We start from the raw sequence: 112,031 nt of genomic DNA on the forward strand, positions 1-112,031 counted from the left end.
GGCGCCGAGCGGCAGGCCACCGGGCGGGGTGCGCTCGACCATCGCGTCCATGGTGCGGGCGAGCGACGCAGCCGAGCGCGGGCGCTCCTCGGGCTCCTTGGCGAGCATCCGCATGACCAGCTCGGCGAGCTCGGCGTCCACGTCGCCGGGCAACGGCGGCACCGGGGTGTTGACGTGGGCGACGGCGATGTCCACCGCGGTCGGCCCGGTGAACGGGCGGTTCCCCACGAGCGCCTCGTACGCGACGATCCCCAGGGAGTAGATGTCCGACGCCGGGGTCGCGGCGCGTCCGATGGCCTGCTCGGGGGACAGGTACTGGGCGGTGCCCATGACCATGCCCGAGGCCGTCATCGGGACCTGGTTGGTCGCGGTCGAGATCCCGAAGTCGGTGATCTTCACCCGCCCCGAGCGGGCCAGCAGGATGTTGCCGGGCTTGACGTCACGGTGCACCACACCGCCGACGTGGGCGGCGTGCAGGGCGCGCGCGGTCTGCGCGAGGATCGGCAGCAGGCGGCGGGTCGGCAGCACGGGCTGACGGTCGAGCAGGTCCGACATGGGCTCACCGAGCACGAGCTCCATCACCAGGAAGCCCGACCCCTCCTGCTCGCCGTAGTCGTAGAGCTGGGCGATGTTCGGGTGGGACAGGTGCGCACTGTTGCGGGCCTCGGCGCGGAAGCGCTCCAGGAAGCCGGCGTCCCCGGCGAACTCCTCGCGCAGCACCTTGACCGCGACGTCGCGGGCGAGCGCCTCGTCGTGGCCCACCCACACCTCACCCATCCCGCCGACGGCGATGCGCGAGACCAGACGGTAGCGGCCGCCCAGGGCGATCCCGGTCAGGGGTTTCACGGTGCGAGCACCGCCTCGATGACGGCGCGGGCGATCGGCGCGGCGACGGCGCCACCGGTCGCCTCGTTGCCCATCGCACCGCCGTTCTCGACGATCACCGCGACCGCGACCCGCGGGTCGTCGGCCGGGGCGAAGGCGGTGAACCAGGCGTGCGGCGGGGCGTCGGCGCTGGTCTGGGCCGTCCCCGTCTTCCCGGCGACCTGCACCCCGGAGATCTGCGCCGAGCGACCGGTCCCGTCGGCCACGACCTGGACCATCATGTCCCGCAGCACCGTGGCGTTGACCGAGGACAGCGGGCGGCCGAGCTCCTCGGGGCTGGTCTGGGTCACCACGGACAGGTCCGCGCTGCGCACCGTCTGGACCAGGTAGGGCTTCATCTGCACGCCGCCGTTGGCTACGGCCGCCGAGACCATCGCCATCTGCAGCGGCGTGACCCGCACCTCGTACTGCCCGATCGCCGAGAGCGCCGTCTGCGCGGCGTCCGGCTCGTCGGGGAAGTAGCTCATGGTCACGTTCATCGGCACCTGGAGCGGTGTTCCGAAGCCGAACGCCTCGGCCTGGTCCCGCAGCACGTCCGCGCCGAGGTCGATGCCGAGCTGCCCGAAGGCCGTGTTGCACGAGATCCGTAGCGCGTCGGCGAGGGTCTGCTCGCCGCTCGGGCTGCACGACGAACCGCCGAAGTTGCGCAGCACCGAGGAGCTCAGCGGCAGCGGCAGCTCGTTCGGGGCGGGGATCTGCGCGGCCGGGTCGAGCCCGTTCTCGAGGGCGGCCGCCGCGGTGACCAGCTTGAAGGTCGACCCCGGCGGGTAGGTGTTCCCGGCGATCGCCCGGTTGGCCATGACGTCGCCCTCGGCCGCGTTGAGCGCCGCCCAGTTCGCGGTCACGTCGGCCGTGACGTGGCCGGCGAGCAGGTTCGGGTCGAAGGTCGGCTTGGAGACCATCGCCAGGATCGCGCCCGTCGTGGGGTCCAGGGCGACCACCGCACCCCGCTGGTCGCCCAGCGCGTCCCAGGCCGCCTGCTGCGCCGCCGGGTCGATGGTCAGCTCGACCGCGGCGCCCTGGGGCTGGCGGCCGGTGATGAGGTCCTGGAGCCGCGAGTAGAACAGCGAGTCGGCCGAGCCGTTGAGCTCGGTGGTCATCGCCTCCTCGATGCCCGAGCGGCGGTACACCACCGAGTAGTAGCCGGTGACCGGGGCGTACAGCTCGGGCTGGGTGTACACCCGCTGGTAGCCGAACGCGTCGTCGACCGGCACGGACTGCGCGATCGACTCCCCGGCGACCACGATCGGACCGCGCGCGTTGCCGAACTCGCGGTACAGGGTGCGCACGTTGCGGCCGTCGCTGTTGAGGTCGGGGGCCTGGACGAACTGCACCCACGTGGCGCCCACCATGAGGGCCAGGAACATCAGCACGACCACGCTCGCGAGGCGGCGCAGCGGGGTGTTCATCGCCGCACCTCCAGGACCTCGGTGTCATGGTCCGAACCGCCCGGCCCGGCTGCCGGACCGGCGTCGTCCCCGGGCACGGCGGGACCGGCCACGGCCGGGAGACCGCCGGGGGGTGCCGGGCGCCGGGCGTTGTCGCTGATCCGCAGCAGCAGCGCCACGATGATCCAGTTGGCCAGCAGCGACGACCCGCCGTAGGCCATGAAGGGCATGGTCAGACCGGTCAGCGGGATCACCCGGGTGACCCCGCCGACCACCACGAAGCACTGGAAGGCGATGGTGAAGGCCATGCCCCCGGCGAAGAGCTTGCCGAAGCCGTCCCGCACGCCGATCGCGGTGCGCAGGCCACGCTGGGCGAGCACCAGGTAGCAGACCAGGATGGCGAGCAGCCCGGTCAGGCCGAGCTCCTCGCCCAGGGACGCGACGATGAAGTCGGACTCGGCGTAGGGGACCAGGTCGGGGCGGCCCTGTCCCCAACCTGTGCCGAACAACCCACCGCTGGCCATGCCGAACAGGCCGCGGACCAGCTGCCCGGAACCACCGGGCGAGGCGTTGAACACGTCGTTGTCGAAGGCGTTGAGCCACGCGTCGAAGCGCGCACCCACGTGGCTGAAGGTCCGAGCGGCCAGGGCTGCGCCACCCAGGAACAGGGCCCCGCCCAGGACCACCCAGCTGTGCCGCTCGGTGGCGAGGTAGAGCATCGCGACGAACAGGCCGAAGAAGAGCAGCGAGGTGCCCAGGTCGCGCGCGAAGACGAGCACCGCGAGAGAGACGATCCAGGCCAGCAGGATGGGACCCAGGTCGCGGGGGCGCGGCAGCTGCAGGCCCAGCACCTTGGGGCCGGCCAGCGCGAGGGTCTCGCGGTTGGTCACCAGGTACCCCGCGAAGAAGATGGCCAGGGCGATCTTGCCGAGCTCGGCGGGCTGGAAGGACTGACCCAGCAACCGGATCCAGATCCGGGCACCGTTGATCTCGACGCCGAGCCCGGGGGTCAGCGGCAGCATCACCAGGCCCAGGCCGACGACCATCGAGGTGTACGTGTAGCGGCGCAGGGTGCGGTGGTCGCGCAGCACGATGATCACCGCCGCGGCGAGGATCACCCCCAGGGCCGTCCAGCCGAGCTGGCGTGCGGCGAAGGTGCTCTCGGTCCCGCTGCGCACCTCGTAGGCGAAGTCGAGCCGGTAGATCATCGCCAGGCCGATGCCGTTGAGGAGCACCACGACGGGCAGCAGCACCGGGTCGGCGTACGGCGCGCGCCAGCGCAGCACCAGGTGGATGCCCAGGCTCAGCCCGCCCAGGCCCAGGCCGTACCCGAGGATGTCCACGGGCACGGAGTCCGTGGTCGCGAGCCCGACCAGCGCGTAGGCGCCGACGGCAAGCGCCAGCGAGATGGTGAGCATGCCGAGCTCGAGCCCACGTCCGGGACGGACCCGGTGCGGGGTCACCGTCGCCATCGCCGCACCCCCCGCCGGGCGCGGGCGACCACCGGTGCGGTGCAGAACCTCACGACGATCCCGCCGCCTCGGACTCGAGCGAGCGGACGAGGGCACGCGCCTCGGACAGGTCACCGGTCTGGATGGACTGGGTGAGCCGGTCGCGCACGTACGCCGGGAGGTCACCGACGGTGGTCGTGCTGGTCTCGACCACCGTGGACAGGTCGAAGCTGCCGATCGACTGGGGGATGCCGCGGAAGATCGCGACCTGCTCGTCCTGGACCCCCACGTAGTACTGGTCCTGGGTCCAGCGGTACCCGAACCACCCGCCTGCGCCCACACCGGCCACGAGGAGCACCAGGATCAGCGCGGTCAGGATCCGGCGACCTGTGCGCGACGGCGCGGGATCGTCCTCCTCGAGCGGTCCGGGCGGCGGAGTCCCGGCAGCGGCGGCCTCGTCGGCCTCACGCTCGCGGGCGGCCGCCGACAGCCCGGCGGCGCGGCCCGCAGGACCGTCCCCCCCGAGGGTCGGTCGGTGCCGGTCCAGGGCCGCGGCGCCCACCACGTGCGAGGTGGTGCCCGGTGCGGCGCCGTCGCGCAGGGAGTCGACCTCGACGACGTCACCCAGCACGACCGTGACGTTGTCGGGGGCCCCGCCGCGCAGGGCGAGCTGGACGAGCTGGTCGGCGCAGGCGTCGATGTCGGCGACACCCCGCATCGTCTCGGCGAGGGTGTCGAAGCTGACCACCCCGGACAGGCCGTCGGAGCAGAGCAACCAGCGGTCGCCGTCGCGCGCCTCACGGACGGACATGTCCGGGACGATCTCCATGTCGAAGTCACCCAGCACGCGTAGCAGGACCGAGCGCTGCGGGTGGTGCTCGGCCTCCTCCTGGGTGATCTTCCCCGTGTTGACCAGGTGCTGGACGAAGGAGTGGTCGGTGGTGACCTGCGCCAGCTCGCCGTCACGCAGCAGGTACGCGCGGGAGTCGCCGATGTGCGCCATCGCGAGCTTGTTGCCCGAGCGCAGCAGGGCAGTCACGGTGGTGCCCAGGCCGGCCAGCTCAGGGTTCTCCTCGGCCCGGTGCAGCAGCTCGTCGTGCGCCGTGGTCAGCGCGTGGCCGAGCTCGTCCAGGGCGTCGTCGGGCCCGTGCGCCTCGTCGTCGAGCGGGGCGAGATGGGCCACGGCCACCGAGGACGCCACGTCGCCACCCGCGTGCCCCCCCATGCCGTCGGCGACGACGAGGAGGTGGGGTCCGGCGTAGGCGGAGTCCTGGTTGTTGGACCGGACCAGGCCGACGTCGGAGCGGGCGGCGTACCGCAGGGCGATCGTCACGGTCTCAGGTCCACCTACCTCTGGAGCTCGAGGGTCGACTGGCCGACCCGGATCTGCGACCCGACCGTGACCGAGGTGGGCTCCTCGACACGTTGACGACCCAGGAACGTGCCGTTCGTCGAACCAAGATCCTCCACGAACCACTGCCCGTCCTGGGGGAAGACGCGCGCATGACGGGAGGAGGAGTAGTCGTCGTCGAGCACCAGGGTGCACGAGGGGGCGCGTCCGATGAGGATCGCCGAGCTGGTCAGCGGCAGGGTCGTGCCGCGCAGAGGGCCCGCGGTGACGACCAGGCGGCGCGGGTTGGAGTCCCGACGGGGGATCGGGGTCGAGGGTGCGGGCGAGGGGGCGCGCGCGGGCGCCGACGAGCGCGCTGGGACGTTCTCGGCCCGCCGCAGCCGACGGTTGACGATCTTCGTGCCGTACAGGTCGCGCCGCAGGACACCGACGGCCGCGAGCACGAAGAACCACAGCAACGCCAGGTAGCCCAGCCGCAGCAGGGTGATCGTCAGCTCACTCATGCCCTGCGGTCACCGGTCCTCGTCGTCGTCGACGCCGGTCCAGAACAGGATCCGGGTTCGGCCGATGGTGATCGTGTTGCCGTCCAGGAGGGTCGCGGCCGGGACCTGGTGCCCCTCGACGAAGGTCCCGTTGGTCGAGCCCAGGTCGCTGGCGATCACACCGTCGGGGGTCACCCGGATCTCGAGGTGGCGACGCGAGATGCCCGGGTCGTCGACGATGATGTCCGCCTCGCTGCCCCGACCGATCACCGTGACCGGCCCGGTCAGCAGGTACCGCTGCCCGTCGATGTCGACCAGGGGGTGGCGGGGGCTCGCGGCGGTCGACGTGGCCGGGGCCACCGCGCCACGGACGGTCGCGCTGCGCACCAGGAACCGGCCGGTCTCGAGCTCGGAGGTCTCCTCGAACTGCACCGTCACCGGGCCGACGAACGCGTAGCGCTGGTGGGTCGCGTGCTCGGTCACGTTGGCGGCGAGCTCGTCGGCGAGGGGCTCGGCGCCCCAGCTCTCGACCTGCGCGTGATCGGCCTCGGACAGCTCGATCACGAACTCGTTGGGCACCACGGTGCGCTCGCGGCCGACGACGGCGGCCCGGTCGTCGACCTCGCGTCGTAGTGCACTCGCGAGCTCGACGGGCTTGACCTCGCTGCGGAAAGCCTTCGCGAACGCGGTGCTCACGACGCGCTCGACGCCCTTCTCGAACCGGTCGAGAACTCCCATGCCACCTCCTCCCGTCGGTCGCGGCGGGACTGCCCGCTGACGGCATCGTTGCTGGTGGATCCCCTCCCGTCCCGACGCGCGGGTGGGATCGGCCCCCCGAGGTCCGGACTGATCGTATCCGCCACGGGGCGCCGCGGCGGTCCAGCACGGTCACCCGCGTGCGTCGGGATCTGGACGGGTGCGCTGGTGGGAGGCTGGGGAAGGCGCACCACCACCACCCTCGCGCTCGCCTCGCTGAGCGTCGCAGGGTGACCGCCGCGTCGTGCTAATCTTCTGCGGCGCGCGCGAGTGGCGGAATGGCAGACGCGCTGGCTTCAGGTGCCAGTGTCCGAAAGGGCGTGGGGGTTCAAGTCCCCCCTCGCGCACAGTGGCTTCTTGGGATGATCAAGGAGCCGTAGCTTGGACAACCCCCGGTCGGACCTCGGTCCGGCCGGGGGTTGTCTTGTCCGTGGGTGTACCCCGCCGGTGACGCCACCCCTCGCACCGGGGATGAGACCGATCGGACGCAGAACGGGCTGACGGCGGCGCTGCGCAGTGGCAGCATCGAGAGTGCCGCCTGAGGAGGGACGCGATGCAGACCCAGCCCGCGCACGACGCCGCGTCTGCCCGGTACGCCGCGCGTCTCGAGATCGACTACCCCGAACGCCTCGACCGGCTCACCACGTTCTTCCGGCTCCTGTGGGTCATCCCCATCGCGATCGTCCTGGGCCTGCTGACGTCCGGGGGAGACCAGGTGCAGTACACCGAGGCCGGCGAGCGCGTCCGGGACAGCGGCGGCGGCATCCTGACCGGGCTGGCGGTCGCGACAGCGCTCATGATCGTCTTCCGTGTGCGCTACCCGCGGTGGTGGTTCGACTTCGCGCGTGAGCTCACGCGCTTCGGCGCGCGCGTCGGCGCGTACGTCGCCCTCCTGACGGACCACTACCCGTCGACCGTCGAGGAGCAGTCCGTCCACCTGGACATCGACTACCCGGACGTGGAGAGGGACCTCAACCGCTGGTTGCCGCTCGTCAAGTGGATCCTGGCGATCCCGCACTACCTGGTGCTCGTCGTGCTCTGGCTCGCCGCGCTGGTCTCGGTCGTGATCGCCTGGTTCGCCATCCTGGTCACCGGCCGCTACCCGCGGGGCCTGTTCGACTTCCTCGTGGGTGTGGGTCGCTGGGGGCTGCGCGTCAACGCGTACGCGTTCCTGCTGGTCACCGACCGCTACCCGCCCTTCAGCCTCCGCCCGTAGGCGGGTCGGCCCGGTGAACCGACCACCGCACCGCTGGGCACGGTCGACGTCGGCCATGGCTGCGTCGACGTGCATGCCGCAGCCGGATCAGGTGGTCCTGCTGCAGCGGGAGCAACGGGCGGGACTGCACAGGAGTCTCCGTCTCCGTCGGCGCGGCCGCTGCTCGAGCCGCGGGAATGCGTCTGTCGAACCGGCTGTTGTAGGCTCGGTAGATACCCCTGGGGGTATATGTCGAAGGAGGGTCCATGACCGAGGTCTCGATCGATCAGCTGCGTGCCGCTCGTGCCGACGGCGCCGTCGTCGTCGACGTCCGGGAGCCGGGGGAGTACGTGCAGGGCCACGTGCCTGGTGCGCGACTGATCCCGCTCAGCCAGATCCCCGCGAGCGCGCACGAGCTGCCCTCGGTCGAACCCGTGTACGTGATCTGCGCGAGCGGAAACCGCAGCCTGCGCGCGAGCGAGCTCCTCGGACGGGCGGGGATCAACGCCCGCTCGGTCCGGGGCGGGACCCGTGGCTGGGTCGACGCCGGACAACCGGTCGTCACCGGCCCCCGTGCCGACCAGTCCTGAGCTGAACCGAACCAGACCCCGACACCCGATCCTGCCGCGACCCCGCACCGCGGCCCTCCGGAAGGACCACTGATGACCATCACGATCGTCTCCATCGAGACCCCTTCACTCGGCGACCGCAGCTACCTGGCTCACGACGGGAAGGTGGCCTTCGTCGTCGACCCCCAGCGGGACGTCGACCGCGTGCTCGACGCGGCCGCGCAGGCCGGGGTCCGGATCGCCCACGTCTTCGAGACCCACATCCACAACGACTACGTCACCGGGGGCTTCGCGCTCGCGCAGCAGACCGGGGCCGGGTACCACGTCAACGCCGACGACGACGTCTCCTTCGCGCGCAGCGGGATCCACGACGGTGACGTGGTCGACGTCAGCCCCACGATGCGGGTGCGGGCGATGCACACCCCGGGCCACACGTTCACGCACCTGTCCTACGTGCTCGAGGGTGAGGAGCCGGTGGTCTTCTCGGGCGGCTCCCTGCTCTTCGGGTCGACCGGTCGCCCGGACCTGCTCGGGGCGGTCCACACGCACGAGCTGGCTCGCCACCAGTACAGCTCGGCGCGCCGGCTCGCCACCGAGCTGAGCGACGAGACGAGGGTCATGCCGACGCACGGGTTCGGCAGCTTCTGTGCCGCGACGTCCACCGGCGAGGGCACCACCGCCTCGACCATCGGCCGTGAGCGCGCCACCAACCCGGTGATGAGCCAGGACGAGGAGGACTTCGTCGCGGACACGCTCGCGGGCCTCGACGCCTATCCGGCGTACTACGTGCACATGGGCCCGGCGAACTCGGGGGGACCCGACGCCGCCGACCTCTCCGAGCCCGAGCGGGCCGACAAGGAGCAGATCCGTCGTCGCCTCGAGGACGGGGAGTGGCTCGTCGACCTGCGCAACCGCACCGCCTTCGCCGCAGGCCACGTACCCGGCACCTTCAACTTCGGCCTCGACGGCCAGTTCGTCACCTACCTCGGGTGGCTCATCCCGTGGGGGACACCCGTGACCCTGCTGGGCCAGACCCCCGAGCAGGTGGCCGAGGCCCAGCGCGACCTGGCCCGCATCGGCATCGACCGGCCGGCCGCTGCCGCGACGGGAGGCCCGCAGGAGTGGACCGACCAGCCGCTCGGGACGCAGACCACGGCGACCTTCGCCGACCTCGCACAGGTGCGCCACCATCGGGCCGTGACGGTCCTGGACGTCCGGCGGGTGAGCGAGTGGCGCGAGAGCCACCTCGAGGGCGCCGTGCACATCCCGATCCACGAGATCGTCACGCGCATGGACGAGGTCCCCGAGAGCGAGGTGTGGGTCCACTGCGCGAGCGGCTACCGGGCGTCCATCGTCGCTTCGCTGGTGGCTGCGACCGGTCGCCGTGTGGTCGCGGTCGACGACAGCTTCGCCGACTCCGCCGCGCGGGCGGGCCTTCCTGTCGTGACGGACCAGGAACCCGCCTCCGCGTGAACCCGGCGGAGATCGCCCTGGCCGTCCCGCTGGGGATCGTGATCGGCATCACCGTCGGCGCCCTCGGCGGTGGCGGGTCGATCCTCACCGTCCCCACGCTGGTCTACCTGCTGGGGCAGAACCCCCGGGTCGCCACGACGGCGTCGCTCGTCATCGTGGGTGTCACCACGCTGATCGGGATGGTGCCGCACCTGCGGGCCGGCCGGGTACGGCTAGGGCAGGGGGTCGTGTTCGGCGTCCTCGGGGTCGGTGGCGCCTACCTCGGGTCCCTGCTCTCGGCGACGGTCGACCCGGACGTCCTGCTCGTGGCGTTCGCCGGTCTCATGTTCGTCGTGGCAGGGGTGATGACCCATCGCCGGCGGTCCGCCGCCCGTGCGCTCGCGGCCGGGCGCGAGCAGCCGGTGGAGCGGACCGAACCGATGCTCAGCCTCCGTCCGTTCCGGTTCGACCGGGGCGGGGTCGGCCTCCTCGTCCTCGCCGCGACCGGCGTGGGTGTGCTCACCGGGTTCTTCGGGGTGGGCGGCGGCTTCGCCGCGGTCCCGGCGCTGGTGCTCGTGCTGCGGCTGCCGATGCGCGTCGCGGTCGGGACGTCCCTGGTGGTCATCGCGATCAACAGCGCGAGCGCCCTGGTCTTCCGGATGAGCCAGGACGTCGTGCTGGACTGGGCGCTGGTCGGCGTCTTCACCGCCGCTGCCGTCGCCGGCAGCTTCGTCGGAGCTCGCATCACCTCCCGCGTGAGCCCCGCGCGTCTCAACCTCGCGTTCACCGTCCTTCTCGTGGTGGTCGCCCTCTACACCGCCGTGAGCAGCGTCTCCCAGCTCGTGTGAGCGCAGAGGCGGTCGCTCGTCAGCGGGCGAGCCGGGACGTTCAGCCGGTCCGTGCCGCCTCGGCCGCGAGTGCCGACCGTCGGTCGAGCTCGGTGCTCACGGCCCCCACCAGCACGCCACCGAGTCCGGCGACGATCCCGATCCGGGTGTGGGCGGCGCGTACGCCGCGATCCCGCCGGCGTTCGCCGAGCCCGTAGATCGCCCGCTCGATCGCGATGGTCCCGGCGACCGATCCGACGACGAAGGCCGCGACCCCGGAGGCGAGGGCGACGCTGCGGCCAGGTGATCCGGCGCTGTCGATCGCGAGGTCGAGCTCCGCGGCGTCCAGCACCGGCGGGGTGCTGGTGAGGTCGGCGACGGCCCGGAGGGTGTCGGAACCCCCGGGGGTGGCGGCACGGTCGTGCGGCTCCTCGTCGGAGGTCGAGGGGCGGGTCGCGGCGGCGTAGGCGCCGTAGCCCACGACCATCGCGGACTTGAGCACCCCGCGCAGCCCGCGCGACCGGACGACGTCGGGCATCGCGTACCAGAGCAGGCTGAAGCTGCCCAGGAGGACGCCTTCGACGGCCACGGTCCGCTTGGTGGGGGTGAAGCCCATCAGTCCTCCTCGGGTCGGTTGCCTTCCCTGCGGGAACGGCCAGGGCGGGGCAGGAGTTCCTGGGCGCCCGGGGTGCCCACCGCGCGCAGCCGTGATGGGGTGGGCGGATGGCTCACATCGCCGTCGTCGGAGCGGGCATCGTCGGCCTCGCCACGGCGTTCGCGCTGCGGCGGCATGGCACCCAGGTCACGGTCCTGGAGCAGGGGCCGCCCGGGGGCGGGCAGTCGGCGGGGCAGTCGCGCATCTTCCGGCACGCGCACGCCGACCCGCGGCTCGTCGAGCAGGTGGTGCGGAGCCGGGAGCTGTGGCGCGAGTGGGAGGACGAGCTCGGGGTCGAGCTCGTGGCGCGTGATGGTGCGGTGGCCATCGGGGACGGCGTGCCGGCGAAGGCCAAGGCCCTCGAACGGTTCCCCGACGCTCCCGTGAGGCTCCTCGAACCCGCGGAGCTGAGCGAGCGGATGCCCGTCCTGGCCGGGTACGACGGGCCCGCGATGCTGGACGTCCGCGGTGGGGCGATCCGGACGACCGCTGCCGTCGGTGCGCTGAGCGAACGCCTCACCAGCTCGCTGACCACCGACCACGTGCTGTCCGTCCGACGGCGCGACGACGGCGCGGTGGAGGTGCGCACCGGCACGGGCTCGCGGGTCTACGACCACGTGGTGCTGTGCGCCGGGCGCGGCACGGCCGGGCTGGTGCGGGCCGCGGGCCTGGACGTGCCCGTCCAGCTCAGGGCCCACGTCCGCCTGGGGTTCGAGGTGGCCGACCCGCGCGGCCCCCTGCCGACCTTCCAGGACGGCAGCGGCGCGTTCGGGGAGACCGGCGTGTACGCCTCTCCGTACCCCGACCCGCGCTGCTACGCCGTCGGGCTCAGCGACTCGACCCCCGCGCACGCCGACGGCGGTGTCGTCGACCCGGGCGCGATCGCGGACCTCGCGGACCGCACCGTGGCCTACGTCCTCCGGGCCCTGCCTGGTCTGCGCCCCGAGCCGGTCGACCACGTGCACTGCTGGGTGACACGCCTGCCCTGGGGGGAGGACGGCGTCGGCATCTGGTCCGCCGACGGTGTGACGGCCGTGTCGGGGCACAACCTGTTCAAGCAGGCACCCGTGCTCGGCGAGGCGCTCGCCGCGACGGCGGTCACCGGGCAGGTCCCCGCGGGGTGGGACCACGCCGCACGCCTGGGACGCGAGGGGTGAGCGGGACGGGCGTGCGCAGGACGGGCCGCGCAGGACGGGCCGGTGATCACGCGCCCGACGGGTCCAGCTGGCTGTTGAGCGCGTTGTAGTCGGCGATGAGCGCCTCGATGCGGGTGCGTTCGGCCGCGACGGCCGCCTCCTCCGCGGTGAGGTTCGCGTGCCGGGCGGCCAGGGCGGCGTCGTCGCGGGCGAGCAGGTCGGCGGCCGTCGCGAGGGTCTGGTCCGCGGGTGCCATCGGCAGCTCGGTGCCGTCCCACCACGTCCAGCCGAGTTGGAGCCGTTCCCGCTCCTCGTCGGGCATCGCGGCGACCTCGGCGGCCTTCTGCTGGTAGGTCTGCCGGTAGTTCTCGACCGAGGCGGTGTCGCCCTGATGCTGCGCCCGCTGCTGCGCGACGATGCGCTGCTGCTCGGCGAACGCCTCCTGCGTGGCCGCGATGTCGGTGGTGATCCCCTCGAGCAGGGCACGCCACCCCGTGTGCACACCGACCAGCGCGGCACGATCAGCCACGGACCTCGCGTAGACGGACTCGAGCCGCGGGGCCAGCCCACCCTCACGCCACACCTGGGTGCCGATGTACGCGAACAGCTCCGTGGACCGGCTCTCGGGGCTGTCGCCGATCGACCCGGCGATCTGCTCGTGGATGCGGCTGTCCGCGGGTTGTGCGGCGATCTCGGCCTCCAGCAGGACGGTCATCTCCTCCTGCTCCGGGGCGTCGAGCTCCTCCCACGCCGCGTGCAGGGTCTCGTGGGCGACGGTCTCGACCACGAACCCGCGTAACCGCGGGTCGGCCGGGGCGTACACGACCATGGTGTTGGTCCCGGCGTTGAAGCAGCCCACGGCGGCGGTCGGCAGCATGCGCGGGGTCGTGTGGCGCTCGCAGCGCCCGGCGAACTCCTGCGCACCGAGGATCTCCGGGTTCGTCCCGTAGAGCAGCGCCCGGCCGTCCTCGGACAGGAACGCCTCGTCGGCCAGGGCCACCACCGCGTCCGAGGGAGGGTCCGGCTCGGGGATCGGCGACGGTTCAGGTGCCGCGGGCTCGACGACCGGCGGAGGGGGTTCGACGGCCTCGACATCCGGTCCGGCGAAGGGACCGGTGCTCCACCACGCGGCGCCCGCCAGGACGACCAGGAGGATCACCCCGGCGATCACCGCGGCACGCCGCCGGGAGGGACGCGCGGCGCCGGCCGGAGGAAGAGTCATGACAGGTGCATCGGCAGGCTCGGAGGGACGGTCAAGGGCCGAAGGTGAAGGCACTCTCCATCCCCGTCAGGGCGAGCAGCTCGCGCATCGACCGCGGGACCGCCAGGAGGCGTGGCGGCTCGGGTGCGACGTTCGCCAACCACAGCAGTGCGCCGAGCCCGCTCGAGTCGATGAACCTCACCCCGGAGCAGTCGACGTCCACCGGCAGGCCTCGCCGTGCGGCGGCCTCCAGGGCGCCCGACTCGTCGGCCACGACGGCGGCGTCGATCTCACCGGTGAGATGCACCGTCGTGCTGCGGTCGGCGGGGGTCAGGGTGATCGCGCCTCCCGGCGGCGGCGTGTCGTCCTCGGCCGGTGGTGGGGGCGCGGGCACCGGCGCGCTCATGCCGGCGTCGGACGGGAGCGGCTCCATCGCGGGCCCCTTCGCTCGCACGGGTGCAGTGCGACGAGCGTAGAGGTGGAGGTGGAGGGATGCCAGGGTGGCGGGAAGGGTCGCCGACGGGCCGATCGGCCAAGGGGGCTCGACCACGACGCATCCTCTTGATGGGATGGCAGGGTGCCGAACCAGGGACCGCAGCCACCGTCCGACGCCGACATCCGCGCGGCCTTCGAGACCATGACCGCGGGTGGTGACCTCGACACGCTGCGCGCGCTGGCAGCCGCCGCGTTCGGGGGCGATCGCGCAGAGGCCCCCGACCGCCGACGCCCACCCCGGCACGACGTCGCGACCTACCGCGTGCGGGTGGACCTGGACGACCCCCACCGGCCGATCTGGCGGCAGATCGAGGTGCGCAGCGACCTCACGCTCGACCGCCTGCACGACGTGCTCCAGGCGGCGATGGGGTGGACCGACAGTCACCTGCACGAGTTCGCCGTCGGCGGGTCGCGCCAGGATCTCTCGCTGCAACGGTTCGTCACCGCGCTCGACATCGAGGAGGGCGAGCACGGTGTGCCTGAGGTCGAGGTCCGGCTCGACGAGGTGCTCCAGGACCCCGGTGACGAGGTCCTCTACACCTACGACTTCGGCGACGGCTGGGATCACACCCTGCGGCTCGAGACTGTCGAGCCCTGGGACGACACCTCCGAGGCCCGGTGCACCGACGGAGCAGGCGGGTGCCCGCCCGAGGACTGCGGCGGCACCCTGGGGTACGAGGAGCTGCTCGACCTCGCGCGGCGGCACGCCACCGACGAGGCGCTGACCGAGGACGAGCGGGAGCGCCTGGGCTGGACGGGGCTGAGCGGGTCCGCGCTGCTCGCCGCCGCCGACCACTTCGACCCGGCCGAGGTCGTCATGCCCGGGCCCCGCGCCGAGGTCAGCGCGCTCCCCCCGCTGCTCGCCGACCTCGCGACCCGTTGCCGGGTGCCCGCGCGGAACCTGCTGCTCGAGGTCGCCGCCGCAGCGGACCTGGACGCCCCGCTGCTCCTGGACACCGACGCCGTCGCCCGGCAGGTCGCACCCTTCCGATGGTTCGTGCAGCATGTGGGGTCCGGCGGCGTCCGGCTCACCGCAGCCGGCTACCTGCCACCGTCCGACGTCGAGGCAGCCGTCGCGGCGCTGGGTCTCGCCGACGAGTGGGTCGGGACCCTCAACCGTGAGTGCCACACCCTGCCGGTGCTCCTGGCACGGCAGTCGGCGCAGCGGCTCGGCCTGCTCCGCATCGCCAGAGGGCGCCTGGTCGCGACCCGTGCGGGGCTCGCTCTCGTGGACGACCCGGTCGCGATGTGGCGGCACATCACTGCCCGGCTCCCGCTCGAGCGGGACGGGTTCGCGCGGGACGCGGCACTGGTGCTGATCCTGAGCCTCGCCGTCGGCGACGGTGCGGCGGGCGTCGCGCGCGAGCTCATGACCGGGCTCGGGTGGGTTCGACGGGACGGGCGCCCGCTCGAGCCTCGCGACCTGCGCGGGTACGCCGAGTCGACGCACGACGTCCTGGTCCGCATGGGCGTGGTCGCACGCACGGGCCGGCGGGGTGCGAGGGAGCCCGGTGCGGCCGCGCTGATCGCCCGGGCGGTGCTGCAGCGCCGCGAGTAGGGGTGGGGCCAGCCCCACCATCGGTCCACCGGCAGGCATGATCGTCCGTGGGTCACCCCGCCGCCAGGATCGGACACATGGACTCCACGACGTACACCAGCGAGGGAACCCCGGCCTCCGCGGAACCGACCCCCACGCCCCTGGGCGGCCCGGAGGCCGACGATGCCGCCCGGGGCCTGCTCGTGCGCCTCGGTCGCGACACGGCCTACGTGATCGGTGGGCTGCCGATCGCCGTCCTGTCCTTCTCGGTGCTGGTGACCGGCCTCGCGCTGGCAGCAGGCTTGCTCGTCACGGTGGTCGGCATCCCGGTCGCTGCCGGGACGCTCGCCCTCGCCGTCGGGTTCGGGAGGCTCGAACGCCTCCGGCTCGCCGCCCGCGGGACACCGCTCGGACCGGTGCACTACGCGCCACGGCGAGGATCGGGCCTTCGCCGGATGCTCAACCAGCTCACCGACCCTCGCCGTTGGGCTGCGGTGCTGCACGGGATCGGGGCCCTGGTGCTCTCGGTGGCGACCTTCAGCGTGGTGGTGACCTGGTGGGCCGGCGCGCTGGGCGGGCTGACGTACTGGTTCTGGGAGCGGTGGCTGGGCAACCCCGAGTCCAACACCACCCTCGTCGAGCTGCTCGACCTGCCGATCACCGAGGCCCAGCTCAACCTGCTGCTCGGGCTGCTCTTCGCGCTCACCCTCGTCCCGGTGACCCGGGTCTGCGCTCAGGCGCACGTCGGCTGGGCCCGGCTGCTCCTGACCGGCTCGTCGAGAGCAGCGCTCGCGGCCCAGGTCGACGACCTGACGACCCGGCGCACCGTCGCGGCCGCAGCGGAGTCGCACTCGCTACGACGGCTCGAGCGCGACATCCACGACGGCCCGCAGCAGCGCCTGGTCCGGCTCGGGATGGACCTGTCGGCGGCCGAGCGACGGCTGACCGACGACCCGGAGCAGGCCCGGACGATGATCGCCGAGGCCCGTGCCCAAGCCTCCGAGGCCCTCGCCGAGCTGCGCAGCCTCTCGCGGGGCATCGCCCCGCCGATCCTGACCGACCGGGGTCTTGCGGCGGCCCTGACCGCCGTGGTCGCGCGCTCGGCGGTGCCGACCACGGTCCAGGTGGACCTGCCGCCAGGGACGCGGCCGGCCCCGGCGACCGAGAGCGCGGCGTACTACGTGGCCACCGAGGCGCTCACCAACATCGCCAAGCACGCCGGGGCGACCAGCGCCGCGGTGACCGTGAGCGTGGTGGGAGCTCCCCAGGCCGCCGGCCCGGGTGACGAGGGCACCGACCGGGTCCAGGTCGTGGTCGAGGACGACGGCTGCGGCGGAGCGATGCTGAGCAAGGGGCACGGGCTGTCCGGGCTGGCCGACCGCGTCGAGGGACTCGGTGGACGGTTCTCGGTGCACAGCCCGCAGGGCGGACCGACCCGGGTCGTCGCCCTGCTGCCGTGGTCCTGACCGGCCGACGCCCGACGTGCTCCAGACTGGCGCCATGCGCATCGTGCTGGCCGAGGACTCGGTGCTCCTGCGTGAGGGCCTGATCCGGCTGCTGCAGGAGGCCGGTCACACGGTGGTCGCCGCCGTCGGTCACGCCGACGAGGTGCTGCCGGCCGTCCTGGCCCACCGCCCCGACCTCGCGGTGGTCGACGTGCGGATGCCACCGACCTTCACCGACGACGGGCTGCGGGCCGCGGTGTCGATCCGCCGCGAGGTCCCCGGGACCGGGGTGCTGGTGCTGTCCCAGTACGTCGAGGAGTCCTACGCGCGCGACCTGCTCGCCACACCTGCGCACGGGACGGGCACGAGCCGTCCGGGCGGGGTCGGGTACCTGCTCAAGGACAGGGTCCAGGACCTGGACGCCCTGTCCGACGCGGTCGAGCGGGTCGCCGCCGGTGGCTCGGTGCTCGACCCCGACGTCGTCGCGCAGCTGCTGGTGGCCCGGCAGGTCGCCGACCCGCTGGCGGTGCTCACCCCGCGCGAGCGGGAGGTCCTCGGGCTCATGGCGGAGGGCCGGTCGAACACCGCGATCGCGCAGCGGATGGTGGTGACCGAGGGGGCGGTCGAGAAGCACATCAGCAACCTGTTCATGAAGCTCGACCTGCCGTCCTCGTCCGCGGACCACCGACGGGTGCTCGCGGTGCTGACCTGGCTCCAGGGCGCCACCGGGTGATGCTTGACGCGGCGCGCGACGTCAGAATCGATGTCACGGTGGTTGACGTCAGAATCGACGTCACGTAGAATGACTCCGATTCTGACGTCACCTGGAGGTCACATGCCGTCCGTCCGCGGAGACGTCCCGACCCCTGAGGCTCTGGGGCGGATGCTCCAGCAGGGCCGTCTTGTGCGGGGCATGAGCCAACGCGACCTCGCTCAGGAGCTGGGCATCGGGCAGAAGTGGGTCTGGGAGATGGAAAGCGGCAAGCCCGGCATCCTCACCGACCGGCTCTTCAGGATGCTGCGGGCCACCGGGGTCCGGCTGTACGCCGAGATCGACGTGCCCGAGGACGATCATGGGTGACCTCCGCGTCGAGCTGTACGGCACGCTCATGGGCCACCTCGTGGGACGAGACCGGCGGACCGTCGACTTCCGGTCGGCACCCGAGGGCGTGCATCGCTACGGTCTGGGCTCCACGATGCTCTCGGAGTCCATCCCCCTCGAGCTCGTCCCGAGCCGCAGCCGCGCTGATCGTCGTCGCAGCTGGTTCGCCGAGCTCCTGCCTGAGGGCCGCGTCCTGGCACGCCTCGCCCAGGCTGCCGACCTCTCCGAGAACGACGTCCCCGGGCTGCTCCGGGCCTACGGGCGCGACGTGGCCGGCGCAGTCCAGATCCACGACCCGGACCAGCCCGGGGAACCCCGCACCCCTCACACCACCCGGCTCGACGACCAGGGCGTCGCCGACCTGCTGCGAGGCGTCGTCGCGCAACCGCTCGGGAACGCACCCGTGACGGGCAAGTCCTCGCTCGCCGGTGTCCAGGAGAAGATCGTCCTCGCCCGGCTCGGGGACCGGTGGCACCAGGTCCACGACGGGTATCCGTCCACCCACATCCTCAAGCCGTCGGTCGCCGACCACCCCACGCTGATCTTCGACGAGGAGTACGGGACGCGGATCGCCCATCGACTCGGGCTCGCCACCACGACCACCGAGATCGGGGAGTTCGACGGCACCACCGCCCTCGTCGCTGAGCGCTATGACCGCACCGGCAACGGCGGGCGCATCCACCAGGAGGACTTCAACCAGGTCCTCGGCGCACGCGGTGACCAGAAGTACCAGGTGATCGGGGGCAAGGTCAGCCTGCAGCGCATCGCCCGGGTGTTCGCGACCCGCGGCGACGACGCCTCCCTGCGCACCCTCCTGGACCTCGTCGCCCTCACGGTCGCCGTCGGCAATCTCGACCTGCACGCGAAGAACATCTCCCTGCTGCACCCCCAGGACGCGCCTTCACGGATCGCCCCGGCCTACGACGTCGTGCCCCTGCGCCACCAGCCCACCGACGGTGACCTGGCGCTCGCGGTCAACGGCGTCTACCGGCACGCGTCGATCACCCTGGACGACATCGTGGCCGAGGCGGGTGCCTGGGGAGTGAGTGATGCGCGGGCACACGTGGCGACGACGCTGGGCCGGATCGCGGAGGTCGTCGAGGCGGAGCAGCCCGATCCCCGGGCGCACGACGGGCTACGCGCCGAGATCGCGGGGTTCGTCGCGAACCTCCTGGCAGGCGGACCTGTGGGTTGAGCAGGCCCGACCCTCTACCGTTGCCCCGTGGACCGCTCACTGACGACCGCTGGGGCTGACGTCGGGCCCCGGTCCCCGAGCGAGCCGTCGGGCCTGGTCGTCGCCGCGCCTGATCCTGACGAGCCGGGCTGGCGGCGAGCGCAGGTCGGCCCGGAGCAGGTGCGCACCGACGCGGCCGTCGCCGGTGCGCTGCTCGTCGGTGCGCTGCTGAGCATGGTCCTGCAGCGCACCACCGGGTTCTACACCGACCCCGCGGCGGGATGGGTCGCGCTCCTGTGCCTGGCGGCGGCGACGCTCCCGCTGGCCCTGCGCCGTCGTCACCCGAGCGTGGTGGCAGCGGTGATCATGGTCGCGTTCATCGTCGCGGTCGAGCTGTCCGTGCCCGAGACCCTCTTCATCAACATCACGCTGTTCATGGCCCTGTACACCGTGGGCGCGTGGGAACCCGACCGGCGACGGGCCACCTGGGTGCGCCTGGCCATCGTGGTGATCATGTTCACCTGGTTGATCATCCAGATCTTCCGGACGGTCACCGACCCGGAGTCCATCCCCGAGCTGTCACGTGCCGGGGCGTTCTCCCCGCTGGTCGCGTACCTGCTGACCCAGCTGCTGACGAACGTCCTCTACTTCGCCGGCGCCTACTGGTTCGGCGACCACGCGTGGACCTCGGCCCGGGAGCGGGCCCGGACGGCGTACCGCGGTCGCCTGCTCCAGATCGAGAGGCAGGTGGTCGAGCGGCAGGCCGTGACCCTCGAGCGGCTGCGCCTGGCTCGCGAGCTGCACGACGCCGTCGCGCACCACGTGTCGATGATGGGGATCCAGGCGGCCGCGGCCCGCACGCTGCTCGGCACCGACGCGGAGCGCGCCGGACGAGCGCTCGCCCAGGTCGAGGACTCCGCCCGCCAGGCCATCGACGAGCTCCAGGGGGTGCTCGGCATGCTGCGCGACTCCGCCGGCGACTCCGCCGGCGACCGGGCCGGTCCTCTCGCCGGGCCCGACGACGCCCTGACGACCCGGGCCGGGCAGCGCGGGCCCGACGGTGTCGGCTCGTTGAGCGTCGAGCGCATCCCCGAGCTGGTCGAACGGTCGAGCGAGGCCGACCTGCCCGCGACCTTCCAGGTGATCGGCGACCCTGTGCCGCTGCCGCCACTGGTCTCGCTCAACCTGTACCGGATCGCCCAGGAGGCGCTGACCAACACCCGCAAGCACGGCGGCGCCCGCGCGAGGGCCGACGTTCGGCTGCGGTACCTGCCCGGCGCGGTCGAGCTCGAGGTGGCCGACGACGGCGCCGGAGGACGGCGGCCCGGTGGCCACTCCTCGGGTCTGGGGCTGGTCGGGATGCGTGAACGGGTCGGCGCCGACGGTGGGACCCTCGAGGCAGGCCCGCGACGACGCGGCGGGTTCCTCGTCCGAGCCCAGGTACCGCTGAGGAGCGACCGTGACGACTGACGACCAGACCAACCCCGGACCCTTCCGGGTGCTGCTCGTGGACGACCAGGAGCTGGTGCGGGCCGGGATCGGGACGATCCTCGAGGCCCAGCCCGACCTCACGGTGGTGGGCGAGGCGCGCACCGGTCGGCAGGCCATCAGCCAGGCCAGGGCGTTGCAGCCCGACGTCATCTGCATGGACGTGCAGATGCCCGACATGGACGGTCTCGAGGCGACCCGCCTGATCGTCGCCGACCCCGAGATCCGCGCCGGGGTGCTCATCCTGACGACCTTCCACCGCGAGGACTACCTGGTCGAGGCGCTCGACGCGGGTGCCTCGGGCTTCCTGCTGAAGAACTCCCGGCCCGAGCAGCTCGTCGAGGGCGTGCGCTCGGTGGCCGCCGGAGATGCTCTGCTCGCCCCCGAGGTGACGCGCGCGGTGATCGCACGTGCGGTGGCCGGCCGCCGCGCCGAGGCCGCGATCGACGACGCCCCGCAGGGCAGGCTCGCGGGGCTGACCGAGCGTGAGCACGAGGTGCTGCTGCTCGTGGCCCGGGGACTGGCCAACGACGAGATCGCGGCCGAGCTCTACCTGGGCCGGGCGACCGTCAAGACCCACGTGTCCAACATCCTGACGAAGCTCGGGCTGCGGGACCGCGTGCAGGCCGTCGTCTTCGCCTACGAGCAGGGCCTGGTCCGCCACTAGCGTCTCCCGGCCGGGGGCCTCCTCAGCCTTGCGGACCGTCACCTCCCCCTCGCGACGGAGTCCCCGGGCGCGCGAGGATCCGTCCCGCGCCTGAGCCGCCCGCCCGTGCGGGTCCCTAGCGTGGAGGTACACCCGATCCACGCTAGGAGCGACCATGCTGCGCCTCGACGGCATCCACCGGTCATACGGGGACAGGCTCGTGCTCGACGACGTCGGCTTCACCGTCGAGCGGGGCCGGCTCACCGGCTTCGTCGGCGGCAACGGAGCCGGCAAGACGACGGCCATGAGGATCATCCTCGGTGTCCTCTCGGCGGACTCCGGGGAGGTCACCATGGACGGGCGCCCCCTGGACGCCGAGCAGCGTCGCACCTTCGGGTACATGCCCGAGGAGCGCGGCCTCTACCCGAAGATGCGCGTCGCCGAGCAGCTCACCTACCTCGCGCGGCTGCACGGCTACGACCGCGCTGCGGGCGACCGCCGGGCTCGTGACCTGCTCGAGAGCCTGGACCTCGGCGAGCGGGCCGACGACCGGCTCGAGGACCTGTCCCTCGGGAACCAGCAGCGGGTGCAGATCGCCGCGGCCCTGGTGCACGACCCGGAGGTGCTGATCCTCGACGAGCCGTTCTCGGGGCTCGACCCGATGGCGGTGGACACCGTGGTGGCGGTCCTGACCGAACGGGCTGCCCGCGGCGTCCCGGTGCTGTTCTCCTCGCACCAGCTCGACGTGGTCGAGCGCCTGTGCGACGACGTCGTGGTGATCGCGGGCGGGAAGGTGCGCGCCGCAGGCGGGCGCGAGGAGCTCCGCGAGAGGTACGCCGAGCCCCGGTACGAGATCAGCTCCGCGGGGGACATGGGCTGGCTGCGCGGCGAGCCCGGGGTCCAGGTCGTCGACTTCGCCGGCGGGTGGGCCCTGTTCGACGCCGACGAGGAGACCGCCCAGCGCGTGGTGCGGGCCGCGATCGCCCAGGCCCCGCTGCGCGAGTTCACCCCGGTCCGCCCCACGCTGGCCGAGATCTTCCGCGACATCGTTCGCGACGAGACCGACCCGAGCCAGGCCGGCACGAGTGGGTCTGGCACGAGCAGGTCTGGCACGAGCACCCTGGAGACGGTCCGATGAGCATCACCGAGCGCCCCCGGCGCACGACCCCCGTGCCCGCCCCGACGACCGCGTCGTCGACCGCCCCACGGCCGGCCGTCCCCGGCACCCTGCAGTCCACGCTCCTGGTGGCCGAGCGCGAGGTCGTCACCCAGCTCCGCTCGAAGTCCTTCCTCATCTCCGCGGCCGTGCTGCTGGTCGCCGTGCTCGCCTCGATCGTGCTCGGCTCACTCTTCTCCGGTCGGGAGGGTGACCCGACCCGCGTCGCCGTCGTGCCCGAGGTGGCGGCGGTGGTCGAGGACGCGGAGGGGCTCGAAGGGGTTCCGGTGGCCGACGAGGCCGCGGCCCGCGCGCTGGTGGAGAACGAGGAGGTCGAGGCCGCGGTGGTCGTGGACCGGGCCGACGGCGGGCCGCTCGGCCTGCGGGTGCTCGCCCTCAGCAGCGCGCCCGAGGAGGTTCTCGGAGCGCTGTCCGCCACCCCCGAGGTCGAGCTGCTCGGCGAACCCGCAGCCGGGTTCGGGATCCGCTACCTCGTGTCACTGGCCTTCGGGCTCGTCTTCATGATGTCGGCGCTCACCTTCGGCTCGACCATCGCCCAGAACACCGTCCAGGAGAAGCAGTCCCGCATCGTGGAGATCCTGCTCTCGACCGTCTCGGCGCGTGCGCTGCTCGCGGGGAAGATCCTCGGCAACAGTGCGCTGGCCTTCGCCCAGACAGCGGCGGTCGCCGCGGTGAGCGTCGCCGGGCTGATGGTCATCGGGCAGGACGAGCTGCTGGGCACGCTGGGGAGCCCGCTGGTCTGGTTCGCGCTGTTCTTCGTCGTCGGCTTCGTGCTCCTGGCCGCGATCTTCGCCTCGAGCGCGTCGTTGGTCTCCCGCATCGAGGACACCGGTCCGGTGCTCACCCCGGTGATGATGCTGACGATGGCCCCGTACTTCCTCGTCGTGTTCTTCAACGAGAACGTCCTGGTGCTGCGGATCGCGTCCTTCTTCCCGGTGAGCGCCCCGGTCGCGATGCCCGTGCGGCTCTTCCTCGGGGAGGCCTCGTGGTGGGAGCCGCTGGTCGCCCTGATGATCCTCGTGGTCACGACCGTGGCCGTGATCGCCGTGGGGGCGAAGATCTACGAGCGGTCGCTGCTGCGGCTCAGCGGGCGGGTGCGGCTCAGCGAGGCGCTGCGACAGGGGTGATCGCCGCGGCTGTGCAGGGGTAGGCGTCCCGGGGGTCCCGGTGCGGTGGCCTCGGCTACGCCGGCAGGACGTACAGGTACATCAGCAGGTAGTGCAGCGCGGCGGCGACCACGACCATGAGGTGCCAGATCTCGTGGAAGCCGAACACACCGGGGACGGGGTTGGGTCGTTCGAGGACGAAGATGATGAACCCGGCGCTGTACATCAGGCCCCCGGCCGCCATCAGCGCGTAGGCGCCGAACGGCAGCGGCACGCCTGCGCCCGCGAGCAGCACCGGGATCCAGCCCAGCACGATGTACAGGGTGTTGGTGAGGTGCTTGGGCAGGTCGCGACGCATCGAGCGCAGCACGATGCCCGCGGCCGCGATCGCCCAGACCGCACCGAGCACGGTCCAGCCGTAGGTGGTGCGGAACAGCACCAGCACCAGGGGCGTGACCGACCCCGCGATGAGCAGGAACACCGAGTCGTAGTCCAGGGTGCGCAGCACCTCGTTGACCCGGGGGCTGCGGTCCAGGCCGTGGTGCAGGGTGCTTGACGCGAACAGCATGAGGACCGAGAAGCCGTAGACGCTGAACCCCACGATCTTCCACGGGTCGCCCTGGGCACCGGCCTGCGTGATGAGCAACGCCGAGCCGACCAGGGCGAAGCAGGTTGCCGCCAGGTGGGAGACGGTGTTGACCCGCTCGTCGGTGACGTGGACGCTGCCGTCCTTGCTCAGAGGCGTCGGATCCACAGCTTCCTTCCGAGGGGCGCCCGCGGGCCGCGGGGTGGGAGTGCGGGGATGATGCCGCGACCCGGCAAGCGTAGGTGGTGCCAGCGGGGACCTCGGTCCGGCTGCGCAGGGTTCTCGAACGATCTTGCGCGTCTCGCAGACCGAACTGTTCGAGAAGCTGTTGTGCGCTGGACGGGGGTCGGCTGAGATCGGTCCCCTCCTCCGGGGAGGCAGAGCTGCATGCGGCGAGGCCGACGGCGAGTGCAAGGACGGCGAGTGCAAGGACGGGGAGGGCAGGAAGGCAGGGCGTACGAGGGCCGAACCAAGGGCATCGTCAGCGGCGCGCGGGCCTGGCCAGCACCGCCCTGTCAGGATGGGGTGGTGCGGAGCGTGAGGGGAGCGGCGTTGGCCGTCGCGACGCTGTTGGTGGCGTCGTGCTCGCTCGGTCCCGCCTCGCCGACCTACTACCAGCCGACGTCGACGGTCGTACTGCCCGACCCTCCCGTCACCACGGGCGCCGCGGAGCCGTGCACGGCTGAGCAGGTCGACGTGGTCCTCGAAGGCCTCGATGCCGCGATGGGGCAACAACGGTGGGGGACGTTGCGCGCGATGAACCGCTCCGAAGCCCCGTGCACGCTCGAAGGTTCTCCGGGGTTGCTGGTCGAGCAGGGCGGGCGGCTGCTCGACGTCTCCGTCGTGTACGGGCTGATCGCCGGCGTCTCCAAGAGCCCTGAGGGCACTGGGCCCGTCCGGCTCGAGCAGCAGCAGTCGGCCACGGCCACCGTCTACTGGCGTGGCTACGGAACCGCCGCCGACCAGACGACCAGCCAGACCGTTCGTGCGACCCTCGAGGACGGGAACGTTCTCGACGTCGCCCTGGGTGCGTACGCGACCGACCCGGTGTTCGACCTGGTCGACGGCGGTGAGGCCACGATCAGCCCGTGGGTCGCGACGGGCTACGGGCCGTCCGGGTACGACGGTCCCGACTCGCCGGTCGAGGCCACGACGCCGTGCGAGAGCAGCGACCTCGTCGCCGGGGTGGAGGACGTCCCGAGCCGCTCGGGGGCGGAAGGTGACGAGCCCGCTGTGTCGCTGTGGATCGCGCACGTAGGCCTGGTGCCATGCCTCGTGGGCGGCCTGGTGCTCGCCAGCGAAGGCGCGGAGGTCGTGCTCGACGAAGGGCAGAGCCTCGCGGTCCTCGTGCCAGGTGGTGCGCTCGACAGGAGAATGGCTCTCGCCGAGTTCGAGAGGGTTCGGGCATCCCGTGGAGCATGGCAGGTGCGCGCGGGGCGCGCGGTGGCCCGGGTGGTGATGACGGAGATTCGCTAGGCCCGCGGGCCGGGCTCTCCTCGAGCCTCAGGGCTTGACCCTGCACCATGGTGCAGGGAGCACCCTCGTGGCATGACCACACGAGCGCTTCTTGTCAGCAGCACTTCCCTGCGCGCTGGGCGCGTGGGCGCCTTGTACGACCTGGTCGCGACCGTCGGGTTCGTCACGCCATGGACCGCCGCCCTGATCTTCGACCTGCTGCGCAGCGTCCACGCCACCTGGGACCTGCCCGGTGAGGTGCTGCCACCGTTCGACGGCCCGCACATGATGTTCGTCAACCTCTTCGGTGCCGCGGTGGTGATGTGGAGCCTCGCCCGTGTGGCACGTCCGGTGCCGTGGACGGTCGCGATCGACACCGTCGGACGACTGGTCTTCTCGGCGGTGTTCATCAGTGTCCTGAGCCAGGGCCACTCCGCGGTGATCGTGCCGTTCCTCGCCCTCGAGCTGGCCTTCCTCGTCTGGCAGGCGCTGAGCCTGCGTGTCGCGAGGGCCGCCGAGGGCTCGTCCGTGAGGCTGCCGCACGAACCGCGGCCGCATGACGGGCGCGGCGTCGTCGTCGGCCGCTGATACGGTCCGTCGAATGCTCATCGGGGAGGTCGCGAGGGCGGCCGCGGTCGAGGTCAGCACGGTGCGGTTCTACGAGCGCCGGGGCCTCGTACGACCCACCGGGCGCACCACCGGGAACTATCGCCAGTACGCCGAGGACACCCCTCTCACCGTGCGGTTCATCCGTCGCGCCCAACGCCTGGGCTTCACCCTCGCGGAGGTCGCCCCCGTGCTTGCCCTACGACTGGTGCCGGACAGCGTGCTGCGCGAGGTGCTGGCTGCCAAGCGCGCCGACCTCGACCAGCGCATCGCCGACCTCGAGCGGATGCGAGACGCCATCGACCGTCTCGCTGCCGAAGGCGTCGACCCGGACGCGCCGTGCCCCGTGGTGGCCTCGCTCGCGACGGCGGGGCCCTGGCGGAGTGAGGGGCGGTGACGGCGACTCGTCGGCACCTGAGGGTGGGGCACAACGGGAACGGTGGGAGCTGGGGCGGCGCGAGCTCTCCGTGGGGATGACCCGGGCTCGGGGCCGGCTGTGGTGGGGGTCGCCTGAGAATCAGGCCGTGAAGCGTTCCCAGCGCCACGCGAGCAGCTCACGGTCGGGACGGTCGACGGCGCGCAGGGGCACCGTGATGACCCGGCCGTGCATCGCCTGGATCCCGTGCCGCAGCATCGGTCCGTCGATCTCCTCGAGGACCTCGCGGTTGACGGCCACCTCGTAGTCCGGGCTGATGCCGAGCATCTGCTGGTCGTACGCACCATGGTGGATCTTGCACAGCGCCAGCCCGTTGCTGGTCACCGGGACCCCGCGTTCCTCGGAATCGGGGACGATGTGCGCGGCGTCGAGCAACGAGCCATGACGCAGGGAGCAGATGGCGCAACGCGTCTGGTAGGCGAGCAGCACGCGGGTGCGGAACGCCGGCTGGTGGAGTCGCTGCTTGGCGAGCCGGCGGGCATAGGCACGCTGAGGTTCGGCGAGGTCCTTGATGTCGCCCATGTAGCGGAACGACTCGTCCAGCGCGATGAGGAAGGACCTCTCCTCGGGGTAGTCGTCGACGACGTACACCGGCATCACTGGTGTGTAGTAGTTGGGGACCTCCTTGCGGAACAGGAGGAGCGGCTGACCTGTGCGCATGGCCTCACGGAGCTTGCGGTTGTCACCGGTGAAAGGGTCGCCCTTGCGGTAGGCGTAGTGCAGCAGGCCGTCCTCGGGTGACTCGACGTCGTCGTACGGGCCGCTGGCCGAGGAGACGATCGACAGGGTCGACCCGAAGCTCTGCGGGTTGCGGATGCCGCGCGAGAAGTCGATCAGCGGCAGGTCTCGACCGTCGATGCGGAAGCTCAACAGCTCGTGCCGGTGCAGGAACCCGCCGTTCGCCTCTGCTCGCTCACGCACCCAGGCCATGATCTCGACGCGCAGGGCGGATTCGAGGGCGGTGTCCACCAGGAGAGCTGACCACGCGGCGACCCTCCGCGTCAGCCCACCCCGCCGACCACTCTATTTGGTTACTAGAATCATTCTCAGTATCGTTCGCTCCCGGCCCACCAGAAGGAGCAACCGATGCGCGCCCGTCCTGCGGCACTCGCCGCCACCCTCGTCCTGCTCGCACCGCTCGCGGGGTGCTCGTCCTCGACCGGCAGCGTCGACGCAGCCGGCATGTCGGCGGTCACCGACCGCACCCTGGTGATCTCGGGTTCCTACGAGGTCCACAACCTCGACCCGATCACCGCCAGTGCGGTGTTCACCCGTCTCGAGGTCGCCGAGACCCTCGTGGCCACCGACGTGGACGGCACCCTCGTCCCGGGCCTGGCGACGTCCTGGGCGGTCTCCGAGGACCAGCTCACCTGGACCTTCCAGCTCCGTGAGACCGCGACGTTCCACGACGGCACCGACGTGGACGCCGACGCCGTGACGACCGCCCTCACCCGCGCGCACGGAACCGAGGGCACGCCGCTGGCCACCGCCCCGATCGCCGAGGTCGGCGGCGAGGGTGACACGGTCGTCGTGACCCTGACCGAGCCCTTCGCCTCGCTGCCCGCGGTCGCCGCGGACACCACCGGTCAGGTCCTCGCCGCGGCGTCCTACGCCGACGACGGCTCGGTCACCGCGGTGATCGGCTCGGGACCCTACGAGGTCGTCGAGGTCACCGCGCCGACGTCGGTCCTCGTGACAGCCGCCGAGACCTGGGACGGCGAGGCCCCGGCGATCACCGATGTCATGTACCAGTCGGTCGGCCGGCCCGAGGCGCGTGCCCTGATGGCCCGCAGCGGCGAGGCCGACGTCGTCCTGGGCATGGACCCGACCGCTCTCGCGGGCCTCGCCGACGCTCAGGACGTCACCACGCTCTCGGTGACCCTGCCGCGCACCGTGCTGCTCAAGGTCAACACCGGCGACGAGGTCCTCGGTGACGTGGCGGTGCGTCAGGCGATCAGCCTGACCCTGGACCGCACGGGGATGAGCGAAGCGGTGCTCCTGGACCCCGAGCTCGCCGCGACGCAGATGCTCCCGGCCTCGCTCGCCGAGTGGCACGACACCGACGCCACCCCCCTGGACCACGACGTCGAGGAGGCCCAGCGACTGCTCGCCGAGGCCGGTTGGGCCCCCGGCAGCGACGGCATCCTCGTCAAGGACGGCCAGCGCTTCACGGTCACCCTGCGGACCTTCCCGGACCGGTCCGAGCTGCCGCCGCTGGCCACCGCCATCCAGGCCTCGCTGGCAGGCGTGGGCATCGACGTCGAGGTGCTGGTCGGCAACTCCAGCGAGATCCCCGCGGCGCACGCCGACGGCTCGCTGGACCTGGCGCTCTTCACGCGCAACTTCGCGCTCGTCCCCGACCCGCTGGTCACGCTGCTGACCGACCTCGACCCCGCCGGAGCCGACTGGGGCGCCATGGGGTGGCAGGACGCCGAGGTGACCGCTGCCCTGGGCGCGCTCGCCGACGGCGCCACGGGGGACGAGGCCGAGGCCGCCCGAGCCACCATCACCGCGACCCTCCAGGAGGAGCTGCCGCTCATCCCCGTCGCCTGGTACCGCCAGAGCGCCGTGATCTCCGAGGCGGTCAGCGGTCTGGAGCTCGACCCGTTCGAGCGCTCGTGGCGCCTGTCGACCGCCACCTGGACCGAGTGATCCGCGGATGACCCTGAGCCCTGACACGGGTGCGGCGCTCGCGTCGCCGTCCGTCCCCGGTGCAACGGTGGGGCCCGACGCCTCGTCCCTGCCCCCGGTGGCGGACGGCGGCGTCGGCCGCGCGGTGCTCCGTCTCCTCCTGCGTCGCGCGCTGCAGGCCGTGGGCGTGACCTTCGCGGTCACCACCGCCTGCTTCGCGATCATGCAGCAGCTCCCCGGTGACGCCGCCTTCCGGATCGCCGCCGGACGGTACGGCTACGACTTCGTCACCGCCGCCTCCGCCGACGCCGTCCGCGGCGAGCTGGGACTGGACCGGCCGGCCTGGCAGCAGCTCCTCACCTGGTGGGGCGACGCGCTGCGGATGGACCTCGGCACCTCGCTGGTGACCGGCGCCGACGTCGCGCACGAGGTGCTGCACGGCCTCGGTCACACCCTCCAGCTCGCCGGCCTCGCGCTGCTCCTCGCCTCGGTGCTGGGGATCGCCGCAGGTGCCGCCGCGGCGCGCCGTCCCGGTGGCGGGGTCGACCGGCTCGTCGGCGTGTGGGTCGTGGTGGCCCGCTCGCTGCCGCCTTTCGTGCTGGGCCTGCTCCTGGTGGTGCTGATGGCCGTCCAGCTGGGTGTGCTGCCCGTCGCCGGGACCGGCACGCCCGCCCACGCGGTGCTGCCCGCCACCACCCTGGCCGTGGGCCTGTCCGGCCTGGTGGCGCGCATCGCCCGCGACGCGATCGTCCAGGTCAGCACCTCCGAGCACGTGCGGTTCGCGCAGACCCGTGGGCTGAGCCCCTCGGCCGTGGTGCGCCGCCACGTGCTGCGCAACGTCGGCACCACCCTGGTGGCGTACCTCGGCGTGCAGGCGCTCGTGCTCGTCGAGGGAGTGATCGTCGTCGAGAGCGTGTTCGCCTGGCCGGGCATCGGGCACACCCTGGTGCACGGGGTGTTCTGGCGCGACGTGCCCGTCATCCAGGGCACCGCGATCGCGCTCGCCCTGGTGGTCGTGGCCGTCAACGCCCTGGTCGACGTGCTCACGCTGCTGCTCGACCCGCGCCCGCGCGAGACGGCGGTGATCCCATGAGCATCCCCGCACCGTGGACAGCGGCGCCGGCACCCGGCCTGGTGCGCGGGCTCCTCACCTCGCCCGCCCGAGCGGCCGCGGTCGTGGTGCTCATCGTGCTGGCGCTCTTCGCGCTGATCGGGCCCCTGCTGTGGAACCAGCCGGCGCTGCAGGAGCTGGGCCGAGCGCTCGAGGCCCCGAGCCTGAGCGACCCGCTCGGTCGTGACCGGCTCGGCCGCAGCGTCGTCGCCCGGCTCGCCCACGCGACACGTCTCTCGCTCGCTCTCGCCGCGCTCAGCGTGGTCACCTCGGCCCTGGTCGGGGGAGTGGCCGGTGTGATCGCCGCGTGGCGCGGCCGCTGGGTGGACACCACCCTCAACGCCGCCGCGGAGACCCTCGTCGCCGTGCCCGCCCTGCTGATCGTGCTGCTCGCCGCCGCCCTGGCCGACGGCAGCCTGCTCGTGCTCTACGTCGGTATCGCCGTCGCGCAGTCCGTCGAGTGGTTCCGCGTGGTCCGCGCCCGCAGCGCCGTCGTGCTCGCCGGCCCGGCTGTCGGCACCGCGCGGATGCTCGACCTCGGCACCTGGCACGTGCTGCGCCGCCACCTGTGGCCCGAGCTCGCGCCCGTCGCGCTCACGCTCGCGTCCTTCGGGATCGGCACGGCCGTGCTCGCCCTGTCCACGCTCAGCTACGTCGGGGTGGGCCTGCGCCCGCCGACCGCCGAGCTCGGGCTCATGATCACCGAGGCGCTGCCGTTCTGGTCCCAGGCGCCCTGGCTCGTCCTTGCACCCGTGCTGGTGCTGGCCGGGACGCTGCTGGCCTTGCTGGGCCTGCGCCGCGAGGAGGCACCTGCATGACCGTTCACCTGCACGAGGTCGCTGTCACCCACCGCGGGCGCGTGCTCGTCGACGTCACGGACGTCCGGCTCGACCGGGGCCGAGCACTGACCGTGGTCGGGGAGTCCGGGTCCGGGAAGTCGTTGCTCGCGCACGCCGCGATGGGCACGCTGGCCGCTGGGCTCGACGCCCACGGGTCGATGACCGTGGACGGCGTCCGGCACGACGTCGCCGACCAGGTGAGTCGCCGTCCGTTGTGGGGTCGCACGCTCGCCCTGCTGCCCCAGGAGCCGGTGCTGGCCCTCGACCCCACCATGCGGGCACGTGACGTGGTCGCCGAAGGGGCCCCGACCTTCCGACGCGACCGGCGAGCTGCCCGCCGCACCGCCCTCGAACGCCTGAGCGGGATCGGCGTCGGGCACGCCGCAGGCGCCTACCCCCACCAGCTGTCGGGCGGCATGGCCCAACGGGTGGCGTTCGCGGCAGCGACCGTCGGGGACGCCCCCGTGCTGGTCGCCGACGAGCCCTCGAAGGGCCTGGACCCCGTCGCCCGCGCGGACCTCGCGGAGCTGCTGCGCAGTCACGTCCGGGACGGCGGGGCGCTGCTGACCATCACCCACGACCTGGATCTGGCGCGTGCGTTGGGCGGTGACGTGCTGGTCATGCGGGACGCTGAGATCCTCGAGCGCGGTCCGGTCGAGCAGGTCCTGACCTCACCCGTGCACCCGTACACGCAGCGCCTGCTCGCGGCCGAGCCGAGCCGGTGGACCAAGGGCTGGATGCGGACCGCCGCACCCCAGGACGACGGCCGGACGCTCCTGGTGCGGGCCGACGGCGTGGCCCGGGTGCTCGGTGGACGGCGACTCTTCGACGACCTCACCGTGGAGCTGCGAGCCGGTGACCGGGTGGCGCTGACCGGTCCGAGCGGCAGCGGCAAGACCACGCTCGGCAGGGTGCTGCTGCGTCAGCACCCCGTGGACGCGGGGCGCGTGCACCACACAGGTCTGGGACGCACCCGGGGCCGGGCGCCCGTGCAGCAGCTGCACCAGGACCCCACGCAGTCCTTCCCGGCCCGCGTCCCGCTGCGGGTCGCCCTCGGTGACGCGGTACGGCGCCACCGCCTCGACCCGATGCGGCTGACCGAGCTGCTCGGCACCCTGCGCCTGGACGGTGCGCTGCTCGAACGGCGCCCCGGTGCGGTGTCAGGCGGGGAGCTGCAACGGCTCGCCATCATCCGGGCGATGCTCCTGCACCCACGCCTGCTGCTGGCCGACGAGCCCACGTCCCGCCTGGACCTGCTGACCCAGGAGGACACCCTGGACGCGCTCATGACCCAGGTCGAGGCGCACGGGACGGCGCTGCTCATGGTGACCCACGACGTCGCGCTTGCCGACGTGGTCGCAGACCGCTCGGTCGCGCTGGCGAGCGGACTTCCGGCCGGTGACCGGGTGCCTCGTGCGACGGTGGCCGCCCACTAGCCTCAGGACCACGAACCGCTCAGGAGCGCCGCCGGCCCTGCCGGAGCTCTCAGTGCCCCCGGTCGAGCCACTCCTGCAGGTGCGGTGCCTCGGCGCCGATGGTCGTCTCGTCACCGTGCCCGGTCAGCACCCGGGTCTCGGGGGGCAGGGTGAGCAGCCGGGTGCGGATCGACTCCACGATCGTCGGGAAGTCCGAGAACGACCGTCCCGTCGCCCCCGGACCGCCGTTGAAGAGGGTGTCCCCGGTGAGGACCACACCCAGCTCTGGGCAGTGCAACGACACCGCGCCGGGGGAGTGGCCCGGGGTGTGCAGCACGTGCAGCTCGACACCCGCGACAGGGACCACCTGGCCGTCGGTGAGGTCGGTCGTGCTGAGCGACGCCGGGTGGGTCAGCTCCCACACCGGCCGGTCCGCCGGGTGCAGCAGCACGGGCGCGCCGAAGCGCTCGGCCAGGGCCGGGGCGTGCCGCACGTGGTCGTCGTGCGCGTGGGTGGCGACCACGGCCACCAGGGTGCGGTCACCGACCGCGGCGGCGATCACGTCGGCGTCGTGCGGGGCGTCGACCACCACGCACTCGACGTCGTCCCCCACGATCCACACGTTGTTCTCGACGTCGAAGGTCTCACCGTCCAGGCTGAACGTGCCCGCGGTGACCAGGTGCTCGATGCGTGCGCTCATGCGGGGACTCCGTCGGTCGTGGGGGTGGTGGTGCGGTCCGTGCCGGCACGGTCCAGGACGACCACCGATCGCAGGACCTCACCGCGGCCCATCGTGGCGAAGGCCTCCTCGACGTCACCCAGGCCCACGCGTTCGGAGACGAAGGCGTCCAGCGGCAGCCGGCCGTTCTGGAACAGCTCGATCAGGGCCGGGAAGTCGCGCTCGGGCAGGCAGTCGCCGTACCAGGAGGACTTGAGCGCCCCACCGCGGCCGAACACGTCGGCCAACGGCACCTGCAGCTGCATCTGGGGGGTGGGGACACCCACCAGCACGACGGTCCCTGCCAGGTCACGGCCGTAGAAGGCCTGCCGCCACGTCTCGGGCCGGCCGACGGCGTCGATCACGACGTCGGCCCCGAACCCGTCAGTCAGCTCGCGGATCGCGCCGACGACGGCGTCCTCGTCCATCCCGCGCGAGCACACCGTGTGCGTGGCTCCGACGCTGGTGGCCCGGGTCAGCTTCTGCTGGTCCAGGTCGATCGCGATGACGCGACGGGCCCCTGCCAGGACCGCTCCGGCGACCGCTGCGCACCCCACCCCGCCGCAGCCGATGACCGCGACGGTCTGCCCCCGGCGCACCGGTGCGGTGTTGACCGCGGCCCCGATGCCGGCCATCACCCCGCAGCCCAGCAGGCCCGCGACCGCGGGGTCGACGTCGGCGTCGACCTTCGTGCACTGGCCCGAGTGGACCAGGGTCTTCTCGCAGAAGGCGCCGATGCCCAGCGCCGGTGAGAGCGGCGTGCCGTCGGTCAGGGTCATCGGCTGCGCGGCGTTGTGGGTCGCGAAGCAGTACTGCTGCTCACCGCGCTTGCACGCCCGGCACTGGCCGCACACGGCCCGCCAGTTGAGCACCACGGTGTCACCGACCGCCACGTTCGTGACGCCGTCACCGATCGCGGAGACCACGCCCGCAGCCTCATGACCGAGCAGGAAGGGGTAGTCGTCGGTGATGCCACCCTCGCGGTAGTGCAGGTCGGTGTGGCACACCCCGCAGGCGCGCACGTCCACGACCGCCTCCCCGGGACCGGGATCGGGGACCACGATGTCGACGAGCTCGACGGGTGCCCCCTGGGAGCGGGACACGACGCCCTTCACGGTGTGCGGCATGGGTCTCCTCGACGGGGATGGGTGGGACCGCCAGCCAATCACGGAACCCGCGGGGCGGCCTGGGGGCGGTACGGCGAGGTCGTGCGGTTGCCGGCCACCGCCCTCACCCCTTGTCGTGCGACCGGTACTCCGTCGGGCTCGTCCCGTGGATGCGTCGGAACTGGCGGGAGAAGTACAGCGGGTCGGGGTAGCCGACCTGCCGTGCGATCGAGGTGATCGTGCGGTCGGTGGTGTCGAGCAGCTCGCGCGCCAGGCCCATGCGCAGGCGGGTCTGGTACTCCAGGGCCCCGTAGCCGGTCGCCCGGCGGAACCGCACCGCGAAGTGGGACTCGCTGAGCCCCGCCATCCCCGCGAGCTCGGCCAGGGACACCCGGGACGAGGCGTTGGCGAGCAGGTGCTCGATGGCCGCCTGCACCGGGTCGACGCTCTCGCGGCCCAGGGCCCGGCGGTCGGCCGCGAGCAGCGACAGGGCGTACCAGGCCGCCCCCGACGCCGCGATCAGCGTCGAGGTGGTCTCGTCACGTTCCATGCGTCGGATGATCGTGTCGATCAGGGACACCACCCGTGCCGGGTCGCCGAGCCCGAAGACGGGTTGCTGCGCGGTCGCACCGATCGCCTCGAAGAGCTCGGGCACGCTGCGTCCCACCAGGTGCATCCACCAGATGGTCCATGGCTCGGTCGCGTCCGCCTCGTAGGTGTGCGGGACGCCGGCGGGGATCACCACGGCCTGGCCGGCGCGCACGCTGTGCGTCCCGGACGGCAGGACGCACGTGCCGCGCCCGGCCGCGCACACGATGACGATGTCCTGCGGGGCACCCCGGGCCCGCTCACGGCCGTGCGAGGACGCCTTGGGGAAGAAGCCGACGTCGGTCACCAGCAGCTGGCCGGTGACCGGGGCGCGGAGCGCCTGGGCGACCAGGGGGCGGGGCAGCACCCGCATGCGCTGGCCGGGGAAGCCCTCGGCCAACCGGGTGGTCTCGGAGGGAGCGCTCATCGTCGGATCATCCATGTGGTTCGAGGGAATGGCCATTCTCGCGCACGCCGCGGGCTCCTAGCGTCGTCGACATGCTCGACGAAGAGTCCAGACTGGACCTCCCGCCCGTCCCGTCCTCCCTGACCGGCGCACCGGTCGCCGCGTGGCGTGAGCCGCTGACCATCGACACGTACCTCCCCGCGGCCCCCGACCGGTACCCCGCCTTCCTGGAGAACCGCGTCTACCAGGGCTCCTCGGGCCGCATCTACCCCCTGCCCTTCCACGAGCGGATCAGCGCGACCAAGGCCCCACGGCAGTGGGACGCCGTCCACCTCGAGAACGCGTGGGTGCGGCTGGTCGTCCTGCCCGAGCTCGGCGGGCGCCTCCACATCGGTCTGGACAAGACCACCGGGTACGACTTCTTCTACCGCAACAACGTGATCAAGCCTGCCCTGGTCGGGCTCGGCGGTCCCTGGGTCTCCGGTGGGGTCGAGCTCAACTGGCCCCAGCACCACCGTCCGGGCACCTTCCTGCCCACCGAGGCCCTGATCGAGCACGAGGACGACGGCGCCGTCACCGTGTGGTGCTCCGACCACGACCCCTTCGCCCGGATGAAGGGCATGCACGGCTTCCGGCTGCGGCCCGACAGCAGCGTGATCGAGCTGCGGGCCCGCCTGTTCAACCGCACCGATGACGTCCAGACCTTCCTGTGGTGGGCCAACGTCGCCGTCGCCGTCAACGACGACTACCAGTCCTTCTTCCCCACCGACGTCCACGCCGTCGCCGACCACGCCAAGCGCGCCGTCACCGCGTTCCCCCGGGCTGACCGCCCCTACTACGGCGTCGACTACCAAGAGCGGGCCCAGGCCCGGCCCGATGCCGACCGGATCGACTGGTACCGCAACATCCCGGTCCCGACCTCCTACATGTGCCTGGGCTCGCAGGACGACTTCTTCGGCGGGTACGACCACGGCGTCGACGCCGGCTTCGTGCACTGGGCCGACCACCGTGTCTCGCCGGGCAAGAAGCAGTGGACCTGGGGCAACGGACCCTTCGGCTGGGCCTGGGACGCCAACCTCACCGACACCGACGGTCCCTACGTCGAGCTGATGGCCGGGGTCTACACCGACAACCAGCCCGACTTCAGCTTCCTGGCGCCCGGGGAGACCAAGACCTTCAGCCAGTACTGGTACCCCCTGCAGCAGACCGGCCCCGTGCACCAGGCCACCCTGGACGTGGCCGTGCGACTCGACGTCGTGCCCGGGGAGGGCGGCGGCACGGGGGTCCGGGTCGCTGCCGCCACGACCGCCGTCCGCCCCGGGCTCGAGCTCTCGCTCGTCGATACCGCGGGAACCCTGCGGTGGAGCACGACGGCGGACGCTGCCCCCGGTCAGCCCGTGGTCTGCGAGGTGGGGTTCGACGACGTCCTGGAGCCCACCGACCTGACCCTGGTCGTGGGGCACGAGGGCACCGAGCTGCTGCGCTGGACCCACCGGCCGCCCGTGGAGTCCCCTGAGGTCCCGCCGCCCGCGAGCGAGCCGCCGGCCCCGGGCGACGTCTCCTCGGTCGACGAGCTGTACCTGGTGGGTCTGCACCTCGAGCAGTACCGTCACGCGACCCGGTCGCCCGAGCCGTACTGGCGTCAGGCGCTGGACCGTGACCCGGGCGACGTGCGCTGCAACGTGGCCCTCGCGGTCCGCCGCCTGCCGGCCGGGCGCTACGCCGAGGCCGAGCAGCACCTGCGCACCGCCGTCGGCCGGCAGACCCGGCTCAACCCCAACCCGGCCGACGGCGAGGCCACCTACCGCCTCGGTCAGGTGCTGGCCCGGACCGGTCGCACCGACGAGGCCTACGACGCCTACGCCAAGGCCGCCTGGAACGCGGCCTGGTCACCCGCCGCGCACCTGGCGATGGCCCGCATCGACGCACGACGCGGCGCGGACCCGGCGGCTCTCGACCACGCCCAGGCCGTGCTCGCGGCCGACGCCCAGAACCTCCAGGCCCGCTGCGTCGCGGTGACCGTGCTGCGGCGCCTGGGACGCACCGACGAGGCGACCCGGCTGCTGGACGGCTCCCTGAGGATCGACCCCCTCGACACCTGGTCCCGTGACCTCGCAGGTCAGCCCCTGGGCGCCGACGCACCCACCCTGCTCGACGTCGCGCTCGAGCGCGCGTCCGTGGGCGAGCAGGTCGCCGCGCTGCGGCTGCTCGACACCGTGGCGGCCATGCCCACCGTCCCCGGGCAGGTCGGCGTCGCGCCCCTCGCGCTCTACCACCGCAGCGACCTGCTCCTGGCAGTCGGGGAGCCCGCCGCCGCGCAGCAGGCGCAGGAGGCGGCGCGCTGTGCCGATGCCACCTACTGCCTGCCCTCGCGCCTCGACGACATCGACATGCTGGGCCGGATCCTGGAGGCCTGGCCCCAGGACGCCAGGGCCTGGGCGCTGCTCGGGCACTGGCTGTACTTCCAGCGCCGCTACGCCGACGCCGTCCAGGCATGGGAGCGCTCGGTCGACGCCGACCCCGACGACCCCGTCGTGTGGCGCAACCTCGCCGTGGCCGCGTTCAACGTGCACGGCGACGCCGACCTGGCGCGGCACCACTACGACCAGGCGCGCTCCCTCGCCCCGCAGGACGCCCGCCTGCTCTACGAGCTCGACCAGCTCGACAAGCGCACGGGTCGCAGCGTCGAGCACCGGCTCGCCCGGCTCGAGGCCGCACCCGAGATGGTCGGCCGACGCGACGACCTGACCGTCGAGCTGATCCGGCTGCTCGTCGCGGCGGGGCGCGCGCGCGAGGCGCTGGCCCTGCTGCACGGACGCCGCTTCCAGCCCTGGGAGGGTGGTGAGGGACAGGTCCTGTCCGCGTGGGACGAGACGCTGCTGACCCTGGCCCGCGAGGAGCTCGCCGCGGGCCGGGCCACCACGGCCGTGGGCCTGCTGGGCACGGCCCTCGAGCCCGCGCAGACCCTGGGCGAGGGACGGCACCCGCTCGCCAACTGCTCCCACCTGCTGCTCGCCCTGGGCGACGCCCGCTGCGCCGTCGGCGACCACGAGGGCGCCCGTGACGCGTGGCGCAGCGCGGCCACCTTCGCCGGGGACTTCCAGGGGATGGCACCCACGGCGTACTCCGACATGACCTACTACTCGGTGCTCGCCAGCCGCAGGCTCGAGGACCACGCGGGGGCCACCACCCTGCTCGACGGGCTCGCGGCGCACGTCGACCGGCTCGCCGCGACCCCCGCGACCGTGGACTACTTCGCGACCTCGCTGCCCTCGATGCTGCTGTTCACCGACGACGTGCAGGAACTCCAGGACACCACCGTGCTGCTGCTGCGTGCCCAGGTCGCCGCCCTGCACGGTGAGCTCGCGCAGGCCGATGCCCTGGCTGCCGAGGTGGCCGTGCGTGAACCGGGTCACGTGCGCGCCCTGGACCTGCAGCGTGCGCTCGTCGGGGAGCACGTCTCATGAGCCCCACCTGCAGCGGACGACCAGGAGGACACCTGATGGTCGTCCTCGTCGTGCCCGCGATCAACATTTCAACAAAAATCCCAATAGTCCGATTTCTGCTATCTTGACGCGGCGCCTTGCGAAAGGCCCATTCCCTCACGACATCTGGAGTTCCATGAGAACCGTCCCGATCTTGACTCTTGCCTGCGCCTCGGCGCTTCTCGTGGCGAATGCCGCTTCTGCGGCTCCAGCCGATCCTTCGCCCGAGGGGGAGTTCGTCTCCGCCGTTTCTTCGGTCGCTCCGATGGTTTTCGACGACCTCGCCGCGACTGAGGACGGTGCGCCTTCGCCCACGACCGCATCGCAGGAGCAGATCACCGAGATCGTGGGTGCTGACGTCACCGTCGCAGGCATCGAGGTCGGGCTGCCCGTCGGAGCCGATGCAGATCTGACGGCACTTCCTGACGGGTCCCCGCTTCTGGTCGGCGACGACGGGGTGGTGGTCGCCCCGCTCGAGAAGGAGGACGGATCGGTCCAGATCGTCTTCGTCATCGACGGCAACGACTCGCCAGGCGAGTTCGAGTTTCCGTTCGAGGTGATCGACGGAGCAGTGCTGCAGGTCATGGAGGACGGGTCGGCCGTGTACACCGGAGCTGACGGAGGACTCCTCCTCGCCTCTGCAGCACCCTGGGCGATCGACGCGTCAGGCCACGAGGTCCCGACGCACTTCGAGGCACGCGGGTCGACGCTCGTCCAGGTCGTCGAGCACGCCGGCGCTCCAGTCGACTACCCGGTCGTCGCCGATCCGTGGCTGGGCGTCGACCTCTTCTCGAAGGTGTGGACCGACACCTACAACGGCCAGCTGCGGGTGAACGCCCGGAAGTCGGCGTGGGGGCAGGGGATGCACACACCGACGGTCGCGGGGCAGGCGATCTTCCTGAACGCGGGGTGGAGCGAGGTCAAGGCCAAGGCTCCGAGCGTGACGGTCAAGACCACGCTTCACCAGCAGTACCAGTGCCACGTCGCGGGCGGCTACGCCAACCTGGCGGGCGACTGGAACCTCGAGCGGTTCCGGGTCAACCGGACGACGCACTGGTCCTACGGCGTCGCAGTTCATCGCTGCAACTGGACGACTGCAAACCGTTACTGATTCTGTGACCCAGTCAAAGAAGCTCCTCGTCGAATCGGATGGTGAAGTGAGAAGATGTTCTTCGTCGTTCTAGCCCTCGTGCTGATCGTTCTCGGCGGGGGAGTTCTCTCCGTCGCCTTTCGTCGTCGTTCACGGCCGCTCCAGGCCGGCGCCTGGGCCGTGATCGCACTCGGACTCATCTTTGCGGGTGCGTGGATGTTCGGGGTCGTCTGAGCCTGTTCTCGCGAACACGCATGCGGGCGGGAAAGAAGCGCCCGCATGCGGCGATCGGAGAAGCGGCTCGGTCAGCCGCGTGGTCGCGGCTGACGTCCTTGGATCATCCCGGTGCGTCGAGGGAGTGGACACTCTTTCGACGCACCGGGCCGAGCCGTACTGGTTCGAAGCCCTGACTCGCGGCCCGGGGACGTCCGCAAGGACGTGACCCCCGCGGGCCTCCGCCGTCGGGCCGGGCCCTAGCGCAACGCCGCCTGAGACGCGGCGTGCCCACCCTCAGTGCCCGGCCGCCACCCCCGGCACCCCCGGACGCACCCTGAGCAGGAAAGCCGCAGGGATGGCCACCAGGGTGATGACCGCCCCCACGACGAAGGCGGCGTGCACCCCGCCGGCGGTGGCGGCGACCTCGCTCGCGCCGCCGTCGGCCAGCCGCAGGCTCTGCGCGGTGAGAACGGTGATGAACAGGGCCGTCCCTGCGGCCCCGGCCACCTGCTGCACGGTGCCGACCATCGCGCTGCCGTGGGAGTACAGCCGTGGGGTCAGCGAGCCCAGGGCCGCGGTGAACAACGGGGTGAACATCAGGGCCAGGCCGCCGCTGAGCACCACGTGCCCGGCGAGCACCTGCCAGGCAGGGCTGGTCGCGTCCAGGGCGGCGAAGGACCACGCTGCGGCGCTGACCACCACGGTGCCCGGCACGAGCAGGACGCGCGGGCCGTGCCGGTCGTAGGTGCGACCCACCGACGGTGCGGCCAGGCCCATGAGCAGACCACCGGGCAGCAGCAGCAACCCGGTCTGCAACGGCGTGAGTCCCAGCACGTTCTGGGCGTACAGGGGCAGCAGGATGATGGTGCCGAACAGGGACATCATGCTGATCGCCATGAGGACCACCGCGACCGAGAAGGTCGGTGAGGTGAACGTCCGCAGGTCGAGCAGCGCCGAGTCGGTGAGCTGCAGGCGCCGCTGCCGCGCGACGAACAGGCTGAGCGCCGCGGCGCCGACCACGATCGGGGCGGCGGCAGCGACGAGGTCACCGGCCGACTCGCCCAGGTGGCTGAGCCCGTAGACGATCCCGCCGAAGCCGACGGCCGACAGCGCCACGGACAGCAGGTCCACGCGAGCGTGGTGGGGGGTGGTCAGGTTCGGCATCCGGACCGCGCCGAGCACCAGCGCGCCCAGGGCCACGGGCAGCATCAGCACGAAGATCCATCGCCACGGCAGGGCGCTGAGCACGAGGCCCGAGATCGTGGGGCCCAGGGCCGGGGCGACCGAGATCACCACCGAGATGTTCCCCATGGTCCGGCCGCGGGTGGCCACCGGCGTCACCGTCATCACCGTGGTCATCAGCAGCGGCAGCATGATCGCGGTCCCCGCGGCCTGGACCACCCGGCCGCTGAGCAGCAGCGGGAAGGTGGGCGCGACGGCGCAGACGAGCGTGCCCACGCTGAACAGGGACATCGCCGTGAGGAACGTGGCGCGCGTGGTGATCCGCTGGATGACGAACCCGGTCACCGGGATGACCACGGCCATCGTGAGCATGAACGAGGTGGTGACCCACTGCGCGGTGCTGGGCACGATGTCCAGGTCGGCCATCAGGTGGGGGAGGGCGACCCCCATGGTGGTCTCGTTGAGGATGACCACGAAGGTCGAGAAGAGCATGAGGCCGACGGCCAGGCGGTCCCGTGGGCTCATCGCGGTGGGGGCGGCGGACGCAGGTGCCAGCGGGGCGCGCGGCTCGTCGGCGGTGCGCTGCGACCCGCCCGTGGGGGGCGTGGTGCTGCTCGGCACCGGGCGGGTGGTCTCGGTCACAGCGGTCCTCCGTCAGAAGCATGCACAAGGGGGGCCGGGGCAGCGGCGTCGCCGGCGACCTCACGCTAGGGATACGCCCGGGTATGGGCAAGACAATTCGCCACGGGCACACGGCCGCGGCTCCGCGACGGGCGACGACGGCGCGCCACCCGTCCTACCGTGGCGTCATGGCACCTCGGGTCACCCAGCTCCGCACCGTCCTGACCGTCACGGATCTCGACGCCGCACGCACCTACTACCGCGACGTGCTGGGACTGAGCGAGGCCGAGGCCATCAGCGGTCCCGACGGTGCGCAGGTGGTGATCCTGGACGCCGGCCGCGCGACCCTCGAGCTCGCGAACCTCGCCCAGGCCCGGTACATCGCCGACGTCGAGACCGGCGGCCTGCCCAGCAGCGACGTGCGCCTGGCCCTCGAGGTCCACGACGCGACCGGCGCGACCGAGCACGCTGCGGCTCAGGGGGTGCGGCTGATCGCCGCGCCCACGCGCACCCCGTGGGACTCGCTCAACTCCCGCCTCGAGGGCCCCCAGGGCATCCAGGTCACCCTCTTCCAGGAGCTCGGTGCCGAGACCCCCGGTGCCGAGCCGACCGGTGCCGAGCCGAAGGTGGCCGCGGAGCTCGCTGCTCTGGTCGGCTCGTCGTCGGAGTCCCTCGGTGGCGAACCGGGCCTGCTGCTCCGCACCGTGGGGTCGGCCACCCGGCACGGGGCGACCGGTCAGATGCCCTTCACCGCCGTGGTCGTCCGCGACGGCGTCGTGATCGGGACCGGCGTCAACACCGCGCTCGCGGGCGTCGACCCGAGTGGTCACGGCGAGGTGGTGGCGATCCGGGACGCCGCCCGGCGGGTCGGATCGGCGGACCTCCGTGGTGCCGTGGTGCTGTCGAGCTGTGAGCCGTGCGCGATGTGCCGGCTGGTCGCCGACGGTGCGGGCGTGACCGAGATCGTCTTCGCAGCACCGAAGGAGAGCGTCCCGACCCAGATCGACGCCTCACCCGAGGTCACCGCGCGGCTGGTCGAGGCGGTCACCCGTGAGCTGACGCTCGTCGTGCGGCAGGGCCCGACGGACCTGGCCGCTGCGGAGCTGTCCGCGCCCTTCGCCGCCTACCTCGCGACCCGGGACCGATCTGCCCGACGCGCGCGGTAGGCGGCCACGGCGTTGCGGTTGCCGCAGGCGACGCTGCAGTAGCGCCGCGAGCGGTTGCGGGAGAGGTCCAGGACGACGCCGACGCAGCTCTCGTCCGCGCAGGTGCTGAGCCGGGACATCTCGTCGACACGGATGACGTCGACCATCGCCATGGCTGTCTCGACCACCACCCGGGTGACCAGCGGGGCGTCGTCGGACACCGCGTGCAGGTGCCAGTCGAACGCACCGTGCCGCACCAGGCGGGGGACCGCGACGGCCTCGGCGAGCATCTCGTTGACCAGCCCGGCGGCGTGGTCGCGGTCGCTGGTCAGCAGCTCGCGCAGCGCGGGTCGCAGCGCACGGAGCGCCTCGAGCTCGGCCTCGTCGCCGTCGCGTCGTCCGGTGTAGGAGAAGCCCTCGTACCAGTCGTCGACCTCGGCGACGGTCGTGAGCAGATCGGGGTCCCCGGCGGTGTTGGCCAGCACGACCGCGGCCTGCAGCGACTGCTCCGTGTCATGGGTGAAAAGCACGTTGACAGGTTACCCGATGGGGCCTTAGCGTCACGGCTCATGACCGCGATTGCCCATGACACCCGTGTGCCCGGCCGGCCCGGCTCCGCTGCCCCCGGCCGGCTCGCGAGCGGGCTGTCCTTCGCCGTGGTCTCCGCGGCGAGCTTCGGGCTGTCCGGAGCCCTCGCCCGCGGGCTGCTCGACACCGGGTGGAGCCCCGGCGCGGTGGTCGTCGTCCGGGTCGGCATCGCCGCACTCGTCGTCGCGCCCTTCGGGGCGGTCGCCCTGCGGGGCAGGTGGTCGCTGCTGCGACGCAACGCCGGTCTCATCACCCTCTACGGGGTGCTCGCCGTCGCGGGTGCGCAGTTCTGCTACTTCTCGGCCGTGACGTACATGCAGGTCGGCCCCGCCCTGCTGATCGAGTACACCGCCCCGGCCGCCGTCGTGCTCTGGCTCTGGGTGCGGCACCAGCAGCGTCCGGGCGCGGTGACCCTCGCCGGCGCGGGGCTCGCGGCCCTCGGCCTGGTGCTGGTGCTCGACCTGCTCAGCGGCGCCGAGATCAGCACCACCGGTGTGCTCTGGGCCCTGGGGGCGATGGTCGGCGCCGCCGCCTACTTCGTCATCTCCGCCGACGAGGACAACGGCCTGCCGCCGATGGTGCTCGCCGCCGGTGGGCTCGCCGTCGGGACCGCGACCCTGGGCCTGCTCGGCGCCGTCGGGCTGCTCGCGATGGACGTCTCGACCGCCCCGGCCGTCTACTCGGGCCGCTCGGTCACCTGGTGGGTGCCGTTGCTCGCCCTGGCCGTGGTGACCGCTGCCCTGGCCTACACCACCGGCATCGCCGCGAGCCGGCGGCTCGGCTCACGGCTGGCCTCCTTCGTGGCCCTGCTCGAGGTGCTCATGGCAGTCGGCTTCGCGTGGTTGCTGCTCGGTGAGCTGCCACGCGCCGTCCAGCTGCTCGGTGGGGTGCTCGTGCTGGCCGGGGTCGTGGTGGTCAAGCTCGGCGAGCGGGAGAGCTCGCCGGTCCGGACCGCCCTCACCGACCCTGCCCCTGAGGACTCCGTACCGGCCAGCCCGGCCCCGGTGTGACTCTCACCGGCGCGCCCCGGGTGCGACCGGGCCGGTGTGCCGTGAGGCTGTACCCGTGACTGCGCTCCTGCTCATCGGTGGCTTCGTCCTGCTGGTGGCGGGCGGCGAGGTGCTGGTCCGTGGAGCCAGCACGATGGCCCGCTCCTTCGGGCTGTCCCCGCTGGTGATCGGCCTGACCGTCGTCTCCTTCGCGACCTCGGCCCCCGAGCTCGCGGTCACCGCCCGCGCGAGCCTGGCCGGCAGCCCCGGCCTGGCGGTGGGCAACGTGGTCGGCTCCAACATCGCGAACATCCTGCTCGTCATCGGTGTGGCCGGCCTGATCCTGCCGCTCGCGGTGCGGCTGCCCGTGGTGCGACGCGACGTCCCGGTGATGATCGTGCTGTCCCTGCTGATGTGGGGGCTGAGCCTGCAGGGCGACGGCGTCTCGCGGCTCGACGGCGGGGTCCTGCTCGCGTTGCTGATCGGCTACGTCGCGTGGGCGGTGATCCGCAGCCGCCAGGCCCAGTCCGCGACCGAGGGCAAGGGCCGGCTGACGCACGCACCCGGGCCGGGAGGCGGCCGACCCGTCCTGCTCGCGCTGCTCCTCGTGGTGGTGGGCGTCGCGATGCTCGTCCTCGGGGCGCAGTGGCTCGTGGACGCCGCGACCGAGATCGCCCTGGCCCTCGGGATGAGCGAGATGGTGGTCGGGCTGACCATCGTCGCGGTCGGCACCTCGCTGCCCGAGCTCGCAACCTCGGTGATCGCGGCGATCCGCGGCAACGTCGAGATGGCCGTGGGCAACGCCGTCGGGAGCTGCATCTTCAACATCGGCGCGGTGATGGGCCTCGCGGCCGTGATCACGCCCGGAGGCGTCCCGGTCGAGGCCAGCGCCCTGCGCTTCGACCTCCCGGTGATGGTCGCCGTGGCCGTCGCGCTGCTCCCCATCGCCTTCACGGGCTTCACCATCAAGCGCTGGGAGGCCGGGCTCTTCCTCGCCTACTACACGGCCTACGTGGTCTTCCTGCTGCTCAACTCGGCCCAGCACGCGGTGCTGGACCAGTTCAGCAGCGTGATGCTGCTCTTCGTCCTGCCGCTCACCGGTCTGACCCTGGCGCTGCTCGCCACCTACGAGATCGGGCTCCGACGAGGTCGTGGTCAACCGCTGCTGGACGACGGCGCCGGGGAGGACGGCGCCGAGCGCTGACCCCCCGTGGGCGGGCGGCCGGTGCGCCGGCCGGGTCAGGCGAGCCCCTGACCCCCGCCCCGCGGTCCTCCGAGGTCAGCCAGGGCGCGGGCACCGCGGAGCGCGAGCCGGCCCACCTCGCGCGGTGTGGTCCGGGACCACGGGCTGTGCCGGACGACGGGCATGGTCGACCGGCCGAGCGCGACGAGGAACGCGGTCAGCAGGAGCAGGAAGACGACGGTGCCCATGGATCGAGCATGCGACGGACGTCGGGACCGGCCAAGTGGCCGGGATGCCACTGTTCGTCGAGTTTCCGCCACCCGCGGGGCACCCCGGTGGTGCGCACTCCCGGTGGGGTGCAAGAGTCGGTGGTGCGGGACGACGTCGACCGGCGCCGCCCTGCGTTGCGCCCCGACGCCGTGGAGGTCCGCCCGTGAGCCACATCGACAAGGTGGTGGCCACCGCCACCGAAGCGGTCGCCGACATCACCGACGGCGCCACCCTGGCGGTCGGGGGCTTCGGGCTGTGCGGCAACCCCGTCGCGCTGATCGAGGCGATCCTGGCCAGCGGTGTGCGTGACCTGTCGGTGGTCAGCAACAACTGCGGCGTCGACGACTGGGGCCTCGGGCTGCTCCTGGCCGCCGGGCAGATCCGCAAGATGACCTCCTCCTACGTCGGGGAGAACAAGGAGTTCGAGCGCCGGTTCCTCACCGGCGAGCTCGAGGTCGAGCTCACCCCCCAGGGCACCCTGGCCGAGAAGCTGCGCGCCGGAGGGTCCGGCATCGCGGCCTTCTGGACCCAGACCGGCGTCGGCACCCAGGTCGCCGAGGGTGGCCTGCCGCGACGCTACGACGCCGAGGGCCGCGTCGCGGTGGCCTCACCGCCCAAGGAGACCCGCACCTTCACCGTGCGGGGTGAGCCCCGGGAGTTCGTCCTGGAGGAGGCGATCTCGACCGACGTCGCCCTGGTCCACGCCCTGCGCGGAGACCGGCACGGCAACCTCGTCTTCCACCGCTCGGCGCGCAACTTCTCCCCGCTCGCCGCGATGGCCGGCGCGCTGACGATCGCCGAGGTCGAGGAGCTCGTCGAACCGGGCCAGATCGACCCCGACGCGGTGCACCTGCCGGGCGTGTACGTCCACCGCGTGGTCGAGGTGGGCACCGACAGCCCCAAACGCATCGAACGCCGGACCGTCAGGCCCACCGAGCCCGACCAGGAGGTGTGACCGTGGCCCTGACCCGTGAGCAGATGGCCGCCCGCGCGGCGCTCGAGCTCGTCGACGGCTCCTACGTGAACCTCGGCATCGGCCTGCCGACCCTGGTGCCCAACTACGTCCCGGCTGGTCGGCACCTGGTGCTGCAGTCCGAGAACGGGATCCTCGGGGTGGGGCCCTACCCGACCGAGGACGCCGTCGACCCCGACCTCATCAACGCCGGCAAGGAGACCGTGACCGTCCTGCCGGGCGCCTCGTTCTTCGACTCGGCGATGAGCTTCGGGATGATCCGCGGCGGCAAGATCGACGCCGCCATCCTGGGCGGCATGCAGGTCTCGGCCCGCGGCGACCTGGCGAACTGGATGATCCCCGGGAAGATGGTCAAGGGCCCCGGCGGGGCGATGGACCTGGTCCACGGGGCGGCACGGGTGATCGTCCTGATGGAGCACCGCGCCCGCGACGGGTCGCCCAAGATCCTGCACGAGTGCACCCTGCCGCTGACCGGACGCGGGGTCGTCCACCGCATCATCACCGACCTCGCGGTGCTCGACGTGACCCCCGACGGGCTCGTGCTGCGCGAGCTCGCCCCCGGGACCACCGTCCAGGAGGTGCGTGACGCGACCGAGCCCGAGCTCGACGTCGACCCCTCGCTCCAGGCAGGCACGGACCCCTCGCTCGACGAAGGAGCAGATCATGACCGGTCCTGACGACGTCGTCGTCCTGGCAGCCGCACGCACCCCCCAGGGCAGGATCTCGGGCGGGCTCGCGGCCCTGACCGCCGCCGAGCTCGGCGCGGTCGCCGTCCGCGCCGCCCTCGAACGGTCCGGTCTGCCGGCCGCCGCGGTCGACGCTGTCGTGCTCGGCCAGGTGCTCCAGGCCGGGGGCGGCCAGAACCCCGCCCGGCAGACCGCCGTCGGCGCCGGCATCGGCTGGGACGTCCCGGCGACCACCGTGAACAAGGTCTGCCTGTCCGGGCTCGCAGCGATCATCGACGCAGCCCGGATGATCCGGCTGGGGGAGGTCACCGTCGTCGTGGCCGGCGGGCAGGAGTCGATGACCAACGCCCCCCACCTGCTCCCGGGCGTCCGTCGCGGATGGCGCTACGGGGCGGTCGCAGCCCTCGACCACACCGAGCACGACGGCCTGACCGACGCCTTCGACCACGAGTCGATGGGCGCCTCCACCGAACGTCACAACGGCCCGCTGGGGATCACCCGCGCCGCCCAGGACGAGATCGCCGCCCGCTCCCACCAACGTGCCGCCGCGGCGTGGATGTCCGGTGCCTTCGACGCCGAGATCGCCCCGGTCAGCGTCCCCCGGCCCAAGGCGGACCCGGTGCTGGTCGAGCAGGACGAGGGCATCCGTCCCGACGCGACCGCCGAGTCGCTGTCCCGGCTGCGCCCGGCCTTCGCCCCCGACGGCACGATCACCGCGGGGAGTTCCTCACCGCTCACCGACGGCGCCGCGGCCGTGGTGCTGACCACGCGCGAGCACGCCGAGACCCACGGGCTGCCCTGGCTCGCCGTGGTGGGCGCATGGGGACAGGTCGCCGGGCCCGACAACTCCCTGCACTCCCAGCCCGCCCGGGCGATCCGCGCCGCCCTCGCACGGCAGGGATGGGCCGTGGAGGATCTCGACCTGGTCGAGATCAACGAGGCCTTCGCGGCCGTCTCGGCGCAGTCCGTCGCCGAGCTCGGGATCTCCCACGACCTCGTCAACGTCCACGGCGGGGCGATCGCCCTCGGCCACCCCATCGGGGCGTCCGGGGCGCGACTGGTCGTGCACGCCGCGCACCAGCTCGCCCGCCGGGGCCGGGGACGTGCTGCCGTCGCGCTGTGCGGAGGTGGCGGCCAGGGCGAGGCGCTGCTGCTGCACCGCTGACCGGGAGCGTGCGCGACGCCGTCGGGCAGCACGACGTCGACTCGTGGGACCTGGTCCCATCACCACCCGACCTCGTCAGCCGATGGGTGATCGGGACGGATGTCCCGACACCGAGAACGAGAGCTGGCGACGATGCTTCGACGTACGACGACCCTGGCCGGACCGAGCCAGGAACAGGGCTCCGTGATGGTCACCAGCGGTGCGGTGCGCCGGCTGCTGGGGCACAACGACGACATCAACCTCGCCGCCGAGGACCTCGCGGAGAGCCTCGGTCGCCTGAACGAGTCGACCCGGGCGACGGCCGGCGCCGCGGAGCAGGCGAGCGCCGCCACCACCCAGGTCGACGCCGAGGCCACGTCGGTCGCCTCCGCCGTGCAGCAGATGTCGGCGGTCATGCAGGAGGTCGCCCGCTCCGCCACGGAGGCCGCGACGGTCGCGGCCGAGGCCTCCCAGGTCACCGGGACGGTCGAGTCCGCGGTCACCCGCCTGATGTCCTCGAGCACCGAGATCGGCGGGGTCCTCAAGACGGTCACGGGGATCTCCGACCAGACCAGGATGCTCGCCCTCAACGCGACGATCGAGGCGGCGCGAGCAGGGGCAGCGGGCCGCGGCTTCTCGGTGGTCGCCGCGGAGGTCAAGGACCTCGCCGCGCAGACCAGTGACGCGACCGGGCAGATCGGCCAGCAGCTGGCCGTCCTCACGGCCGACTGCCTGGCCGTCGGCGAGTCGGTCGCGCGGATCGGCGCGGTCCTCGCCCGGGTCGAGGACCTCCAGGCGACGATCGCCTCGGCCGTCGAGGAGCAGACCGCGGCGATCGGGGAGATCACCCGCTCGGCGTCCAGCACGGCGCAGGCCGCATCCGAGATGAGCCGGTCGGTCGCCGCCTCTGCCGACGCGGCGCGCGTCGCGGGCGAGGCGATGGCCCGGTCCCGTGAGTGGCTCGAGCGGCTCAGCACGGTGGTCCAGGCCAGCCAGACGGAGGTCGCCGGGATCGGCGCGGACGTCGAGGTGCACCCGCTGCGGAAGGCGATCGCGGCGCACGCCGCCTGGAAGAAGCGGCTCCGGGAGGCGATCGACACCGGCCGTCGGCCCGAGGGGGTCGACCTCGCGACGGCCGGGCGTGACGACGTGTGCGCCTTCGGCACGTGGCTGCACTCGGGGGAGGCGGCCAGGCTCGACGCCGCACGCACCGCCACGGTCACCAAGCAGCACGCGACGTTCCACCGGTCTGCCGGCGCGGTGCTCTCGGCAGCGGTCTCCGGACGACGTGAGGAGGCCACGGCCTTGATGGGCGCCTCGGACGGGTACACCGGTGCGGCGTCGGCGCTGACCGACAGCCTGGTCGGCTGGGTGCGGCTGGTCGAGGGCCCCTGAGAGCGACCCTGTGCGAGGCTGCGGGGGCCGACGCCGTCGACCACCCCGAGGAGTCCCGCATGGATGAGCTGCCCAGCTTCGACCTGAGCGGTCGCACCGCACTGGTGACGGCCGCCGGGCGGGGGCTCGGTCGGGCCACCGCCCTGGCGCTGGCCGCGGCGGGCGCGGACATCGCCCTCGGGCTGCGGGACGTGACCACCGGCGGCGAGCTCGTCGAGCGCGTCGAGTCCCTCGGGCGCAGGGTGCTCCCGCTGCAGATGGACGTGACCGACCTGACCCAGGTGCGGTCCGCCGTCGACGCCGCCGTCGAGCACTTCGGGTCGATCGACATCCTGGTCAACAACGCGGGCATCGCCCCCGGCAACCCCGCCGAGGACGTCACCGAGGAGGACTTCGACCGCACCCTGCTGGTCAACCTCAAGGGCACGTACTTCACCAGCCAGTACGTGGGCCGGCACATGCTCGAGCGCGGCTACGGCCGCATCGTCATGATCGGCTCGCAGGCGGGGGAGATCGCCCTGCCCGAGGAGTCCGTCTACTGCATGACCAAGGCCGGGATCGCGCACCTGACCCGCTGCCTGGCCGTGGAGTGGGGGTCGCGCGGGATCACCGTCAACAACGTCGCCCCGACCTTCGTGGAGACCGACGGCACCCGCCCCGTGCTCGACGACCCGGCCTTCCGTGCCGACGTGGTCGAACGCATCGCGGCTCTGCACCGCATCGGCCGTCCGGTCGAGGTCGCCGGCGCCGTCGTCTTCCTCGTCTCGCCCGCCGCCTCCCTGATCACCGGTCACACCCTGCTCATCGACGGCGGCTGGACCGCCCGCTGACCCCAGCCCTCTAGCCCCAGCCCTCACACCCCTCACACCCCTCCACCCCTCTCACCCCCCCAGCCCCCTCACCCCCAGCCCCAGCCCCCTCACCCCCAGCCCCAGCCCCCTGGTCCCGTGGTCAACCCCGAGATCGGGCTTTCCGCTGCTATCCCGTTGCGGAAAGCGACGGAAACCCCCATCTCGACGCCGGGCTGTCCCGGGCCCGGGCTCTGGGGGCGCGGGTGCGGGCGGGCGCGGGTGCGGGCGGGCGGGCTCGCGGGCGGGCCGGGGGTGTGCGGGCGGGCAGTCGGTACGGTCGTGGGGTGGTGGTGATGGAGGTGCTGGCGGCGTCGCCGTTGTTGACCTTGTTCGTGGTCGTCGCCCTGGGGACGGCTGTGGGTGCGGTGCCGGTGGGGCCGGTGCGCTTCGGTGCGGCGGGGGCGCTGTTCGTCGGGCTGGCGCTGGGCGCCCTGGACCCGCGGCTCGGTGAGGGTCTGGTGCTGGTGCAGACCCTGGGGCTGGCCCTCTTCGTCTACACGGTCGGTCTTGCGGCCGGCAGCACCTTCTTCCGGGACCTGCGTCGCCAGCTCCCGCTGATGGGGGTCGGCGTCGCCGTGCTGCTGGTCGCGGCCACCACCGCCGCGGTGGTCGGCAGGCTGCTCGGGGTGGACGGACCGCTCGCCGCGGGGGCGTTCACCGGAGCCCTGACCTCGACACCGGCGCTGGCCGCGGCGACTGCGGCCGCGGGGGACGACGTCCCGGCCGTGGGCTACTCGCTGGCGTACCCGATCGGCGTGGTCGTGGCGATCCTCGTGGTGGGTGCGACCGTGAGCCGCCGCTGGCCGGCCCGTCGCGACCCGCAGCCCGCCGCCGGGGTCGGTCTGGAGGCGGCGACGGCCGAGGTCGACCGGGTGGTGCGGCTCGGCGACGTGCCGGGGTTCGCCGAGCAGGCCGTGCGGATGTCGTACCTCTCGCGGGAGGGGCGCACCCGCGTGGTGACCCCCGACGAGCAGCTCCAGCCGGGGGACAGGGTCGTGGTCGTCGGTCCGCGCGAGGAGGTCGCGCTCGCCGTCGGGCACCTCGGACGTCGGCTCACCGAGCACCTCGCCGACGACCGCACCTCGGTCGAGAACCAACGGTTCGTGGTCTCCGACCGCCGGGTCGCTGGCCGCACCGTGGCCGAGCTCGACATGGCCGGTCGGTTCGATGGCGTGGTGACCCGGGTGCGTCGCGGTGACCTGGACCTGCTGGCCCGCGACGACCTGACCCTCGAGCTGGGTGACCGGGTGCTCGCGGTCGTCCCGCGCGACCGCCTCGAGGGGGTCTCGGAGTTCTTCGGGGACTCCGAGCGGCGCGTCTCGGAGATCGACGCGATCACCGTGGGGGTCGGTCTGGGTCTGGGGCTGCTCATCGGGCTGGTCACGGTGCCGCTGCCCGGCGGCGTCGTGTTCGCGCTCGGGTCGGCTGCCGGGCCGCTCATCGTGGGGATGGTGCTCGGCAGGCTCGAGCGCAGCGGCCCGCTGGTGTGGGGCATGCCGCTGGCCGCGAACCTGACGATCCGCCAGCTCGGGCTGCTGCTGTTCCTCGCGGCCGTGGGGCTCTCCTCGGGGCAGGCCTTCGCCGCCCAGGCGTTCACCGGGACCGGTCTGCGGGTCGCGGTGCTGGCCCTGGCGGTCGTCGGGGTGTCGAGCGTGCTGTTCGTGGTGGGGGCCCGGGCCGCGGGGGCCAGCGCGCCGCGCGCGGCCGGTGCGCTCGCGGGCTTCGTCGGTCAGCCGGCGATCCTGGCCCATGCGGCGTCCCGGGTGGTCGACGAGCGCGTCGAGGCGGGGTACGCGGCGCTCTTCGCCCTGGGGATCATCGTCAAGATCCTGCTGGTCCAGGTGCTCGTCGTCCTCTGACCGGCCGCGAGACCCTGCCCGGACCAGTACCGGGCCTGGACATCACAACTCGGTCACAGGCCTTGACCCGGCACGATTCGGGCGCGTTGACTACGTAGTCAACGGAATGACAGCGCAGTCAACCGAAGGCGAGCGCATGACCCTCGAGACCGCCCGGACGGCCGGACGTCCCGTGATGACGGACGTCGCGCGTCTCGCCGGGGTCTCCCAGAAGACGGTCTCCCGCGTCATCAACGACGCCCCCAACGTCAGCGACGACGTCCGTGGTCGGGTCCTGGCCGCGATCGCCTCGCTCGGGTACCGACCCAACCCGGCCGCCCGCGCCCTGGTCACCCAGCGCACCCGGGTGCTGGGCATCGTGACCCCCGGCACGGCTCTCTACGGCCCCACGGCCCAGCTCTTCGGCATCGAGCGCGCCGCCTGGACCGCCGGGTACTCGGTGGTCATCGTCTCCACCGCGGGCAGCTCGGGACAGGAGCTCGGGCGGGCGATCGACCGCCTCGTCGACCACGGCGTCGAGGGCATCGTCCTCGCCGGCTCGATCACCGTCGAAGATCTTGCTCCCGACGCGTTCCACGGGATTCCCGCGATCAGCGTCGGCGACCCGCTCAGCGGGATCCTCACCTGCCCCGCGGTCGCCCCCGACCAGCGCGGCGGGGCCCGTCTGGCGACCGAGCACCTGCTCGCCCTGGGGCACCGCACGGTCTGGCACGTCGCCGGGCCGGACTCGTGGTTCTCGGCGAACTCCCGCCTCGAGGGCTGGCGGGAGGCGCTCGTGGCGGCCGGTGCGCCCGTGCCCGAGCCGATCAGCGGGGACTGGACGGCGCGGGCCGGCTACGAGGCCGGGCTCGAGCTTGCGGCCCGCCCCGAGGTCACGGCCGTCTTCGCGGCCAACGACCAGATGGCGATCGGTCTGATGCGCGCCCTGGTCGAGGCAGGTCGTCGCGTGCCCCAGGACGTCTCGGTGGTCGGCTTCGACGACGAGCCCGACTCGGGCTACCTGCTCATCCCGCTGACCACCGTGCGACAGGACTTCGAGGTGACCACCGGTCGCGCGGTCGCCGAGCTCGTCCGATCGATCACCGGAGAGGAGTCCAGCCACGGCACCACCACGATCCCCGTCGACCTCGTCATCCGGTCCAGCTCAGGACCCGCACCCCGAACCGCTCCCGACTGAGCACCGCCCGAGCATCAGCACACCTACAAGGAAGTTGGTAGTGACATGCACCCGAGAAGCACGAGACGGCTCGTCGCCCTCACGGCGACGACCCTGGCAGGCGCCCTGGCACTGACCGCCTGCGGCAACGGCGACGGCCCCGCGGAGGAGGTCGCCGAGGACGACTTCGAGGCCGCGATGACCACCGACACGAGCCTGACGTTCTGGACCTGGGTGCCCGACATCCAGAACCAGGTCGACATGTTCATGGAGGAGTACCCGGCCATCGACGTCGAGGTGGTGAACGTCGGCCAGGGCGCCGACCACTACCAGCAGATGCGCACGGCCCTGGAGGCCGGCTCGGGCTTCCCGGACGTCACTCAGATCGAGTTCCAGTACATCTCGTCCTTCCGGCTGGGCGACAACCTCCTGGACCTCGCCCCGTACGTCGGGGACCTCTCCGCCAACTACCCCGAGTGGGTGTGGTCGCAGGTCACGGTCGACGACGCCCTGTACGCCATCCCCCAGGACACCGGCCCGCTGGGCCTGCTGTACCGCGAGGACCTCTTCGCCGAGGCGGGCATCGAGGTGCCCACCACCTGGGAGGAGTACGCCGAGGCGGCGCGCACCTACCGCGAGGCGAACCCCGACGGGTACATCACCAACATGCCGGGCAACGACCCCGGCCAGTTCGCCGGCTTCATGTGGCAGGCCGGAGCCCGACCCTTCGGCTACGACGGTGAGGAGACCGTCCGGATCGACCTGATGAGCCCCGAGGTCCAGCGCGTCACCCAGTACTGGCAGGACCTCATCCAGGAGGACCTGGTCGCGGTCGACCCGGACTTCACCGACCAGTGGTACCAGGGGCTGGCCAACGGCGTGTACGCGAGCTGGCCGACGGCGGCCTGGGCGCCGGTCTTCCTGCAGGGCACGGCGGGCAACACCAGCGGCCTGTGGCGCGCCACCGAGATCCCCCAGTGGGAGGAGGGTCAGAACGTCTCGGGCAACTGGGGCGGGTCGACCAACGCGGTGCTCAGCGGGACCGAGAACCCGATCGCTGCTGCGGAGCTCGCCCGGTGGATCAACGTCGAGCGTGAGCCGGCGCTGCGGTTCGCCAACGAGCAGTTCCTCTTCCCGCCGTCCAACGAGATCCTCCAGGACGCCGACTTCCTCGAGGAGGAGTCGGAGTTCTACGGCGGTGAGCAGGTCAACCGGAAGTTCGCGGAGATCTCCGAGACCGTCGAGGTCGACTTCGAGTGGCTGCCGTTCATGGACTACGTGTACTCCTCGTTCGGGGAGACGGTCGGCAGCGCCATCGCCGACCGTGGCGACATGATGGCCGCCCTCCAGGCCTGGAACGACGACGTCATCCAGTACGCCGAGTCGCAGGGCTTCACCGTCGAGTGACCCCCACGGGTGGGCGGGCCGGTGGCGGCCCGCCCACCCCTCACCGAAAGGGGTGTGGACGACGATGTCCAGCACCGAGACCCAGCAGAAGGACCGTCCGGGGTCACGGCCTCCCGGCCGGCAGAAGGGGGAGCGGGACCGCGCTCCGCACGACACCGGGATGCGGCGTCGTGAGGAGCGCGCGGCGTACCTCTTCGTGCTCCCGTTCCTCATCGTCTTCGTCGCGATGCTCGTGGTCCCCCTCGCGTACTCGGGGTACCTCTCGTTCTTCCGTCAGCGGCTGATCGGCGCGACGTCGTTCGTCGGGCTCGAGAACTACGTCCGCGCGGTGCAGGACCAGACCTTCCTGGACGGCGTGATGCGGATGGTGCAGTTCCTGCTCATCCAGGTCCCGATCATGCTGACCCTGTCGTTGGTCTTCGCCCTGATCCTGGACAGCGGGCGGCTACGACTGCAGCGCTTCGTGCGGCTGAGCATCTTCGTCCCCTACGCGGTGCCCGGCGTCATCGCCGCCCTCATGTGGGGCTACCTGTACGGACGCGACTTCGGGCCGTTCGCGCAGGTCGCACGCGCGCTCGACATGGCACCACCCCAGTTCCTGAGTCACGAGGTGATGCTCTACTCGATCATGAACATCGTCACCTGGAGCTTCGTCGGCTACAACATGATCATCATCTTCGCCGCGCTCCGGGCGATCCCCACCGAGCTGTACGAGGCCGCCCGGGTCGACGGCGCGGGCGAGGTCCGGGTGGCCTGGTCGATCAAGATCCCCGCGGTCCGGCCGGCTCTGCTGCTCACCACGATCTTCTCGGTGATCGGCACGTTCCAGCTGTTCAACGAGCCGAACATCCTGCGCTCGATCGCGCCGAACGTCATCGGCGTCGGCTACACCCCGAACCTCTACGCCTACAACCTCGCCTTCATCGGCAGGGAGATCAACTACGCAGCCGCTATCGCCTTCCTGCTCGGCACCGTGATCATGGCCGTCTCCTACGTCGTCCAGCTCAGCGCCCTGCGGAAGGAGCGCCGCTCATGACCTCCCAGCCCCTGGCCGCCGACCCCACGGTCGGCACGGCTCACGACCCGGCCGACGGCGCCCCGCCCCCTCCCGGACCGGGGGGCAGGGTGCGGCGCCGCCGCGGTTCGGTCCACGGCTCGCCCAGCACCATCCTGACGATCGCCGTCCTAGGCGCCGTCGCCTACTTCCTGCTGCCGCTGTGGTGGCTCGCGGTGGCGTCCACCAAGTCCAACACCGGGCTGTTCACCTCGTTCGGGCTGTGGTTCGCCGACGACTTCAACCTGCTGCAGAACATCCGCGACGTGTTCACCTTCCAGAACGGGATCTTCCTGGTCTGGACCCGCAACACGGTGTTCTACGCGGTGGTCAGCGCCGTGGGCGCGGCGGGCCTCGCGACGGCCGCGGGGTACGCCTTCGCCAAGCTGCGCTTCCGCGGGAGCACGGTGCTGTTCGCGGGCATCCTCGGGGCGATCATGATCCCGCTCACGGCCCTCGCCATCCCGACGTACCTGCTGTTCGCCCGCGTGGGACTCACCGACACCCCGTGGGCGATCATCCTGCCGTCCCTGGTCAGCCCGTTCGGCGTCTACCTCATGCGGGTCTACGCGGCCGGCGCCGTGCCCGACTCGCTGCTCGAGGCGGCGCGGGTGGACGGCGCGAGCGAGGCGCGCATCTTCTTCAGCATCGCCCTGCGGCTGCTCGCCCCGGGCTTCGTCACGGTGCTGCTGTTCGCCCTGGTCGCCACCTGGAACAACTACTTCCTGCCGCTGATCATGCTCAGCAGCCCCGAGTGGTACCCGCTGACGGTCGGCCTGGCCCAGTGGCAGTCGACCTCCCAGGCGGGCTCGGGGTCGCAGGCCCTGTTCTCCATGGTGATCACCGGGTCGTTCGTCTCGATCATCCCGCTGATCGTCGCGTTCCTCTTCCTGCAGCGGTACTGGCAGTCGGGCCTGGCCGCCGGCGGCGTCAAGCAGTGACCTCAGAAAGGACCACCTCGCTCATGCACCCCCTTCCCCGACCCGTCCTGTTCGGCGCGGCCTACTACCACGAGTACCAGCCCTCTCCCCGGCTGGAGACCGACCTCGACCTCATGGTCGAGGCAGGGTTCTCGGTCATCCGGGTCGGTGAGTCCACCTGGAGCACCTGGGAGCCTGAGGACGGCGTGCTCGACCTCGAGTGGCTTGCCCCGGTGGTCGACGGCGCGCACGAGCGGGGCATCCACGTGGTGCTCGGCACCCCGACCTACGCCGTCCCGCCGTGGTTGGCCCGCAGGTACCCCGAGATCGCGGGGGAGCGGGCCACCGGGGCGCGCATCGGCTGGGGCGCACGCCAGGAGGTCGACCTCACCCACGCTGCCTTCCGGTTCCACGCCGAGCGGATCATCCGGGCCGTCGTGGGCCGCTACGTGGACCATCCCGCGGTGATCGGCGTCCAGGTCGACAACGAGCCCGGGCTGCACCTGCTGCACAACCACGGCGTGTTCGAGCAGTTCGTGGACGACCTGCGGCACACCTACGGCGACGTCGGGACGCTCAACGAGGCGTGGGGGCTCACCTACTGGTCGCACCGGCTGTCCACCTGGGCCGACCTGTGGACCCCGGACGGCAACGCCCAGCCCCAGTACGACCTGGCCTGGCGGCGCTTCCAGGCACGGCTGACCACCGAGTTCATCGACTGGCAGGCGCGGATCGTCCGGGAGATCGCCCCACCCGAGGTGTTCGTGACCACCTGCCTGTCGTACACCCGGCCGGCTCTGGACGACCGTGCGCTCACCGCGACCCTGGACGTCACCGCGGGCAACCCGTACTACGCGATGCAGGACTCGCTGGGACTGCCCGACACCACCGTCGCACCCCAGGGCTGGACGACCTCGGGGACCTGGAGCATCTTCCACAGCGCCGACCGGATGTTCTCCTCGCGCCAGGAGCCCTTCCTGGTCACCGAGACCAACGCCGGAGCCATCGGCGGGCCGGCGATGAACTACCCGGCCTACGACGGCCAGTGGCGTCAGGTGGCCTGGGCGATGATCGCCCGGGGCGCGCAGATGATCGAGTACTGGAACTGGCACACGCTGCACTACGGCACCGAGACGTACTGGGTCGGCGTGCTCCCGCACGACCAGGTGCCGGGCAGGGTCTACGAGCAGCTCGCGGCCCTCGGTGCGGAGATCACCGGGGCCGGTGACCTCGTGGCGGGGCTCGTCCCCGACGCCGGGGTGGGCCTGCTCTACTCGCACGCCTCGAAGTGGGGGCTCGCCGCGCAGCCGGCGTTGACCCGCGGTTCCGAGCCCGACCAGGGCTCCTACGAGCGCATCGTCGAGGCCTTCTACCGGGGGGCCTTCGACGCCCGCGTCCCGGTCCGGATCGTGCACGACACCCAGCTCGTGGACGACGGCTCCCACGTCACGATCCTGGGCGAGGAGCCCGGGTCGGACGGCGGCACGACCGGCGACGCGTCCGACCTGATGGACCCGGTCGAGGTCGCCCGCACCCTGCCCGTGCTGCTGGTCCCGGCGCTGTACGTCGCCTCGGACCACCTGCTCGACTGGTTGGGGCGCTACGCCGAGGCCGGGGGTCACCTGGTGCTCGGCCCGCGCTCGGCCTACGCCGACACCGAGGCCCGTGCGCGGCTCGAGGTCAAGCCCGCCCGTCTGGCGGAGGCAGCCGGGGTCACCTACCAGGAGTTCACCAACCTCGACGAGCCGGTCGTGGTGCACGCCTCCGGGGCGGACCTGGGGTCCGGTGGCCACGCCACCGGCTGGGCCGACGGCCTCGTCGTGGCCGGGGCGGAGGTCCTCGCCCGCTACGAGCACCCGCACCTGGGCACCTGGCCCGCCGTGGTCACGGCCTCCCACGGCGCGGGCAGGGTGACGACGGTGGGCACCGTGCCCGACCCCGAGCTGTCCCGCTCCCTGGTCTCCTGGCTCGTGCCGGTCGACCAGGACGCCTGGCGCGCGGCCGCGGTCGAGCCGGGCTCGGTCACGGTGTCCTCGGCGACGTCGGCGCAGGGTCGCCGGGTCCGCGTGGTGCACAACTGGTCCTGGGACCCCGCGACGGTCGTGGTCCCCTGCACCGTCCGGGACGCCCTGTCCGCGGACGTCGTCGTCGAGGGTGGCCACGAGGTCACCCTGGGCCCGTGGGACGTGCGCGTCCTGGTCGAGGAGTGAGCGCGATGGTGCAGCAACGCTGGATCCGGTGGCCCGAGGGTGCGCGTCGTGGCACCGCGTCCGCGGGACAGAACGGGCCGTTGGGCTTCGGAGGGGACTACAACCCCGAGCAGTGGCCACCCGAGGTGTGGGAGCAGGACGTCCGTCTGATGCAGGAGGCGGGGGTCAACCTGGTCACCGTCGGGGTCTTCTCCTGGGCGCGGATCCAGCCCGACCCGGACACCTGGGACTTCGAGTGGCTCGACCAGGTGCTCGACCTGCTGCACGCGCACGACATCGCGGCGGATCTCGCGACCGCCACCGCCTCACCACCGGCCTGGCTGACCACCGCGCACCCCGAGATGCTCCCGGTGGACCGGTCGGGGACGGTGCTGAGCCAGGGCGGGCGGCAGGCGTGGTCCCCGAGCTCGACGGTCTACCGCGAGCACTCGTTGCACCTGGTCGAGAGGATGGCCGACCGCTACGGCAACCATCCCGCGCTGGCGATGTGGCACGTGTCCAACGAGCTCGGGTGCCACAACGGGCGGTGCTACAGCGAGCTGAGCGCTCGCGGCTTCCGGCGCTGGCTCCAGGGGCGCTACGGCGACCTCGACACGCTCAACCGGGCGTGGGCCACGGACTTCTGGAGCCAGCGGTACGGCGCCTGGGACCAGATCGAGCCACCACGGGTCGCGCCGTCCTTCTCCAACCCGACCCAGCAGCTGGACTTCGCGCGGTTCTCCAGCGACGCGCTGCGCGACCAGCTGCGGGCCGAGGCGGCGGTGCTGCGCCGGGTGACCCCTGAGGTGCCGGTGACCACGAACTTCATGGTCATGAGCCACTTCCGTGACGTCGACTACGCGACGTGGACCGGCGACCTCGACCTGGTCTCGAACGACCACTACATGATGGCGCACGACCCGTCCGCGCATGTCGAGCTGGCCTTCTGCGCCGACCAGACCCGAGGCCTGGCCGGTGGGCAGCCGTGGATGCTGATGGAGTCCTCGACCAGCGCGGTCAGCTGGCAGCCGGTCAACGCCGCGAAGCCGGTGGACCAGATGAGACGGAACAGCCTGACCCAGGTGGCTCGTGGTGCGGACGCGGTGTGCTTCTTCCAGTGGCGCGCCTCGGCGGCAGGCGCCGAGAAGTACCACTCGGCGATGCTCCCTCACGCCGGCACCGACAGCGAGCTCTGGCGTGGGGTGGTCGGGCTGGGCGCGGACCTGCGGCGCCTGGCCGAGGTGAGCGGGTCGACCGTGCGGAACCGGGTCGCGATGGTCGTGGACCAGGAGAACGAGTGGGCTGCCGAGCTCGACGCCCACCCGAGCGCGCTGCTGTCGGCACGCGGGACGGCGCAGGCCTGGTACCGCAGCCTGTGGGACGCGGGGGTGGGGGTCGACGTCGTGCCGCGCGGCACGGAGCTGGCGGGATACCGCGTGGTGCTGGCGCCGATGCTGCACCTGGTCCGTGACGCCGACGCCGCGGCCCTCGCCGCGTTCACGCGGGCCGGGGGCCACCTGGTCGTGACCTACTTCTCGGGGATCGCCGACGAGGACGACCACGTGCGCCTGGGTGGGTATCCCGGTGCGTTCCGCGATCTCCTGGGTGTGCGGGTCGAGGAGTTCCGACCGTTGCTGCCCGGGCAGGAGGTCAGGCTCGAGGGGGCTGGCCTGGGTGCCTGGACCGGGAGCCTGTGGTCAGAGCCCGTGGTGGCGAACGGTGCGACGGTGCTCGCGACCTACTCCGACGGGCCGAGCGCGGGTTTCGCGGCGATCACCCGGTGCGAGCAGGGCGGGGGGAGCGCGTGGTACGTCAGCACCGAGCTCGACGCGGGCGGGCGGGCCGCCGTCCTGGACACCGTGCTCACGGCGTCGGGCGTCAGCGCGGCCGTCACGGCGACTGCCGGGACCGAGGTCACGGTGCGGCAGGGCGAGGGCGTCGAGTACGTCTTCGCGATCAACCACACCGGGGCGCAGGGCACGGTCGAGGCGGCCGGCACCGACCTGCTGACCGGTCGGGCGCACCCGGGTCCGGTCAGCGTCCCCGCAGGCGGGGTGGTCGTGCTGCGTCGGTGAGGTGGACCGTCAGTCGCCGGACTGGGGCGCGGGGACCGTGGTCAGCAGGCCACGGATCTCGGCCTCGACGAAGCGGCGGTGGCCGCCGAGAGTACGCACGGCGGTGATCTTGCCGGCGTTGGCCCAGCGGGTGACGGTCTTGGGGTCCACGCGGAAGAGCGTGGCGACCTCGCCCGGGGTGAGCAGGGTGGAGACGGTGGTGCTGGCCATGAGAGGTGTCCTGTCGTTCGGTGGCTGGGCTGCCCCTGAGGGGCCCCTGGCTTTGCGTCCCCACCTTCCGGCGGGTTTGCCCTTGTCGCTGACGGTGCTGCGGTTGAGGCGGTGATCCCTGCATACCGGTCTCTTGCCTCAGATCTGTCATCGTCGACAAAGCGGACATCCTTGAGGACCTGCCAGTGTGATCTGCGTCACACTGGGCCGGTGTGTGGGCTCGGCGTCACGCGCCCCGGGGAGGGGCCGGGACCGCGGCGAGCAGCTCGCGGATCTCGGTCTCGACGAAGCGGCGGTGGCCGCCCAGGGTGCGCACGGCCGTGATCTTGCCGGCGTTGGCCCAGCGGGTGACCGTCTTGGGATCCACGCGGAACAGCGTGGCGACCTCGCCCGGCGTGAGGAGGGTCGAGGTCAACGGTGTGTGTGTCGGTCGCATGGCGCGACTCCTGTCTGTCGGTAGCTGGGCTGCCCCGCGGGGCCCCTTGGCTTTGCGTCCCCGCCTCTCAGCGGGTTTGCCCTTGTCGTGACGTCACGAGGACAACACCAACATAACGGCGTCTTTGCCTCAGATCCACCTATCGGCGACAAACCCGACATGCTTGAGGAGCGCGCGGTGTGATGTGAGTCACATCGAGTGGTGACCGTCGGGCGTCCGGGAGCGGTCGGTCCCGCGGGCGGTGGCCCGGTGGCGGCCGGCCCGCACCGGAGGCAGAGTCGGGACTGCGCGCACCGGTGCACCCCCGAGCCCGGTGCCGGGTCGCCGCGGAGGGAAGCCGATGCCCGAGCCAGGCAGCATCTCCGACGACGTCCAGTCCGTCAGGCAGAGCCGACCCGTCGAGGTCGTCGCACGGGCCGGGTACGTGACGGTCGGCATCCTGCACCTCCTCATCGCCTGGATCGCCCTGCAGATCGCGTTCGGGGACGGCAGCGGTGAGAGCGAGGACGCCGACCAGAGCGGTGCCCTGCGGGAGATCGCCGCCCAGCCCGCGGGCGGGGTGATGCTCTGGGCCGCTGCTGTCGCCCTGACGATGCTCGGGCTGTGGCAGCTCGCCGAGGCGCTCTTCGGTGGTCAGGCGGGGTCCCGACGCGCGCAGCTCGTGGCGAAGGGTCGTGCCGCAGGCAAGGGCGTGGTCCACCTGACCCTCGCCGTGACCACCGCGGGCATCGTGCTCGGCCAGGGGCAGGACTCGGGTGACGAGCAGGCCGAGGAGGGAGCGGGCATCCTCACCGGCTCGGTCCCCGGCCGGGTCCTGCTCTTCGCGATCGGGTTGGGCATCATCGGGTTCGCGCTCTACCAGGTCTTCATCGGAATCACGCAACGGTTCCAACGGGTGCTGCGCGACGACATGCACGACGCCCTCGAGCCGGTCGTCAAGAAGACGGGGACCGTCGGCTACGTCGCCCGTGGGCTCGCGCTGGTCATCGTGGGGCTGCTGACCTGCGTCGCAGCGGTCGCCGACGACGAGGACGAGGCCGGTGGTATGGACGGGGCACTCACCACGTTGGCCCAGCAGCCGTACGGGCCGTGGCTGCTCGCGGTCGTGGCGGTCGGCTTCGCGGCCTTCGGTCTCTTCTCGTTCGGCCGGGCCCGGTACGGCACGATCTGACGTCCGACCACGCGACCCTCAGCCCGGTGTCTCCCACTCGCGTGGGCCGATCTGGGGCCGGCTCCGCTCGTAGCCGTCACTCAGCAGGGGCGAGGAGATGAGGAAGTCGGCCGTCGCGACGTTGCAGGCCATCGGGACGTTCCACACGGTGCCGATGCGCAGCAGCGCCCGTACGTCCGGGTCGTGCGGCTGGGCCTCGAGGGGGTCCCAGAAGAAGATCAGCATGTCGATGGCCTGCTCGGCGATCCGGGCGCCGATCTGCTGGTCACCGCCCACCGGGCCGGACAGGAACCGGTGCACCGGCAGGCCCAGCTCGTACTCGAGCATCGTGCCCGTGGTCCCGGTCGCGTAGAGGACGTGACCGGACAGGGTGCCGCGGTTGTGGTCGGCCCAGCGGAGCAGCTCGACCTTCATGTTGTCGTGCGCGACGAGGGCGATGTGCTGGGGGGATCCGGTGGTGCTGCTCATGAGGACGACGGTGCCAGATCAGCGCGTGCACCGACAGCCTCGGCGCCCATGGATCCGGCTCAGCCTGCCACCCAGGCTCGGCCTGACACCCAGGCTCGGCTCACAGGCCCGGCTCGCGGGTCACCGCGCGGGCGGTGGCGAGCGCGTCGGAGACAGCCTTGACGTAGACCGCGGAGACGTCCTCGAGCCGTAGTCCCGAGCCCACCACCCCGGTGACGTCACGACGCTCGTGCGCGCGGACCGCGGCGAGCACCGAGCCGAGCGCCCCGCTCTGGTGCACGACGGCCTCGGCGACGGCAGGGGAGACCCCGACCTTCTCGATGATGGCCTCGGCCGGGACGTTGAGCTGACCGGCCAGGGCCGAGAGCATGCCGACCGTGTAGCCGGCCTGGTCGTCGGCCAGGGACTCGCAGGTCAGGGCCCGGGCCAGGATGAACCACAGGCTGTCCATCGCGTCGGGGCGGGCGTCGAGCAGCAGGGAGGCCACCAGGAGGTTGATCTGCTGCGGGCCCAGCAGCACCACGGCGCGGTGCACGGTGTCGACCTCGTGCAGGAGGGCGTAGGCGCCGCTGTTGACCAGGTGCAGCACGCGCAGGGTGAGTACCGGGTCGGTGTCCACCACCTGCGCGAGGGCCGGCATGTCGACCTCGGGCTGGGCCAGCAGGTGCATGATCGCCAGGCACTGGAGCTCCCCGGCGCGGAGCACCCGTGGCCCACCGGCGTCGGGGGCGACCGAGCTCGCGCCGTCCTCGCCGAAGTCTCCACGCAGGGCGTCGACCCCGGCGGCCTGGCACTCGTTGCGCGCAGCCTGGTCCCGGACGTCGCGGGCGATGACGCGCACGCCCGAGCGGTGCACGTGGTGCACCACGGCGGGCAGCGGCAGGCCCGCGTGCGGGGTGACCACCACGAAGTTCACGTGCGGGAGCAGGGCCTCGTCGGCCGCCGAGCCCTGGTAGCCCGTGAGGGCGAGCTGGGCGCCCAGGGCCCGCAGCGCCGCGGCGCAGTGGGCGGCGTCGGGGCGGCGTGAGAAGTCCACGGGCAGGTCCAGCACGAGCCGACCCGGGACGACCGGCTGGGGGATGAAGCCGTCGAGCATCGCCGGGGTCGCCGGCAGGAAGACGTAGCGGTCGGCGACCAGGTTAGGCAGGTCCAGGGCCATGTAGGCGTCGTGCAGCACCTTGTCGGACACCGGCCGTGGTGCGGTCCGCCGGCGCTGCGTGTCCTGCTGGTCGGGCACCACGGTGGGCTCGACGCCCACGGTGACGGCGTAGCCGACGACGCGTCCGTCCAGCGCGACCACGGGCTCGCGGTGCACGGTGGTGCGCGAGGGTGCCGGATCAGCCACGGCCGGTGCGACGGCGGTCGCCGACGCTGCCGGTGGCGGGACGACGGCGACGTCGGGTACGGGATTCAGCACGGTCACTCCTCGGTCAGGCGGGCACCCTCTGGTGCACTGATCGACCGGCGCGGACCCGAGTTGACGACTCCCGATCAGGAAGTTGAGCCACCGGCCGTGAGGGGCGCTCGCAGCGGCCACTCGTCGCTCTCGAGCACGACCTGCAGGGCGCGTCCGGTGCCGGGGTGGAGCACCACGGGGGCCAGCAGGTTCGCTGTGGGCGGCGCGTCGTCCTGCGCGGGACGCACCACGACGAGCAGGACGGCCTCGTCGGCGGTCAGGTCCAGGGCGGCCAGGGCGGTGGGGTCGATGTCGGGGGAGTACTGCGGGAAGTACGGCTGCGGCGCGATGACGAACAGACGCACGTCAGGCTGCTCGGTGCTGCGCAGCGCGAAGAGCAGCCCGGCCTCGTCCAGGGCCGTGAGGGTGAAGGAGCGCAGCCCCATCATCCCCAGCGGGGGCTCGACGAAGTCCAGGACGGCCGTCACCGGGCGGGTGGGAAGCGCGGTCGATGCCGGTGTGGTGTCGGTGGTGCGGACGGCGACCATGGCGCTCATCGCAGGAAGTCCATCAGGGTGGGCTGGAGCACCCGGGCGGTGGCGCCGAGCGCCCCCTGGTACGCGACTTCCTGCATCTGGAGCTCCACGATGATCTCGGCGAGGTCGATGTCCTCGATGGCGGACAGCTGGGACTTGACGTCCATGAGCGTCTTCTGGATCGAGGACTGGGCGGTGGTGATCTGGCCGTAGCGCGAGCCGACGCCGCCGAGCTCGCCGAGGATGGCGCGCTGGTGGGTGTCGAGCTCGGCCAGGCGCGGCCCGACCTCGACACCGTTGCGCAGGTCGGCCGCGATCCCGTCCAGGAGGGCGAAGACCGAGGCCGCACCCTCGCCGAATATCTTGCTGCCGTCAGCGTCGGCCCGGACGGTGATGTCCGGGGCGATGCGCCGCTCGACGGTGCCGGAGGATCCGTTGAAGTCGTAGGTGCCCGAGGCGAAGGCGGTCGCCGCGCTCGAGGTGCCAGCGAAGACCGACCGCCCCAGGTAGGAGGTGTTGGCCTGGCTGAGCATCGCGTCGCGGATGCCCTCGATCTCGATCGCGATCGCCTCGCGGCCGGTCTGGTTCAACGCACCCGAGTTGGCACCTTGGACGGTGAGGTCGCGTGCGCGGCGCAGCGAGGCCAGCGAGGTGTTGAGGGTCGAGTCGATGGTCGCGAGCCACGCGGCGCCGTCGTCGGCGTTGCGAGCGAACTGCTCGGTGGCGCGCTGGCTCGCCCTCAGCTGCAGGGCCTGTGCGGTGCCGCCCGGGTCGTCCGAGGGCTTGGTGATGACCTTGCCGCCCGACATCTTGTTCTGCAGGTCGGACATCTTGCCGAGGTTCATCTGCAGGTTCGCCAGGCTGGTGCGCTGCACCGTCTGGTGGGTCACGCGGTTGATCATGGCTTATCTCCCGACCACGCCGGTGCGATTGATGAGGACGTCGAGCATCTGGTCGATCGTGGTGAGCACGCGTGCCGCGCCCTCGTAGGCCCGCTGGTAGGCCAGCATGCTCACCATCTCCTCATCCAGATCGACGCTCGACTGGGAGAGTTGAAGGTTCTGGGCCGTCGCGCGTGAGACCTCGCTGACGTCGGCCCGCTGGCCGGCCGCTCGGGTCTGCACCCCGAGGTCGACGACGAAGCTGCGCCAGGCCTCGTCCGGGCCGCCGGTGACGGTGGAGAGCTGGGAGATCTTGTCGGCGATCGAGCCGTCGTAGTCGCCTTCGCCGACGGCGCCGGCGCCGATGTGGTCGGGGTCGGTGATCGCCACCGAGAGGCTGATCGCCTCGGGCTCGCCCACCACGAGGGCGAAGAACTGACGGCCGGCCGCGCCGTCCAAGCCGTGGCCGGTCATGTGGACCGGATTGACGGTCTCGTGCAGCGCCTTCGCGATGCCGTTCCACGACTTCGCGGCCTTGTCGAGCATGCCGTCGGGAGCCAAGTTGGCGACGTGGCTCGCGAGCTTGCCGCCCTCGAGGGTGAGCGACGTCGGGGGCGTACCCGTCCAGGCGAGCCTGACCTGCTGAGCGGTGTCAGCGGTCGCGGCGCTCATGGTGAACGCCCCGGCGGCCTCGATCGCGTTCGCCTTGACCCCACGGACCAGGGCGTTGCCCGCGACCATGACGTCCATGGTGCCGTCCGCGCGCTCACGCCCGGTGGCGCCGACCAGGGCCGAGAGCTTGGTGACGAGCTCGTTGCGCTGGTCGATCAGCTCGTTGGCCGAGCCGCCCGAGACGGTGATCCCACGGATGCTCTCGTTGAGCCGTGCGACGGCCGAGGCGGTGGTGTTGACCTCGGTGACGAGGGTCTCGGTCTCGGTGCGCAGCTGGTTCCACTGCGTCTCGACCGCGCGGTAGCCGCTGGCGATCTGGTCGACGAGGGCGTTGGCGTCGCCGAGCAGCACGTTGCGGGCCGCGGCGTCGTCGGTCTTGTTGCCGACGTCCTGCCACCCGGTCCAGAACCGCTGGAGCTGGGAGGCCAGGCCCGTCGAGGTGGGCTCGCTGATGGTCGACTCGAGCCGGCTGAACGCGGTGGCGCGTGCGGCCTGGAAGCTGGCGTTGGAGGTCTCGGCGCGCACCCGGGCGTCGAGGAACACGTCGCCCATGCGGGTCAGGCTGGTCACGTTGACGCCGTTGCCGGCCATGGTCCGCGAGGAGTGCATGGACGGGGCGGAGAGCGCCTGCACAGCGGTCAGGTTGGCCCGCTGGCGGGTGTACCCCGCGGTGTTGACGTTGCTGATGTTCTGGCCGGAGACCTCGAGGGCCTGGCGTTGGGCGACCAGCGAGGACAGGGCGGTCGACAGACCGGAGAAGCTGCTCACGGGGTCCTCACAGTGACTGGTCGAGCAGCTGCACGCTGCCGGTGGCTGAGGTCGCGCTGCCCCGGGGGTCGTAGGTCTGGACGTTCTCCTGGAGGCTCATCAGGGTCTCCTGGGTGGCCCGGTGGGAGGTCGCGAGCAGGTCGCGGTTGCCCTCGGCCAGGTCGTTGATCTGGTCGGTGAGGGAGACGAAGGCCTCGTGGTGCGCGAGCAGCAGGTCGTCCCAGGGTGCGGGCGCCTCCTGGGCGAGCACCATGAGGCTGCTGCCCTCGGGCACGCCGACCTCGCGGGCTGCGTCGTCGGCCTCCATGGCACGGCCGAGCTCGGCGGTGCGGATCTGGTCCAGCACGCTCTCGACCTCCCGGGTCGCGTGGCCGAGCCACTGCGTGCGACCGCTCGTGAGGAGGAGCTGCTCCTCCTCCAGCTTGAACAGCAGGAGCTCGAGGAGCTGGCGTTCACGCCACAGCACCCCCGAGAGCTCGTTCAGACCCATCTCCACTACCCCTCGGTCCGTGCGGCGCAGGGTTCTCGCACCAGTCATGTGTCGCTCATCGGCCTGTGCCCGGCCATTGTGACGGTTTTGGCTAGGGGAGTTCTTTGCCCGCCGCGGCGAGACGCACAGATGTGACGTGGATCACACTCCCAAAGGGCGGCAGTGGCCATTGTCCTGATTTGGCACGGGCCGAAACGGGCATCTGCATCGATGTCGTCCAGTGCCCAGGAACGCCCCTTCGGGAGCCCCGGCGTCTTCACCCGCACCGCCCCCTCAAGTGCGCTAGCAGGCCCACCGAAACCCCGTTCGTGACCGCAACAGAGCACCCCACCAACGCGATGGTCGTCGAGCACATGGCGCTCGTCGGCTACCACGTCAACGCGATGCTGGCCCGCGTCCCCTCGTACGTCTCACGCAGCGACCTCGCCTCGGCCGGTGCGCTCGCCCTGGTGCGGGCGGCCCGTGCGTACGACGAGACCACCGGGGTGCCCTTCGGCCGCTACGCGACCCTGCGCATCCGGGGCGCGCTGGTCGACGAGCTGCGCGGCATGGACTGGGTCTCCCGCGGTGCCCGGCAGCGCGCCCGCCGGATGACCGCCGTCGCCGACCAGCTCACCGGCAGCCTGGGTCGCGCCCCGTCCCGCACCGAGCTGGCCGAGGCGATGGGCGTCCCGGTCGACGAGATCGACACCGCCCGCAGTGACGCCGATGTGCGCATCCTGAGCATCGAGGGCTTCGACGGCTCGATCGCCGAGACGGTCGTGGAGACCGGCGCCGGCCCCGAGGAGTCGCTCATCAACTCCGAGAAGCTGACCTACCTGCGTGCCGGTGTCGAGAGCCTGCCCGAGCGGCTGCGGCACGTGGTCGAGCAGCTCTTCTTCCACGACCGTCCCGTCGTCGAGCTCGCCGCCGAGCTCGGGGTGACCCAGTCGCGGATCAGCCAGCTGCGCACCGAGGCCCTCGCGCTGCTCAAGGACGGCATGAACGCCAACCTCGACCCCGAGCTCGTCACCACCACCCAGCGCCCCGAGGGCGTCGCCGAGCGTCGCCGGCAGGCGTACTTCGCCTCGGTCGCCGCACGAGCCGCCGCGGTCTCGCAGGCCTCGACCGCCGCGACGGTCCCCGCCCAGCGCGGCGGGGAGCACGACCTGCCGGTGTCCGCCGGACGGCCGCGCGAGCTCGACCTCGCGGTCGGCTGACGCACTCACCGCGCGCCCTCGTGCGCGCGGCACAGAGCAAGGCCTTGGTGGCTCACCCGGCAGGGTGGGCCACCGTCGTCGTTCCCGGCGAAAAAGAAGTTCTGAGAAAACCTCATCGTCGGCCCAGGGGGGCCGATCAGACAGGTGCTCGCCCATGGATGGGCGGCAGTTCCGACCCGAATCAAGGAGGAGTTCCATCATGGGTCTCTCGATCAACCAGAACATCGCGGCAGTCAACTCCTACCGCAACCTGTCCAACACCCAGAACGACCTCGGCAAGTCGCTCGAGAAGCTCTCGTCCGGCTTCCGGATCAACCGTGCGGCCGACGACGCCGCCGGTCTCGCGATCTCCGAGGGACTGCGCTCGCAGGTCGGTGGCCTCAAGGTCGCTGCCCGCAACGCTCAGGACGGCATCTCGGTGGTCCAGACCGCTGAGGGCGCCCTGACCGAGGTGCACGCGATCCTGCAGCGTGTTCGTGACCTGGCCGTCCAGTCCGGTAACGACTCGAACAACGACAAGGCTCGGGAGAACATCGACACCGAGGCGACGAGCCTGGTGGCCGAGCTCGACCGGATCTCGAAGTCGACGAACTTCAACGGAACGCAGCTCTTGGACGGCAGCAACGCGACCCTGACGTTCCAGGTCGGCGCCGGCTCCACCGCCGCCAACGACCAGATTTCGGTCGATCTGAGCGACGCAAACGTCGGTGACGTCGCCACGGCGCTCGGCGCGCTCGACTTCAGCTCAGCCTCGGCTGCGCTCACATCGATCGAGCTGGTCGACACCCAGATCGAGGCTGTCTCGACCGCGCGTGCCGGGCTCGGTGCGATGCAGAACCGGTTCGAGCACACGGTCAAGAACATCAACGTCGCGGTGGAGAACCTGTCCGCGTCGGAGAGCCGGATCCGCGACACGGACATGGCGTCGGAGATGGTCAGCTTCACCCGGGCGCAGATCCTGTCCCAGGCGGGCACCGCGATGCTCGCCCAGGCCAACCAGATCCCGCAGGGCGTCCTGTCGCTCCTGCGCTGATCTGATCAGCCGTAGCACCACGCAGCACCTGCACCACCAGCAGTACACGTAGCACCAGCTGCACACCGGCCGGCGGCGGGATGACCTGGACCGTCACCCCGCCGCCGGCCGGAGCTGTCTGCGGCGCACAACGCGCCGCAACCCTCGCACCACAAGGAGAGCCCGATGGCAGGGATGAGCGTCGACGGTCTGGTGAGCGGCCTGAACACCACCGCGCTGATCAGTCAGCTGATGCAGGCCGAGGCCATGCCGCAGACCCTGCTCAAGCAGAAGTCGTCGACCGCCCAGACCTTCGTGACCGCCCTCCAGGGGCTCAACACCCGTATCGCCTCGCTCACGGACGCTGCGACCAATGCCGCCAAGCCCGCCTCGTGGCAGGCCTGGCAGGCCACCAGCTCGACCCCGGGCGCCACCGCGACCGCCGGGGCGGGCGCGCAGCCCGGGACGGTCACCTTCTCCGTCGACGCCGTCGCGACGAGCCGTGTCTCGATCACCGCGCCCGTGGCCGACGACGGCAGCCTGCTGACCGGCGAGCCGCCATCTCTCACCATCCTCAGGAAGTCCGACAACACCCTCGTCACGGTCTCGCCGGCGTCCGGCAGCCTGAGCGACATCGCCAAGGCGATCAACGACAGCCCTGACGCCGGCGTCAAAGCCACGGTCGTCCGTGTCTCGCAGGAGCCTCCGACCTTCCGCATGCAGCTCACCGGCACCACGACCGGCAGCGCCGGAGGCTTCGAGGTTCACGCCGGCACGCACACCGACGTGGCGGACCTGACGCCCGCCAGCCGGATCGACGCAACGACCGTCCGCGAGGCCGCGAACGCACAGATCACCCTGTGGAAGGGGGTTGAGGGGCTAGAGCAGACCTTTTCCCAGTCCTCCAACACCTTCACCGGCCTGATGACCGGCGTCGACGTCACCGTCTCCAAGGTCACCGCCGCTGGTGAGGACCCGACCACCATCACCGTCGATCGCGACACCGAGGCCCTCAAGAAGCTCGCCTCGGGCCTGGTCGGTGCCCTCGGCGTCGTCTTCTCCGAGATCGCCTCGAAGACAGCGACCACGACCAAGACGAACGCCGACGGCACCACCTCGGTCACCGGCGGGATCTTCTCGGGGGACAGCGCGATCCGTGGGATCTCTCAGTACCTCTCCGACGCGGTGTCGCGCCCGGTCGACGGCTACTCCCCCGCGGAGATCGGCATCGTGCTGGGCCGCGACGGGAGCTTCACCTTCGACGAGGAGAAGTTCAGCGCAGCCCTCGCTGCCGACCCTGCCAAGGTCCAGTCGATGCTGACCCAGATCGCCGACCGCGTGGCCACCACCGGCACGAGCATCTCTGACAAGTACGACGGCAGCCTGACCAACAAGATCAAGGGCCAGGAGACGCTGGTCAAGGACTACGGCAACCAGATCGACTCATGGGACCGCCGTCTGGACCTGCGGCGTGCGGGCCTCGAGCGGACCTACTCGGGCCTCGAGGTCATGCTCTCCAAGATGAACTCGCAGTCCAGCTGGCTCGCCGGTCAGCTCTCCTCCCTGCCCTCCTGGTCGAACTCGTGACTCCGGACGTGAGGTCCCGATGAACTACTCAGCAGTCCGCACCCGCTACGTCGACGACACCGTCGCCACGGCGAGCCCGGCCAAGCTCCTGACCATGCTCTACGACCGTCTCGTCCTGGACCTGCAGCGCGCCGAGGCCGCTCAGCGCGGCGGCGACCGCGCCGCCGCGGGGGTCCAGCTCAACCACGCGCAGGACATCGTCGGCGAGCTCGTCTCGACCCTCGACGTCGACGCCTGGGACGGCGCCAAGCAGCTCATGTCGGTCTACACCTTCCTGCTCACCGAGCTCATCTCCGCCAACGTGGCCGGCGACGCCGAGCGCACCGCCGCGTGCCGCGAGCTGGTCGAGCCGCTGCGCGACGCCTGGCACCAGGCCGCGCAGGAGGTCTCGGTGACGGCCACACCGCTCGAGAACATCACCGTCGGAGCCCCGGGCCGGTCGCTCGGCGAGCTCGGTGTGGGCTGAGACCACGATGAACCGGCCACCGCAGGGCTCGGCCCGGCAGGACACCACCCAGCAGTGGGACGCCGCCTGGGAGACCGCGCTCACCGCGCTCGAGATGGACGTGGCCACCGCCGAGCACATGCTGACCCTGGGGCACATCGCCCAGGACCCACCCGCCGACCCATGGGCACCCCCGGTCGGTCTGGGCCCGCTGCCGGTCGCCATGGTCGAGCGCGCCCAGAGCGTGCTGGACCGGCAGATCGAGCTCGCCCGCCGGCTCTCCGAGGCCGCCGACCTGAGCCGCCGCCACAGCCGGGCGGCGCAGGCGCTGCGCTCGGCGGCCCCCTCGGTGCCGGTCTACGTCGACACCCCCGCCTGAGCCGACTCGCCGGACCCGGCCGGAGCCGATCCACGACGCCGACCTTTCACCCGATCGGACGTCGCCGAACTCCTCACGCAGCCCTGACCACGGCCGATGGGCAACCCGAGCAGGGATCGCTCACCCCGAGGCCATGGATCGGCCGACCAGGAGGACCTCGACTGGGTGAGGTGTGTCCGGCTGTGTTCAGCTCCGTGACCTTCATGACGATGAGCAGCGCGCTCGACGGGCTCGCCCTGCGTCAGCGCGTCATCGCCGACAACGTCGCCAACGTGCAGACCCCCGGCTTCCGGGCCGGGCGGGTCTCCTTCGAGGCCTCCCTCGCCGAGGCCGTCAAGGGCGGGTCCGGCGCCGTGATCCCCCAGGTCCAGAGGTCCCTCGAGCCCACCCGGCTCGACGGCAACAACGTCAACCTCGACACCGAGACGCTGCTGAACATCGACACGAACCTGCGCTACCAGCTCGCCACGCAGGCCATCGACGGCACCTTCTCCAAGCTGCGCACCGCGATGAGGGGCTGACCATGACGACCTTCGGCGCCATCGGCACCGCCGCGAGCGGGCTCACCGTCTACCGCAAGTGGCTCGACGCGATCAGCGACAACATCTCCAACATGAACACCGTCCGTGCCACGGACGAGGAGGCCTTCCAGGCCCGGTACGTCATCGCCCAGGCCGTCGAGAACGGGACCCAGGGCGGCGTGCAGGTGGCCGGCATCGCCTACGGCAGCGCCGAGGGCCGGATGGTCTACGAGCCCGGCCACCCCCTGGCCGACCCCGAGGGCTACGTGCGCTACCCCGACATCGACATGGCCAGCCAGATGACCCAGATGATCATGGCCCAGCGCGGCTACCAGGCGAACGCCGCCATCGTGGACCGTGCCAAGGAGACCTACCAGGCCGCACTGCAGATCGGACGTAGCTGATGAGCATCCAGCCCGTCGCCGGAGTGCTCTCCGGCGTGACACCCACCGGCTACCTCGACGCGGTGGGTGGCGCCGCCTCGACGTTCCAGGTCAACCCCGGGGGGAGCGCGGCCTTCGGGACCCAGCTCGCCGGGTCGATCGACGCGCTGCAGGGCATGCAGTCCACCTCGGACGCCCTCGCGGTCAAGGCCGTCACCGGTGACCTCGACGACATCCACGACTACACGATCGCCTCGGCCCAGGCCGGCGTGGCCCTCGAGCTGACCGCGGCGATCCGCAACAAGGCCATCGAGGCCTTCTCCGAGATCATGAGGATGCAGGCCTGATGCCCACCCAGATCAGCGGTGCCCTCGGCCGCCTGCAGGAATCGATCCGCCAGTTCACCGTCGCCCAGCGCACCCTCGGCCTGATCGGGGTGGCCGTGCTCGTGCTCGGGGTCGCTGCGCTGTCGTCGTGGCTGGCCAAGCCGACCATGAGCCCGCTCTTCGCGAACATCTCGACCACCGACGCGAGCGCCATCGTCGACCAGCTCCAGGCCGAGGGCGTGCCCTACGAGCTGACCGACGGCGGCTCGACCATCCTGGTCCCGGCCGACCGTCTCTACGCGATGCGCCTGGCCGCCGCGGCGGCCGGCCTGCCCAAGGGGTCCGACGGCGGCTACAGCCTGCTCGACGACATGGGCATGACCTCCTCGGAGTTCCAGCAGCAGGTCACCTACCAGCGCGCCCTCGAGGGCGAGCTCGCCAAGACCATCGGCTCGATCACCGGGGTCGAGGCCGCCACGGTCCGCCTGGCCCTGCCCGAGAAGAGCGTCTTCGTCTCCGAGACCGCCGACCCCACCGCCTCGGTGTTCGTCAAGACCGCCCCGGGCGGCGGCCTCAGCGGTGACAAGGTCCAGTCGATCGTGCACCTCGTCTCGGCCGGCATCGAGGGCATGGCCCCCACCGACGTCGCCGTGATCGACGCCGACGGCAAGGTCCTCTCGGCCGTGGGCGGCGCGGGCAGCACGGGCATGCAGGACGGGCAGGTCGGCGAGTACGAGGGCCGGGTCGCCTCCAACGTCCAGGCGATGCTCGACCGGATCGTCGGCCCGGGCAACGCCGTGGTGAGCGTCAGCGCCGAGCTCGACTACGACCAGACCAACCGCACCAGCGAGACCTTCGCCGTCGAGGGAGAGGTTCCGCCGTTGTCCTCGGCCACGACCCTCGAGGAGTACACCGGCGGCGCGGGAGCGACCGGCGGGGTGCTGGGTCCGGACAACATCATGGTCCCGGCCGGGGAGCAGGGCACCGGTGAGTACCGCAAGGAGACAGCGACCGAGAACAACGCGGTCAACAAGGTCACCGAGCAGCTCGTGAGCGCCCCGGGCAGCGTGCGTCGGCAGTCCGTGTCGGTGGTGGTCTCCCAGGAGGCTGCCGCCGGGCTCGACCTGGTCGAGGTCCAGGGCATGGTCGGCGCGGCGGCCGGTGTGGTCGAGGAGCGCGGCGACGTGGTCTCTGTCTCGCGGATGGTCTTCGACGCCTCGGGTGCCGAGGTGGCCCAGGAGGCCCTTGCCGCGGCCGCCGCTCAGCAGGAGGCCGTCGAGCGATCCGAGCTGATCCGCACGGGCATCCTCGCCGGCGTGGTGCTGCTGACCTTCATCCTCGCCCTGGTCACCGCGGCACGCCGCAGTCGCCGGGCCCGCCGCCAGGCCCTGGACCTGGGTGCCCTGGAGATCGTCGAGTCGCGTGCGCCGGAGGCCATCGAGGCCGAGAAGGTGACACTCCCCGTGCTCGAGGCTCCCGTCGCCACGATCCAGGACGGCATCACCGCCAAGCGTGAGGACGTCATGGCCCTGGCCGCCGAGCAGCCGGCCGAGGTCGCCGAGATGCTCCGTGGCTGGCTCGTGGAAGGGAAGCGCTGATGTCCGCCGTCGCCCTGCTGACCGGGACCCAGAAGGCCGCGATGATCCTCATCCAGCTCGGCCGTGAGCAGGCCGGCCGCGTCATGGCGCAGCTCGAGGAGTCCGAGATCGAGGAGCTCACCACCGAGATCGCCCGCCTCGAGCGGATCGACCCGACGATGGCCGACGACGTGCTGGAGGAGTTCTACGAGGTCTCGATGGGGGGCTCGAGCTTCAGCGGACGCGGCGGCATGGGCTACGCCCAGCAGCTCCTCGAGGGGGCCGTGGGGCGCGAGCGTGCCGTCGGGATGCTCGAGCGCCTGGCCACCTCGATGCAGGGCCAGCCCTTCGAGTTCCTGCAGTACGCCGACGCGCGCCAGGTGGTGTCCCTGCTCAACGGGGAGCACCCCCAGACGGTGGCGCTGGTGCTCGCGCACCTGCGGGCCGACCACGCCTCGGCGATCATGACCGGGCTGCCGCCCACCACCCAGGCCGAGGTCGCGCACCGCATCGCCCTGATGGAGCGGGCCTCGCCCGACGTCGTCGCGGTGGTCGCCGAGAGCCTGCAGCGCAAGGCCTCCGCGGTGCTGACCCCTCAGGAGATGTCCGCGATCGGTGGCGTGCAGCCCCTCGTGGAGATCATCAACCGGGCTGACCCGACCACCGAGAAGCTCATCCTCGAGGGGCTCGCCGCCCGCGACCAGGCCCTGGCCGACGAGGTCCGCAGCCGCATGTTCGTCTTCGGTGACCTCGTGCTGCTCGAGGAGCGCGCCATCCAGCTCGTGCTGCGCGGTGTGGAGATGTCCACCCTGGCCACCGCCCTCAAGGGTGCCGACGAGGAGGTGCGCGAGAAGATCCTGCGCAACCTCTCCGAGCGTGCCCGGGAGAACCTCGAGGAGGAGATCGAGCTCATGGGCCCGGTCCGCCTGTCGATGGTCGAGGACGCCCGCGCCGGTGTGGTGCAGGTCATCCGCCGCCTCGAGGAGAGCGGCGAGATCGTCATCCGCCGCGAGGGCGAGGACGAGTATGTCTCCTGAGCAGGCGGTCACGGCGTTCCGCCCTTCGGCCCTGGCGGGGTCGGGGCAGCGTCCCGCGGGGGTCGACGAGCGCGCCCGCGCGGCGGGGTACGCCGCCGGGTGGGCGGCCGGCACCCGTGCCGCCGCCGACGCCGCGGTCGCCCACCAGCAGCGGCTGGCCGACGACCACCTGCGCCGCGAGGCGGTGCGTGACGCTGCGATCGACGACGCGCTGGCTGTGCTGGGACGTGCGGCCCAGGCGGTCGCCGCCCGTGAGGCCCCCGTCGTGACCGACGCCCGGGCCACCCTGCACGCCGCTGCCCTCGACCTCGCCGCGGCGGTGCTGCAGCACGAGCTGACCCCCGGGCCGGCATCGGCCGTGTCCATCCTCGACCGGGCGCTGGCCCTGCCCGCCGAGCTCGGCGTGCACACCGTCCGGGTCAGCCCGGCCGACCTGGCGCACGTGCGGACCCTGCTCGAGGCCACGTCCCGTCGGCTGCCCGCCGGCCTGCAGGTCGTGGCCGACCAGGGCCTGCGACCGGGGGACGTCGTGAGCGAGCACGCCACCGGACAGCTCGACGGTCAGATCGCCTCGGCCCTGGACCGTGCTCGTCGGGCCCTGCTCGAGGACGACGCATGAGCCTGACCGCCCCGCCGCGCCTGTGGTCCGACGCCGCCGACCCGACCGCGGGAACGCAGCTGCGGACCGACTCCCGGATGCGTCGCGCCCTCGAGGTCGCCGCGCCCCAACGGGTGGGGACCGTCAGCGCGGTGGTCGGCCTGTCGATCGACGTGGCCGGCCTTCCCGGTGCGGTCGGCGATCTGCTCACCCTGGGCGACCCCGCCGACCCGGCCGGGTGCGTCGCCGCCGAGGTCGTGGCGGTGACCGCCCGCACGTTGCGCTGCATGCCGCTCGGCGCCGTGCACGGCCTGCACGTGGGCCTGCCCGTGCGCAGCACCGGTCGTCCGCTCCTGGTGCCCACCGGACCTCAGCTGCTGGGCCGCATCCTCGACGGGCTGGGCCGGCCGATCGACGGCAAGGGCCCGCTGCTCGACGGCCCCGGTGCCCGCCGTCGACCGGTCAACGGCGCGTCACCCTCCGCGCTGGGACGGGCCCGGGTCGACACGCCCCTGTCGTTGGGCGTGCGCGCCCTGGACACCATGGCGACCGTGGGGCGCGGCCAGCGCATCGGCCTGTTCGCCGGCTCGGGCGTCGGCAAGTCCAGCCTGCTCTCGATGGTCGCGCGCGGCACCGAGGCCGAGGTCTCGGTGATCGCCCTGGTCGGTGAGCGCGGCCGTGAGGTGCGCGAGTTCATCGAGGACGACCTCGGCCCGCAGGGTCTGGCCCGCAGCGTCGTGGTGGTCGCGACCTCCGACGAACCGCCCCTGGTCCGTCTGCGCGCCGCCTTCGTGGCGACTCGCATCGCCGAGGGTTTCCGGGACGAGGGCCGCGACGCGGTGCTGATGATGGACTCGCTGACCCGGGTCGCGATGGCCCAGCGCGAGATCGGCCTGTCGGTGGGCGAGCCCCCCGCGACCCGCGGCTACCCGCCGTCCACCTTCTCGCTGCTCGCCCAGCTGCTCGAGCGTGCCGGCACCGCCGAGCGGGGCTCGGTCACCGGGATCTACACGGTGCTGGTCGACGGTGACGACCACAACGAGCCGATCGCCGACTCGGCCCGTTCGTTGCTGGACGGGCACGTGGTGCTGACCCGTGACCTGGCCGTGGCCGGGCACTTCCCGAGCATCGACGTGCTGTCCTCGGTGTCCCGTGTGGCCGGCCGGGTCACCACCGCCGAGCAGGCCGCACTGGCCGTCCGGCTGCGTCAGGTGATGGCTGCCCGACGTCGGGCACAGGACCTCCTGGACGTCGGCGCGTACGCCGCGGGGACCAACCCGCTGGTCGACGCCGCGGTGACCCACGGCGCGGCCATCGAGTCCTTCCTGCAGCAGTCGATGGGTGAGGTCGCAGCCTCGGGCGAGTCCTGGGCGCACCTGGCCCGGCTCGTCGACGCGATGGGTGGCCCCCGATGACGCCCCCGCTGTTCCGCCTGGGCGGGCTGCTGCGTCTGCGCAAGATGCAGGAGGACGAGGCCGCTGCCGAGGTCGCGCGCGCCTACGCCACGCACAAGGACGCGGCCGACCGCCGCCAGCAGACCGCCGAGCTGCTCCACGGCGCGGCGCTGCCGCTGCGCGGTGACGACCTCACCTGGCAGGCGGCGATCGCCGGCCGGGCCGCGCTGCGGACCATGCTGCACGACTCGCTCACCGCGGTCGAGGTCGCCCAGACGCGGGTCGACCAGGCCTCGGCGCACTGGGCCGACGCCCGGACCCGCGCCGCGACCCTGGGCAAGCTCGAGGAGCGCCACGACCAGGAGGTCCGTGTCGAGGCCGACCGCGCCGAGCAGGTCGTGCTCGACGAGGCCGCCTCCCGGCGGCACCACCAGGCCGACACCGAACTCGCTGACGTCGATCCCACCGAGGGAGACTCATGACCACCATCACCACGTTGCCGGCCCCCGCCCCCACCCGGGTGACGGCAGGTGGCTCACGCGGCGGCACCAGCGGTGGCGACTTCGCCTCGGCCCTGGACGCCGAGGTCACCGGCCGGGGCAGTGCACGCCCCGCCGTCGGCTCGCCGGGTGCGCCCGGAGAGGGAGCACCCGGCGAGCGTGCGCCCGCGGAGGGCGCACCGGTCACCGTCGAGCAGATCCTGCGCGCCGCCGCGACGGTGCTGCGCGACGCGGCCACACCTGCGCTGACCCTCGTGACCGACGCCGAGGGCATGGTCGACGAGGCCACGGCCACGGACATGGACGACGAGCTCGCCACGGTCCTGCCCGAGCAGCGCACGGCAGGCAGCGCGGCACCGGACCTCGCGCTGCAGGTCGACCCGGCCGCCGCGCCGCAGGGTGAGGCTGCACGGGGTGCGACGTCCACCGTCGCTGCCACCGCTGCCACCGCTGCAGCACCGGCGGTCCCCGGCACCCTCACCCAGGAGGGCCGCGCGGCGCCCGCCGAGACCCGCCCGACGACCGTGGCGACTGCCGAGACCCGCCCGACGGTCGCGGTCGCAGCACCCACCATCACCGCAGAGGGATCCGTCGGCCAGGGCACGGTCAACCAGGGCACCGGGGACCAGGAGGCCGCACCGGGCCGCTCCGAGAGTCAGGGCTCCGGCCGTCCCGCCACCGAGACGCCCGCCGGCACGGTGACCGGGGCGGGATCCCCGGCCGCGGCCGCGGTGGCGCAGCAGGCCGGCGCCACCGGCGCCGACACCCGCGAGGTCGCCCCGACCCCCGCGACGACCACCCCCGGGGTCGCCCCCGCGATCAGCGGGGTCGCTGCACCCGCCGCTCCGGCGGAGACCTCAGCCCCCAGCGCAGCACCACCGCCCGCCGCCCCGGCGGCCCCCGAGCCGCGGCCCCTCGCCGAGCAGATCGGCGTGCGTCTCGCCGCGCTGCGAGGTGCGGGCGACGGGCAGCACGTGCTGACCCTGCGCGTCGACCCGGACACCTTCGGTCCGGTGCGCGTCGTGGCGCACATCGGGCCCGAGGGGATGCGGATCGAGCTGCTCGGTGGCAGTGACCAGGCCCGCGAGGCCCTGCGCGCGGCCCTGCCCGACCTGCGGCGCGACCTCGCCGCGACCGGCCTCACCGCTGACCTGGGCCTCGGCCAGGGCACCGGGGGTGGCGCCGAGAAGGGCAACGGCTCGGCGTCCGGCACGGGTGAGGGCTCCACGGGTGGCACCGACGGCCCGGTCGACGAGCGCACCGACGTCGAGCGCCGCGCCGCAGCCCTCGCCGACCTGACCCAACCCTCACGCCGGCACTCCGGCCTCGACCTGATCGCCTGAGAGGCACGCATGAGCATCGCCCCGACCCAGTCCAGCACCGCGACCAGCCTCTACACGACGGGCACCGCCTCCACCGACGCCAAGAAGGAGCTCGACAAGGAGGTCTTCCTGGCCCTCCTGGTCGCGCAGCTGCGCAACCAGGACCCCACCGCCCCGATGGACACCAGCGCGATGATGGCGCAGTCCACCCAGCTGGCCTCGATGGAGCAGCTCACCGGCCTGGCCGACACCAGCCGTGAGCAGTTCGGCCTGCAGATGAGGATGGCGGCCTCCAACCTCATCGGCCAGGAGGTCACCTTCGTCGACCAGGACGGCGTCAAGCAGTCCGGCCGGGTGACCGGGGCGGCCTTCGACGGTGCCGTACCGACCGTGAACGTCGGCGAGTGGACCGTCCCGCTCGACGCGGTCTCCTCGATCAACCCGGCGACGATCGCCGCGCCGCCCACCACGACCGCACCGCCGACCGACGACTCCACCGACGACCCCACCAGCTCTGCCGACCCTGCTGCCTGACCAGGCCGCGACACCACTCGAAGGGAAACTCCCATGCTTCGCTCGCTCTTCTCCGGTATCAGCGGTCTCCGCGCCCACCAGACGATGCTCGACGTCACCGGCAACAACATCGCCAACGTCAACACCACGGGGTTCAAGGCCTCCCAGACGCAGTTCCAGGACACGCTGTCCCAGGTGCTCACCAACGCCGGTGGTGGCCAGGAGGGCATCGGTGGCACCAACCCCGCCCAGGTCGGCCTGGGCGTGCGGGTCGCGGGCGTCACGACCAACTTCCAGCAGGGCGCCGCCCAGCTCACCAACCGCAGCACCGACATGATGATCTCGGGCGACGGCTTCTTCATGGTGCGCAAGGGTGCCGAGCAGTTCTACTCCCGCGCCGGTGCGTTCGACTTCGACGCCAACGGGCAGCTCGTGACCCCCGACGGTGGGCTGGTGCGCGGCTGGGCCGCCGCGGGCGACGGATCCATCGACACCAACGGCCCGCTGACCGACCTGCGCCTGCCCATCGCGACCCTGATGGGTGCGCGGGCCACCACTGGGGCGACCTTCGAGGGCAACCTGCCCACCGACGCCGTCGCGGGCACCGTGCTGAACCGTGAGGTCGACGTCTACGACGCCGCGGGCACCCTGCAGTCCCTGTCGCTGGCGTTCACCCGGACGGCCGCCGGCTGGGACGTGTCGGCGATGCGCGGTGGCGTGCCCGTCGGGACGGTGAGCCCGCTGACCTTCAACGCCGACGGGACGCTCGCCTCGGGCGGGACCATGGCCGCCGGCGGGGTCGACGTCGACCTGAGCACCCTGACCGGTTACGCGGGCCTGACCACGGTCGAGGCCTCCGCGCAGGACGGTCGCTCGGCCGGCACGCTGCAGTCCTTCACCATCAACGCCGACGGCACCCTGCTCGGCCAGTTCAGCAACGGCCTCAAGCAGGCCGTGGGCCGTGTCGCGCTGGCGACCTTCACCAACCCGGCCGGCATGGAGAAGGCAGGGGGCTCGCTCTACCGCACCACGGTCAACTCGGGCGACCCGCAGGTCGGTGCGGCCGGCACGGGTGGCCGCGGCGAGCTCACCGGTGGCGCGCTCGAGATGTCGAACGTCGACCTCTCGGCCGAGTTCACCAACCTGATCATCGCCCAGCGTGGCTTCCAGGCGAACTCCCGCGTCATCACCACCTCCGACGAGCTGCTCCAGGAGCTCGTCAACCTCAAGCGCTGACCGTGCGCGCGGTCCCTGTCCCGCTGCGGGGCAGGGACCGGCGTCGGGCAGGACAGAACCACTCACACCGGCCCACCTGCGGCCGATCAGTCCGGTACGGGGCTCATGGATGGGCCCAAGGCACACCAGGGATGGACCAGCCGTGATCGTCGTGACGCGCCTCAACGGACCGCAGTTCGCGGTCAACCCCGATCTGCTCCAGCGCATCGAGAGCACGCCGGACACGATCCTCACGCTCATCGACGGCACCAAGTACATCGTCGCGGAGTCGATGGAGACCGTGACCGAGCTGGTCATCGAGTACCGCGCCAAGGTCGTCTCGCGGACCATGGACCTCACCGGCCCCCTGAACGACCGGGCAGTCGCCGCCGATCCCGCCGTCGCCGCCGTGACCGCCCTGCGCCCTGCGTCCTCCCGCCCCCTCACGTCCGTACCGGAGGCCGACTGATGGATCCGGCAACCCTGGCGGGTCTCGCGCTCGCCTTCGGGATGGTGCTCATGGGCATCCTCGTCGAGGGTGCCAGCCCGATGTCCGTGGTGCTCCCGGCCCCGATGATCCTGGTGATCGGCGGCACGCTCGGAGCCGGTCTGGCCAGCAGCACGCTGCGTGACGCCGTGCGTGCCTTCAAGACGCTGCCGAAGTGGCTCACCTTCAAGCAGCCCGACATGGACAGCACGGTCGACACCGTGGTCGGCCTGGCCGACCGCGCCCGTCGGGAGGGCCTGCTCTCGCTCGAGGACGCGGCCCGCGACGTCGACAACGAGTTCCTGCGCGCGGGGCTGCAGGCCGCGATCGACGGCACCGACCCCGACGACCTGCGCGAGATGCTCGAGGACCGCATCGCCAGCAAGCGGGCGATGGACAAGATCACCGCGAAGTACTGGAACACCATGGGTGGCTACGCCCCCACGATCGGCATCATCGGCACGGTCGTCTCGCTGGTGCACGTGCTCGAGAACCTCGCCCAGCCCGACGAGCTCGGGCACATGATCGCCGCGGCCTTCGTCGCGACCCTGTGGGGCCTGCTCAGCGCCAACCTGGTCTTCCTGCCCATCGGTGCCCGCATCGCCCGCGCCTCCGAGCTCGAGTGCGCTCACATGTCCATGGCCGTCGAGGGCCTGCTGGCCATCCAGTCGGGGGCCAACCCGCGCCTGGTCGGCCAGCGTCTGCGTAGCCTCATGCCGCCCGACCAGGTCAAGGACGCCGCGTGAGTGCGGGCCACGGCTCGGGCGGGCACGGCCGCAAGGGTGGTCGGCGCGGTGGTGCGCACGAGGAGGAGGAGCACGAGAACCACGAGCGGTGGGCGGTCAGCTACGCCGACATGATGACCGTGCTCGTGGGCCTGTTCATCGTCATGTACGCGATGAGCAGCGTCGACGAGGTCAAGTACGAGCAGCTGCGCGACTCCCTGGCCGCCGGGTTCGGCAACCGCGCCCCCTCGATGCTCGAGGGCAGCAGCGGTGCGCTCACCGGGACCGAGAGCTTCCAGATCACCCCGGACATCGCCAAGGACACCGGGATCCTGTCCGAGCAGATCCGTACGCTGACCGCGACCCCGACCACCACCGACCTCACGCTCACCGAGCAGGAGCGCACGGCCCTGCGGGCCGACGCGGAGTTCGAGCGCCTCGAGGCCATCGCCGACCAGATCTCCGCGGCCCTGACCGAGCAGGCCCTGGCCGACAGGGTGCGTTTCCGGGTGACCGAGCGGGGACTGGTGATCGGCATGGTCGCCGACGACGTCTTCTTCCAGGCCGATGCCGCCACGCTCACCGAGACCGCGCAGCGGGTGCTGGACACCATGGCACCGGTCCTGGTGGGGATCACCGACGAGATCTCGATCGAAGGGCACGCCAACGTGCTGCCCACCGCCCGCTACCCCACCAACTGGGAGCTGTCCTCCGACCGCGCCACCCAGGTGCTCCGGCGCCTGGTCGAGACCGGGGGTCTGCCCGCCCAGCGCGTCGCGGCCGTCGGCTTCGGTGAGGCCCGGCCCCTCGAGGAGGCCGGGGGCGTCGCCGCCCTCGACGCCAACCGCAGGGTCGACCTCGTGGTGCTCAGCGCCGCCCCCGAGACCGTACGCGCCCTCCTGCCCGCCATCGCCGCCAGAGAACCGAGGTGACCCCGATGCCCACCGAGCAGCGCATCATCGCCAGCAAGCCCAAGATCGGCGCCCGCCCTGCACCGGGCGCGCCGGCCGTCGAGGCCGAGCCCGAAGCCGCACCGAAGAGCAAGAAGAAGCTCGTGATCATCGTGGTCGCCGCCCTGCTGCTCGTCGGGGGTGGGGGCGGCTACTGGTTCCTGCTGGGACCGGGCGCCGGGGCGAGCGAGGCCCAGGAGGCCGAGCCGCCACCCGAGCCCGGTGAGGTCCTCACGGTCGACCCGGTCAACCTCAACCTCGCCGGTGGCCACTACCTGCGCCTGGGGCTCGGTCTGCAGATGACGGCCGACGCCGGCGGGCACGGGAAGGTCGACACGGCCCGGGCCCTGGACCTCGCGATCGCCCTGTTCTCGGGACGTACGGTCGAGGAGGTGTCGGACGCGGAGACGCGCGACGCCCTCAAGGCCGAGCTCCTGCACCAGCTCGAGGAGGCCTATCACGGGGAGGTGATGGGGCTCTACTTCACCGACTACGTCACCCAGTGAGGTGACCTGACCGGCACGGATGCCGGTGGTCTCACGGCGCCATGGAGGGCGCCACATCGTCCCGGGGATGACCCGGGGAGCAGTGCCGCGAGCCGTCCGTGAGGGGCTCTCCGGGTGAAAGACCTGGTCCGGACCCGTGTCGGTCGCACCACAATCCTCAGGACCCCTGCGGCCCTGCCGATGGGCTGCACGTGACGGTCCAGGACACCATGCAGCCCCCCGCGCGGCGCAAGCGCTCGGCAGAGCCCGAGCCCTACGACTTCCGCCGCCCGATGACCCTCGCCCGTGAGCACGGGCGGGTGCTCGAGATGGCCTTCGAGACCTTCGCCCGCCAGTGGGGCACGCAGCTCACGTCGCGGCTGCGCGTCGTGGCGCAGGTCGGGCTCGAGTCGGTCGAGATGCGCTCCTACGACGAGTACGTGCGCAGCCTCGAGCCGATGACCACGATGGTGCTGTGCTCGGTCGAGAACGGCCGCAGCACCGCCGTCCTGCAGCTGCCGATCGACTCGACGATGCTGTGGATCGACTACCTGCTGGGTGGCCCCGGCATCGTGGTCGAGGCCCCCGACCGCGAGCTCACCGAGATCGAGTGGCACCTGCTGCGCGAGCTGCTCCAGCACGCGCTCGCCGACCTCACCTACGCGTTCGCCTCGGTGTGCCCGCTGGACGTCGCGGTCAAGACGGTCCAGTACAACCCGCAGTTCGTGCAGGCCGTCGCGGCCTCCGAGCCGGTGATCATCGCGACCTTCGAGCTGCACGTCGGTGACCGCACGAGCATCGCGACGCTGATGGCCCCGGCCGAGGTGATGCTCTCCTCGATGCGCGCCGGGGAGAAGCTCGACAACCGCTCCGCCGAGGAGGTCCGGGCGCACCGCGTCGCCCTCGAACGGATCTCCGACCAGGTCCACGGCGTCCCGGTGGACGTCTCGGTGCGCTTCGCCGGGCAGAGCGTCACCGCCGGCGTCGTGAGCCGGCTCGCCGTGGGCGACGTGCTGCCCCTGCACCACCGCGCCGACAAGCCCCTGGACATCGTCGTCGACGACGTCGTGCTGGGACGCGCTGCCATCGGGGCCAACGGGTCCCGCCTTGCCTGCCTGGTCGTCACCTCCGAGGAGAAGTCCTGATGAGTACCCTGCCTGCCACCCGCACCGCGGACGAGGACACCCTGACGATCGGCCGCGCGGCCGCGTCGGAGCTCGCCCGGCTGCTGCCCTCGACCGTCCCGCTCCAGGTCGTGCCGTTCACCCCGGGTGACGCGCCGGCCGCCGGTGCGGTGGCCGTGCGCGCCTCGTTCGTCGGGGCAGCGAGCGCCGACCTGGTGGTCGTCGCCGACCAGGCGGCCGCGGTCGCGCTCGAGGGCGCCGACGCCTCGATCTCGCTGGCCGACGCCCTGCGTCCCGCCCTCGAGGCCGCGGCCGCGACCCTGGGGGCCGGTGTCCTGGACGCCGCGGTCGCCGGACCGGTCGGCTCCGCGCTCGTGGACGACGGCATCGTGTCCTTCGGGCTCGTCCCGGCCGACGGCGGTCCCGCCCAGGCGTGGTTCGCGCTGCGCCTGCGCCCGCGGCCCGGCTCGGTGCCCAGCCCGCGTGGTGGCGCGACGCACCACGAGCGGTCCAGCCTGCGCCTGCTGCACGACGTCGAGATGACCCTCACCGCCGAGATCGGTCGCACCCGGCTCCCTGTGCGTCAGGTGCTCGAGCTCGTGCCGGGCACCGTGCTCGAGCTCGACCGTGCGGCGGGCTCCCCGGCCGACGTCATGGTCAACGGGCGTCTGGTGGCCCGCGGTGAGGTGGTCGTCGTCGACGAGGACTACGGCATCCGGATCACCGAGATCGTCGCGACCGAAGGCATCTGAGCCCCGTGGACACCTCGGCCTTCGAGCTCGGACTGCGCGTCGCCCTGTCGCTCGCGTGCGTGCTGGGCGTCATCTGGTTCGCCGGACGACGCATGGCGGGCACCGCGACGGCGCGCAAGCAGCGTGCCTCGACCCTGTCCGTCGTCGGGCGCCAGTCGCTCGGCGGCAAGACGGGTGTGGCGCTGGTCGAGGTCTCGGGTCGTCGGCTGCTGCTCGGGGTCAGCGAGCACGGCGTGAACCTGCTCGCCGAGGTCGAGATCCCTGTCGAGGAGCTTGCGTCGGCCGTCGAACGGGTCGAGCTGGACCCCGCCGAGCTGGTGCTGGCCGACCTCGGCGTCCCGTCCGACTTCGAGGTCGCGCCGACCCTGTCGGCCTTCGACGACCCGTCCGAGGTCGACGTCCCGTTCGACCTCTCGGGCCTGGACGGCCTCGCCCCGCACGACGAGACGGTGCACACCGTCCGCCCCACGGTACGGCCCGCCCCGGCGGTCCGCGGCACTGCCCCCACGTCGACCCCCGCGGCACGGATGCCCGCGGTTCCCACGCCCCGCAGCCCTCTCGAGGGATCGATCCTGGACGCCGCCACGTGGCGCCGGGCGATGGCTGCGGTGCAGGAACGGACCATCCGGCGTTGACGCTGCCCCTGACACCTCCCACCTCCCCCCTCACCCCCACCCCGAGCCGTGCCCCGCGGACGGCACTGGTGGTCCTGCTGGCACTGGTCCTGACGGTCCTGGTCCTCATGCTGGGCGCCGGAGCGGCCGCAGCCGCCCCCGTCCCGCCCACCGACCCGGTCGCCCCGGCGGACCCGGCGACCACCGACCCGACCGTCTCGATCGACCTCAACGGCGTCAACGGGACGCCCAACAGCTCGATCGTGGTGCTGCTGACCATCACGCTGCTCTCGGTGGCCCCGTCGCTGCTGCTGATGATGACGAGCTTCACCAAGATCTTCGTGGTCCTCGCGCTGACCCGGAACGCGATGGGTCTGACGGGTGTGCCACCCAACCAGGTGCTGGCCGGGCTGACCCTCTTCCTCAGCCTGTTCATCATGGCGCCGGTCATCAGCGACGTGAACGAGACGGGCGTCCAGCCTTACCTCGCGGGTGACGCGACCTTCGCCGAGGCCGTCGAGGTGGGCTCGGACCCGCTGCGGACGTTCATGCTCGGCCAGACCCGTGAGGCCGACCTGGCCCTGGTGACCCGCACCGCGGACCTGCCCAACCCCGAGACGCCCGAGGCCGTCCCGATGACCAGCCTCATCCCGGCCTTCATGCTCTCCGAGCTGCGCTCGGCGTTCATCATCGGATTCGTCATCTTCGTGCCGTTCCTGGTGATCGACCTGGTCGTGGCCGCCTCGCTGATGAGCATGGGCATGATGATGCTGCCCCCGGTGATGGTCTCCCTGCCGTTCAAGCTGCTGCTCTTCGTCCTGGTCGACGGGTGGGGCCTGATCGTCACCGCGCTGGTGGGGAGCTACGCCTGATGGACACCACCGCAGTCCTGGACATCGGGTACGCCGCCATGACCCTCGCGGCCAAGCTGGCCGCCCCCATCCTGATCACCGCCCTGGTGGTGGGCTTCACCGTGTCCCTCCTGCAGTCGATCACCCAGGTCCAGGAGGTGACGCTGAGCTTCGTGCCCAAGGCCGTGGGGGTGGGTGTCGCCCTGCTCGTCGCCGGGCACTGGATGATCTCCGAGACGGTGGCCTTCACCCACGAGATGTTCGAGCGCATCCCGAACCTGCTGGGCGGGTGACCCGGACGTGGGCATCACCCTCTCGCTGGCCTCCGTCGAGGTGGCCATGCTCGCCGGCGTGCGGGTCGCGGCCTTCCTGGTGATCGCCCCGCCGTTCTCCCACCGCGGCATCCCGAACCGCATCAAGGCGATGCTCGCGGTGGCCCTGGGTCTGCTCGCCGGGCCACGGGCCGCCGAGGCCGCCGGACCGCAGATCGGCACCGCGATGGCCTCGGGCACCGCGATGTTCGTGGGGGACCTCGTGCTGCAGGTGGTGATCGGCCTGGCCCTGGGCTTCCTGGTGTCGCTGACCTTCGCCGCGGTGCAGGCCGCCGGGAACCTGATCGACCTGTTCGGCGGCTTCCAGCTGGCCCAGGCCTTCGACCCGATGATGCAGACCAACGGTGCGCAGTTCTCCCGGCTCTACACGATGACCGCGATCGTGCTCCTGTTCGCCTCGGACGCCTACCAGCTGGTGATCGCCGGTCTGGTCCGCAGCTTCGAGGCCCTGCCCCTGGGCACCCCGCTGAACCTGGCCGCCATGGCGCAGGCCGGGACCGAGGGGCTCACCCAGCTCTTCCTCGCGGCGCTGCAGGTCGCCGGACCGCTGATCGTGGTGCTCTTCCTGGCCGACGTCGGCCTGGGTCTGCTGACCCGGGTCGCACCGGCGCTCAACGCCTTCGCCCTGGGCTTCCCGCTCAAGATCCTGATGACGCTGACCCTCGGCGTGACCGCCTACACGGCGTTGCCGACGATCGTCGCCGCCCTGACCGGCACCGCCGTGACGCGCATGCTGGAGGTGGGGCAGTGAGCAAGGACGCGCAGGAGAAGACCGAGGAGGCCACCCCGAAGCGCAAGACCCAGAACCGCAAGGAGGGGGCGCTCCAGCGCTCGCAGGACCTCTCGGCGTGGCTCGGCATCGGCTTCGGCGCGATCATGCTGCCCTTCGTGCTGCGCAACGCCTCGGGTGCGGGGATCGAGCAGCTCGACCTGGTGCGGGACGTCATCGCCTCGCCCGACCCCGAGCTCGCCGTGACCGCGCTCACCACCGGCCTGAGCTCGATCCTGATCTCCCTGGCGCCCCTGATGACGGTGGTGGTCCTGGCCGCGATCATCGGCTCGGCGCTCCAGGGCGGCATCCACGTCTCGCACAAGAAGCTCAAGCCCACCTTCAAGCAGTTCAACCTCCCCAAGGGCGTCAAGCAGAAGTTCGGCATGGAGGCCGTCTGGAACGGTGTCAAGGCCGCGCTCAAGGCCTTCGCGATCGGTGCGGTGCTCTACACGGTGGTGCAGAGCCTGATCCCGCTGATGCTCGGCTCGGGCATGCACTCGATGAGCTACGTGCTGACCCAGGCGAGCGACGGCGTCAGCAACCTGATGCGGACCGCCGTGGTGGCCGGGCTGGTCCTGGCCGCGGCGGACGTCCTGGTGATCTCCAAGCGCAACCGCAAGAAGACGCGGATGAGCAAGAAGGAGGTCAAGGACGAGAACAAGCAGCAGGAGGGTGACCCGCTGCTCAAGGGCGCCATCCGCTCCAAGCAGATCGCGATGAGCCGCAACCGGATGATCTCCGAGGTCGCCAACGCCGACGTCGTGCTGGTCAACCCCACCCACGTGGCGGTGGCCCTGCGCTACGAGCCCGGGACCGGGGCGCCACGGGTGGTCGCCAAGGGCTCGGGGCACGTGGCGACACGCATCCGCGAGGTCGCGGCCGAGAAGCGCGTCCCGATGGTCGAGGACGTGCCGCTGGCCCGTGCGCTGCACGCGGCCTGCGAGCTGGGCCAGGAGATCCCCGGACACCTCTACACCGCGGTCGCGCGCATCCTCGCCTTCGTCATGGCGCTGCGGCGCCGTGGCGCTGCGATGGGCATGCACAAGCCGCCCGGCGGGCCCACCGAGCTCCCCCCGGAGCCGACATGAGAGCCCCCGCCACCCCACGCACGACCCGCCCCGACACACTCAGCGAGACGATGGAGAACCAGCCATGAACGGCAAGCAGATCGTCCAGCTCGCCGTCCCGGTGGGTGTGGTGGGGGTGGTCCTCCTGCTCGTGGTGCCGCTGCCGGCCGCGATGCTCGACTTCCTCATCGTCATCAACATCACGCTGTCCCTGGTGGTCCTGCTGACCAGCATGTACGTCAAGCGTCCGCTCGACTTCTCGGTGTTCCCCTCGCTGCTGCTGGTGCTGACGCTCTTCCGGCTCGGGCTCAACGTGGCCTCGACCCGTCTGGTGCTCGGCAACGGCTACGCGGGCGAGGTCATCAACGCCTTCGGGAACATCGTGGTGGGCGGGTCGCTCATCATCGGTCTGGTCATCTTCCTGATCCTGGTGATCATCCAGTTCGCGGTGATCACCAGCGGTGCGGGCCGGGTGGCCGAGGTCGGGGCGCGCTTCACCCTCGACGCGATGCCCGGCAAGCAGATGGCGATCGACGCCGACCTCAACGCCGGGCTCATCGACGAGGACACCGCCCGCACCCGTCGCGCCGAGATCTCGGCCGAGGCCGACTTCTACGGTGCGATGGACGGTGGTTCGAAGTTCGTCAAGGGCGACGCCATCGCCGGGATCGTCATCACCCTGATCAACCTGCTCGGCGGGTTCGCCATCGGGATGCTGCAGATGGGCATGTCGGCCGGGGAGTCCCTCGAGCGCTTCAGCCTGCTGACCATCGGCGACGGCCTGGTCACCCAGATCCCGGCCCTGCTGATGTCGGTCTCGACCGGTCTGATCGTGACCCGTGCGACCGCCTCGGCGGACATGGGCACCGCGGCGAGCGAGCAGCTCACCCAGAGCCGCACCGCGCTGCTGATCTCGGGCGGGGCGGCGATCGCGCTGGCCCTGGTCCCGGGGATGCCCAAGCTGCCCTTCGTGATCATCGGCCTGGCGCTGATCATCGTGTCGCAGCGGATCCGGGCGAACGAGGTCGCCGAGGCCGCGGGTGATGCGGCTGCCGCCGCCGGCTCGGCCGTGGCGCCCTCGGCCGACACCCCCGAGGCGCTGATCGAGCAGATGCGCGTGCACGCCCTGGAGATCCTGCTCGCCCCCGACCTGGTCGACATGGTGGGCTCGGGAACCGACCAGGACCTGCTCGCCCGGGTGCGTGGGCTGCGCCGCAAGATCGCGATGGAGCTCGGGGTCGTCGTGCCACCGGTGCGGACCCGTGACTCCGTGGACCTGCCCCGGTCGACGTACGCGGTGCGCATCGCCGGTGTCGAGGTCGGCCGCGGCCAGGCGCCGGGCGGCCGGCTGCTGGCCCTGGGGGACAACCTCGAGGGCATCGGCGGGACCAGCGTGGTCGAGCCGGTCTTCGGCCTGCCCGGCAAGTGGATCCCCACCGAGATGCGGCACGCCGCCGAGATGGTGGGCGCCACCGTGGTGGACCGGGTCTCGGTGCTGATCACCCACCTGGGCGCGATCATCGACGCCAACGCCCCGCGACTGCTCTCCCGCGAGGACGTGCGGGTGCTGACCGAGGGCGTCAAGGCCGTCAACCCGTCCGTGGTCGACGAGCTGGTCCCGGGCCTGCTGACCCTCGGCGAGGTGCAGCGGGTGCTCCAGGGCCTGCTCGCCGAGCGGGTCGCGATCCGCGACCTGAGCCGGATCTACGAGGGCCTGACCCTGCGCGCGAAGGTCGGTACCGACGTCGAGGGACTGGTCGAGGCGGCCCGGGCCTCGCTCGGCCCGGCACTGGCCGCCCCCTATGCGCAGGACGGCGTGCTGCGCGTGCTGACCCTCGACCCGACCCTCGAGCAGGGCCTGATGGAGGCCGTGCGTCCGGCGGAGGGCGGTTCGCAGATCGTGCTCGACCCGGCCCGCCTGGACCGGATGCTCCTGTCGCTGCGCAGCAAGGCGGCGCAGGGTGAGGCGAGCGGTCGGGAGGCAGTGCTGGTGTGCGCCCCGGGCCTGCGGCCCGCGCTGCGACGGACGGTGGCACTGGCGCTCCCGTCCCTGCCCGTGCTCTCCTACAGCGAAGTGACCGGAGCAGGCCTGCAGATCGAGACCGTGGGGGTGGTCAGCGATGCCCACGCGATTGCTGCTTGACGGTGAGGACCTGCGCAGCCTGATGCTGCGGGTCCGGCAGGAGATGGGCCCTGACGCACGCATCGTCAAGGCCGAGCGCATCCGCACGGGTGGCTTCGCGGGGTTCTTCGCCAAGGAGAGCTACGAGCTGACCGTCGAGGTGCCCGACGCGCGGCCCGCGGTCCGGGCCCGTCGTCGGCCGGCGGCGGCGCCGTCCGGGCCCGCGGCGGTGGGGATCGATGCCCTGCTGGCTGCCGCGGAGGCCGCCGAGGCCGACGGTGACGACCTGGCGGGGGCCCCGGCCCCGGTCGACGTCGGGGAGGTGCCGGTGGTCGCGGTCGCACCGTCGGGACCACCCGCTGCGCCTGAGCCGGCCGGCCCGACGGTGTCGACCTCAGGGGACAGCTTCGCCGAGGTGCTCGAGTCGATGCGCGCGATGGTGGGACCCCCGGGACCCGCTGTGGAGGTGCCCGACCCGGCAGCTCCGCCCACCCCCGACCCGGCGCCGCAGGACGGTACCGGGGACGCGGCACCGGACCCCGCCGAGCCGGGCTACCCCTACCCCGAGCAGGACGCCGACCACCCGCGGTCCAGCGCCGCGGCCCTGCTCGAGCTCGGCATCCCGACCCGGCTGCTCACCGGGTTCGCCGACCCGCACGCCGCGGTGCCGCTGTCCCAGCTGGTGCGGCGCTTCGAACGTCCGCCCACGGTGCGCCTCGAGCCCGGCACGGTGCTGGCCGTGGTCGGCGACGCCCACGCCGCACTGCGCACCGCGACGCAGATGGCCCACCGGGCCGGTCTGGACCCCCGCGACATCGTGCTGGCCGGTGACATCGACGCCGTCGCCGGCCACGGCCGCAGGCTGCAGACGACGTCGGCCGTGGCGCGGTACCGCAGCAAGCTCTCCCCGGAGGCGCTGTACATCGTCGTGGTGGGGGTCTCGCCGGCGCGTGACAGCTGGGCCGAGGGGGCGCTCTTCCTCGAGGCGCTGGCCCCCGACCAGGCGTGGGCTGCGGTCGACGCCCGACGCAAGGCGATCGACCTGCGTCGCTGGATGCGGGTGGTCGGTGCGCACCGGCCGTTCGACGCGATCGCGGCCTCGTCGACCTTCGACGCGCAGGCCCCCGGCACGGTGCTCAACCTGGGTGTCCCGGTCGGCTGGGTCGACGGGCTGCCCGCGACCCCCGTGGTGTGGGCTGCGGTGCTCAGCGAGCGCCTGGCCGACGACGCCCGCTGGGACTGACCCCTGCCGCGACTGGCGCCTGCCGCGACGGTTCCATGGTCATCGCTGCCGGTGGCGTCCCACGGCGGCAGGTCGATCGGGGGCTGCGCCGCCGGAGCGGATAGTCTCACCAGCATGCTGGTCCTGAGTCGACGCGTCGGCGAACGCCTGATCATCGGTGACAACATCGTCATCACGGTGATCGACGTGCGCAGCGACGGCGTGCGCATCGGCATCGACGCCCCCCGCGACGTGCGCGTGAACCGGGCAGAGGTGCTCGAGGCCGTCAAGCAGGCCAACCTCGAGGCGGCCTCGGCCGACGACGACGCCGTCGACGGTCTGCGAGCCCTGCGCCCGCCCACACCCGAGGCCTGACCGGCCGCGTCATTCTGCCGGTGTACGGAGCGCGTAGCCGAGGAGTCCGAGCGCGGCCAGCACCATCGCGCCGTTGAGGAGCAGCGGGGGCCACACGTACGCCGCGCCCAGCGCGAGGTGGCGGTAGACCTGCCACCCGATCCCGGCGAGGCCGAGGAGCAGGATGACGGTGTTGAGCACCACGACACGGATCCGCTGCCACCGACTCATGGCCGCCACCGTAGGCCAGCATGACCGTCAGCACCGGGCCGTCCGTCAGCGTCGGGTCAGTCGAGCAGCGGCAGATCGAGGTCGTACGCCAGGACGACGGCTCGGGCGAGCTCGGCCTCCTGCTGGACGGTCAGGTACCCGACGGTGCGTCCGAGCATCGTGCGGGGGACGGTCACCACGTTGTCGAGTGCGACTGCGCACGTGTGGTCGAGGCCGTTGTGCGGCCCGAGCCGGACCTCGCTCGACAGACCCTTGACGGTGCTGGTGATGGGGGCGACGGTGACCTTCGTCATCGCACCTCGAGCCCCCTCACGGGTGAGCACCAGAGCCGGTCGGGTCTTGTCGAGGTGGACCAGGCAGATCTCCCGCACGTCTCAGTCCTCGACACCTGTGTGGGTGGCGGTCCACCTCACGAGTCCGTCGAGGTCGTCCGTCGACCCGTGGCGACCGAGCGTCTGAGCGTCGTGCTCGGCGAGGAGTCTGCGCATCTCGCGCTCCACCGCGGACGCGACGAGCGCCGCCCGGCTCGGTGCTTGACCGGCGGCGACGGCGCGGTCGAGGAAGGCCACCATCTCGTCCGGGAGGCGGACGGCGATCTGTGTGCTCACGCAGCGAACGTACCACCGTGCATCCCGATGTGGGATGCACGGTGAGGCGAGTCGTCACACGACGTGCAGCCCGCGGACACCGCACGGCCACCGGCGTCTCCTAGCGTGCTCGTGACGGTCGGCGCCGCGCCGGCCCGCAACCGGAGGTTCGCGTGGCCCTCACCCTCTCTCTCGTGCGGCACGGCCAGACGGTGTACAACGCCGAGGGGCGCCTCCAGGGCTGGTGCGACTCACCGTTGACGGCCCGGGGCCTCGCAGGTGTGCGCACGACCGCGGCCCACCTGGCCAGACGGCCGGTCACGGTCGCGTACGTCAGCCCGGCCGGCCGTGCCCAGACGACGGCGCACGAGATCATGGCGCACCACCCGGGCGCGCCGCTCGTCACCGACCCCGACCTGCGGGAGTTCGGCTTCGGCGACCTCGAGGCACGTCCCGAGACGGACCTGGCCGCCCGGTACGACCCGGACACGATGTTCGACGAGGTGCTCCGGGGGACCTTCGCGGGCATCCCCGGCGGTGAGACCGGCGCGCAGCTCCGGGCCCGGGTACGGTCGGCGTTCGCGCGGATCGAGCAGCGTCATCAGCGCGGCCACGTCCTGGTCGTGGGTCATGGGCTGACCCTGCGCGCGTACCTGATGATGATTGGCTCGGACCCGGCTGGGCCTCTGCCCAACGCGAGCGTGTCCACGGTGGAGGTGGACAGCGACGGCCGTCGGCGGGTGGTCGCCAGTGCTGTGGACGTCGCCGGTCAGGGTGTCCCCGACGTGGTCGGCGCCGCGCCCGCGCTGGCGCGATGACTCGAGCCGAGCGCCCTGGCCTGACGGTGCTCGAGGCAGCGGGAGGTGCTCACCGCAGATGGGCCACCGCGAGGTGCCCTTGGTGCATGGGCGTCGCCTCGCTCGGTCGCTCTACGCCCCTGCGGCACGTGGGTGGGCCGGCTCTCGGACGACGCCTCGGGCGTGCTCAGCGAGCGGGCCTTCCAGGCGCCGGCGCACCTGCTCGGCGTCCGGATCACCACCCAGCTCGTCGAGGGCGGTGCTCACGGCGCTGGGGACCAGCTGTGCGATCTGGCGGGCGCGAGCCAGGAGCTCGTCGCGGTCCACCCGGACCTCGTCGGCCAGTCGGTGCCATGCCGCGGCGTCCATCTGCGCGAAGGCGAACGTCCCGCCGATCCTCATGGACGCGACCCGCTGCTCCGCGGGCTGGTCGTACGCCAGGCCGGTCGCGACGTCGTACAGCGGGGCGAGAGTCACCTCCTCCCCGTCGAGGAGGACTGCGTAGTTGCGTGCGTGCGCATCCGGTGCGCCGATCACGGAGTTGAAGATCAGGCCGTCGAGGAACCGGGAGACGTTGGCCCTGGCGGCGGCTGGTCGCGGTGACGCCTCGCGCAGCAGTCGGACGACCTCGGCGGCCGACGGGCCCGCGTACTGCTCGTACTTGGCCTCGGTGCCGAGCGCCTGGCACAGGTCCTCCTGGTGCCGGCGCTGGACGGTGCCCGCGGCGTCGGTGAAGCGGTCGAACCGGGTCACCACGATCGCGTTCTGCGACCTGAACGCGGCGTACTCGGTTCCGGCCACGTCCAGGCCCACCAGGTGCGCGGCACGCATGCTCACGTGCTCGATCAGGGCTTGCGCTCGCAGGCGACGGATGCCGGGCTTGAGGATGTGGGTCGTGGGTTCGGCGCCGTGCGCGACGAACCACGCGCCGTCCTGCCGGCGCAGCGCGACCTTGCCCTGGGTGCCGCCGAGCGACCAGTGCTCCCCGGGCATGGACCACGACGAGTCCTCGTCGAGCTCCATCGCGTCCAGGCGCACCTCGATCTCCCCGTCCGGGCACAGCTCGAGCGACCCGCTACGGGCCAGCGTGGCCGCGACGTCAGCCGGTGGGCACAGCTGCACCGCCCCGGCGCAGTCCCTGCCGACTGCGCCGAGCAGGTCCAGCAGCTCGCCGGGATCCACGCCGTGGGCGCGCCCGATGGCGGCGCGGACGCCGTTGCTCTCGGGCAGGAGTGCGTCGAGGAACGAGTGGACCGGCGCCCCGGTGTGTGTGACCTCTCCCGGTGGCAGTGACAGCGACAGCGGGGTGCCGTCACCGTCACCGGTGTACGTCAGGCGGAGGGTCCCGGCCCGGGTGCGTTCGACTGTCGCCACGGCGTGCCCGCCGAGCAGCACCGCGAGCTCGCGTCTCACCGGTCTGGCTCCGTGTCGTCCCGGATCATCAGGCTCGCGTCGAGAGCATCCAGGACGCGCATGAGACGGCCGACCTCCAGGCCCTCGGTCTGCCCCTTCTCGAGTGCCACGACCCACTGCCGGGACACCCGCGCCACCTGCGCGAGCTCGGCCTGGGACCACCCTCGGCGTCGACGCAGCGTCCTGGCGGCCGTGCCGAGCTTTGACAGCGACCGCGCGTTGAGCAGAACTGAGCTAGTCGTCACGGATGTCACCGTACGGCGACAGGTCAGCTATGTCAATGTATTCTGACATTGCTGTCATGTCGCTGTACCCTGACATGCCCTAGCCCCCTTCGGGCACGCCTGGCGGTTGCGCCGTTCGCTGACAGTCACGTGGGGGAGCGCCGCCGCGAGCCGCTGGACGTCCTCGAGATCCGTCGCGTCGACCCGAACGCGGCGAACGCAGGCTCGTGGCCGTCAGTCGCCGATGTCCCCGGAGATCCACGACGTGATGTTCGGGTTCTTGGGGGAGAACACCACGCGGAGCACCTGCGGCGGTGAGGTCCCTTGCTCGGGTAGCTCGATGCGGGTGCGACCGCGACGCGATGCCGGTCGCCGGTCAAGGGTCTCCCAGGTCCCGTCGGCGCCTCGACGCTGCAGGCTCACGCTGCCCGGGAGCGCGGTGAGCAGCAGGAGGTCGGCCGTCCCTTCCCGGAGCAGGGACGTCCTGCGCGCGCGCTCCCGGTCCTTGCGGCTGACGGCACCGATCGGTGCCGCGACGCCGATGGAGCCGTTGATGCCAGCGCCCGGATCCATCGACGCCGCCATGCTCGCCCGTTCCCGACGGTCGTCCATCGGTCCCCCTCCACGTCGGTGTGGTCCTGGGACGAGGCTAGCGGGGCGTGATCAGTCACCCACGCGCATTCCTCACATCGCGGGGCGCAGGACCGATCAGTGGGGCAACACGTGACGGACCAACCGTCACCCGTGTGCCATGGAGGGCGCTGTGGAGGACATGGACGAGATCGTCCACGAGTTCCTGGTCGAGAGCCACGAGAACCTCGACCAGCTGGACTCCGACCTGGTCGCCCTCGAGGTGACGCCAGGCGCGCGGGACCTGCTGAGCAGCGTCTTCCGGACGATCCACACGATCAAGGGCACGAGCGGCTTCCTCGCGTACAACAAGCTCGAGAAGGTCACCCACGCCGGGGAGAACCTTCTGGTCGAGCTGCGTGACGGGCGCCGGACCATGGACCAGCCCACCACCAACGTGCTGCTGCGGATGGTCGACACGGTCCGCGCGATCCTCGGGGCGATCGAGGCCGGTGGCACCGAGGGAGACGTCGACGTCGCCCCCGTGGTCGCCGAGGTGCTCGCCGTCCTCGAGGGACGAACCGTGACCGACGACGTCGTGGAGCCCGCCGTGGCCGCGCCTGCTGAGCCCGCCCCCGCTGAGCCTGCCCCCGCTGAGCCTGCCGTCGTCGTCGCCGCCGCACCTGTGCCGCCCGCCGCCCCCGCGCCGGCACGCAAGAAGACCATCAACGCCAAGGCGGTGGCGGCCAGGACCGCGGCCGCCAAGGCCGTCCCGACGAAGGGTGTCACCATGCCAGCGAGCACCGACGGCGCTGCGCCCCAGCCACCCGCGGCTGAGCCCGCTGCCCTCCCGGCCACCGCCTCTCAGCCACCCGCCGCGCCCTCCGGAGCGGGCCTGCCCAGCCCCCGCACCTCGGGCGAGCCCCAGCCGGTCGAGGCCCCCGCCGAGGCGGCGCCCGCAGCCGAGGTCGCGATCACCCGCTCGGCCGCCGACGGTTCGATCCGGGTCGACGTCGACCTCCTGGACGCCCTCATGCGACAGGTCGGCGAGCTCGTCCTGGCGCGCAACGCGATCACCCGCCTGGCTGACGGCGCGGTCAACATCGACCTCGTGCGAGCCTCCCAGCGGCTCAGCCTCATCGCCTCGGAGCTGCAGGAAGGCGTCATGAAGACGCGCATGCAGCCCATCGAGCACGTCTGGTCGAAGGTGCCGCGCATGGTCCGCGACCTCGCGGCCGCCTGCGACCGTCAGGTCAGGCTCGAGATGCTCGGTGGCGACACCGAGCTGGACCGCAGCCTGCTCGAGGCCATCAAGGACCCGCTGACCCACCTCATCCGCAACGCGATCGACCACGGCATCGAGCCGGGCGAGGACCGCGCCGCGGCCGGCAAGCCCGCGCAGGGCAAGGTCACCCTGCGGGCCTCGCACGCCGGCGGGCAGGTCGTCGTGGAGATCATGGACGACGGTCGTGGCATCGACACCGAACGGGTCGCCGCGAAGGCCGTCGAACGGGGGCTGCGGACCGTTCAGCAGGTCACCGCGATGTCCTCGGCCGAGCTGCTCCAGCTGCTCTTCCTGCCGGGGTTCTCGACCGCGGAGGCCGTCACCAACGTCTCCGGGCGCGGGGTCGGCATGGATGTCGTGCGCACCAAGATCGAGGCGATCGGCGGCACGGTCGACGTCGAGTCGGTGCTGGGCAAGGGCACCACGTGGCGTCTGCGGATCCCCCTGACCCTGGCGATCATGCCCGCGCTGACCATCGAGTGCGACAAGGAGCTCTACGCGATCCCGCAGGTGAGCCTGCTGGAGCTCGTCGCCCTCGACGCGCAGACCAACGCCGGCGCGATCGAGTACATCCGTTCGGCGCCGGTCTACCGGTTGCGCGGCGAGCTGCTCCCGCTGGTCGACCTGCGCGAGGTCTTCGGTGTCGCTGCACGGCCCGAGGGCGGGCGGACGGTCATCGCCGTCCTCCAGGCCGACACCCAGCGCTTCGGCCTGGTGGTCGACCGCGTGCTGAACACCGAGGAGATCGTCGTCAAGCCGCTCTCCGCCCGGCTCAAGGCGATCGGCCTGTACGCCGGGGCGACGCTGCTGGGTGACGGACGCGTGTCGTTGATCCTCGACGTGCAGGCGATCGCGCGCCGTTCGATGGCCGGCGAGCTCGGCGAGGCGGACCGTTCGAGCGTGAGCGACCGGGACGTGGTGGTCCGCGAGGTCCTCCAGGTGCTCGTCGCGGGCATCGGTGGTGGCCGCCGTGTGGCGATCCCGCTGGCCGCGGTCACCCGGCTGGAGACGCTGGCCGCATCGAGCGTCGAGCACGTCGGCGGCCGGGAGGTCGTGCAGTACCGCGGCAGCATCACCCCGGTGGTGCGGCTCTCGCGGATGCTCGGCGGCCAGGAGCGCGACAGCGAGCACCTCACGGTGGTCGTGTACACCCGCGGTGTGCGCAGCGTGGCCATCGTCGTCGACGAGATCATCGACATCGTCGACGACGAGTCCGCGCACCACAGCGACCTGGGCGACCCGGGCCTGACCGGCTCGACCGTCCTCAAGGACCGGGTCACCGAGCTCCTCGACGTCGAGGCCGTCGTCGCCTCGGCCGACCCGCTGTTCTTCGCCACGGCGGCCGACGCCGCGGACCTCGACGGCAGTGTCGAGCGCGCGGCGCTCAACGGGATCAGCGAACTGGTGGGAGTCTGAGATGAGCCGACAGCTGGCGACCTTCGTGCTCGACGGCGCGCGCTACGGCGTCGACGTCCTGCGGGTCCAGGAGGCCCTGCGCTCGCAGGTGCGCACCCCCGTCCCGCTGGCCCCGGCCGGGGTCGCGGGACTGGTCAACCTGCGCGGCCAGGTGGTGGTCACGGTGGACCTGCGGGTCCGTCTGGGGCTGCCGCCACTGGCCGAGGACGCCGACCCGATGATGGTCGTCGTGCTGGTCGACGGCGAGCCGATCAGCCTCCTGGTCGACGAGATCGGCGACGTCATCGACGTCGAGGACTCGCAGTTCGAGACCCCGCCCGACACCCTGGACGCCGCCCTGCGCGACGTCATCGTGGGCGCCTACAAGCTCGACGCGGGGCTCCTGCTGGCCCTCGACGTCGAACGAGCCACCGCGGCCTGACCCACCCCCGAGCCGCCGGACCTCACAGCCGAGGAGCACCGTGACCACCCAGACGCCGCACCGGCCGTCACCCGAGCCCGTCCCCGCACCCCAGGACGCCCCGGGCAGCCCCGGCGGGCTGTCCGGCGCCTCGGCGCGGGCCCGCCTGATCGGCGGGCTGGTCGGTCGTGGCGTGGGACGAGCGGTCGGCAGCGCGGCCGACGTCGTGCGGCGCACGCAGGAGCGTGCGGGCGGCGACAGGTCCGGCGCAGACCGCGCCGGCACCCCAGGTGGCCGCGCGTCGTGGTTCGCCGACCGCTCGATCCGGACCAAGATCCTCGGCCTGGTCGCCGTCTTCACCGTGATCCTCTCGGCGGTGGCGGGTGCCTCGGTGCTCACCCTGCAGACCGTCGGCGGGAGCGCCCAGGACCTCGTCTCGCTGCGCGCCGGTGTCGACGGGCCGTTGGCCGAGATCCGCGAACGGCGTACCCGCTCCGAGCTGTACGTCTCCGAGATCAGCACCGCCACCACGGCGGGCCTCCAGGGTCAGTGGATCGAGCGGGTCGAGGCCAACGACGTCGAGATCCAGGCCGCGATCGACGCGTTCGAGGCGGGGGTCGGGCAGACCGGGTCGTTGCCGGCCTCGTGGGCGACCTTCACCGCCTCGTGGCAGGAGTGGTCCGACCTGCGCGACTCGAGCCTGATCCCGGCGATCCAGGGTGGCAAGCTCGAGCAGTACGCCCAGATCCGCAACATGCGCGGTGTGCCCATGGTCGAGAAGATGACCACGGCGCTCGACGAGACCCAGGCGGCCGTGGGCGAGTTCGCCACCGGCGTGGCCGACGACGTGTCGTCCCAGGCCCGCCAGGCACCGCTCGTGATCGCACTCGTCTCGCTGGCCGGCCTGGCGCTGGCCGTGGTGATCGGCTTCGCCACCGCCGGGATGGTGCGTGGTTCGCTCGCCAAGGTCGAGCGGGCACTCCGGGCGATGGCCGAGGGAGACCTGACGGTGCGCGCGCAGGTGGGCAGCGCCGACGAGGTCGGTCGGATGGCCAGCGCCCTGACCTCAGCCCAGGAGTCGCTGAGCAGCACCCTGCGGGGGGTGGGCGAGGCGTCCGCGGCCGTCGCCACGGCGAGTGACGAGATGCTCGCCGTCGCGCAGAGCATCCTGGTGGCCTCGCAGGAGACCAGCGCGCAGAGCGGGGTCGTGGCGGCGGCCGCCGAGGAGGTGTCCCGCAACGTCCAGGCGGTCGCGGCGGGCACCGAGGAGATGGGCGCCTCGATCCGTGAGATCGCCCAGAACGCCAACGACGCCGCGCAGGTCGCGGGTCGGGCGGTGCAGACCTCGCAGTCCACGGCCGCGACCGTCGCCGAGCTGGGCGCCGGCGCCGAGGCCATCGGCAACGTGGTCAAGGTCATCACGACCATCGCGGGGCAGACCAACCTGCTGGCCCTGAACGCCACGATCGAGGCTGCCCGGGCCGGGGAGGCCGGCAAGGGCTTCGCGGTGGTCGCGGGCGAGGTCAAGCAGCTCGCCCGCGAGTCGGCCGCTGCCGCCGAGGACATCGCCGAGCGGATCGCCGCCAACCAGGCGCAGACCGCCTCCGCGGTGACCGCGATCGGCGAGATCTCCGCGGTGATCACGACGATCAACGACTACCAGCTGACCATCGCCTCGGCCGTCGAGGAGCAGACCGCGACGACCAACGAGATGAGTCGCAGCGTCACCGAGGCGGCGACCGGCTCGGGGGAGATCGCGCGCAGCATCGTCGGGGTCGCGGACTCCTCGGCGTCGGCCACGCAGATGCTCAGCCGGGTGGACGACTCGGCCCACGACCTCGCGCGGCTCTCGGCGGAGCTGCGCGCCCGTGTGGACGCCTTCCGGTACTGACCGCCACGACCGGGCCGTCCGGGTGTGCACTTCACCCTTTCGGCCCAGGACTGCTGGGCCGTTGGTCCTCACCGCAACCACCGGACGGTCGATAGGTGGGGCAGATCCACCCCCTGTTGTGATCGCCCCTGAGGAGCACCCATGTCCAGCACCACCACCGTCCCGACCTCCGCGGGCAGCGCGTCCGGAGGGAAGGCCTCCTGGTTCGCCAACCTCTCGATCCGCACCAAGCTGCTGGGTGTCATCGGGATCCTCGCGGCCTCAGCCGCGGTCACCGGCATCACCGCGGTCGTGGCGCTGGGAGACACCGAGGAGGACGTCGACTCGATCGCCTTCGCGAACGTCGAGCTCGCCCGGCCGTTGCAGATGATCCACCAGAACCAGCTCAAGGCGCGCATGATCATCGCTCAGGTCGCCGCGGCCGACACCCCGGGGCAGAAGCAGGCCTGGATCGACGAGCAGGTGAGCAACGACGCCGAGATCGAGGGCGACATCGCGGCCTTCGAGGCGGCTGCTGCGGGTGTCGAGAGCGGCTCGGACTCATGGGCCACGTTCTTGACGAACTGGGGCGTCTGGAAGGACATCCGCGACACGCAGCTCGTGCCCGCAGCCCTGGAGGGTGACGCCGCGGCGTACGAGCGGGCACTGACCACGGCCGCGGAGCCCGCCAAGGGTGAGTACGTCGACGCCCTGGACGCCATCGCCGAGGAGATCATCGTCTACTCCGAGGGCGTCGTGGACACGGCGCACTCGGAGGTCCGCTCCGCCACCACCCTGGTGATCGGGCTGCTGATCGGCTCCCTGGTCCTGGTCCTGGCGCTCGGGTTCGCCCTGGCCGCCTCGATCCGCTCGTCGCTGACCAAGGTCAAGGAGTCTCTCGAGGCCATGGCGACCGGTGACCTGACCGTCGTCCCGCAGGTGCACAGCACCGATGAGATCGGGCAGATGGCTGCCGCGCTGGTGACCGCGCAGACGGCTCTGCGTTCGACGTTGCGGGGTGTGGGTGAGGCGTCGGTGACGATCGCTGCTGCTTCGGAGGAGCTGTCGGCTGCGGGGTCGCAGGTCTCGGCGGGTTCTGAGGAGACCAGTGTGCAGGCGGGGGTGGTGGCGGCTGCTGCGGAGCAGGTGTCGCGCAATGTGCAGGCGGTGGCTGCGGGGGCGGAGCAGATGGGTGCGTCGATCCGGGAGATCGCTCAGAATGCCAATGAGGCGGCTCGGGTGGCGGCGCAGGCCACGGGGGTGGCCGCGTCGACCAATGAGACGGTCTCGAAGCTGGGGGTGTCGTCGCAGGAGATCGGGAACGTGGTCAAGGTGATCACGAGCATCGCTGAGCAGACGAATCTGCTGGCTCTGAATGCCACGATCGAGGCGGCTCGTGCGGGTGAGGCGGGCAAGGGGTTCGCGGTGGTGGCTGGTGAGGTCAAGGAGCTGGCGCAGGAGACCGCGCGGGCGACCGAGGACATCGCGCGTCGGGTGGAGGCGATCCAGGCTGATACGACCGGGGCGGTGGCGGCGATCGGTCAGATCAGCGAGATCATCGCGAGCATCAACGACTACCAGCTGACGATCGCCAGTGCGGTGGAGGAGCAGACGGCCACGACCAACGAGATGTCGCGGGGTGTGGGTGAGGCGGCGACCGGGTCGGGGGAGATCGCGGTGAACATCACCGGGGTGGCCACGGCGGCGTCCTCCTCCAGTGAGGTGCTGTCCCAGATGGGGTCCTCGATCACCGAGCTGGCCCAGCTCTCGGCCGACCTGCGTACCCGGGTCGGCGCCTTCACCTACTGACCCCCGCCTACCACGAACGCCCCCGCTCTCGCCGAGCGGGGGCGTTCGTGCGTCCCGGAACCCCCGCTGCGCCGCGGTGGTGCGGTGTACTGTGCGCGCGACGGAGGACCGACCCTCGTCCCCTGAGGAGCGCCGATGAAGCGTCTGGCAGCCACGGTCGCCGTCGTCGGCGTCGCCACCCTCGGCGTCCTGCTCCTCGGCCACTACCTGGGAGCAGATCGCAACAGCGGGGTGATGGGGATCATCGTGGTGATCGGCGTCGTCGAGGGCGCGATCCTGTGCGCGGCGTGGGCCGTCGCGAGTCACCGCAGGGCCAGCGCCGCCGGGCTGGTCGCCTGCACGATCCTCATGGCGCTGAGCGTCGCCGGGGTGCCGCCGTTCGTGGCCTTCAGCCGGATCACGATCACCTGGGCACTGCTCACCGTCCTTGCTGCACGGTTCGTCTTCCCTGCTCGGGGTGCGAGTGGCGGTGCCCCTGAGCAGCCACGTCTCGCGACCCTCCACCGCGGAGCCCACTGAGGGGTCGTTCGTCAGGCGGAAGTCCTCACACCCGGGCCTTCGGATCCGATAGGACGGACGACCCCGAGGGGTCTCGCACCGATGGAGGAGCCATGGCACGGACGCCACGCACAGACACCGCCGTACCGTCGACGCGACGCCGGGGGTTGCGCGCCTGGTACGGGGACCGCGCCGTCCGGACCCGGATCCTGCTGCTGGTGGTGATCTTCGTGCTCGTCGGCATCGTGCTGGGTGTTCGGTCGGTCGAGGGCATGCGGACCCTCGCCGGGGGGACGGAGTCGCTCGCCCGGATGCAGGCGGAGATCGCGGAGCCGGTGGCGCGGATCCGCGAGCACCAGGCCGACGCGGGGATGATCACCGCCCAGATCGCCGCGGCGAACTCGGACTTCGTCATGGCGCCGTGGATCGTCGAGCTGGGTGTCAACGACGGTGCGATGACCGAGAGCATCGCGGCGGTCCAGGATGCCGGAGGAGCCGACCTGGCGGGCTGGCCCGAGTTCGTCGCCGGCTGGGAGCAGTGGCTCGCCGTCCGCGACGCCGAGCTCCTGCCGGCTGCCCGGAAGAACGACCAGGCCGCGTACGAGCAGGCGCTGACCCGGTCCGCCGAGCCGCTGCGCACCGAGTACCTGGCGCAGCTGGACCGTGTCGGCGAGGACATCACCGCTCGGATGACCGCGACGGCCGATGCGGCCGCGGCGCGCGCGGCGATGTCCATGACGATCCTCGTGACGGGCCTGGTCGTGACGATCCTGCTGATCGGGGTGCTCGGCCTGAGCACCGCGAACGGCGTCCGGCGGTCGGTCGGGCGGGTCCGCGACTCCCTCGAGGCGATGGCGGCGGGTGATCTGACGGTCACCGCTGAGGTCGACAGCGCCGACGAGATCGGTCAGATGGCCCGGTCGCTGCACGCCGCCCAGACCGCCCTGCGCAGCACCCTCGCGGGTGTCGCCGAGAGCGCCGTGGTGCTCGCCGCCGCGAGTGCCGAGATGTCGGCCAGCGGGTCCCAGGTCAGCGCCGGCGCCCAGGAGACCAGCGTCCAGAGCGGGGTCGTCGCCGCAGCGGCCGAGCAGGTCTCGCGCAACGTGCAGGCGGTCGCGGCCGGGGCCGAGCAGATGGGCGCCTCGATCCGCGAGATCGCCCAGAACGCCAACGACGCCGCCCAGGTGGCCGCCCGGGGGGTGTCCACCTCGCAGGCGACCGCGGCGACCGTGGCCGCGCTCGGTGCGAGCGCCGAGGAGATCGGCGCAGTCGTCAAGGTGATCACGAGCATCGCGGAGCAGACCAACCTGCTCGCGCTCAACGCCACGATCGAGGCGGCTCGTGCGGGTGAGGCGGGCAAGGGGTTCGCGGTGGTGGCGGGCGAGGTCAAGGAGCTCGCCCGCGAGTCGGCCCGGGCAGCCGAGGACATCGCTGTGCGCATCGCGGCCAACCAGACGCAGACCGCCTCCGCGGTGACCGCGATCGGCGAGATCTCCGAGGTCATCACGGCGATCAACGACTACCAGCTGACCATCGCCTCGGCCGTCGAGGAGCAGACCGCGACGACCAACGAGATGAGTCGCAGCGTGACCGAGGCGGCCACCGGATCGGGGGAGATCGCCGTCAACATCACGGGCGTCGCCACCGCCTCGGCGGCCGCGACCGAGATGCTCGACCGCATGCAGGTGTCGATCGCGGACCTGGCGCAGATGTCGGCCGACCTGCGTGACCGGGTCGACGCCTTCACGTACTAGCAGCCGGGCACGAGTAGAACCGGCGACCAGGCGAATTGTGACGTCAGGCACGTCACAAGTCGGACCCGTCATGGGTGGGGGGCCTGAGTCGATCCTTCCTGGTGGGGGCACATCCGAACGATCAGACACCTGGAGCCCCCATGCCCAGCACCGCCACCGTGATCACCGCACAGCCCCCTCGCCGTCGCACCCCGGCAGTGCTGGGCCGCGCGTCCGTCCGGACGAAGATCCTCTCCCTGGTTGCTGTGTTCACGGTGTTCAGCGCCGGGCTGAGCCTCCTGGCCATCACGTCGATGACCACCCTCAAGGACGACGCCGAGCTGATCGCCACGACCCAGGCGTCGGTGGGCACCTCGCTCACCGCCCTGAAGGACGGCATGTGGAACGTCCGCATGTACATCCCCCTGGTCGCCGCGTACGAGGGGGACGGCAAGGACGACCAGCTCGCCCGCCTGCAGGCCGCGTACGACCAGCTCGACACCGCCTCCGCCGCGTTCGTGACTGCCTTCGAGGAGGCCAACGGTCGCCAGCCGGAGCGCTGGCAGGACTTCGTCTCCTCGCTCGCGAGCTACCGCCAGATGGTCGACGGGGAGCTGATGGACGCCGCGATGTCCGACGACCGCGAGACGTTCGCCGCGATCCGTGCCGGCGGGGCCGCCGACCTCGGCGCCGCGATGATCGGGAACCTCACCGAGCTCGAGGCGGAGGTTGTGACCCTCTCGGCCGCCCTCGCGCAGGAGACCGACGACGACGCCCACCAGGCGATCGGGGTCGTCATCGTCCTGAGCGTGACGGGTGTGCTGGTCGCCGCGGCGCTGGGCGTGGCCCTCGCAGGCGTCATCCGCCGGTCCGTGGTCGACGTCAAGCGCTCGGTCGACGCGATGGCCACGGGTGACCTGACCGTCCGGCCGGTCGTCCGCTCCCAGGACGAGATCGGGCAGATGGCCCAGGCCCTGGTCCTCGCCCAGGACGCGCTGCGGGCCCTGGTCCTGGGCGTCGTCGACTCCTCGTCGATGGTGGCGGCCGCCGCCGAGGAGCTCTCCGCCGCGAACACGCAGGTCGCGGGCAGCGCGCAGGAGTCCTCCGCACAGGCCGGTGTGGCCGCTGCCGCCGCCGAGCAGGTCTCGCGCGACGTCCAGACCGTGGCTGCGGGCGCGGAGCAGATGGGTGCCTCGATCCGGGAGATCGCGCAGAACGCCAACGACGCCGCCCGGGTCGCGGCGCGCGCGGTGCAGATCTCGGACACCGCAGCGGGGACCGTCAGCGCCCTGGGCGACAGCTCCCAGGAGATCGGGAACGTCGTCAAGCTGATCACCAGCATCGCCGAGCAGACGAACCTCCTCGCGCTGAACGCGACGATCGAGGCCGCCCGTGCCGGTGAGGCCGGCAAGGGGTTCGCCGTCGTGGCCGGTGAGGTCAAGGAGCTCGCCCAGGAGTCGGCCCGGGCCGCGGAGGACATCGGCGCACGGATCGCGACCAACCAGGGTCAGACCGCTGCAGCGGTGGGTGCGATCGGGGAGATCGGCCAGATCATCGCCTCGATCAACGACTACCAGCTGACCATCGCCAGTGCCGTGGAGGAGCAGACGGCCACCACCAACGAGATGTCCAGGGGTGTCACCGAGGCCGCGACGGGCTCGAACGAGATCGCCGTGAACCTCACCGGCATCGCCGCAGCGGTGGCCTCCTCGCACGACGTCCTGGCACAGATGGGTGGCTCCACGGACGAGCTGGCGCGGATGGCTGCGGACCTCCGGGTCAAGGTCGCCGCGTTCACCTGCTGAGCCCCGAGGGTCTGGCGTCGAGGGTGGTGCCGTCGGGGTCGGCGGCGCCACGGCAATGGCTCACATCCCCCGGCCGACGGTCGATCTGACATCTGCGCGACACCGCGCGAATCACGTGGAGGCGATGTGTCACGCATCAGGGTGCTGGTGGTCGACGACTCGGTCGTCGTGCGCCGCCTCGTGACCGACGCGTTGTCCTCCGACCCGGCGATCGAGGTCGTCGGGGTCGCCGCGAACGGCCAGATCGCGCTGGCCAAGGTCGAGCAGCACGCCCCGGACGTCATCACCATGGACATCGAGATGCCCGTGATGAACGGCATCGAGGCGGTCCGTGCGCTGCGCAGGTCGGGCAACCGGACGCCCATCATCATGTTCTCCACGCTCACCGAGCGGGGTGCGTCGGCCACCCTCGACGCGCTCGCCGCAGGAGCGACGGACTACGTCACCAAGCCCGCGAACGTCGGCAGCGTGCAGCAGTCGTTGGCCCAGGTGGCCGATCAGCTGCTGCCACGGATCAAGGCGTTCGTCCGCCGGGTCGACGTCCCCACGGCGGTCACCACCGCCGTCCCGTCCGGCGCGAGCACGGACCGCCGTCCCGCGCGGCCGACCGTGCAGCTGCGCCCCCGGCCCGAGAGCCGGTCCAAGCCGATCCGCGCCGTGGTGATCGGGTCCTCGACCGGTGGGCCCGAGGCGCTGTCGCGGGTGCTCACCGGGCTGAGCGCGCCGCTGCCGGTGCCCGTGGTCGTGGTGCAGCACATGCCGCCGGTCTTCACCCGTCAGCTCGCCGCCCGGCTGGACCGGTCGGGGCCGAGCACGGTCGTCGAGGCGGTGGGCGGTGAGTCGCTCAAGCCCGGCACGGTGTACATCGCCCCGGGGGACTTCCACCTCGAGGTCGCGCGCAGCGCGGTGGGCGGTCGCACGGTCGTGACCCAGGGCCCACCGGTGAACTTCTGCCGGCCCTCGGTCGATGTCATGTTCCGCTCAGCGGTCGCCGTCTACGGCGGTGAGCTGCTCGGGGTGGTTCTGACGGGCATGGGCTCCGACGGCAGGTCGGCGTGCGAGGACCTGGTCACCGCCGGCGGCACGGTCATCGTCCAGGACGAACCCACCAGCGTGGTGTGGGGGATGCCCGGGGCCGTGGCCATGGCCGGCCTGGCCCACTCGATCCTCCCGCTGGACGAGATCGCCGCGACGGTGACACGGACCGTCCTGCACCAGCACGAGAACGGAGGTCTGCGATGACACTGGCACCTGACACCTTCGCCTTCGTCGCGGACCTGGTCCGACGACGCAGCGCGATCCAGCTCGAGCCGGGCAAGGAGTACCTCGTCGAGAGCCGGCTGCTGCCGCTGGCCCGGACTGCCGGGCTGCTCGACGTGGACAGCTACGTGCGTGGCATCCGCGCCGCGCCCCACCCCACGACCCTCGAGGCGGTCGTCGAGGCGCTGACGACCAACGAGACGTCGTGGTTCCGTGACGCCCTGCCCTTCCGCGCGCTGGTCGACCACGTCGTGCCCGAGATGCTCACGGCGACCACGAGCGGCATGTTCGCCCCGCAGCTGCGCATCTGGTCAGCGGCGTGCTCGAGCGGTCAGGAGCCGTACTCGATCGCGATGGCCCTGGCTGACGTCCTCGCCCCGAGCCGGATGAAGATCACCGCCACGGACCTCTCGGACCAGATGCTCGAGCGCGGCCGCTCGGGCCGCTACAGCCAGCTCGAGATCAACCGGGGGCTGCCCGCCCCCATGCTCGTCAAGCACTTCACCCGTGCCGGCGCCGACTGGGAGATCGCCCAGCCGTTGCGCTCGGCGGTGACCTTCCAGCGGCACAACCTGCTGGACGCACCCCCGGTCGGCGGTCCGTTCGACGTCGTCTTCCTGCGCAACGTCCTGATCTACTTCGACCTGGCGACCAAGCGTGACGTCCTGCGCCGGGTCCAGCAGGCCATGCGTCCCGGCGGCTTCCTGCTGCTGGGCGCTGCCGAGACCACCATCGGTGTTGATGACGGCTGGGAGAGGGTCTCCGTCGGCCGCAGCTCCGTCTACCGCCTCGCTCCCCGGAGGGCAGCATGAGAGCACTTGTGATCGACGACTCCCGGACGATGCGCCGGATCATCGTGGGTGTCCTGACCGCGCTGGGCTTCGAGACGGTCGAGGCGGCCGACGGCCGACAGGCCCTGGACGTGCTCGAGCAGGGCATCGAGGTGGACCTCGCGTGCATCGACTGGAACATGCCGGTGATGAACGGGCTCGAGTTCGTGGTGGCCGTCCGCGAGCGCAAGGACTGGCGGGGCGTGACGCTGATGATGGTCACCACCGAGAGCGAGCACGGGCAGATCGTGCGGGCCCTGGCGGCCGGCGCCCACGAGTACATGATCAAGCCCTTCACCCCCGACGCGGTGAAGGAGAAGCTCCAGCTCCTCGGGCTGGTCGAGATTGAGGAGCTCGTATGAGCATGCAGGTGGACACGACGGCCTTCGCGGGCACCGACCCCGTATACGTGATCGCCGAGGAGGTCTTCTCCTCGATGATCGACGGCGAACCGGGGTTCCTGCGGCACTGGGACGGCGACCCGCCGCCCATCGTCGACGCGATGCACGCCTGGGTC

112 protein-coding genes, 1 tRNA gene and 2 riboswitches (2 of these 115 cut by a window edge) are annotated in these 112,031 nt (G+C 72.0%); of the genes, 82 read left to right on the forward strand and 31 right to left on the reverse strand.

Annotated features, from left to right (window positions below; genetic code table 11):
• The 6 genes in view from M1R94_RS07190 to M1R94_RS07215 are tightly spaced (at most 49 nt apart) and all read right to left on the reverse strand, a layout consistent with a single transcriptional unit that may run on beyond the window.
• Nucleotides 1-846, reverse strand: partial view of a serine/threonine-protein kinase gene (locus M1R94_RS07190; protein ID WP_249380995.1) — the 5' portion only. 759 nt of this gene lie to the left of the window's left edge; only the first 846 of its 1,605 coding nucleotides appear in the window; it begins with the start codon at nt 844-846; its stop codon lies beyond the left edge, outside the window.
• Nucleotides 843-2,294, reverse strand: coding sequence for a peptidoglycan D,D-transpeptidase FtsI family protein (locus M1R94_RS07195; protein ID WP_249380996.1), 1,452 nt, complete (start codon nt 2,292-2,294; stop codon nt 843-845). Before M1R94_RS07195 ends, M1R94_RS07190 begins: the two co-directional genes overlap by 4 nt.
• A complete protein-coding gene (locus tag M1R94_RS07200) occupies nt 2,291-3,745 on the reverse strand; it encodes an FtsW/RodA/SpoVE family cell cycle protein (protein ID WP_249380997.1) in 1,455 nt (484 codons plus the stop codon). The genes M1R94_RS07195 and M1R94_RS07200 overlap by 4 nt, the downstream gene beginning before the upstream one ends.
• A 49-nt stretch (nt 3,746-3,794) precedes the next feature.
• Nucleotides 3,795-5,057 (reverse strand): Stp1/IreP family PP2C-type Ser/Thr phosphatase, encoded by a 1,263-nt coding sequence (locus tag M1R94_RS07205; RefSeq protein ID WP_249380998.1) that lies wholly within the window; start codon nt 5,055-5,057, stop codon nt 3,795-3,797.
• Between the two features lie 14 nt (nt 5,058-5,071).
• Nucleotides 5,072-5,578 carry an FHA domain-containing protein FhaB/FipA gene (locus M1R94_RS07210; RefSeq protein WP_249380999.1) on the reverse strand — a complete coding sequence of 169 codons (507 nt, stop codon included), beginning with the start codon at nt 5,576-5,578 and terminating at the stop codon, nt 5,072-5,074.
• Nucleotides 5,579-5,587: 9 nt separating this feature from the next.
• A complete protein-coding gene (locus M1R94_RS07215) occupies nt 5,588-6,295 on the reverse strand; it encodes an FhaA domain-containing protein (RefSeq protein WP_249381000.1) in 708 nt (235 codons plus the stop codon).
• Between the two features lie 282 nt (nt 6,296-6,577).
• On the opposite strand from M1R94_RS07215, the gene M1R94_RS07220 reads away from it, so the two are divergent.
• The 5 genes from M1R94_RS07220 (at nt 6,578) to M1R94_RS07240 (ending at nt 10,377) form a co-directional block, all read left to right on the forward strand.
• A tRNA-Leu gene (locus M1R94_RS07220) sits at nt 6,578-6,660 on the forward strand.
• Nucleotides 6,661-6,866: 206 nt separating this feature from the next.
• On the forward strand, nt 6,867-7,529 hold the full coding sequence (locus M1R94_RS07225; protein ID WP_249381001.1) for a DUF4389 domain-containing protein: 663 nt from the start codon (nt 6,867-6,869) through the stop codon (nt 7,527-7,529).
• Nucleotides 7,530-7,774: 245 nt separating this feature from the next.
• The gene (locus M1R94_RS07230) at nt 7,775-8,098 is read left to right on the forward strand and encodes a rhodanese-like domain-containing protein (RefSeq protein ID WP_249381002.1); all 324 of its coding nucleotides are present in this window, start codon (nt 7,775-7,777) and stop codon (nt 8,096-8,098) included.
• 72 nt (nt 8,099-8,170) lie between these two features.
• A complete protein-coding gene (locus M1R94_RS07235; RefSeq protein ID WP_249381003.1) occupies nt 8,171-9,550 on the forward strand; it encodes an MBL fold metallo-hydrolase in 1,380 nt (459 codons plus the stop codon).
• On the forward strand, nt 9,547-10,377 hold the full coding sequence (locus M1R94_RS07240; RefSeq protein WP_249381004.1) for a sulfite exporter TauE/SafE family protein: 831 nt from the start codon (nt 9,547-9,549) through the stop codon (nt 10,375-10,377). The genes M1R94_RS07235 and M1R94_RS07240 overlap by 4 nt, the downstream gene beginning before the upstream one ends.
• Before the next feature lie 40 nt (nt 10,378-10,417).
• Here M1R94_RS07240 and M1R94_RS07245 read toward each other — a convergent pair whose 3' ends face one another.
• Nucleotides 10,418-10,972 (reverse strand): hypothetical protein, encoded by a 555-nt coding sequence (locus M1R94_RS07245; RefSeq protein WP_249381005.1) that lies wholly within the window; start codon nt 10,970-10,972, stop codon nt 10,418-10,420.
• 107 nt (nt 10,973-11,079) lie between these two features.
• On the opposite strand from M1R94_RS07245, the gene M1R94_RS07250 reads away from it, so the two are divergent.
• Nucleotides 11,080-12,168 (forward strand): NAD(P)/FAD-dependent oxidoreductase, encoded by a 1,089-nt coding sequence (locus tag M1R94_RS07250; protein ID WP_249381006.1) that lies wholly within the window; start codon nt 11,080-11,082, stop codon nt 12,166-12,168.
• 46 nt (nt 12,169-12,214) lie between these two features.
• Here the strand turns inward: M1R94_RS07250 and M1R94_RS07255 are convergent, their stop codons facing one another.
• Both M1R94_RS07255 and M1R94_RS07260 read right to left on the reverse strand, forming a co-directional pair.
• Nucleotides 12,215-13,369 carry a hypothetical protein gene (locus M1R94_RS07255; RefSeq protein ID WP_249381007.1) on the reverse strand — a complete coding sequence of 385 codons (1,155 nt, stop codon included), beginning with the start codon at nt 13,367-13,369 and terminating at the stop codon, nt 12,215-12,217.
• 31 nt (nt 13,370-13,400) lie between these two features.
• A complete protein-coding gene (locus M1R94_RS07260) occupies nt 13,401-13,781 on the reverse strand; it encodes an STAS domain-containing protein (RefSeq protein WP_249381008.1) in 381 nt (126 codons plus the stop codon).
• 144 nt (nt 13,782-13,925) lie between these two features.
• On the opposite strand from M1R94_RS07260, the gene M1R94_RS07265 reads away from it, so the two are divergent.
• The 9 genes from M1R94_RS07265 to M1R94_RS07305 all read left to right on the forward strand — a co-directional run bounded on the left by M1R94_RS07265 (nt 13,926) and on the right by M1R94_RS07305 (nt 23,539).
• Complete coding sequence (locus tag M1R94_RS07265; RefSeq protein WP_249381009.1) at nt 13,926-15,401, forward strand: plasmid pRiA4b ORF-3 family protein; 1,476 nt, start codon at nt 13,926-13,928, stop codon at nt 15,399-15,401.
• Between the two features lie 77 nt (nt 15,402-15,478).
• Nucleotides 15,479-16,846 carry a sensor histidine kinase gene (locus tag M1R94_RS07270; RefSeq protein ID WP_249381010.1) on the forward strand — a complete coding sequence of 456 codons (1,368 nt, stop codon included), beginning with the start codon at nt 15,479-15,481 and terminating at the stop codon, nt 16,844-16,846.
• A 34-nt stretch (nt 16,847-16,880) separates the two neighbouring features.
• Nucleotides 16,881-17,558 carry a LuxR C-terminal-related transcriptional regulator gene (locus tag M1R94_RS07275; protein WP_249381011.1) on the forward strand — a complete coding sequence of 226 codons (678 nt, stop codon included), beginning with the start codon at nt 16,881-16,883 and terminating at the stop codon, nt 17,556-17,558.
• Between the two features lie 102 nt (nt 17,559-17,660).
• Nucleotides 17,661-17,906: a helix-turn-helix domain-containing protein gene (locus M1R94_RS07280; protein WP_249381012.1), complete on the forward strand. Its 246-nt coding sequence runs from the start codon at nt 17,661-17,663 to the stop codon at nt 17,904-17,906.
• Nucleotides 17,899-19,122 (forward strand): HipA domain-containing protein, encoded by a 1,224-nt coding sequence (locus M1R94_RS07285; protein ID WP_249381013.1) that lies wholly within the window; start codon nt 17,899-17,901, stop codon nt 19,120-19,122. The genes M1R94_RS07280 and M1R94_RS07285 overlap by 8 nt, the downstream gene beginning before the upstream one ends.
• A gap of 27 nt (nt 19,123-19,149) precedes the next feature.
• On the forward strand, nt 19,150-20,571 hold the full coding sequence (locus M1R94_RS07290; RefSeq protein ID WP_308199883.1) for a sensor histidine kinase: 1,422 nt from the start codon (nt 19,150-19,152) through the stop codon (nt 20,569-20,571).
• Complete coding sequence (locus M1R94_RS07295; RefSeq protein WP_249381014.1) at nt 20,561-21,256, forward strand: response regulator; 696 nt, start codon at nt 20,561-20,563, stop codon at nt 21,254-21,256. The genes M1R94_RS07290 and M1R94_RS07295 overlap by 11 nt, the downstream gene beginning before the upstream one ends.
• A 154-nt stretch (nt 21,257-21,410) precedes the next feature.
• A complete protein-coding gene (locus M1R94_RS07300) occupies nt 21,411-22,373 on the forward strand; it encodes an ABC transporter ATP-binding protein (protein WP_249381015.1) in 963 nt (320 codons plus the stop codon).
• Nucleotides 22,370-23,539 carry an ABC transporter permease gene (locus tag M1R94_RS07305; protein WP_249381016.1) on the forward strand — a complete coding sequence of 390 codons (1,170 nt, stop codon included), beginning with the start codon at nt 22,370-22,372 and terminating at the stop codon, nt 23,537-23,539. Before M1R94_RS07300 ends, M1R94_RS07305 begins: the two co-directional genes overlap by 4 nt.
• Before the next feature lie 55 nt (nt 23,540-23,594).
• Here the strand turns inward: M1R94_RS07305 and trhA are convergent, their stop codons facing one another.
• Nucleotides 23,595-24,272, reverse strand: a complete 678-nt coding sequence (trhA, locus tag M1R94_RS07310) for a PAQR family membrane homeostasis protein TrhA (RefSeq protein ID WP_249381017.1) — start codon at nt 24,270-24,272, stop codon at nt 23,595-23,597.
• A gap of 360 nt (nt 24,273-24,632) precedes the next feature.
• Between trhA and M1R94_RS07315 the strand changes: the two genes are divergently transcribed.
• The 3 genes from M1R94_RS07315 (at nt 24,633) to M1R94_RS07325 (ending at nt 26,562) form a co-directional block, all read left to right on the forward strand.
• Nucleotides 24,633-25,580, forward strand: coding sequence for a DUF4232 domain-containing protein (locus tag M1R94_RS07315; RefSeq protein ID WP_249381018.1), 948 nt, complete (start codon nt 24,633-24,635; stop codon nt 25,578-25,580).
• A 72-nt stretch (nt 25,581-25,652) separates the two neighbouring features.
• A complete protein-coding gene (locus M1R94_RS07320) occupies nt 25,653-26,147 on the forward strand; it encodes a hypothetical protein (protein WP_249381019.1) in 495 nt (164 codons plus the stop codon).
• A gap of 13 nt (nt 26,148-26,160) precedes the next feature.
• Nucleotides 26,161-26,562 carry a MerR family DNA-binding protein gene (locus M1R94_RS07325; protein ID WP_249381020.1) on the forward strand — a complete coding sequence of 134 codons (402 nt, stop codon included), beginning with the start codon at nt 26,161-26,163 and terminating at the stop codon, nt 26,560-26,562.
• Between the two features lie 120 nt (nt 26,563-26,682).
• On the opposite strand, the gene M1R94_RS20665 is transcribed toward M1R94_RS07325, so the two are convergent.
• Nucleotides 26,683-27,570, reverse strand: a complete 888-nt coding sequence (locus M1R94_RS20665; RefSeq protein WP_249381021.1) for an HNH endonuclease — start codon at nt 27,568-27,570, stop codon at nt 26,683-26,685.
• 117 nt (nt 27,571-27,687) lie between these two features.
• Between M1R94_RS20665 and M1R94_RS07335 the strand changes: the two genes are divergently transcribed.
• Genes M1R94_RS07335 through M1R94_RS07350 form a run of 4 tightly spaced genes read left to right on the forward strand, consistent with a single transcriptional unit; the run spans nt 27,688 to nt 32,618 of the window.
• Complete coding sequence (locus tag M1R94_RS07335) at nt 27,688-29,253, forward strand: ABC transporter substrate-binding protein (protein WP_249381022.1); 1,566 nt, start codon at nt 27,688-27,690, stop codon at nt 29,251-29,253.
• 7 nt (nt 29,254-29,260) lie between these two features.
• Entirely contained in the window at nt 29,261-30,325 is a 1,065-nt protein-coding gene (locus M1R94_RS07340; RefSeq protein WP_249381023.1) for an ABC transporter permease, read from the forward strand.
• Nucleotides 30,322-31,161, forward strand: a complete 840-nt coding sequence (locus M1R94_RS07345; RefSeq protein ID WP_249381024.1) for an ABC transporter permease — start codon at nt 30,322-30,324, stop codon at nt 31,159-31,161. Before M1R94_RS07340 ends, M1R94_RS07345 begins: the two co-directional genes overlap by 4 nt.
• Nucleotides 31,158-32,618: an ABC transporter ATP-binding protein gene (locus M1R94_RS07350; RefSeq protein ID WP_249381025.1), complete on the forward strand. Its 1,461-nt coding sequence runs from the start codon at nt 31,158-31,160 to the stop codon at nt 32,616-32,618. Before M1R94_RS07345 ends, M1R94_RS07350 begins: the two co-directional genes overlap by 4 nt.
• Nucleotides 32,619-32,667: 49 nt before the next feature.
• Here the strand turns inward: M1R94_RS07350 and M1R94_RS07355 are convergent, their stop codons facing one another.
• The 3 genes from M1R94_RS07355 to M1R94_RS07365 form a co-directional block, all read right to left on the reverse strand.
• On the reverse strand, nt 32,668-33,297 hold the full coding sequence (locus M1R94_RS07355; protein ID WP_249381026.1) for an MBL fold metallo-hydrolase: 630 nt from the start codon (nt 33,295-33,297) through the stop codon (nt 32,668-32,670).
• A complete protein-coding gene (locus tag M1R94_RS07360; RefSeq protein ID WP_249381027.1) occupies nt 33,294-34,442 on the reverse strand; it encodes an S-(hydroxymethyl)mycothiol dehydrogenase in 1,149 nt (382 codons plus the stop codon). The genes M1R94_RS07355 and M1R94_RS07360 overlap by 4 nt, the downstream gene beginning before the upstream one ends.
• A 103-nt stretch (nt 34,443-34,545) precedes the next feature.
• On the reverse strand, nt 34,546-35,436 hold the full coding sequence (locus M1R94_RS07365) for an AraC family transcriptional regulator (protein ID WP_249381028.1): 891 nt from the start codon (nt 35,434-35,436) through the stop codon (nt 34,546-34,548).
• Between the two features lie 71 nt (nt 35,437-35,507).
• On the opposite strand from M1R94_RS07365, the gene M1R94_RS07370 reads away from it, so the two are divergent.
• Nucleotides 35,508-38,882, forward strand: a complete 3,375-nt coding sequence (locus tag M1R94_RS07370; RefSeq protein WP_249381029.1) for a DUF5107 domain-containing protein — start codon at nt 35,508-35,510, stop codon at nt 38,880-38,882.
• 283 nt (nt 38,883-39,165) lie between these two features.
• Entirely contained in the window at nt 39,166-40,011 is an 846-nt protein-coding gene (locus M1R94_RS07375) for a hypothetical protein (protein WP_249381030.1), read from the forward strand.
• 489 nt (nt 40,012-40,500) lie between these two features.
• On the opposite strand, the gene M1R94_RS07380 is transcribed toward M1R94_RS07375, so the two are convergent.
• Nucleotides 40,501-41,913: an MDR family MFS transporter gene (locus tag M1R94_RS07380; protein ID WP_249381248.1), complete on the reverse strand. Its 1,413-nt coding sequence runs from the start codon at nt 41,911-41,913 to the stop codon at nt 40,501-40,503.
• A gap of 284 nt (nt 41,914-42,197) precedes the next feature.
• Here M1R94_RS07380 and M1R94_RS07385 point away from each other — a divergent pair, with 284 nt between their 5' ends.
• Nucleotides 42,198-43,175, forward strand: coding sequence for a VOC family protein (locus M1R94_RS07385; RefSeq protein WP_249381031.1), 978 nt, complete (start codon nt 42,198-42,200; stop codon nt 43,173-43,175).
• Here M1R94_RS07385 and M1R94_RS07390 read toward each other — a convergent pair.
• Nucleotides 43,133-43,684, reverse strand: coding sequence for a CGNR zinc finger domain-containing protein (locus M1R94_RS07390; RefSeq protein WP_249381032.1), 552 nt, complete (start codon nt 43,682-43,684; stop codon nt 43,133-43,135). The two genes, M1R94_RS07385 and M1R94_RS07390, sit on opposite strands and share 43 nt — an antisense overlap.
• 39 nt (nt 43,685-43,723) lie before the next feature.
• On the opposite strand from M1R94_RS07390, the gene M1R94_RS07395 reads away from it, so the two are divergent.
• A complete protein-coding gene (locus tag M1R94_RS07395) occupies nt 43,724-44,752 on the forward strand; it encodes an EamA family transporter (protein WP_249381033.1) in 1,029 nt (342 codons plus the stop codon).
• A gap of 55 nt (nt 44,753-44,807) precedes the next feature.
• Nucleotides 44,808-45,935, forward strand: coding sequence for a calcium/sodium antiporter (locus M1R94_RS07400; RefSeq protein WP_249381034.1), 1,128 nt, complete (start codon nt 44,808-44,810; stop codon nt 45,933-45,935).
• Between the two features lie 35 nt (nt 45,936-45,970).
• On the opposite strand, the gene M1R94_RS07405 is transcribed toward M1R94_RS07400, so the two are convergent.
• On the reverse strand, nt 45,971-46,162 hold the full coding sequence (locus M1R94_RS07405) for a hypothetical protein (RefSeq protein WP_249381035.1): 192 nt from the start codon (nt 46,160-46,162) through the stop codon (nt 45,971-45,973).
• A 194-nt stretch (nt 46,163-46,356) separates the two neighbouring features.
• Here M1R94_RS07405 and M1R94_RS07410 point away from each other — a divergent pair, with 194 nt between their 5' ends.
• The 12 genes from M1R94_RS07410 (at nt 46,357) to M1R94_RS07465 (ending at nt 61,893) form a co-directional block, all read left to right on the forward strand.
• On the forward strand, nt 46,357-47,139 hold the full coding sequence (locus M1R94_RS07410) for a CoA transferase subunit A (RefSeq protein ID WP_249381249.1): 783 nt from the start codon (nt 46,357-46,359) through the stop codon (nt 47,137-47,139).
• A gap of 2 nt (nt 47,140-47,141) precedes the next feature.
• A complete protein-coding gene (locus M1R94_RS07415; RefSeq protein WP_308199884.1) occupies nt 47,142-47,834 on the forward strand; it encodes a CoA transferase subunit B in 693 nt (230 codons plus the stop codon).
• Nucleotides 47,821-49,008 carry an acetyl-CoA C-acetyltransferase gene (locus M1R94_RS07420; protein WP_249381036.1) on the forward strand — a complete coding sequence of 396 codons (1,188 nt, stop codon included), beginning with the start codon at nt 47,821-47,823 and terminating at the stop codon, nt 49,006-49,008. The genes M1R94_RS07415 and M1R94_RS07420 overlap by 14 nt, the downstream gene beginning before the upstream one ends.
• Before the next feature lie 132 nt (nt 49,009-49,140).
• The gene (locus M1R94_RS07425; RefSeq protein ID WP_249381037.1) at nt 49,141-50,382 is read left to right on the forward strand and encodes a methyl-accepting chemotaxis protein; all 1,242 of its coding nucleotides are present in this window, start codon (nt 49,141-49,143) and stop codon (nt 50,380-50,382) included.
• A gap of 59 nt (nt 50,383-50,441) precedes the next feature.
• Nucleotides 50,442-51,212 (forward strand): SDR family NAD(P)-dependent oxidoreductase, encoded by a 771-nt coding sequence (locus tag M1R94_RS07430; RefSeq protein WP_249381038.1) that lies wholly within the window; start codon nt 50,442-50,444, stop codon nt 51,210-51,212.
• Nucleotides 51,213-51,526: 314 nt separating this feature from the next.
• Nucleotides 51,527-53,092, forward strand: a complete 1,566-nt coding sequence (locus M1R94_RS07435) for an aspartate:alanine exchanger family transporter (RefSeq protein ID WP_249381251.1) — start codon at nt 51,527-51,529, stop codon at nt 53,090-53,092.
• Nucleotides 53,093-53,228: 136 nt separating this feature from the next.
• Nucleotides 53,229-54,269, forward strand: coding sequence for a LacI family DNA-binding transcriptional regulator (locus tag M1R94_RS07440; RefSeq protein WP_249381039.1), 1,041 nt, complete (start codon nt 53,229-53,231; stop codon nt 54,267-54,269).
• 45 nt (nt 54,270-54,314) lie between these two features.
• Nucleotides 54,315-55,655, forward strand: a complete 1,341-nt coding sequence (locus M1R94_RS07445; RefSeq protein ID WP_249381040.1) for an ABC transporter substrate-binding protein — start codon at nt 54,315-54,317, stop codon at nt 55,653-55,655.
• Nucleotides 55,656-55,719: 64 nt separating this feature from the next.
• Nucleotides 55,720-56,691, forward strand: coding sequence for a carbohydrate ABC transporter permease (locus tag M1R94_RS07450; RefSeq protein WP_249381041.1), 972 nt, complete (start codon nt 55,720-55,722; stop codon nt 56,689-56,691).
• Entirely contained in the window at nt 56,688-57,650 is a 963-nt protein-coding gene (locus M1R94_RS07455) for a carbohydrate ABC transporter permease (RefSeq protein WP_249381042.1), read from the forward strand. The genes M1R94_RS07450 and M1R94_RS07455 overlap by 4 nt, the downstream gene beginning before the upstream one ends.
• Nucleotides 57,651-57,673: 23 nt before the next feature.
• Nucleotides 57,674-59,839: a beta-galactosidase gene (locus tag M1R94_RS07460; protein ID WP_249381043.1), complete on the forward strand. Its 2,166-nt coding sequence runs from the start codon at nt 57,674-57,676 to the stop codon at nt 59,837-59,839.
• 5 nt (nt 59,840-59,844) lie between these two features.
• Complete coding sequence (locus M1R94_RS07465) at nt 59,845-61,893, forward strand: beta-galactosidase (protein ID WP_249381044.1); 2,049 nt, start codon at nt 59,845-59,847, stop codon at nt 61,891-61,893.
• 9 nt (nt 61,894-61,902) lie between these two features.
• Here the strand turns inward: M1R94_RS07465 and M1R94_RS07470 are convergent, their stop codons facing one another.
• Complete coding sequence (locus M1R94_RS07470) at nt 61,903-62,103, reverse strand: BldC family transcriptional regulator (protein WP_249381045.1); 201 nt, start codon at nt 62,101-62,103, stop codon at nt 61,903-61,905.
• A 16-nt stretch (nt 62,104-62,119) separates the two neighbouring features.
• Nucleotides 62,120-62,194, reverse strand: a riboswitch (cyclic di-GMP riboswitch).
• Between the two features lie 135 nt (nt 62,195-62,329).
• On the reverse strand, nt 62,330-62,539 hold the full coding sequence (locus M1R94_RS07475) for a BldC family transcriptional regulator (protein ID WP_249381046.1): 210 nt from the start codon (nt 62,537-62,539) through the stop codon (nt 62,330-62,332).
• Between the two features lie 16 nt (nt 62,540-62,555).
• Nucleotides 62,556-62,630: riboswitch (cyclic di-GMP riboswitch) on the reverse strand.
• Nucleotides 62,631-62,879: 249 nt separating this feature from the next.
• On the opposite strand from M1R94_RS07475, the gene M1R94_RS07480 reads away from it, so the two are divergent.
• Nucleotides 62,880-63,710, forward strand: coding sequence for a DUF1206 domain-containing protein (locus M1R94_RS07480; RefSeq protein WP_249381047.1), 831 nt, complete (start codon nt 62,880-62,882; stop codon nt 63,708-63,710).
• 18 nt (nt 63,711-63,728) lie between these two features.
• Here M1R94_RS07480 and M1R94_RS07485 read toward each other — a convergent pair whose 3' ends face one another.
• From M1R94_RS07485 to flgN, 6 genes are all read right to left on the reverse strand, one after another.
• Nucleotides 63,729-64,178 (reverse strand): methylglyoxal synthase, encoded by a 450-nt coding sequence (locus tag M1R94_RS07485; protein WP_249381048.1) that lies wholly within the window; start codon nt 64,176-64,178, stop codon nt 63,729-63,731.
• Nucleotides 64,179-64,278: 100 nt separating this feature from the next.
• Nucleotides 64,279-65,595, reverse strand: a complete 1,317-nt coding sequence (locus tag M1R94_RS07490; RefSeq protein WP_249381049.1) for an EAL and HDOD domain-containing protein — start codon at nt 65,593-65,595, stop codon at nt 64,279-64,281.
• A gap of 74 nt (nt 65,596-65,669) precedes the next feature.
• On the reverse strand, nt 65,670-66,131 hold the full coding sequence (gene fliW, locus M1R94_RS07495) for a flagellar assembly protein FliW (protein WP_249381050.1): 462 nt from the start codon (nt 66,129-66,131) through the stop codon (nt 65,670-65,672).
• On the reverse strand, nt 66,128-67,000 hold the full coding sequence (gene flgL, locus M1R94_RS07500) for a flagellar hook-associated protein FlgL (RefSeq protein ID WP_308199885.1): 873 nt from the start codon (nt 66,998-67,000) through the stop codon (nt 66,128-66,130). The genes fliW and flgL overlap by 4 nt, the downstream gene beginning before the upstream one ends.
• A gap of 15 nt (nt 67,001-67,015) precedes the next feature.
• On the reverse strand, nt 67,016-68,431 hold the full coding sequence (gene flgK, locus M1R94_RS07505) for a flagellar hook-associated protein FlgK (protein WP_249381052.1): 1,416 nt from the start codon (nt 68,429-68,431) through the stop codon (nt 67,016-67,018).
• 7 nt (nt 68,432-68,438) lie between these two features.
• Entirely contained in the window at nt 68,439-68,969 is a 531-nt protein-coding gene (gene flgN, locus M1R94_RS07510) for a flagellar export chaperone FlgN (RefSeq protein WP_249381053.1), read from the reverse strand.
• A gap of 260 nt (nt 68,970-69,229) precedes the next feature.
• Here flgN and M1R94_RS07515 point away from each other — a divergent pair, with 260 nt between their 5' ends.
• From M1R94_RS07515 to csrA, 30 genes are all read left to right on the forward strand, one after another.
• Nucleotides 69,230-70,120: a sigma-70 family RNA polymerase sigma factor gene (locus tag M1R94_RS07515; RefSeq protein WP_249381054.1), complete on the forward strand. Its 891-nt coding sequence runs from the start codon at nt 69,230-69,232 to the stop codon at nt 70,118-70,120.
• A gap of 199 nt (nt 70,121-70,319) precedes the next feature.
• Nucleotides 70,320-71,153 (forward strand): flagellin N-terminal helical domain-containing protein, encoded by an 834-nt coding sequence (locus M1R94_RS07520; RefSeq protein ID WP_249381055.1) that lies wholly within the window; start codon nt 70,320-70,322, stop codon nt 71,151-71,153.
• Nucleotides 71,154-71,318: 165 nt separating this feature from the next.
• Nucleotides 71,319-72,719, forward strand: a complete 1,401-nt coding sequence (gene fliD, locus M1R94_RS07525; protein ID WP_249381056.1) for a flagellar filament capping protein FliD — start codon at nt 71,319-71,321, stop codon at nt 72,717-72,719.
• A 19-nt stretch (nt 72,720-72,738) separates the two neighbouring features.
• On the forward strand, nt 72,739-73,185 hold the full coding sequence (gene fliS / locus M1R94_RS07530; RefSeq protein WP_249381057.1) for a flagellar export chaperone FliS: 447 nt from the start codon (nt 72,739-72,741) through the stop codon (nt 73,183-73,185).
• 7 nt (nt 73,186-73,192) lie between these two features.
• Nucleotides 73,193-73,543, forward strand: a complete 351-nt coding sequence (locus tag M1R94_RS07535) for a hypothetical protein (RefSeq protein WP_249381058.1) — start codon at nt 73,193-73,195, stop codon at nt 73,541-73,543.
• Nucleotides 73,544-73,725: 182 nt separating this feature from the next.
• Nucleotides 73,726-74,064 carry a flagellar basal body rod protein FlgB gene (locus M1R94_RS07540; RefSeq protein ID WP_249381059.1) on the forward strand — a complete coding sequence of 113 codons (339 nt, stop codon included), beginning with the start codon at nt 73,726-73,728 and terminating at the stop codon, nt 74,062-74,064.
• Between the two features lie 2 nt (nt 74,065-74,066).
• Complete coding sequence (gene flgC / locus M1R94_RS07545) at nt 74,067-74,468, forward strand: flagellar basal body rod protein FlgC (protein WP_249381060.1); 402 nt, start codon at nt 74,067-74,069, stop codon at nt 74,466-74,468.
• Complete coding sequence (fliE, locus tag M1R94_RS07550) at nt 74,468-74,794, forward strand: flagellar hook-basal body complex protein FliE (protein WP_249381061.1); 327 nt, start codon at nt 74,468-74,470, stop codon at nt 74,792-74,794. Before flgC ends, fliE begins: the two co-directional genes overlap by 1 nt.
• The gene (fliF, locus tag M1R94_RS07555; protein WP_249381062.1) at nt 74,794-76,371 is read left to right on the forward strand and encodes a flagellar basal-body MS-ring/collar protein FliF; all 1,578 of its coding nucleotides are present in this window, start codon (nt 74,794-74,796) and stop codon (nt 76,369-76,371) included. Before fliE ends, fliF begins: the two co-directional genes overlap by 1 nt.
• Nucleotides 76,371-77,387, forward strand: a complete 1,017-nt coding sequence (gene fliG, locus M1R94_RS07560) for a flagellar motor switch protein FliG (RefSeq protein WP_249381063.1) — start codon at nt 76,371-76,373, stop codon at nt 77,385-77,387. The genes fliF and fliG overlap by 1 nt, the downstream gene beginning before the upstream one ends.
• Complete coding sequence (locus M1R94_RS07565) at nt 77,377-78,006, forward strand: FliH/SctL family protein (RefSeq protein ID WP_249381064.1); 630 nt, start codon at nt 77,377-77,379, stop codon at nt 78,004-78,006. Before fliG ends, M1R94_RS07565 begins: the two co-directional genes overlap by 11 nt.
• A gap of 77 nt (nt 78,007-78,083) precedes the next feature.
• Nucleotides 78,084-79,400, forward strand: coding sequence for a FliI/YscN family ATPase (locus M1R94_RS07570; RefSeq protein WP_249381252.1), 1,317 nt, complete (start codon nt 78,084-78,086; stop codon nt 79,398-79,400).
• Complete coding sequence (locus M1R94_RS07575) at nt 79,397-79,861, forward strand: flagellar export protein FliJ (protein ID WP_249381065.1); 465 nt, start codon at nt 79,397-79,399, stop codon at nt 79,859-79,861. Before M1R94_RS07570 ends, M1R94_RS07575 begins: the two co-directional genes overlap by 4 nt.
• Entirely contained in the window at nt 79,858-81,222 is a 1,365-nt protein-coding gene (locus M1R94_RS07580; RefSeq protein ID WP_249381066.1) for a flagellar hook-length control protein FliK, read from the forward strand. The genes M1R94_RS07575 and M1R94_RS07580 overlap by 4 nt, the downstream gene beginning before the upstream one ends.
• Before the next feature lie 9 nt (nt 81,223-81,231).
• On the forward strand, nt 81,232-81,735 hold the full coding sequence (locus M1R94_RS07585) for a flagellar hook assembly protein FlgD (RefSeq protein WP_249381067.1): 504 nt from the start codon (nt 81,232-81,234) through the stop codon (nt 81,733-81,735).
• A gap of 33 nt (nt 81,736-81,768) precedes the next feature.
• Nucleotides 81,769-82,950 carry a flagellar hook protein FlgE gene (locus tag M1R94_RS07590; protein ID WP_249381068.1) on the forward strand — a complete coding sequence of 394 codons (1,182 nt, stop codon included), beginning with the start codon at nt 81,769-81,771 and terminating at the stop codon, nt 82,948-82,950.
• A 142-nt stretch (nt 82,951-83,092) separates the two neighbouring features.
• On the forward strand, nt 83,093-83,398 hold the full coding sequence (locus tag M1R94_RS07595) for a flagellar FlbD family protein (protein ID WP_249381069.1): 306 nt from the start codon (nt 83,093-83,095) through the stop codon (nt 83,396-83,398).
• Entirely contained in the window at nt 83,398-84,162 is a 765-nt protein-coding gene (locus M1R94_RS07600) for a motility protein A (RefSeq protein WP_249381070.1), read from the forward strand. Before M1R94_RS07595 ends, M1R94_RS07600 begins: the two co-directional genes overlap by 1 nt.
• Nucleotides 84,159-85,073, forward strand: a complete 915-nt coding sequence (locus M1R94_RS07605) for a flagellar motor protein MotB (RefSeq protein ID WP_249381071.1) — start codon at nt 84,159-84,161, stop codon at nt 85,071-85,073. The genes M1R94_RS07600 and M1R94_RS07605 overlap by 4 nt, the downstream gene beginning before the upstream one ends.
• Before the next feature lie 5 nt (nt 85,074-85,078).
• Nucleotides 85,079-85,597, forward strand: coding sequence for a flagellar basal body-associated FliL family protein (locus M1R94_RS07610; RefSeq protein WP_249381072.1), 519 nt, complete (start codon nt 85,079-85,081; stop codon nt 85,595-85,597).
• A gap of 191 nt (nt 85,598-85,788) precedes the next feature.
• Nucleotides 85,789-86,721: a flagellar motor switch protein FliM gene (locus M1R94_RS07615; protein WP_249381073.1), complete on the forward strand. Its 933-nt coding sequence runs from the start codon at nt 85,789-85,791 to the stop codon at nt 86,719-86,721.
• A complete protein-coding gene (gene fliN, locus M1R94_RS07620) occupies nt 86,721-87,452 on the forward strand; it encodes a flagellar motor switch protein FliN (protein WP_249381074.1) in 732 nt (243 codons plus the stop codon). Before M1R94_RS07615 ends, fliN begins: the two co-directional genes overlap by 1 nt.
• Before the next feature lie 5 nt (nt 87,453-87,457).
• Nucleotides 87,458-88,087, forward strand: coding sequence for a flagellar biosynthetic protein FliO (gene fliO, locus M1R94_RS07625; protein ID WP_249381075.1), 630 nt, complete (start codon nt 87,458-87,460; stop codon nt 88,085-88,087).
• Between the two features lie 107 nt (nt 88,088-88,194).
• A complete protein-coding gene (gene fliP, locus M1R94_RS07630) occupies nt 88,195-88,938 on the forward strand; it encodes a flagellar type III secretion system pore protein FliP (RefSeq protein ID WP_249381253.1) in 744 nt (247 codons plus the stop codon).
• Nucleotides 88,938-89,210, forward strand: a complete 273-nt coding sequence (fliQ, locus tag M1R94_RS07635) for a flagellar biosynthesis protein FliQ (RefSeq protein ID WP_249381076.1) — start codon at nt 88,938-88,940, stop codon at nt 89,208-89,210. The genes fliP and fliQ overlap by 1 nt, the downstream gene beginning before the upstream one ends.
• A 7-nt stretch (nt 89,211-89,217) precedes the next feature.
• Complete coding sequence (locus M1R94_RS07640) at nt 89,218-90,000, forward strand: flagellar biosynthetic protein FliR (protein ID WP_249381077.1); 783 nt, start codon at nt 89,218-89,220, stop codon at nt 89,998-90,000.
• Nucleotides 89,997-91,109, forward strand: coding sequence for an EscU/YscU/HrcU family type III secretion system export apparatus switch protein (locus M1R94_RS07645; RefSeq protein WP_249381078.1), 1,113 nt, complete (start codon nt 89,997-89,999; stop codon nt 91,107-91,109). Before M1R94_RS07640 ends, M1R94_RS07645 begins: the two co-directional genes overlap by 4 nt.
• A 64-nt stretch (nt 91,110-91,173) precedes the next feature.
• Nucleotides 91,174-93,231 (forward strand): flagellar biosynthesis protein FlhA, encoded by a 2,058-nt coding sequence (locus M1R94_RS07650; protein WP_249381079.1) that lies wholly within the window; start codon nt 91,174-91,176, stop codon nt 93,229-93,231.
• Nucleotides 93,209-94,453 (forward strand): hypothetical protein, encoded by a 1,245-nt coding sequence (locus M1R94_RS07655; RefSeq protein ID WP_249381080.1) that lies wholly within the window; start codon nt 93,209-93,211, stop codon nt 94,451-94,453. Before M1R94_RS07650 ends, M1R94_RS07655 begins: the two co-directional genes overlap by 23 nt.
• A 114-nt stretch (nt 94,454-94,567) precedes the next feature.
• Nucleotides 94,568-94,807: a carbon storage regulator CsrA gene (csrA, locus tag M1R94_RS07660; RefSeq protein WP_249381081.1), complete on the forward strand. Its 240-nt coding sequence runs from the start codon at nt 94,568-94,570 to the stop codon at nt 94,805-94,807.
• A gap of 9 nt (nt 94,808-94,816) precedes the next feature.
• Here csrA and M1R94_RS07665 read toward each other — a convergent pair whose 3' ends face one another.
• The 3 genes from M1R94_RS07665 to M1R94_RS07675 are packed head-to-tail and all read right to left on the reverse strand — an operon-like array spanning nt 94,817 to nt 95,625.
• Nucleotides 94,817-95,017 carry a hypothetical protein gene (locus M1R94_RS07665; RefSeq protein WP_249381082.1) on the reverse strand — a complete coding sequence of 67 codons (201 nt, stop codon included), beginning with the start codon at nt 95,015-95,017 and terminating at the stop codon, nt 94,817-94,819.
• A gap of 56 nt (nt 95,018-95,073) precedes the next feature.
• On the reverse strand, nt 95,074-95,388 hold the full coding sequence (locus tag M1R94_RS07670; protein WP_249381083.1) for a type II toxin-antitoxin system PemK/MazF family toxin: 315 nt from the start codon (nt 95,386-95,388) through the stop codon (nt 95,074-95,076).
• A 3-nt stretch (nt 95,389-95,391) separates the two neighbouring features.
• Entirely contained in the window at nt 95,392-95,625 is a 234-nt protein-coding gene (locus tag M1R94_RS07675; RefSeq protein WP_308199886.1) for a ribbon-helix-helix domain-containing protein, read from the reverse strand.
• A 152-nt stretch (nt 95,626-95,777) separates the two neighbouring features.
• Between M1R94_RS07675 and M1R94_RS07680 the strand changes: the two genes are divergently transcribed.
• Nucleotides 95,778-96,422, forward strand: a complete 645-nt coding sequence (locus tag M1R94_RS07680) for a histidine phosphatase family protein (protein ID WP_249381084.1) — start codon at nt 95,778-95,780, stop codon at nt 96,420-96,422.
• Nucleotides 96,423-96,533: 111 nt separating this feature from the next.
• Here M1R94_RS07680 and M1R94_RS07685 read toward each other — a convergent pair whose 3' ends face one another.
• The 3 genes from M1R94_RS07685 to M1R94_RS07695 form a co-directional block, all read right to left on the reverse strand.
• Entirely contained in the window at nt 96,534-97,814 is a 1,281-nt protein-coding gene (locus tag M1R94_RS07685; protein WP_249381085.1) for a HipA domain-containing protein, read from the reverse strand.
• Nucleotides 97,811-98,059 (reverse strand): helix-turn-helix domain-containing protein, encoded by a 249-nt coding sequence (locus M1R94_RS07690; RefSeq protein ID WP_249381086.1) that lies wholly within the window; start codon nt 98,057-98,059, stop codon nt 97,811-97,813. The genes M1R94_RS07685 and M1R94_RS07690 overlap by 4 nt, the downstream gene beginning before the upstream one ends.
• 213 nt (nt 98,060-98,272) lie before the next feature.
• Nucleotides 98,273-98,650 carry a hypothetical protein gene (locus M1R94_RS07695; RefSeq protein ID WP_249381087.1) on the reverse strand — a complete coding sequence of 126 codons (378 nt, stop codon included), beginning with the start codon at nt 98,648-98,650 and terminating at the stop codon, nt 98,273-98,275.
• A gap of 160 nt (nt 98,651-98,810) precedes the next feature.
• On the opposite strand from M1R94_RS07695, the gene M1R94_RS07700 reads away from it, so the two are divergent.
• From M1R94_RS07700 to M1R94_RS07750, 11 genes are all read left to right on the forward strand, one after another.
• A complete protein-coding gene (locus M1R94_RS07700; RefSeq protein ID WP_249381254.1) occupies nt 98,811-101,309 on the forward strand; it encodes a chemotaxis protein CheW in 2,499 nt (832 codons plus the stop codon).
• A gap of 1 nt (nt 101,310) precedes the next feature.
• Nucleotides 101,311-101,730 carry a chemotaxis protein CheW gene (locus tag M1R94_RS07705; RefSeq protein WP_249381088.1) on the forward strand — a complete coding sequence of 140 codons (420 nt, stop codon included), beginning with the start codon at nt 101,311-101,313 and terminating at the stop codon, nt 101,728-101,730.
• A gap of 40 nt (nt 101,731-101,770) precedes the next feature.
• Nucleotides 101,771-103,600, forward strand: coding sequence for a methyl-accepting chemotaxis protein (locus M1R94_RS07710; protein ID WP_249381089.1), 1,830 nt, complete (start codon nt 101,771-101,773; stop codon nt 103,598-103,600).
• A 141-nt stretch (nt 103,601-103,741) separates the two neighbouring features.
• Nucleotides 103,742-105,388, forward strand: a complete 1,647-nt coding sequence (locus tag M1R94_RS07715) for a methyl-accepting chemotaxis protein (protein WP_249381090.1) — start codon at nt 103,742-103,744, stop codon at nt 105,386-105,388.
• 135 nt (nt 105,389-105,523) lie between these two features.
• Nucleotides 105,524-105,907 carry a hypothetical protein gene (locus M1R94_RS07720; protein WP_249381091.1) on the forward strand — a complete coding sequence of 128 codons (384 nt, stop codon included), beginning with the start codon at nt 105,524-105,526 and terminating at the stop codon, nt 105,905-105,907.
• Between the two features lie 92 nt (nt 105,908-105,999).
• On the forward strand, nt 106,000-107,640 hold the full coding sequence (locus M1R94_RS07725; protein ID WP_249381092.1) for a methyl-accepting chemotaxis protein: 1,641 nt from the start codon (nt 106,000-106,002) through the stop codon (nt 107,638-107,640).
• A gap of 140 nt (nt 107,641-107,780) precedes the next feature.
• Nucleotides 107,781-109,424 carry a methyl-accepting chemotaxis protein gene (locus tag M1R94_RS07730; RefSeq protein WP_249381093.1) on the forward strand — a complete coding sequence of 548 codons (1,644 nt, stop codon included), beginning with the start codon at nt 107,781-107,783 and terminating at the stop codon, nt 109,422-109,424.
• A gap of 126 nt (nt 109,425-109,550) precedes the next feature.
• The gene (locus M1R94_RS07735; RefSeq protein ID WP_249381094.1) at nt 109,551-110,666 is read left to right on the forward strand and encodes a protein-glutamate methylesterase/protein-glutamine glutaminase; all 1,116 of its coding nucleotides are present in this window, start codon (nt 109,551-109,553) and stop codon (nt 110,664-110,666) included.
• Nucleotides 110,663-111,496 (forward strand): CheR family methyltransferase, encoded by an 834-nt coding sequence (locus M1R94_RS07740; protein ID WP_249381095.1) that lies wholly within the window; start codon nt 110,663-110,665, stop codon nt 111,494-111,496. The genes M1R94_RS07735 and M1R94_RS07740 overlap by 4 nt, the downstream gene beginning before the upstream one ends.
• Nucleotides 111,493-111,876 (forward strand): response regulator, encoded by a 384-nt coding sequence (locus M1R94_RS07745; RefSeq protein ID WP_249381096.1) that lies wholly within the window; start codon nt 111,493-111,495, stop codon nt 111,874-111,876. Before M1R94_RS07740 ends, M1R94_RS07745 begins: the two co-directional genes overlap by 4 nt.
• Nucleotides 111,873-112,031, forward strand: partial view of a chemotaxis protein CheX gene (locus tag M1R94_RS07750; RefSeq protein ID WP_249381097.1) — the start only. The gene runs 312 nt beyond the window's last position; 159 of the gene's 471 nt are visible here — the first part of the coding sequence; the start codon lies at nt 111,873-111,875; the stop codon falls past the right edge of the window. Before M1R94_RS07745 ends, M1R94_RS07750 begins: the two co-directional genes overlap by 4 nt.

It is taken from the genome of Actinotalea alkalitolerans, assembly GCF_023369855.1.
In the GTDB taxonomy this organism is placed as follows: Bacteria; Actinomycetota; Actinomycetes; order Actinomycetales; family Cellulomonadaceae; genus Actinotalea.

What these genes read in the sequence shown, in the direction of transcription:
- M1R94_RS07195 (WP_249380996.1), bottom strand. Translation starts at nt 2,294, where the DNA reads ATGAACACCCCGCTGCGCCGCCTCGCGAGCGTGGTCGTGCTGATGTTC.
- M1R94_RS07200 (WP_249380997.1), bottom strand. Translation starts at nt 3,745, where the DNA reads ATGGCGACGGTGACCCCGCACCGGGTCCGTCCCGGACGTGGGCTCGAG.
- M1R94_RS07210 (WP_249380999.1), bottom strand. Translation starts at nt 5,578, where the DNA reads ATGAGTGAGCTGACGATCACCCTGCTGCGGCTGGGCTACCTGGCGTTG.
- M1R94_RS07215 (WP_249381000.1), bottom strand. Translation starts at nt 6,295, where the DNA reads ATGGGAGTTCTCGACCGGTTCGAGAAGGGCGTCGAGCGCGTCGTGAGC.
- M1R94_RS07225 (WP_249381001.1), top strand. Translation starts at nt 6,867, where the DNA reads ATGCAGACCCAGCCCGCGCACGACGCCGCGTCTGCCCGGTACGCCGCG.
- M1R94_RS07230 (WP_249381002.1), top strand. Translation starts at nt 7,775, where the DNA reads ATGACCGAGGTCTCGATCGATCAGCTGCGTGCCGCTCGTGCCGACGGC.
- M1R94_RS07235 (WP_249381003.1), top strand. Translation starts at nt 8,171, where the DNA reads ATGACCATCACGATCGTCTCCATCGAGACCCCTTCACTCGGCGACCGC.
- M1R94_RS07245 (WP_249381005.1), bottom strand. Translation starts at nt 10,972, where the DNA reads ATGGGCTTCACCCCCACCAAGCGGACCGTGGCCGTCGAAGGCGTCCTC.
- M1R94_RS07250 (WP_249381006.1), top strand. Translation starts at nt 11,080, where the DNA reads ATGGCTCACATCGCCGTCGTCGGAGCGGGCATCGTCGGCCTCGCCACG.
- M1R94_RS07255 (WP_249381007.1), bottom strand. Translation starts at nt 13,369, where the DNA reads ATGACTCTTCCTCCGGCCGGCGCCGCGCGTCCCTCCCGGCGGCGTGCC.
- M1R94_RS07260 (WP_249381008.1), bottom strand. Translation starts at nt 13,781, where the DNA reads ATGGAGCCGCTCCCGTCCGACGCCGGCATGAGCGCGCCGGTGCCCGCG.
- M1R94_RS07270 (WP_249381010.1), top strand. Translation starts at nt 15,479, where the DNA reads ATGGACTCCACGACGTACACCAGCGAGGGAACCCCGGCCTCCGCGGAA.
- M1R94_RS07275 (WP_249381011.1), top strand. Translation starts at nt 16,881, where the DNA reads ATGCGCATCGTGCTGGCCGAGGACTCGGTGCTCCTGCGTGAGGGCCTG.
- M1R94_RS07280 (WP_249381012.1), top strand. Translation starts at nt 17,661, where the DNA reads ATGCCGTCCGTCCGCGGAGACGTCCCGACCCCTGAGGCTCTGGGGCGG.
- M1R94_RS07285 (WP_249381013.1), top strand. Translation starts at nt 17,899, where the DNA reads ATGGGTGACCTCCGCGTCGAGCTGTACGGCACGCTCATGGGCCACCTC.
- M1R94_RS07300 (WP_249381015.1), top strand. Translation starts at nt 21,411, where the DNA reads ATGCTGCGCCTCGACGGCATCCACCGGTCATACGGGGACAGGCTCGTG.
- M1R94_RS07305 (WP_249381016.1), top strand. Translation starts at nt 22,370, where the DNA reads ATGAGCATCACCGAGCGCCCCCGGCGCACGACCCCCGTGCCCGCCCCG.
- M1R94_RS07320 (WP_249381019.1), top strand. Translation starts at nt 25,653, where the DNA reads ATGACCACACGAGCGCTTCTTGTCAGCAGCACTTCCCTGCGCGCTGGG.
- M1R94_RS07325 (WP_249381020.1), top strand. Translation starts at nt 26,161, where the DNA reads ATGCTCATCGGGGAGGTCGCGAGGGCGGCCGCGGTCGAGGTCAGCACG.
- M1R94_RS07335 (WP_249381022.1), top strand. Translation starts at nt 27,688, where the DNA reads ATGCGCGCCCGTCCTGCGGCACTCGCCGCCACCCTCGTCCTGCTCGCA.
- M1R94_RS07340 (WP_249381023.1), top strand. Translation starts at nt 29,261, where the DNA reads ATGACCCTGAGCCCTGACACGGGTGCGGCGCTCGCGTCGCCGTCCGTC.
- M1R94_RS07345 (WP_249381024.1), top strand. Translation starts at nt 30,322, where the DNA reads ATGAGCATCCCCGCACCGTGGACAGCGGCGCCGGCACCCGGCCTGGTG.
- M1R94_RS07350 (WP_249381025.1), top strand. Translation starts at nt 31,158, where the DNA reads ATGACCGTTCACCTGCACGAGGTCGCTGTCACCCACCGCGGGCGCGTG.
- M1R94_RS07355 (WP_249381026.1), bottom strand. Translation starts at nt 33,297, where the DNA reads ATGAGCGCACGCATCGAGCACCTGGTCACCGCGGGCACGTTCAGCCTG.
- M1R94_RS07360 (WP_249381027.1), bottom strand. Translation starts at nt 34,442, where the DNA reads ATGCCGCACACCGTGAAGGGCGTCGTGTCCCGCTCCCAGGGGGCACCC.
- M1R94_RS07365 (WP_249381028.1), bottom strand. Translation starts at nt 35,436, where the DNA reads ATGAGCGCTCCCTCCGAGACCACCCGGTTGGCCGAGGGCTTCCCCGGC.
- M1R94_RS07370 (WP_249381029.1), top strand. Translation starts at nt 35,508, where the DNA reads ATGCTCGACGAAGAGTCCAGACTGGACCTCCCGCCCGTCCCGTCCTCC.
- M1R94_RS07375 (WP_249381030.1), top strand. Translation starts at nt 39,166, where the DNA reads ATGGTTTTCGACGACCTCGCCGCGACTGAGGACGGTGCGCCTTCGCCC.
- M1R94_RS07380 (WP_249381248.1), bottom strand. Translation starts at nt 41,913, where the DNA reads ATGAGCCCACGGGACCGCCTGGCCGTCGGCCTCATGCTCTTCTCGACC.
- M1R94_RS07385 (WP_249381031.1), top strand. Translation starts at nt 42,198, where the DNA reads ATGGCACCTCGGGTCACCCAGCTCCGCACCGTCCTGACCGTCACGGAT.
- M1R94_RS07395 (WP_249381033.1), top strand. Translation starts at nt 43,724, where the DNA reads ATGACCGCGATTGCCCATGACACCCGTGTGCCCGGCCGGCCCGGCTCC.
- M1R94_RS07405 (WP_249381035.1), bottom strand. Translation starts at nt 46,162, where the DNA reads ATGGGCACCGTCGTCTTCCTGCTCCTGCTGACCGCGTTCCTCGTCGCG.
- M1R94_RS07420 (WP_249381036.1), top strand. Translation starts at nt 47,821, where the DNA reads ATGACCGGTCCTGACGACGTCGTCGTCCTGGCAGCCGCACGCACCCCC.
- M1R94_RS07425 (WP_249381037.1), top strand. Translation starts at nt 49,141, where the DNA reads ATGCTTCGACGTACGACGACCCTGGCCGGACCGAGCCAGGAACAGGGC.
- M1R94_RS07430 (WP_249381038.1), top strand. Translation starts at nt 50,442, where the DNA reads ATGGATGAGCTGCCCAGCTTCGACCTGAGCGGTCGCACCGCACTGGTG.
- M1R94_RS07435 (WP_249381251.1), top strand. Translation starts at nt 51,527, where the DNA reads ATGGAGGTGCTGGCGGCGTCGCCGTTGTTGACCTTGTTCGTGGTCGTC.
- M1R94_RS07440 (WP_249381039.1), top strand. Translation starts at nt 53,229, where the DNA reads ATGACCCTCGAGACCGCCCGGACGGCCGGACGTCCCGTGATGACGGAC.
- M1R94_RS07445 (WP_249381040.1), top strand. Translation starts at nt 54,315, where the DNA reads ATGCACCCGAGAAGCACGAGACGGCTCGTCGCCCTCACGGCGACGACC.
- M1R94_RS07450 (WP_249381041.1), top strand. Translation starts at nt 55,720, where the DNA reads ATGTCCAGCACCGAGACCCAGCAGAAGGACCGTCCGGGGTCACGGCCT.
- M1R94_RS07455 (WP_249381042.1), top strand. Translation starts at nt 56,688, where the DNA reads ATGACCTCCCAGCCCCTGGCCGCCGACCCCACGGTCGGCACGGCTCAC.
- M1R94_RS07460 (WP_249381043.1), top strand. Translation starts at nt 57,674, where the DNA reads ATGCACCCCCTTCCCCGACCCGTCCTGTTCGGCGCGGCCTACTACCAC.
- M1R94_RS07465 (WP_249381044.1), top strand. Translation starts at nt 59,845, where the DNA reads ATGGTGCAGCAACGCTGGATCCGGTGGCCCGAGGGTGCGCGTCGTGGC.
- M1R94_RS07470 (WP_249381045.1), bottom strand. Translation starts at nt 62,103, where the DNA reads ATGGCCAGCACCACCGTCTCCACCCTGCTCACCCCGGGCGAGGTCGCC.
- M1R94_RS07475 (WP_249381046.1), bottom strand. Translation starts at nt 62,539, where the DNA reads ATGCGACCGACACACACACCGTTGACCTCGACCCTCCTCACGCCGGGC.
- M1R94_RS07480 (WP_249381047.1), top strand. Translation starts at nt 62,880, where the DNA reads ATGCCCGAGCCAGGCAGCATCTCCGACGACGTCCAGTCCGTCAGGCAG.
- M1R94_RS07485 (WP_249381048.1), bottom strand. Translation starts at nt 64,178, where the DNA reads ATGAGCAGCACCACCGGATCCCCCCAGCACATCGCCCTCGTCGCGCAC.
- fliW (WP_249381050.1), bottom strand. Translation starts at nt 66,131, where the DNA reads ATGAGCGCCATGGTCGCCGTCCGCACCACCGACACCACACCGGCATCG.
- flgN (WP_249381053.1), bottom strand. Translation starts at nt 68,969, where the DNA reads ATGACTGGTGCGAGAACCCTGCGCCGCACGGACCGAGGGGTAGTGGAG.
- M1R94_RS07520 (WP_249381055.1), top strand. Translation starts at nt 70,320, where the DNA reads ATGGGTCTCTCGATCAACCAGAACATCGCGGCAGTCAACTCCTACCGC.
- fliD (WP_249381056.1), top strand. Translation starts at nt 71,319, where the DNA reads ATGGCAGGGATGAGCGTCGACGGTCTGGTGAGCGGCCTGAACACCACC.
- fliS (WP_249381057.1), top strand. Translation starts at nt 72,739, where the DNA reads ATGAACTACTCAGCAGTCCGCACCCGCTACGTCGACGACACCGTCGCC.
- M1R94_RS07535 (WP_249381058.1), top strand. Translation starts at nt 73,193, where the DNA reads ATGAACCGGCCACCGCAGGGCTCGGCCCGGCAGGACACCACCCAGCAG.
- flgC (WP_249381060.1), top strand. Translation starts at nt 74,067, where the DNA reads ATGACGACCTTCGGCGCCATCGGCACCGCCGCGAGCGGGCTCACCGTC.
- fliE (WP_249381061.1), top strand. Translation starts at nt 74,468, where the DNA reads ATGAGCATCCAGCCCGTCGCCGGAGTGCTCTCCGGCGTGACACCCACC.
- fliF (WP_249381062.1), top strand. Translation starts at nt 74,794, where the DNA reads ATGCCCACCCAGATCAGCGGTGCCCTCGGCCGCCTGCAGGAATCGATC.
- fliG (WP_249381063.1), top strand. Translation starts at nt 76,371, where the DNA reads ATGTCCGCCGTCGCCCTGCTGACCGGGACCCAGAAGGCCGCGATGATC.
- M1R94_RS07565 (WP_249381064.1), top strand. Translation starts at nt 77,377, where the DNA reads ATGTCTCCTGAGCAGGCGGTCACGGCGTTCCGCCCTTCGGCCCTGGCG.
- M1R94_RS07570 (WP_249381252.1), top strand. Translation starts at nt 78,084, where the DNA reads ATGCGTCGCGCCCTCGAGGTCGCCGCGCCCCAACGGGTGGGGACCGTC.
- M1R94_RS07575 (WP_249381065.1), top strand. Translation starts at nt 79,397, where the DNA reads ATGACGCCCCCGCTGTTCCGCCTGGGCGGGCTGCTGCGTCTGCGCAAG.
- M1R94_RS07580 (WP_249381066.1), top strand. Translation starts at nt 79,858, where the DNA reads ATGACCACCATCACCACGTTGCCGGCCCCCGCCCCCACCCGGGTGACG.
- M1R94_RS07585 (WP_249381067.1), top strand. Translation starts at nt 81,232, where the DNA reads ATGAGCATCGCCCCGACCCAGTCCAGCACCGCGACCAGCCTCTACACG.
- M1R94_RS07590 (WP_249381068.1), top strand. Translation starts at nt 81,769, where the DNA reads ATGCTTCGCTCGCTCTTCTCCGGTATCAGCGGTCTCCGCGCCCACCAG.
- M1R94_RS07600 (WP_249381070.1), top strand. Translation starts at nt 83,398, where the DNA reads ATGGATCCGGCAACCCTGGCGGGTCTCGCGCTCGCCTTCGGGATGGTG.
- M1R94_RS07610 (WP_249381072.1), top strand. Translation starts at nt 85,079, where the DNA reads ATGCCCACCGAGCAGCGCATCATCGCCAGCAAGCCCAAGATCGGCGCC.
- fliN (WP_249381074.1), top strand. Translation starts at nt 86,721, where the DNA reads ATGAGTACCCTGCCTGCCACCCGCACCGCGGACGAGGACACCCTGACG.
- fliP (WP_249381253.1), top strand. Translation starts at nt 88,195, where the DNA reads ATGCTGGGCGCCGGAGCGGCCGCAGCCGCCCCCGTCCCGCCCACCGAC.
- fliQ (WP_249381076.1), top strand. Translation starts at nt 88,938, where the DNA reads ATGGACACCACCGCAGTCCTGGACATCGGGTACGCCGCCATGACCCTC.
- M1R94_RS07650 (WP_249381079.1), top strand. Translation starts at nt 91,174, where the DNA reads ATGAACGGCAAGCAGATCGTCCAGCTCGCCGTCCCGGTGGGTGTGGTG.
- M1R94_RS07655 (WP_249381080.1), top strand. Translation starts at nt 93,209, where the DNA reads ATGCCCACGCGATTGCTGCTTGACGGTGAGGACCTGCGCAGCCTGATG.
- csrA (WP_249381081.1), top strand. Translation starts at nt 94,568, where the DNA reads ATGCTGGTCCTGAGTCGACGCGTCGGCGAACGCCTGATCATCGGTGAC.
- M1R94_RS07665 (WP_249381082.1), bottom strand. Translation starts at nt 95,017, where the DNA reads ATGAGTCGGTGGCAGCGGATCCGTGTCGTGGTGCTCAACACCGTCATC.
- M1R94_RS07695 (WP_249381087.1), bottom strand. Translation starts at nt 98,650, where the DNA reads ATGGACGACCGTCGGGAACGGGCGAGCATGGCGGCGTCGATGGATCCG.
- M1R94_RS07700 (WP_249381254.1), top strand. Translation starts at nt 98,811, where the DNA reads ATGGACGAGATCGTCCACGAGTTCCTGGTCGAGAGCCACGAGAACCTC.
- M1R94_RS07705 (WP_249381088.1), top strand. Translation starts at nt 101,311, where the DNA reads ATGAGCCGACAGCTGGCGACCTTCGTGCTCGACGGCGCGCGCTACGGC.
- M1R94_RS07715 (WP_249381090.1), top strand. Translation starts at nt 103,742, where the DNA reads ATGTCCAGCACCACCACCGTCCCGACCTCCGCGGGCAGCGCGTCCGGA.
- M1R94_RS07720 (WP_249381091.1), top strand. Translation starts at nt 105,524, where the DNA reads ATGAAGCGTCTGGCAGCCACGGTCGCCGTCGTCGGCGTCGCCACCCTC.
- M1R94_RS07725 (WP_249381092.1), top strand. Translation starts at nt 106,000, where the DNA reads ATGGCACGGACGCCACGCACAGACACCGCCGTACCGTCGACGCGACGC.
- M1R94_RS07730 (WP_249381093.1), top strand. Translation starts at nt 107,781, where the DNA reads ATGCCCAGCACCGCCACCGTGATCACCGCACAGCCCCCTCGCCGTCGC.
- M1R94_RS07740 (WP_249381095.1), top strand. Translation starts at nt 110,663, where the DNA reads ATGACACTGGCACCTGACACCTTCGCCTTCGTCGCGGACCTGGTCCGA.
- M1R94_RS07745 (WP_249381096.1), top strand. Translation starts at nt 111,493, where the DNA reads ATGAGAGCACTTGTGATCGACGACTCCCGGACGATGCGCCGGATCATC.